Below are 115,343 nucleotides of genomic sequence, written 5' to 3' on the forward strand. Positions count from 1 at the left end.
ACGGGCTCGGCCTGCGCGTCGCTGCGGCAGGCATGGCAGAACACGGCGGGGCCGTCTGGCTGTCCCGCGGACGCTCCGGCGGGCTGCGCGCGACGTTGGAGTTCCCGCGCTCGGCGTCGACCGACCCGAAACCCCTCTGACCCCGCGCGTTCCCAGCGACCTGCTCAGGTGGCCTGGCTCCACCAGTCCAGCGCCCGTTGCCGTGCGTCGGAGTGGTCCACGATCGGTGCCGGGTAGTCCTCACCGATGATCACGCCGAGGTCCTCCTGCTCCTCCTCCGACAGCGTCCACGGTTCGTGGATCCTGTCGTCGGGCAGATCGGCCAGCTCGGGCACCCAGCGCCTGACGTAGGCGCCGTCGGGGTCGAAGCGCTTGCCCTGGGTGGTCGGGTTGAAGATGCGGATGAACTGCTGGGCGTCGGTGCCGGTCCCTGCGGCCCACTGCCAGCCCCCGTTGTTGCTGCAGGTGTCGCCGTCCACGAGGTTGGCCATGAAGTGGGCCTCGCCGCGGCGCCAGTCCACCAGCAGGTCCTTGCACAGGAACGACGCGACGATCATCCGCGCACGGTTGTGCATCCAGCCCATCGCGGCGAGCTGTCGCATGCCGGCGTCGACGATGGGGAATCCGGTCTGTCCCTCCGCCCAGGCCTCGAACGCGTCGTCGTCGTCGTGCCACGGGAGGTCGCGGTACTCCTTCCTGAACGCACCGCTGGCGGTGTCGGGCCACTCGGCCATGACGTGCAGGTAGAAGTCCCGCCACGCCAGCTCCGTGGCGTAGGTGTCCTGGCCCGGGTTCCGGCGGTCCAGCCGCGTCCACGCCTCGCGGGCCGACAGGCAGCCCATGTGGAGGTCGGCACACAGCCTGGACGTACCGGGCACCCCGAGCACGTCGCGCCGGTCGTCGTAGTGATCGACCGGACCGTCGAGCCACGCCTCCAGGCGATCCCTGGCAGGTCCCTCGCCGCCGTCCGGCCAGGCCTCCTCCGGACCGGTGACGTCCAGCTGGTCGACCCTGGTGGGAGCCACGGCGTCGACCTCGCCGACGCCGTCCGGTGCCCTCGGCAGGGTCGAGGGTGGGGCCAGCGGCTCGCCGTGGTCCCTGGCCTTCCAGGTGCGGTGGAAGGGCGTGAACACCTTGTAGACGCTGTCGGACCCCGTGCGCACCGACCCGGGAGGCGCGATCGACACGCCGTCGTGGCGTTCCAGCGTCCGGCCGGCGTCGGCCAGCGCCTGCTCGACCGCATCGTCGCGGGCGACGGCGAACGGGGTGTGGTCGGCGGTCACGTGCACGACGTCGGCGTCGAGGTCCGCTGCGAGCGCCGGCACCACCTCGCGAGGGTCGCCGAGGACGACCAGCAGCCGTCCACCGAGGTCACCCAGCCGGTTGTCGAGGTCGAGCAGCGCCTGCCGCAGGTACCGCTTCCGTGCCGGCGACACCCGGTCGTGGTCCAGCAGGTGTGGATCGAGGACGAACACGCACGCCAAGCGGTCGGCATCGGCGGCGGCCACCAGCGCCGGCAGGTCGTGGGTCCGCAGGTCCCGCCGGAACCACATCAGCTCGGTTGTCACAGGTGTCCTCTCCGCCGGTACGCTCGTCCGGCAGTGACCGACACATCTACCCAGCCCGAGGCGGTGCACACGCCGATGAGCGAACGAACCGACGACCCTTCAGCGGTCGGACTCAAGCCCGGAACACGCTACAAGTGCGAGGGATGCGGCAACCTGACCCGGTTCGACGTGACCGTCACCGAACACGCGACCCGGTTCTGGCATGCCGAGCTCTCGGGCGAGGGTCGCATCGAGTCCGCCGCCGACGCCCGCATCGACATCGAGTCGGTCAGCTGTCGTTGGTGCGGCTCCGCGGACCGGGTCGTGGTCGAGAAGGCCCCGATCGGCGATCCCGCCTGACGGCAACCCTGCGGACGGTGGTCAAGGGTGACGGACCGCCACCTGTCGCGTCAGTAGGGTAGGGCCACGATGCAGGCCCTGGACCTCGTCGGCTGCACCGCCGACATGACCCACCTCGTGTTCGTCGACCCGTCCACCGGCGAACGGTTCAGGGCGCGGCTGACCACCGAGCTGATCACCACGCTCGTGGAGATGCTGGAGTCCAGCGACGACGACCGGCTGCGGCTGCTCAGGGGGGTCACCAACGCCGCGACGCACGACGTGGCCGTGGCGCCCGTCGATGCCGACGCGCCCTCTCCGGCTGCGGCCCTCGTGTCGCTCGGCACGCTGACCGTCGGGCAGGCGCCTCGCGCGAAGCTGGACGGCTCGGCCTCGCGGCTGTCGCCGTCGGAGATCCAGCGCCTGCTGCGTGCCGGCAAGGCACCGGAGTCCGTGGCCGAGCAAGCAGGGGTGTCGCTGGACTGGGTCCTGCGCTGGTTCCAGCCCATCGCCGCCGAACAACGCAAGGTCATCACGTCGGTCCTCGGCGGCCGCCAGGAACGCGAGGGCTTCGGCCTGTCCGACGACCTCATCGGCGACTCGGTCCGCACCAACCTCCTGGCCCGCGACGTCGAGCCGGACGAGGACGACGTCCAGTGGTCGGCGTCCCGCCCCGAGGGGCGGCCCTACTGGACGGTCACGCTCCGATTCACCGAGGGCGAACGCGTCCGCCGCGCCACGTGGCGGTACGACATCGGGACGGGGCGCGTCAGCCCGCGCGACGACCTCGCGGTCGACCTCGGCTGGACCGCACCGATCACCCATCCCTCGCCCGGCCGGATGCACCACAGCGGCAGCGACCCCGCGCCGGCCCCGCAGGACCGCGCGGGCCCACCCCCGCCGCCGGCACCCCGACCCAACCGGTGGGCGCCACCGACCCCGCCGTCCCCGCGACGCCAGCGCTGAGCTGCACGCCCACGTGACATCCGAGGACGCGACCGTGACGCCATCGGGGAAGCGGTCCCCGCTGACGACGCTGTGGTGGGTGCTCGCTGGACTGGCCGTGCTCGCCGCGGTGCTCGGCGAGGTCCTCAGGCCGATCGCCGACGCCGTCGGCCGGGCGGACCTCGAGGCCGCCGGAGTGCCGTCCTCCATCCTGGAGGAGGCCACCGCCTACCGCGCAGGACTGCGGCCGCTCGCGATCGCGAGCCTCCTGCTTCGGGTCGGGGTCGGTCTGGTCGTGCTGCGTCCCGCCGTCCGTCGTCGCGTCGCGGGACGGCTCAGGCCCCGCAACGACCGGCGTGCCGTGGCCGGGCGGCGTCAGCTCCGCCCGCTCGTCGCTGGCCTGCTCGGTGGCACGGTCTGGGTCGTCTCCGACCTGGTCCGGCTGCCGCTGCAGTGGCTGGGGTTGCGCGCGTCCGTCGATGTCGGGCTGAGCACCCAGTCGACGGGGGAGTGGCTTCGTGACTGGGGCGTGGTGCACGGTCCCTACTGGCTCGGCGTCGTGGCCGTCGTGGCGCTTGTCGCCTGGCTGGTCGAGCGTCGCCCGCGGGACTGGGTGCCGGTGGCCGGGCTGTCCCTCGGGCTGGCCGGCGTCGTGCTGGTCCTGGTGAGCCCGCTGCTGTTCGAGCCGTTGCTGCTGTCGTTCCGGCCGCTGGACGAACCCGAGCTGCGCGCCCACATCGACCGGCTGGCCGACCGGGCGCTCGGCACCGCGCCCGACCGTGTGCTGGTCGCCGACGCCTCCCGACGCACGACCGCCTCCAACGCCTACGTCTCAGGCCTCGGCGGCACCCGGCGTATCGTGCTGTACGACACCCTGCTGGCCGACGCGCCGGACGAGCAGGTGCTCGCCATCGTCGCCCACGAGCTGGCCCACGACGCCAACCGCGACCTCGAGCGGACGGCTGCCGTCATCCTGGGCGGCTGTGTCCTGGCCGTGGCTGCGGTCCAGCTGCTGTTCGGTCGCCGGTTGCGCGACGAGGACGGTCGTGTCCGCCCCGAGATGGCCGTCCCGATCGTGGGCCTCGGACTGGTCCTGGCCGTGGCCTGCACCCCGCTGGAACGGTGGTCGTCGCGTCGTGCGGAGTCTGCTGCGGACGCCACGGCGCTGACGCTCACCGGTGACCCGGACACCTTCGTCCGGATGATGGTCGGGCTCGCCGAACGAAACCTCTCCGAGCCCGACCCACCCCCGTGGGCCGTGGCGCTGTGGTTCTCCCATCCGCCGGTGGCCGAACGCATCGCCAGGGGCCTGGAGGCCGGGTGACCCCGGGGATGTCACGCCCGCGACTGCCCTGACCTGTCCGGTCGCCGTACCGCATGTGGCGCCGGAACCCCCATCCTCTACGTGCCCATGTCCTCCTCACCCTCCTCCTCGTCCGCCGATCACCAACGGGCACCACGCAGCCTGTGGGTGACCAACGACTTCCCGCCCCGGTCGGGTGGCATCGAGCAGTTCGTCGCCAACGTGGTGGCGACCCTCGACCCCGACGGCGTGATGGTGCTGGCCTCGCCGTGGGAGGGGGACGCGGCCCACGACGCCACGTTGCCCTATCGCGTGCAGCGCATCAGCCGTCGACCACTCCTGCCCACTCCCGGGGTCGTCAGGGCGGTCAACGCCGCCATCGCCGAGCACGGTGCCGAGGTCGTGGTGTTCGGGTCGGCATGGCCGCTGGCGGAGATGGCCGATCGGCTGGACGCACCCACCGTGGCCATCACCCACGGGCGGGAGGCAGGGATGTGCCGCTTCGGGTTCTCGACGCTCGTGCGTCGACTCGGGCGCCGCAGCACCGTCACGACCCTGCTGAGCGACTTCACGGCCGAGCGGCTGGAGCCCGTGCTCGCCCCGCTGACGAGGCTCCACCGGCTTCCCGGTGGGGTCGACACGACGGTCTTCACCCCGGACGGACCGACCATGCGGGACCGGCACGGCCTGGGCGACGCGCCGACGGTGGTCTGCATCAGCCGCCTGGTGCCTCGCAAGGGTCAGGACACCCTGGTGCGGATCTGGCCGCGGGTGCAGCAGGCCGTGCCGGACGCTCGCTTGCTGCTGGTCGGCACCGGGCCGATCGGTGACGCCCTCGAGGAGGCTGTCACGGCGGGTGGGCTGGGCGAGTCGGTCACGTTCACCGGCGAGGTCCCGTGGGCGGACCTTCCTGCCTACTACCGAACCGGCGACGTGTTCGCGATGCCATGCCGGACACGCCTCGCCGGCATGGACGTCGAGGGGCTGGGACTCGTGTTCCTGGAGGCGCAGGCGTCGGGAGTCCCGGTCGTCGTCGGCGACTCCGGTGGTGCTCCCGAGACGGTCGTGCACGGTCGCACGGGACTCGTCGTCGACGGTGACGCCGACGAGGAGGTCCTGTCGGCGGTGATCGACCTGCTGGCCGACGAGGAACGACGACGCACGATGGGCCGTGCGGCGGTCGACCACGTCCGGGCGCGATGGGACTGGACGGTCATCGGCACCCAGCTGAGGGCCGCGATGGATGATGCTGTCCACAGGCGCGTGTGATCGCTTCGCGGTCGGCACACAACCCGCAGTAGCATCCCGCCGGTGAGCACCCCCACCAAGGACTCGCCGGCGGTCCGCGACCCTCGGCCCGGGACCGGGCTGTCGACGACGCGCCGGGTCCCTGCCCTGGAGCTGCTCGCGATCGGACTGGTCGGCGCGGTGCTGCTGCGGCCCGCGATGGCGGGCCTGTTCGACGATCCGGCCCTGCAGACCTGGTCCACGATCTTCGTGTCGATCACGATCCAGGCGTTGCCGTTCCTCGTCCTCGGCGTGCTCGTGTCCGGGGCGATCGCGGCCTTCGTGCCCGCCTCGACGCTCGTGCGGCTGATGCCGACCAACCCGCTGTTCGGGGTGCCGATGGCCGGTCTCGCGGGTGCGGCGCTGCCGGGCTGCGAGTGCGGATCCGTGCCGATCGCCGGACGGCTGGCACAGCGCGGCGCGTCGCCCGCTGCCGCCTTCGCCTTCATGCTGGCCGCGCCGGCCATCAACCCGGTCGTCCTCGCCGCCACGGCCGTTGCCTTCCCCGGCCGCCCCGACATCGTCGTCGCTCGGTTCGTGGCCTCCTTGATGGCCGCCGTCCTCGTGGGCTGGATCTGGGCGCGGTTCGGCGACGACGACCTGCTGCGCACCGCGTCGGGTGGGGAGGAGGCCAGCACGCCGTGGACGATGTTCACCACGGTTGCTGCCCACGATTTCCTCCATGCAGGCGGCTGGCTGGTCCTCGGCGGCATGACCGCGGCCACGCTGCAGGTCGTCGTCCCCCGCACCGTCCTCGACCTGCTTGCCGGAAACGAGGTCGTCGCGATCCTGGCGCTCGGCACCCTCGCGGTCGTACTGGCCATCTGCAGCGAGGCCGACGCGTTCGTGGCCGTCGGCCTGAGCCAGTTCTCCACCACCGCCCGGCTGGCCTTCCTGGTGGTGGGACCCGCCGTGGACGTCAAGCTCGTCGCGCTGCAGGCGGGAGTGTTCGGCCGACGGTTCACCGCGCGCTTCGCGCCGTTGGCGTTCGTCGTGGCGCTCGGGTCGGCGGTGGTCGTCGGCCTCGCCGCGGGTGCGATCACCGGCAACATCACCTGGACCGAAGGGATCGTGGTTCGATGAGCAGCCGTTTCGGGATCACCCGAGATGCGATGGCCGTCGACGTGACGGGAGCGTGGTCGTGATGGACCAACGGGCGCAGGGTGCGTTGTTGCTGGCCGTGGGCGGCGTGGCCGTCAGGCTCGGGCTGTCGGGTGCGGCGCTGGACTACATCAAGCCGTCCTACGTGCCGCTGCTCGTCGTGTCGGGCGTCGTGATCGGCGTGCTCGGTGTGCTGGTGCTGGCCCGCGCCATCCGGGCGCTGGAGGACCCCGACGGCGACCACCACGAGCACCATGCTGACGACCACGGGCACGGCCACGACCATTCCTCGGCGCCGCGAGTCGCCTGGATGCTCGCCGCCCCGTTGTTCGCGGTCCTGCTGGTGGCCCCGCCGCCGCTCGGCTCCTTCGCTGCCAACCGACAGTCAGGAGTGGTCCAGCAGCGCACGTCCGTCTGGCCCCCGCTGCCCGACGCCGTCAACGGGGTCGTGTCCCTGCCCCTCGGCGAGTACGCCGGTCGGGCGCTCTACGATCCGGACCTGTCGCTCGCCGGTGCCACCGTGCAGCTGACCGGGTTCGTCTCCGAGGTCCTCCCCGACGGGTTCGTGCTGACCCGGTTCGCGCTGTCCTGCTGTGCCGCCGACGGCACCGCCATCAACGTGCACGTCCGCAGCGACCAACCCGCCCCACCGGTCGACCAGTGGGTCGAGGTGACCGGCACGTGGGAGAACCGCGACGACCACGTCATCGGCGAGCTCACGACCGACCCACCCCTGCTCGCCGCGGAGTCCCTGCGTCCTGTCCCACAACCCGACGAGCCCTACGAGACGTGATTCGCGGCCCGGAGTTCGGACGGATCGTCACCCTCTGTGTTCGGTTCGTGGACTGAAGGCCACCTCGGTTCTATACTCTGCGTCATGAGCGAAACACTCGAGGTCGGCGCGGTCGTCCGCAGGTTCCTGCAGGCGCGGCGGCGTGGGCCGTTCGAGCTTTGCGAGCTGACGCGGCTCCTCCACGAGGACGCCACCTACGTCGAGGTCATCGACGGCGAACCCCTGACCGTCAGCGGCGGCAACGGCATCGCCGAGCTGCTGCAGACCGTGTGGGCACGTCGTGGGGACGACGAGACGATGTCGATCGTCCGCTCCGGGGTCACGAGCGACACGACCGCGGTCGGCCACTGGCGGCGCGTCACCGCCGACGGAACCGTCGTCCACGGTCGCGACCGCTACACCGTGGTCGACGGGCTGATCGTGGAGATCGAGGTGGAGGAGTTCGCCACCGCGGCGGTCCCCACCTACGTGCGGATCTGAACCGCTTCCCGAACGGCGCTACTCCAGGCGTCGGAACCGGGCGACGCTGAGCGGCACGAAGACGCACAGCAGCGCGATGCTCCAGGCGAGCGTCATCAGCAGCGGCTCCAGGACAGGACCACCGACGGCCATGCCGCGTGCCGCGTCCGCCGTGGCGCTGACGGGCGAGTTGCGGGCGACGAACGCCAACCATCCGACGGTCACGGAGTCCGGCGGCACGAAGACGCTGGAGATGAACGACAGCGGGAACGCGGTCACGAACGCCGCGGCCTGGGCGGACTCACCGCCCGGGACCATCAGCGCCACCCAGCCGAAGACCCACGACAGGGCGTAGCCGAAGACCGCGACCACGAGGAGCGCCCCCAGCGCGCCGAGGGGGCTGGCGAACCGGAATCCGACCAGCATGCCGAACACCGCCATGAGCACGATCACGGCGAGGGATCGGACCAGGTCGGCGATGGTCCGGCCGATCAGCACGCCCGAGCGCGACATCGGCAGGGACCTGAACCGGTCCACGACCCCGCGCTCGAGGTCCTCGGCCAGGCCGACGGCGGTCTGCGTCATCCGGAAGATCGTCGACTGCACGAAGATGCCGGGCAGGACGAACGCCAGGTAGGTGTCGAACCCCTCCGGGAGCGAGCCGCGAACGGCCCCGTCGAAGACGTAGCCGAACAGCAGCACGAACATGACCGGCTGGATCGTGGAGAACACCAGCAGGCGGGGCAGTCGGGTGAAGTGCTTGAGGTTGCGCTTGCCGATGGTCCAGCCGTCCTGCAGCGCACCGACGAGGCCGCTGCGGGGACGACGGCGTTCCAGCGACGCCGGATCGAGCAGGGTTGAGGTCATCGGATCGCCTCGTCGGTCGTCGCGGCCCCGGAGGTGGAGGCTGCACCGGAGGTGGGCGCTGCATCCGTCGCGGGGGGCGTCCCGGACGTCGAGGCAGGCGCCGGGCGGTCGGTCAGCTGCAGGAACACCTCGTCCAGGGACGCCCGCCGGAGCCCGAGGTCGTTGACCGCGACCCCCGCCGACTCCAGGGCCGCGGCGACACGCTGGACGGTCTCCAGGCCGTGCCCGAGCTCCGTGGGGACCTCGAGGTCGGCGTGCGCCGCCTGCACGCCCCGTGCATCCAGGCCGGCACCCGTGAGGGCCGCGCAGGCCACGGCGACCCGGTGCGGGTCGGCGAGGAGGACCTCCACGGTCACGCCGCCGGCTGCCGCCTTCAGCTCGTCGCCCGTGCCGTCGGCGATGATCCGCCCGTGGTCGATCACCAGGATGCGGTCGGCCAGCTGGTCGGCTTCCTCCAGGTACTGGGTGGTCAGCAGCAGCGTCGTCCCCGCCGACACGAGCTCGGTGATGACGTCCCACATCTGGTTGCGCGTCCGCGGGTCCAGCCCGGTCGTCGGTTCGTCCAGGAACAGCAGGCTCGGCGGCACGATCAGGCTGGACGCCAGGTCCAGGCGACGCCGCATGCCGCCGGAGTAGGTCGAGGCGCGACGGTCCGCTGCCTCGAGGAGGTCGAACCGTGTCAGCAGCTCGTCGGCCCGGAGACGCGCGGACCGGCCGGAGAGGCCGAGCAGGTCGGCGAACATCACCAGGTTCTCGCGTCCGGTCAGCAGGCCGTCGACGGCGGCGTACTGGCCGGTGAGGGAGATCCGACGTCGCACCGCATGGGGTTCGTCGACCACGTCGTGGCCGAACACCCGCACGGTGCCGGAGGTGGGGCGCAGCAACGTGGCGAGGATGCGGACGAGGGTCGTCTTGCCGGCGCCGTTGGGGCCCAGGAGGCCCACGACGCCGCCGGGACGGACGACGAGGTCGACGCCATCCAGCGCGACGGTCTCCCCGAAGGAACGGGTGAGCCCCTCGACCTGGATCGCCGGCTGATCGGATTCGGCGGGTTCGGTCACGCACAGACCGTACCCAGCGGACTCGTCGGCGCAGCCACATCGCGGGTCGCCGGTGGGGCAGGATGGCAGCCCGACAGGCAGGAGCGACGCTCGGTGGAGAACAGGGCAGACGGCACGGCAGCACGGTCGGTGCTGCGGGCGAGCCGGTGGCGGGTGCAGCGGTTGTTGGGTGCGGGGGTGGGCCCGCTGCTGATCGGCGCGACTCTCGTGGCCGGTGCTGACGGCGGCGTCCGGGAGGCGCTGGGGCAGCTCGTGAGCGCGGCCGGGGTGATCCTCGCCTACGGCGCCTCGCGGTACTGGTGGTCACTGCGCGGGTTGTCGGACGGGGCGGGGCTCGGGTGGACGCTCACCCTCACCACCCTGCCGGCGGGTGAGCTTCCGACGGGCACGGCGCGGGTCAGGCCCCTGCGCCCGTGGCTGCCCGGCCCGCTCGACAACGCTCGGCCCAGGGTCGTGGTCGCCGAGCGGTACCCCAACCCGCCGTCGTGGTGGCAGGGGCAACGGTTCGGCTTCGGGCCGCTGGCTCGCTGGGCGCGGGCCGGGGTTCGGGTCGCCGTCCGGTCGTCCCCGGCAGGCGACCGGATCCTCGTCGGTCCGCCGGGGCACGCCGGGGTGGTCCTGCGGCGCATCGCCGACCCACAGCTGCCCGAGGCGCGCCGTCGCGACCTGATGATCGGGCGGGCGAACCGGATCAGCATCGGCGGCGCGGTCGGCGTCGGCGTCGTCCGGCTGCTCGGGGCGATCGGGGTGCCCGACCGGTTGGACGTCCTCGAGGGCGCCGTCTTCCTGGTCGGGACGGTGGCGACCCTTGCGGTGGTCCTGGGCCTTGCCTGGCGGATCGCGCTGATGGTGCGGGCGCTGCAGGAGGACCGGGCGGTGGTGGATCCGGTCGCCACGACCCTGGCACGCTGACCCGGGCGAGGGCTGCCGCTGGTCGGCCCGTGGCCGTCGGGTCCTGCTCGTCGGGGTGACCCCTCGTCGGGGGGTGCGGCGCCGTCTACGGTGGCCGGGTGCGATTCCTCGACGGCCACGTGCCGCCCAACGACCTGACCTACGACGACGTCTTCCTCGTCCCCGGCTCCTCCGACGTGGAGTCCCGGTTCGACGTCGACCTGGCCCCCGGCGACGGCTGCCCGTCGACGATCCCCATCGTGGCCGCCAACATGACGGCGGTGTCCGGCCGACGCATGGCCGAGACGCTGGCCCGGCGTGGAGCGATGGCGGTCATCCCCCAGGACATCCCCGCCGACATCGTGGCCGACGTGGTTGCCGGCGTGAAGGCCGCCCACACCGTCTACGAGACCCCCATCACGCTGGTGGAGACCGACACCGTCGGTGAGGCCCAGAACCTGCTGCACAAGCGGTCGCACGGTGCTGCTGTCGTCCTCGCCGACGACGAACCCGTCGGGGTCGTCACGCAGGCCGACCTGCACACCGTCGACCGGTTCACCCAGGTGGGCGAGGTCATGTCGACGGAGCTGCTGACCCTGCCCGCCGGCCGTACCCCGAGGGCGTACTTCGACACGCTGCATGCCGCCCATCGTCGGCTGGCGCCCGTCGTCGACGCCGATGGACGGCTCGTGGGGCTCGTGACCCGTGAGGGTGCACTCCGGTCCCACCTGTACCGCCCTGCGCTGGACGCTGACGGCCGGCTCGCCATCGCGGCGGCCGTCGGGATCAACGGTGACGTGGCGGCGAAGGCCAAGGAGCTGCTGGAGGCGGGGATCGACACCCTCGTCGTCGACACCGCCCACGGGCACCAGGCCCGTATGCTGCAGGCGCTGCAGGCCGTCCGGGGACTGGACCCACGGGTGCCCGTCGTGGCCGGCAACGTCGTCACGGCCGAGGGCACGCGGGACCTGATCGCCGCCGGAGCCGACGTCGTCAAGGTCGGCGTCGGGCCGGGCGCGATGTGCACCACCCGGATGATGACGGGGGTGGGCCGGCCCCAGCTGTCAGCGGTCCTCGACTGCGCCGCCGCGGCTCGCGAGGCCGGCGGACACGTCTGGGCCGACGGCGGCATCCGCCACCCCAGGGACGTGGCGCTGGCGCTGGCCGCCGGCGCGTCGCAGGTCATGATCGGGTCGTGGTTCGCGGGGACGCACGAATCACCCGGCGACCTGCTCGTCGACGCCGACGACCGGTCCTACAAGCTGTCCTTCGGCATGGCGTCCTCGCGGGCGGTGTCGCGCCGCACCCGCGACGACGACGCCTTCGACCGGGCCCGCAAGGCCATGTTCGAGGAGGGGATCTCCTCGGGGCGGATGTACCTGGACCCCGACAACCCGGGGGTGGAGGACTTGCTCGACCAGATCACCGCCGGGGTCCGCAGCGCCGCCACCTACGCAGGCGCGCGCTCGTTGGCGGCCTTCGCCGACCGCGCCGTCATCGGCCTGCAGTCCCTCGCCGGCTTCACCGAGGGCAAGCCCCTCCAGGCGGGGTGGTGAGGATGGCTGACCTGCCGCTGATCCTGGACCTGGCCGCCGAACACGTGCCGGCCACCCTGCTGCGCCAGCAACGGCTGGCCAGGCTCGTCGGTGGAGAGGTCGGCGAGCTCGACCTCGAGGCCGGTGTCGCACGGTTCGGGTCGGAGATGCAGTTCGCCGCCCAGCTCGTCGGCGCGACCGACGAGGCCGCCGACACCTTCACGTGGGCGTGGGCAGCGAAGGACGGGGCGTTCGACCCCAGCTTGCTGACGGGCGTGACCGCGCTGCGCGACTACGGCCGCGCCAACGACGTGGAGGAGCTGGCCGAGGCTGTCTGGTCCGTCCTCGACGTCGACCCCTTCCTGCTCGCGGCGATCGCCCGCGGCTGGACGCAGGCGTCGGCCATGTACCGCTTCCCCTACCTGGACGGGGCCATGTACGCCCTGCTCGGCGACGTGCCGTTGCCGCCGGTCCAGGCCCAGGAGTTCGTGCAGGCCCTGACCACGGGGGTGGCCCTGGCCCCGATGGACCACCGGGTCGCCACCGTGGCGCTGTGCCGTGACGCCGGCCTGTCGACCACCGGCCTCGACGAGATCGTCGTCGCCACCATCGGCACGACCGCGGTGACCGTGGCCTTCACCCGCGATGGCCGCATCGACGGCGTCGACATCACCGGCGTGCGTTAGGTGCGGGTGCCCGGGTCGAACTCCGGCAGGTCGATGTCGTCGGCCGGGTCGAAGCCGAGCGCCCGTCCGTAGAAGGCCAGCCGGGCCTCGAGGGAGCGGGTGATGTTGGCGGCCTTGCGGAAGCCGTGCTGCTCGCCCTCGAACAGGATGTAGGCGTGGGGGATGCCCCGTCGCCGCAGCGCCGCGACGATCAGCTCGGCCTGCGCCGGGGGGACGACCGCGTCCTCGTCGCCCTGCAGCACGATCATCGGCGTGGCCAGCGATTCGACGTGGGTGATGGGGGAGCGGTCGACGTACACCTGCTCGTCCTGGGGCCACGGGCCGACCATGGAGTCGAGGTAGCGCGACTCGAACTTGTGGGTGTCGGTCGCCAGGGCACGGAGGTCCGCCACCCCGAAGAGGCTGCCGCCGGCGGCGAAGGTGTCGGTCGTGCACAGCGCCAGCAGGGTGGTGTACCCACCGGCGCTGCCGCCCTCGATGATCAGCCGGTCGGGGTCGGCGAGGCCGGCCGCGACCAGGTGGCGGGTGGCCGCGATCGTGTCGGCCACGTCGTGGATCCCCCAGTTGCCGCGCAGCGCATCCCGGTAGGCCCGGCCGTAGCCGATCGACCCGCGGTAGTTCACGTCGACGACGGCGAACCCGCGTGACGTCCAGTACTGGGCGGTGCCGTTGATGGTCGTCCGGGCGGCGCTGGTCGGGCCGCCATGGGTCAGCACGACCAGCGGCGGCCGTTCGTCGTCGGGGCCGACGTGGGTGGCGCTGGTCGGCGGGTAGTACAGGCCGTGGGCCACCGCGTCGTCGGCCGTGGGGAACGTGATGTGCTCGGGGACGGCCCCGATCCGTGCGGCGGCGTCCTCCCGTTCGGCGCTCAGGCGGGTCGCCGTCCCAGTGGTCGGGTCGACCCGGAAGACGCCCGTGGGCATGGCGGGGCCGCCGGCGATCATCGCCAGGTCCTTGCCGACGGTCGCCAACGATCCGACCAGCCCGACACCGTCGATGTGGAGGGCGGTGCCGCTCCCGGTCCCGTCGATCCGTCGGGCATGGGCGTACCCGTCGGACAGCGTCTGGACGTGGATCGCGCCGTCGGCCACGGTGATCTGACCGATCCCGTGCACCCAGCGGGGTGCGCCGCTGTCGACGGCCTCCTCCTGCAGCCGTTCGACCGGCCCGTCGGACCAGGCGAAGACGTTCCACCAGCCGTCCGGGTCGTCGCTGAACAGCAGCCGGTCGCCGTCCCAGCAGGCATCGGCGACCGCGCTGCCGTCCCCGCCGGCCACGTGCACGGCGTCGCCGAGCGCCGGTCCGTCGTCGGCCATCATGTCCGCGACCCACAGCTCGGCGGCATCCCACGGCATGTCGGGGTGATCCCACTGCAGCCACGCCACCCGTGTCCCCGCGGCGTTCACGAACGGGCCGCCGACGAAGTCCGGACCCGTGACCAGGACCGTGGTCCTACCGGAGGAGATGTCGACGTGGACGATCTCGTTGATGGCCTCCTCGGCCCCGTGGACGTTGACGTTGGACCGGGGCCGGTCGGGGCCGTGGGTCTCGCGGATGGCCAAGAACGCCTCACCGCCCGGCAGGACGGCCATCCCGGCCCATCGGATCCCGGCGGGGGTCGCCGGCTCGGGGGTCACGGGGACGGCGTCCCCGTCGGCGATGCGATGGACCCGCTGGTCCTCCCAGCTGCAGGCCAGCACGACGCCGTGGCCTGCACCGAGCGCGCCGCCGCCGTACTCACCGACCCTCGTCCGGGCGTTGAAGCCCGCGGGGGACAGGACCTCCCGACCGTCCGCGCCCGACCGGACGACCGCGACGCGCCCACCGTCGGTGGGGTCGCTCTGCAGCCACAGGACGTCCTCGCCGTCGACGGCGAGGTCGTTGTACCCGACGGATGCCGCGGCCAGGTCGGCGGCGGACAGCGGGGACGGCCAGGTGCCGTACGGGGCGACGGTGCGGTCGGTGTCGGGCACGGTGGGTTCCTCCTCGGTCGGGATGACCGAGACCCTAGTCGCCGTGTGGTGGCGACGTCGCCGACGATGCTCGGTCGAACGGGCCCCGGCCACCTCGCCTGCTGGGTGACTCGCCGCGTACCCTCGGGCACGATGAGCAGCGACACCACCGGCGCCCCACGCAGCCATGCCTACGACCCCGCCACCATCGAACCCAGGTGGCAGGCGTACTGGGCCGAGCACGAGACCTTCAAGGCGGTCGAGGACCCCTCCCGCGAGAAGTTCTACGCCCTCGGCATGTTCCCCTATCCCTCCGGGTCGGGGCTGCACGTCGGCCACCCCGAGAGCTACACCGCCGTCGACCTCGTCGCCCGCTACAAGCGGATGAAGGGCTACAGCGTCCTCAACCCGATGGGCTTCGACAGCTTCGGCCTGCCGGCCGAACGCGCCGCCCAGCGCGACGGCATCCACCCGGCGGTCATCACCGATGAGCGCATCGAGTACTTCCGTACCCAGCTGCGCCGCCTCGGCTTCTCCTACGACTGGTCGCGCGAGGTCGTGTCGTCCCACGCCGACTACTACCGCTGGACCCAGTACATCTTCCTGAAGCTGTACGAGAAGGGGCTCGCCTACCTCGACGAGGTGCCCGTGTGGTGGTGCGAGGCCCAGGGCACCGTGCTGTCCAACGAGGAGGTCGTGGACAACCGCTACGTCGAGACCGGTGATCCCGTCGTCCGGCGCAACATGAAGCAGTGGATGCTGCGGATCACCGAGTACGCCCAGGAGCTCCTCGACGACCTCGACCAGCCGCTCCCCGACGGGCAGCAGCTGGACTGGCCCGAGGGTGTCCTGGAGATGCAGCGCCAGTGGATCGGACGGTCCGAGGGTGCGGAGGTCTCCTTCAGCATCGACGGGGCCGACGAGGACTTCGTCGTCTACACCACACGGCCCGACACGCTGTTCGGGGCCACCTACTGCGTGCTGGCCCCCGAGCACCCGCTGGTCGCGTCGATCACCACCGACGCGCAGCGCGCCGAGGTCGAGGCGTACGTCGAGAAGGCCATCTCCCGCTCCGAGCTGGACCGGCAGATGGGCGACGCCAAGGACAAGACGGGTGTGGACACCGGCGCCCGGGCGATCAACCCCGTCAACGGCGAGGCCGTGCCGATCTGGGTGGCCGACTACGTGCTGTCCAGCTACGGCACCGGCGCGATCATGGCCGTGCCAGCCCACGACGAACGCGACCACGCCTTCGCCCGCAAGTTCGGCCTGCCGATCGTCCCGACGTTCAGCGTCCCCGCGGGGGTGGACGTGCAGGAGGAGGCCTTCGCCGGCAGCGGCACCGTCATCAACTCCGGCCAGTTCGACGGCATGACGACGGAGGAGATGAAGCCGGCGATCATCGATTGGCTCGAGGCGGAGGGGAAGGGCGAACGCAAGGTCAACTTCAAGCTGCGGGACTGGCTGTTCAGCCGTCAGCGCTACTGGGGCGAACCGTTCCCGTTCCTCCACATCCTCGACGACGAGGGGAACCCGACCGGCGAGATCGTGCCGGTGCCCTACGAGGACCTGCCGGTCGAGCTGCCGCACGTCGACGAGTACAAGCCGACCGCCACCGGCGAGCCGCCGCTCGCCCGCGCCACCGACTGGCTGTACACGACCGCGCCCGACGGTCGTCCGGCGATGCGCGAGACCAACACGATGCCGCAGTGGGCGGGGTCGTGCTGGTACTACCTGCGCTACACCGACGCCAGCAACACCGAGCTGCCGTTCAGTCAGGAGAACGTCCGCTACTGGGGTGATGTCGACCTCTACATCGGTGGGGTCGAGCACGCCGTCCTGCACCTGCTGTACGCCCGCTTCTGGCACAAGGTCCTCCACGACATCGGGCTGGTGCCCACGCGGGAACCGTTCACCCGGCTGGCCAACCAGGGGATGATCCTGGCCAACAGCTACCGGCAGAGCAGCGGCAAGTACGTCCACCCCGATGACGTCGAGCAGCGCCCCGGCCGGACGGTCACGATGACCAGCGCCCACACCCAGGAGGAGGTCCGGACCGACTGGTTCGTCACCGGCACCGACACCCCCGTGGAGCAGAAGTCGGGGAAGATGGGCAAGAGCCTGAACAACTCCGTCGACCCGCTGGAGATCATCGAGCGCTTCGGCGCCGACACCCTGCGGCTGTACGAGATGTTCATGGGCCCGCTGGACCAGACGAAGGTCTGGAACACCTCCGGCTGCGAGGGCATCCACCGCTTCCTGTCGCGGACTTGGCGGCTGTTCGTCGACACCTCCGACTCCGAGACGGGCGGGCAGCTGCGTCCCATGCCGGAGGAGACGCCCCGCGAGGTCCGCAAGGCCCTCCACACCGCCATCAAGGAAGCGACGACGGGCATCGAGGAGCTGAAGGTCAACACGCCCATCGCCAAGATGATGGAGCTGGTCAACACCTGCAGCGGCGAGCCGATGGCGAAGGCCGACATGGAGGCCTTCGTGCTGATCCTCTCGCCCTACGCACCGCACCTGGCCGAGGAGCTGTGGTCCCGCATGGGCCACGACGAGTCGCTGGCCAACGAGCCCTGGCCGGAGTGGGACGAGTCGGCGCTGGTGGAGGACACCATCACCATCGCCGTGCAGGTCCAGGGCAAGCTGCGGGGCACGGTCGAGGTGCCCAACGGCGCCGACAACGACACGGTGCTGGCCGCCGCCAGGGCCGAGGTTGCCGCCCAGCTGGACGGCAAGGCGATCCGCAAGGAGATCGTCGTCCCCGGCCGCCTCGTCAACTTCGTGGTGGGGTGACCACCGCCACACGACGAGGGACCCCATGGACACCGCGATAGAGCTCCACGCCGTCGGCATGACCCGCCAACGGCAGGTCGTGCTCCACGACGTCGACTGGCGGGTCGAGGACGGCGAACGGTGGGTGCTGCTCGGCCCCAACGGCGCCGGCAAGTCCAGCATCCTCAAGGTCGCCGCGACCTACGACCACGCCTCCACCGGCACCATCCGGGTGCTGGGCGAGACCCTGGGCCGCACGCTGGTCCAGGACCTGCGCCTGCGGCTGGGGTACACCGCGTCCTCCCTCGAACGGCTGATGGACCAGCGGATGTCCGTCCGCGACGCCGTGGCCAGCGGGTTCGACGCCAAGCTGGTCAGGTTCGGGTCCACCCACGACGAGGAGCGGTGGGCGGCGGTCGACGCAGCGCTGGACCGAGTGGGCCTGGCCGCCATCGCGGACCGGCGGCTGGACCTGCTCAGCGAGGGCGAACGCCGGCGGGTGCAGATCGCACGCGCCACCCTCACGGGGCCCGAGCTGCTGCTCCTCGACGAGCCGACCGCGGGGCTGGACATCGCCGGGCGGGAACAGCTGCTCGGACTGCTCGAGGACATCGCCGCCGACCCCGCCGTGCGGGCGGTTGCGTTGGTCACCCACCACGTCGAGGAGATCCCGCGAGGGTTCACCCACGTCGCCCTCGTCGCCGGGGGGACGATCGTCGACGCGGGTCCGATCGAGCAGACCCTCACCTCCGACGCGCTGTCACGGGTCTTCGACCATCCGCTCGAGGTGCGGCATCGGGACGGCCGGTTCGCCGCCCGCGGCCTGAAGGGCTGACAGGCGACTGCTCGGCCGACCGGCGCAGCCGGGTTCGAGCGGACCGGTCAGCCCGTGTCCTCCGCCGGGACCGGCAGCCGCAGCAGGAAGGCGGCCCCACCCTCCGGCGACGGGGATTCGTCCAGCCACAGGGCACCCCCGACCGCCTCGACCAGCCGTCGACACAACGCCAGGCCCACCCCCGTGCCGGTCCCGCGCGCCTTGTCGAGCCCGCGCTGGAAGATGGTGAAGACCCGGTCGCGGTCGGCCTCGTCGATCCCGACGCCGTTGTCGCCGACCCGCAGCGTCACCTCCTCGGGGTTGCGTTGGAGGACCTCCACCGTAATCCGCACCGACGGGACGCCGGCGTGGCGTGCCGCGTTCTCGGCGAGGTTGTCGAGCAGTCGATGGGCGTCGACGGCGGCCATCGCGACCTTCCCCACGGGTTCGCCGACAAGCCGGGCCTCCGGATGCCGGGCCCGGAGCTCGCTGGCGACCTGCTCGATGACGGGGTCGAGGTCGGTGGTCGCGGTGCGCCCTGCGACCGTCCCGGCGGCGAGGACCTCCAGGAGTCCGTCGATCAGCTCGATGGTGTAGTCGGTCGAGGCCACGAGTCGTCCCAGGATCTCCGTCAGCAGCGGCTCCTCGATCTGCCTGGCGTCGAGGAGCTTGGCGAACCCGCTGATCGTGGACAACGGGTTCTTGATGTCGTGGGTGGCCGATGCCGCGACGGCGCGGAGCGTGGCGTGTTCCTGCTCGGTGGCCTCGAGGGTCCGGTACAACCGCGCGATGGCCCGTTCGGCGATCTGCTCGGCTTCGCGCCGTGCCTGTCGCTCCCGCTCGACCACACGCCGCAGCCGGGCGATCTCGTCGTCCCGGCCGGTCACGACGGATCCTCGCGCAGGCCGGCGCCACGCTGCGCGCAGCAGGAGTGGGTCCCGTTCACCTCGCCATCATGCGCCATCGCACCGTCCGTCGGGGGCTGGCACGACCGATGGTCGGCTGCCCCGGCCTCCCCGAGGTGACAGCATGGCGGGTCCCGACCCGTCCCGACGAAGGCCCCACCTGCCCATGAGCGTTGCACGCGACTTCGACACCATCGACGACCTCGACCTCGACCCGGCGGTCCGGCCGCAGGACGACCTGTTCGGCCACGTGAACGGCAGGTGGGTCGAGCGCACCGAGATCCCCGACGACCGGGCCACCCACGGGTCCTTCGCCATCCTCAACGACATGTCGGAGGAGCAGGTCCGCACGATCATCACCGACGCCGCGGAGGGACGGATCACGGGCGAGGAGGCCACCAAGATCGGTGACCTGTACGCCAGCTTCGTCGACGAGGAGACCGTCGAGGCGCTGGGCGCGGCACCGCTGGAGTCCACGTGGGGTGCGATCGCTGGCCTCGGCGACACCGACGAGCTGGTCGCCCTGATGGGTCGGCTGGCGCGGGAGGGTGTCGGCGGTGTCGTCTCGTTGTCTCCCTGGGTGGATCGGGGCAACCCCGAGCGGTACCTGCTGCACTTCGCCCAGAGCGGCCTCGGCCTGCCCGACGAGTCCTACTACCGCCTCGACGAGCACGCGGAGATCCGCAGCGCCTATGTCGGCCACGTCGAGCGGATGATGGCCCTCGCCGCCGAGCACGGCCTGGACCCCATCGGGGGCCGCGACGCCGCCGGTGCCGCGGAGGACGTGATGGCGCTCGAGACCCGTTTGGCCGCCGCCCACTGGGACCGCACGGCCACCCGCGACGCGGTCCGGACCTACAACCTCGTCGACGCCGACGGGCTGACGTCGTTGCTGCCGACCGCACCCACCTGGCTGACGGCGATGGGCCTGGCGGAGTCGCAGTGGACCGAGGTCGTCGTCGGGCAGCCCGACGTGCTCGAGGCCGTGTCCGTCGCGCTGGAGGAGGTCGACCTCGGCGTGTGGCAGCGGTGGCTGGCGTGGCGGGTCCTCCGTGGAACCGCGTCCTACCTCTCCTCGCCGTTCGTCGACGAACGCTTCGACTTCACCGGGCGCATCCTGACCGGCGCCAAGGAGCTGAAGGAACGCTGGAAGCGGGGGGTGGCCACCGTCCAGGGGGTGATGGGCGAGGCCGTCGGCAAGCTCTACGTGGAGCGCCACTACCCGCCGGAGGCCGAGGCGCAGATGGCCGAGCTGGTCGACAACCTGCTGAAGGCCTACGAGGCGCGGATCTCCACGCTCGAGTGGATGGCGGAGGAGACCCGCAAGGAGGCGCTGGCCAAGCTGGCGACGTTCCGCCCCAAGATCGGGCGGCCGGTGAAGTGGCGCGACTACGGCGACCTGGTCATCGATCCTGCCGACCTGGTCGGCAACCTCCGACGGGCGGCGGCGTTCACGTTCGACTGGGAGGTCGGCAAGGTCGACCGGCCGGTTGACCGTGACGAGTGGTTCATGACGCCGCAGACCGTCAACGCCTACTACAACCCGGCGATGAACGAGATCGTGTTCCCCGCTGCGATCCTGCAGCCGCCGTTCTTCGATCCCACGACCGACCCGGCCTACAACTACGGCGCGATCGGGGCGGTCATCGGGCACGAGATCGGCCACGGGTTCGACGACCAGGGGTCGCGCTACGACGGGTCGGGGACCCTGCGTGACTGGTGGACCGAAGGCGACCGCGAACGGTTCGACGAGCGGGCGCAGGCGCTGAAGGACCAGTACTCGGCGTTCTCCCCCCGCGACCTGGGTGAGGAACACACCGTCAACGGCGAGCTGACGGTGGGGGAGAACATCGGGGACCTCGGCGGGGTCGCCGTGGCCCACCACGCCTACCGGCTGTCGCTCGGCGGGCAGGAGGCGCCGGTCGTGGACGGACTCACCGGCGACCAGCGCTTCTTCGTGGGTTGGGCACGGGTCTGGCGGGTGGCCAGCCGGAAGGAGGAGGCGATCCGCCGCCTGACGGTGGACCCGCACTCCCCGCCGGAGTTCCGGGTCAACGTCGTCCGCAACATCGACGCGTTCCACGAGGCCTTCGCGACCTCCCCGGAGGACGGGCTGTGGCTGGAGGAGGATCAGCGCGTCGCCATCTGGTGACGGTCGACGTCGGCCGACTCCGCGGACTCGACGGTCACCGACTCGCTGGGGGAGTCGGTGGCCACGGCGGCCCCACCGAAGACGCTGAGCAGCAACATGCCGAGGAGGACGGCGATGGTGACGGTGCGAGCGGTCATGGGTGCACTCCCGGATGGTGGAGGGTTCTCGGTGCACCCAACGAAACGACCTCCACCGCGTGACGGTTGAGGTCATTCCGGGGATCACGAACGGGCTAGTCCGTCCACCGTTGCCTCGAGCTCGTCCAGCGCACCCGGGAGGGGGACACGGGCGGTGACCAGCCCGACCGAGAGCCCCGACGAGTGGTCGTGCCAGGCGCCGCATCCGCCGATGCCGCCCATGCCGAAGAACGGGTCGTCGACGCTGGTCCCGAGCGCCCAGTCGTAGTGTCCGCCCATGGCCTGGTCCTCGCCTGAGGTGTGGGCGGTCCAGGACCGCTGCTGGAGCTCGGGGCCGAGTGTCTGCCGGCCCCAGTCGCCGGCCCAGGCCGCGTAGAGGCGGGCCAGCCCGGCGGCCGATGCCCAGCCGGTGACCGCGGGGGCGAGCGGGGCGCGGCCGGGGGTGAGCGCGTTGATCCACGCCACGTCGCGCAGCGGCTCGAGCTGCTGGAGGAGTTGGGTGAGCAGCGGCGGACGTCCGGGCCCCAGGGCGGCGAGGACGCCGTCAGGGTCGGTCAGCGGGACGGCGTCGGCTGGTGGGGTCATGACCAGGTCGAGGCCGAGCGGACCAGCGACGGTCTGGTGCCACAGGTCGTCGATCCGCTCGCCGGTCGCCTGCTGCAGGATGGCGCCGACGAGGTGGCCGTAGGTGTACACGTGCTCGCACGGCACGCCGGGTGGTGACCAAGCCGGTTGGTCTGCCAGGCGGTCGGTGGCCTTGTCGAGGTCGAAGAGGACGCCGATGTCGATGCCATCGTCGGGCCAGCCGGGCACGCCGGCACCGTGCGACAACGCCTGGGCGATCGTCACGCCCTGCTTGCCGTGCGCGCCGAAGGCCGGCCAGATGTCGGCGACCGGGGCGTCGAGGTCGAGCAGCCCGCGGGCGGCAGCGACGACGGCGGTCAGCCCGACCGCGGCCTTGGTCACCGAGTAGAGGAACACCGGGTTGTCGACGGTCATCGGTCGTGGCCCCGGACCGCCGGCCAGCGAGACCACGGTGTTTCCGTCCCGATCGATGACATGCAGTGCCAGCGGGTGGAGGATCGCGGCGTCCTCGAAGGCCCGCTCGACGTCGGCGATGGTGCTCACGACAGCCCCCTGTCGGTCGTGCTGGTCAGCCGTCCAGCTGTGGCATGTAGGTCGGGTCGATGGCGCGCAGGTCGTCGGTTGCCTTCTGGATGAGGGCCTCGGTGGCCTCCTTGACCTTCCTGGCGTTGCCCCGGTGGTCGTCGCCGGTCAGCCACACGGGCTGATCGCTGAGGCGACACACGACGGTGCGTCGGCGCAGCGAGAACGCGGGCAGCTTGCGGCGCTTGGGCCACACACGCTCGGTCCCGACCAGGGCGATCGGCATGACCGGGACGCCGGAGGCGACGGCCAGGCGGGACACCCCTGTCCGGACCGGGCCCATGGCGAGGGGCTGCTCGGGGTCCCAGTGCACGGTGCCCTCCGGCATGATGCAGACGCTGTCGCCCTCCTTCAGGGCGGTGATGGCCGCGTGGAGGGAGCCCATCGGATCGGTCTTGCGGTACACGGGGATCGCGTCGATGACGGAGACGGCCCAGCCGTAGACCGGCATCTTGAAGAACTCCGAGGCGATCATGATCCTGGCGTACCAGCGGAAGTGCTCCAGCCCGATGACGGCCAGCGGGAAGTCGTAGACCGACCGGTGGTTGGCCGACATGATCCACGCCGGGTGGTCGTTGATGCAGGCGCCGCCGCGGAACTCGAAGCGGACGAACGGCAGGCTGAGGAGCCACAGAAGGCGCGAGATGCCTCGCAGGAGCAGCTGGGGACGCATGACACCACCCTACGCATCCGTAGGTTAGGCGGGAGTGATCCCCCTCCGGCCTGTCGGGCAGGGTCGAGTCCACCGCTGTCGTGGTGCCCTTCGCGCCGCCGAGCCGCGTTGTGTGGGGACGTGGGCGTGCGCGGGGGTGCCTCGACCGGTGCTGTTGGTCGCACCTCGTGGCGACACCGTGTGGAGCCGGGACCCGGCCGGGTCGGGCGCACCCGGCGGGTCGCACGTGACCGATCCCGTGGGTCGCACCTCACAGCGACACCCGTGCGGAGCCGGGACCCAGCCGAGTCCGACACACCCGACTGGCCGCACGTGACCGATCCCGTGGGTCGCCCCCTGAAGCGCCAACAGGGTGGTTCGAGCCTGTACTGATCCGGGCGCTGACTGCTGGACGGCGATCTGTGGTCGCGTCGTGATGGACGGGTTCAGTCGCTTGCGATGGGGCCCGCCTCGTCAGGCGGCGAGGGGTGGGTCGCGGCTGATCTCCACGCCGCCCTCGGTGGTCCAGATGCGTTGGCCGGGTGGGCCGTGGAGCTGGTGGTTGCGTCTGGTCTTGTCCCGATGATGTGCCGCGCAGAGCCAGGCGAGGTCTGACAGCTTGGTGGTGCGGGTGATGGCCCATCCGGTGACGTGGTCGATCTCAAGGAGGTGGTCGGCGGTGCAGCCGGGTACCTCGCATCGGTAGCCGCGGGCTTCCAGTGCGGTGCGTTGGCGGGCGGTGACCTGTCGGCCGAGGTGGGCGACGGTGACGTCGGTGGCGTTGGTGATGACGTAGGCGATGTGGGCATCCAGCATCTGTTCGCGGACTGCGGAGAGTGCGACGGGGCCGATGCCGGCGATCTCGCAGACCTCCCCGTCGACGAGCTCGCCACGCACGAGGGCGGAGCCGTCGACGCGGATGATCACCTTGGTCTGCCGTCCGGAGGGTCGATGTCGCTGCGACGCCGGATGGACTCCCGATCCGGCGTCGGGATCGGTGACGTTGAGCCCCGAGCCCTTCTGCTTGTCCGGGTCGTCGCTGGGCGGGGCGTTGTCGGTCCGGTCGGTCCGGCCGGACCCGTCGTGGATCGTGTCCGGGTCCTGGACATGGGCGCCGGGATCCGGCCCGTCGGCCTGGCGGCCGGGCGGCGGGCTGTCCGTGGTGGTGCGGCTCCGGTCCGTGCCGCCTGGAGCGTCTCGGCTCGGCTCGACGCCGCCCGTGATGTTGCTGCTCGCGTCGGGGCCGCCCACACGGTCACCGTCGATCGGGTCCGAGCTGTCGGCCCCGTCACCGTTGGCCGGGTCGGTGCTGCCGGCACCGTCGCCGTCGCTGGGGGTGGTGCGGCGGGCGTGGTCGGCGTTGAAGTCGGTACTGCCGGGGGTGTTGGAGTCGGTGTCGCTGGTGCCAGGGGCGTCGAGGAGCGTTGCCTGGACCGGCGCGTTCGTGGCGGCCGTTTGGCTGTCGCCAGTCCTGCCGCCCTCTGACTGCTCAGACGGCGGCCCGATGGCGGTCGAGCCGGCCGGAGACCCCACGATGCCGGTCGGGTCATGGGTGGGGTGGTCGAGCAGGTTGAGGAGGGCGTCGAAGCGGTAGCAGGCATCGTCCTCCCGACGGCCGGCGGCGTGGGCGGCACGAAACACCGCATCGTGCTCGCCCCGTAGCGCCGCCTCGATCCGGGCACCCAGGTCACCGGGGGCCTGCAGGAACGCCTTCCACTCGCCATCGGTCTCCGTCCACGACCGAAACGCCCGCCGTGCCAGATGCCGACGACGCGTCGTTTCCCGGTCCGGGTCGGCAGCGGTGCGGATGTCACGCGCCTTCTTCCGCAGCTCCGGCAACGACTGCGAGGCCGCATCCACGATCAGCTCACCCGCCCTCTCGGGGGCATCAGCGACGGTCTCGGACACCACCACCGCCTGGTCGGTCGACAGGGTCCCGTCGGTCACCGCCCGGTCCACCTCCGGCTGGTCGACCAGCTGCGCGGAGGTCTTCAGCATCTTCCTGGCCGCCGCAGGGGTGGTGCCGGTGGCGGTGGCGATCAACGTCACCGCATCCCTCACCCCCGCTGTGTGGTGGGCGTCGGCCTCGGCAGTCCGTCGGGCCGCCCTGGTGAGCATCCCATCGACGATCCGGCCGGCACGACCCAGGTCGGCAACCAGCCCGGCGATGTCGGGGTCGGGGATGGCGTCGGGGTCGAACCTGCTGGCGAGGGCATGGAGGTGGGTGACCAGCTCGGTCACCTCACCCGCCTCCACCACCCCTGACCCCATACCCCGAACCCCACCTCTCACCTGTCTCGATCGTGTGTTCGAGTATACCGCCTCGACGGTCTCGGATCGGGTGTTTCCCCAGCTCAACCAGCATTTCGCACGAATCGTCAGTGGTGATCGTCTCCGCTTCGTGGCTGCTGTTGGACACTGTCATCCAAGGCGGTCTGAAGTGGGCAACAACCCGACACGCGCGACGATGTGTCCCGATCCGGACACCTGTCAACAGTCCCGGAAGGAGGAGCTCGCATCCCGCGCTGCTGTCGCTGCAAGGTGCGACCGAAGCGGTTACCCCATCCGAACGCACGAACGCCCCCGACGATGCGGGGGCGTGTCGCGAGCGATGGACGGCAGGCCTAGCCGAAGATCTCGTCGATCCGGCCCATGACCTCGTCGTCGAGCTGGTCCATGACGTTCAGGGCCTTCATGTTCTCCGTGACCTGCTCGGGCCGGCTGGCACCCGTGATCACGGTCGACACGTTGGGGTTCTGGGCGCACCAGGCGATCGACAGCTGTGCCGCCGTGCAGCCCAGGTCGTCGGCCACGGTCTGCAGCTCGCGGACCTTGGCGTTGGTCTTGTCGTTGGTCAGCATCTTCTGGAGCCATTCGTAGCCCGGCAGGGTCGCCCGGCTGCCCTCCGGTACACCGTCCAGGTACTTGCCGGTCAGCAGCCCCGACGCGAGCGGGGACCACGTGGTCAGGCCCAGCCCGATGTCGTCGTACAGGCGGGCGTACTCCTCCTCGACCTTGTCACGCCACACCAGGTTGTACTGCGGCTGCTCCATCACCGGCTTGTGCAGGTGGTGCTTGTCGGCGATGTGCCAGGCCGCCCGGATCTCGTCGGCACTCCACTCCGAGGTCCCCCAGTACAGCGCCCGGCCCGAGCTGACGATGTCGCTCATCGCCCAGACCGTCTCCTCGATGGGGGTCTCGGGGTCGGGGCGGTGGCAGTAGATCAGGTCCAGGTGGTCCAGGCCCATGCGCTCCAGCGACGGGTCGATCGCCTCCATGAGGTACTTGCGGTTCAGCGTGTTCTTGCTGTTCACGCCGTCCTTGATGCCCCAGAAGAACTTGGAGGAGATCACGTAGCTGTGCCGCTCCCAGCCCAGCTTCTTGATCGCCTCACCCATGATCGTCTCGGACTTGCCGTCGGAGTAGATCTCGGCGTTGTCGAAGAAGTTCACGCCGTGGGCGTAGGCCTCCTCCAGGCACTCGGCCGCCTTGGCGACGTCGAGCTGGGGACCGAACGACACCCAAGAGCCGAAGGAGAGCACGCTCACCTTCAGGCCGGAACGTCCGAGTCGGCGGTAGGTCATGTCGGTCACGTCGGTGCCTCGCAGTCAGTCAGGATTCGAACCGTCGGGCAGCCTACTGGCGACCCGACCTCGTGCATCCCTTACATGCCGTGCGAGGGCTGGTCGCACACACCGAGCCATGAGAGGATCGCCCCCATGGAGACCATCGCGGACGGCATCGTGCGGCTGGGCAGCCGGCTGCACAACTTCTACCTGCTCATCGAGGGGGGCAAGGCCACGGCAATCGACGTGGGGTGTTCCGGCGACCTCGGCACCCTCGTGGAGGGGCTCGCAGCCGAGGGGTTGACGCTGGACGACGTGGAGGGGGTCGTGCTGACCCACGCCCACGCCGACCATGCCGGCGCGGCCCGGGCGGCCGCCGACAAGGGGGTGGACATCCACGCCCACCGCGACGAGGTCGACCGCCTGCTCGGCACCTACGAGGGCAAGGAGGCGATCACGCCGCTCGACCTCCCGCTGTGGAAGCCGGTCGTGTGGAGCTTCCTGTCCACCCTCGCCCGCCGCGGCGTCCTCAAGCAGCCCCGCCTCATCGACGTCACCGCGTTCGACGACGGCGACACCCTGGACCTGCCGGGCAAGCCCGTGGTCATCCACACACCCGGCCACACCGAGGGGCACACCGCCTTCCACGTCCCCGACAAGAAGGTGCTGTTCTCCGGCGACTCGATGGTCACGATCGGCCTCATCGGCCCGGCGCCCGGCCCCCAGCTGATGCCCACGCAGTTCCACAACGACGCCGAGCTGGCCGCGGCCTCGCTCGAACGCCTCGAGGGCATCGACGCCGACATGGTCCTGCCAGGCCACGGCGACGCCTACAAGGGCTCACCGGAGTCGATGGTGGAGAAGGTGCGGGCCCGGCTGGGCGCCAGCTGACACCCGGCCACGCGGGCCGGTCGGGGGTACCGTGTACCCCATGGACAGCTTGCAGACGATGCGTTGGATCCTGGTCAGCATGACGGCCACGGCAGGGGTGATCGCGTTCGCCCTCGGCTACGTGATCCCCGGGATCATCCTGCTGTTCGGCGTGTCCCTCCACGTCCTCCACTGGTACACCCACCGGGACGCCGCGCTCGGCGCCGGGCCCGCCGACCCCCAGGGCTAGCCCACCGCGCCGACGGCACGCCCGGAAACGGCACCGCCCGAACGGCACGACCGAGTCAGGCGGTGACCGCCTCCCGCGGCAGGTGCGCCACGTCGGAGAAGTAGTCCAGCGCCCAGATCGCCCCGCCGGCGATCGGCCGGGTGCGCAGCACCGTCACCGACGCGTGGTCACAGGGGAACCGCTCCCACTCCCAGGGCTGCGGCTCGAGGCCCAGCAGGTGGCTGGTGACCACCGAGTTCGTCCCGGCGTGGGCGAACACCAGCAACGACTTCCTGGCCCGTTCCTTCTCGTACCACAGGTTGTCGGGGTCGCCGCGGTGCCGCTCGATGCCCTGATCGGCCAGGAACTGGTCGAGGCCCTCGGTGACACGCTGGTGGAAGTCGATGAAGCGCTCCCCGCCGGGGGCGCCGTCCCACCACTCGTCTCGGGGACGGGCACGCATCTCGGCGATGATCCTGACGACCTCGGTCTCGGGCTGACCCTCCCAGTGGTCGGGCGACCCGATCTCCAGCAGCCACGGCAGCACCTCGGCCTCGGTGCCCAGCGCGGCCTCCACGACAGCGGCTGTCTCACGGGTCCGCCGTGCGGGGGAAGTGATGAGGGCGTCGAAGTCGGGGGACTCGTCGCTGGCCAGCCACTCGGCCAGCCGCTCGGCCTGGGTGCGGCCGAGCGGTGTGAGCCCCGGGCTGTTGGTCGACGTTCCATCGGGGTTGGCCCACGCCGGCTGGGCGTGGCGGACGAGGACGAGATCCATGGCCGGGAACCCTATCGTCCCGTCAGCGAGTCGTCGCCGCGGCCGGGCGGAGCAGGATCACGAGCGACCGTCCCTCCACCTCGAGGGTCCCCGGGGCAGCCGGCGGGTCCGCCAGCCATCCCTCGCCCGCCGTGTCCACGACCACCGTCCAGCCGTCCGCGATGGCCTCCGGCAGCTGGAAGGGCACGGTGTCGGGCGCGGCGTTGAAGATCACCAGCAGGTCGTCGTCGACGATCGGTTCGCCCTGCGGCCCCGGGGTGTCGATGCCTCGACCGTTGAGGAAGACCGCGAGGGACCGTGCATGGCCGACGTCCCAGTCGTCGTCGTCCATCTCCTGGCCGTCGGGCCGGAACCAGCCGATGTCGTCCAGCTTGGTCCCGCGGATGCTCCGCCCCTCGAACCAGCGCCGGCGCCGCAGCACCGGGTGGGCCTTGCGGAAGGCGATCATCTGGCTGGTGAAGGCCAGCAGGTCCTCGTCGGGACCGCCGTCCTGGTCACCGTTGCCCCAGTCGAACCAGGAGATCTCGTTGTCCTGGCAGTAGGCGTTGTTGTTGCCGCCCTGCGACCGGCCCATCTCGTCGCCGCCGAGCAGCATCGGCACCCCCTGGCTGAGGAGGAGGGTCGCCAGCACGTTGCGCTGCTGGCGGGCACGCAGCGCCAGGACCTCCGGGTCGTCGGTGGGACCTTCCTCACCGTGGTTCCACGACCGGTTGTCGTCGGTGCCGTCGTTGCCGTCCTCGCCGTTGGCCTCGTTGTGCTTGTCGTTGTAGCTGACGAGGTCGGCCAGCGTGAACCCGTCGTGGGCGGTCACGAAGTTGATGCTGGCGACGGGGCGGCGGGTGTCGGACTGGTACAGGTCGCTGGACCCGGTGAACCGCTGCGCGAACTCCCCGAGGGTGGCCGGCTCGCCCCGCCAGAAGTCCCGGACGGTGTCACGGTAACGGCCGTTCCACTCCGACCAGACCGGTGGGAAGTTGCCGACCTGGTACCCACCCTCACCGATGTCCCACGGTTCGGCGATCAGCTTGACCTGGGAGATGACGGGGTCCTGCTGGATGATGTCGAAGAAGCCGCTGAGCTTGTCGACGTCGTGCAGCTCGCGGGCCAGGGTCGACGCCAGGTCGAATCGGAACCCGTCGACGTGCATCTCGGTCACCCAGTAGCGCAGCGAGTCCATGATCAGCTGCAGCACGAACGGACTGCGGGCATCCAGGGAGTTCCCCGTCCCGGTGTAGTCCATGTAGTAGCGGGGGTCGTCCTCCATCAGCCGGTAGTAAGCGGCGTTGTCGATGCCCCGCAGGCTGAGGTGGGGGCCCAGGTGGTTGCCCTCCGCGGTGTGGTTGTAGACCACGTCGAGGATCACCTCGATGCCCTCGGCGTGCAGCGCCTTGACCATCTGCTTGAACTCCTGCACCTGCCCGCCGACCCGGGGGGTCGAGGCGTACTCCTCGTGCGGTGCCAGGTAGGCGATGGAGTCGTAGCCCCAGTAGTTGCGGAGGCCCCGCTCCTCGAGGTGGGCGTGGTGCACGAACTGATGGACCGGCAGCAGCTCGACGGCGGTGACGCCGAGGGAGCGCAGGTGGGCGATCGCCGGCTCGGTGGCCAGCCCCGCGTAGGTACCGCGCAGGTTCTCGGGGATGTCGGGATGGGTCGCGGTGAACCCCTTGACGTGGACCTCGTAGATGACCGACTCGTGCATCGGGGTGCGCAGCAGTCGGTCGCCCTCCCAGTCGAACCACGGGTTGACCACGACGCTGCGCGGCACGAACGGTGCGGAGTCGTCGTCGTTGCGGCTGTCGGGGTCGCCGAAGGTGTAGGCGAACACCGCCGGATCCCACTCGTAGCTGCCCGCGACCGCCTTGGCGTAGGGGTCCAGCAGCAGCTTGGCGGGGTTGAAGCGATGCCCGGTGGCGGGGTCGTACTCGCCGTGCACCCGGTAGCCGTAGCGGACACCCGGCCCCACGTCGGGCAGGTAGGCGTGCCAGCAGTAGCCGGTCACCTCCGCCATGCGAACCCGCTGCTCGCGACCGTCGTCGTCGAACAGGCACAGGTCGACGGCATCGGCGTGTTCGCTGAACAACGAGAAGTTGGTTCCGACGCCGTCGAACGTGGCCCCCAGCGGGTAGGGGTTCCCCGGCCACAGGCGCAGGCGCTGCTCGTCCTCGCCGACGGTGGACGGCGCGGTGGCGGGCGGGGTGGTGGGGGTGGTCACAGGCACTCCAGGAGGGCAACGGGAAGGACGGAAAGGGCGTCGGACAGGCGCACGCGGCCGTCCACGACGGGAAGGGAACGGTCGGTCAGGACATCGGTGACGCGGTCGACGTCACCGACATGGACGACGGTGTCGTCCCAGATCGCACCGATGGGCCAGCCACCGTCGGCCAACGCGAGCGGCAGGCGGGTGGCCACCGCGACGACAGTGGGCAGCCGGTCGGGGTCGGGGACGCCCAGGGGACCGTCGGTGGACGCGGTGCGTCGCAGGGCGGCGACGTGGTCCGCGGCCGCACCGTCGACTCGGGGCGTGTCGCAGCGGGTCGACAGGAACACCGCCGACAGGTCACGGCGAGCCCGCAGCGCCCGCTGGGTGACCAGCGTCTTCACGGCCCCGTCGTGCCACGTCTCCCGCAGCTCCTCGGCGTCGAGGGTCTCGGCACGGTGGCGCAGCTTCTCCAGCCGGCCGACGTCCAGCGGACGGCGGTTGTCGGGATCGGTCAGGCTGCCGTCCCACGTCTCGCAGCCGCGGTAGATGTCGGGCACACCCGGCGCAGCCACCTTCAGCAGCACCTGCGCGAGGCTGGTGCATGCTGCGGGCACGGCGATGCGGTCGACGAGGGCATCGATCCGCGCGCTTGCCGGTCCGTCGGCCAGCAACGTGTCGAACCACGCGAAGACCGCGTCCTCGTACTGCTCGTCGGCAGCGCGATGTGTCGTGTGCAGGGCGGCTTCCCGCAGGGCCTTGCGGGTCGAGTCGACCAGCCGATCGCGGTATGCCGTGGGGTGCTCGGCCGGCTCGAGGCCGCGGGTGGCCACCACCGTCTGCAGCAGCAGCCAGCGGGCATGTCCGTCGACCGCGTCGGCCTCGGGGCCGACGGAGACCGCCTCGAAGAGGTGCTCGAAGGCGTCGGGGACCTCGGCCAGCGCGGTCAGGCGGGCCCGCACGTCCTCGCTGCGCTTGGTGTCGTGGGTGGACGTCGTCGTGCCGGCCAGCGGGCTGCGCACCGCTCGGGTGGTCAGGAAGTCGGCCACCGCGTCGCGGGAGTGGACGGCGTCGAGCAGGGCGGCGTCGGCACCCACCTCGCAGAGGCCCGACAGGGCGACGTCGCGGAACAGCAGCCGGTCCTCGAAGCCCTTGGCTGCGGCGGGGCCGGTCAGCTGCTGCCAGCGCAGCAGCGCAGGACGGCCCTCGTCGGTGAGCAGCAGCCCGGCGACGGGCACGGCCTCCGGTGCGCCGGCCTCGTCAGCGGAGCGCGCGGCGGCGCCGATGGCCGACCGGTCCGACACCGACGGTTCGCCGTCCTGGCCGACGTAGGTCCGGTAGCCGTGCAGGTGTGCGGTGAGGTACCGGACGCCGCGGCGCAGCAGCGCCTCGGACCGTCCGCCGGCGACCGGCAGCAGCAGCTGCACGACCCGGTCGACCTCGGCCACGAACAGCTCGTCGAGCGCGGCGAGCTTCGAGCGGGCCAGCCGTGCCCGGGTTCCGAGCGGCATGTCGGTGTGACGGGCGAACGCCCGCCGGAGGGCCTGGTGGCCAGCCGGATCGGTCAGCCACGACTGCAGTGCGGCGTTGACCTCGTACCCGGTCGTGCCGTCGACCGGCCAGCCGCCGGGCAGCAGCTCGCCGGACTCCACGATCTTCTCCACGACCAGCCAGCGGTCCTCGCCGATGCGGTCGCGCAGCGCCTGCAGGTAGCCGGCCGGATCCCGCAGCCCGTCGATGTGGTCCACGCGCAGCCCGTCGACGATCCCGTCCTCGACCCAGCGCAGGATCGTGTCGTGCACGGCGTCGAAGACCTCGGGGTCCTCCACCCGAAGGCCGGCGAGCTCGTTGACGGCGAAGAACCGGCGCCAGTTGAGGATCCCCTCGCCGTGCTGCCACTCGTGGAGGGCGTAGTGCTGCTGGGCGAGCACCTGCGTGATCGGCGCGTCGGTGTCGGTGCCCGGTGCGAGCGGCAGGCGCAGCTCGTGGTGGACCAGCATCCCGTCCTCGACACGCAGGTCCCCGTCGGCGATCGCCCGGTCGACGGACGTCCCCAGGACGGGCAGCACCAGCGGGCCGGCGTCGAAGTCGACGTCGAAGGTCCTCGCGTGCGGCGACTCGGGTCCTCGGGCCAGCAGGTCGGCCCACCACGGGTTGTCGGGCGAGGCCGCCATGTGGTTGGGCACGATGTCGAGGACCAGACCCATGTCGTGGGCGTCGACCGCCGCGCGCAGGGCCGCCAGTCCCTCCTCGCCACCGAGCTCGGGGTTGACGCGGTCGGGATCCAGCACGTGGTAGCCGTGCGTCGCACCCTCGGGCACGGCCTGGATCGGTGAGGCGTAGACCCAGCCCACCCCGAGCGCGTGCAGGTGGGGGACCAGGGCGGCGGCGTCGTGCAGCGTGAAGGCGTGCGTCAGGTGCAGCCGGTAGGTCGAGGTGGGGACTGCGGTTCGGCGGGTCACGGTGCTCCAGTGGGGGACGAGGGGGTGGCTGCGGGGGTGGGCTGGACGGTGGGGACGGCGAGGACGACGACGCTGCGGGCCGGGGCCACGTGGTCGGCGGGCTGGCCCGGGCCGCCGTACCGCACATCTGCGGTGGACAGCAGGACGTGTCCGGGAGGGACGTCGATGGGGTCGTCGGTGAGGTTGCCCCAGACCTCCACATCCCACGCCGGCCCGTCGTGATGGGCCGGTCGGCGGCGCATCCGGACGACCCCGTCGGTGACCACCTCGGCCTCCAGCAGGTCCCTGCGGCCGGTCGACAGGGCCGGGTGGTTGCGGCGCAACGCCAGCAGGTCCTTCCACAGGGTGCGGCGCTGTCGGCCCTCGACGCTGGTGGCCGCCGACCAGTCCAGCGTCGACCCGAGGAAGGTCTCCACGGCCAGGGGGTCGGGCACCTCGCCCTGCCAGGAGGAGAAGTACTCGAACTCCCGACGGCGGCCGTCGCGGATCGCCTGGCGCAGCTCCTCGCCCGGCATGTCGGAGAAGAACGCGAACGGCGTCGTCTCGCCGTACTCCTCCCCCTGGAACAGCATCGGCGTGTGCGGCGACACGCAGAGCAGGGCAGCGGCCACGCGCACCATGTCCGGGTCGACCAGCGTGGTCAGCCGGTCACCAGCGGCCCGGTTGCCCACCTGGTCGTGGTTCTGGATGCACGCGACGAGCCGCCGGGAGGACACGTCGTCGGGAACCGGCGCACCGACGACGCGGTCGCGGAAGGCGCTGTGCACGCCGTCGTGCACGAGGCCGTTGGTCCATGCCCGGACCAGCTTCGCCAGCGGATCGACGTAGTCGACGTAGTACCCGTCGGTCTCGCCGGTGACGGCGACGTGGATGGCATGGTGGAGGTCGTCGGCCCACTGGGCGTCCAGCCCCATGCCCCCGACGGCGCGGTGTCGGACCCACGACGGGTCGTTGCGGTCGGTCTCGGCGATTAGGTCCAGCGGACGGCCCGTGCGCTCCGACAGGTCGGTGACGGCGTCGGCCAGCTCGGCCAGGACGTGGGTGGCGCTGCCGCGGTCGTCCAGCGCGTGGACGGCGTCCAGCCGGAGCCCGTCGACGCGGTGGTCGCGCAGGAACGCCAGCGCGCTGCCGATGACGAAGTCCCGCACCGGCCCCGACTGGGGGCCGTCGAGGTTGATGACCCGCCCCCACGTCGACTCGGCGTCGGACTGCAGGTACGGCCCGAACCGGGGCAGGTAGTTGCCGCTGGGGCCGAGGTGGTTGTGGACCACGTCGAGGATGACGGCCAGCCCGACCCGATGGCAGGCGTCGACGAACGCGGCCAGCCCGTCGGGGCCACCGTAGGCCTGGTGGACCGCCCACCAGGCGACGCCGTCGTAGCCCCAGTTGTGGGCGCCGTCGAAGCCGTTGACGGGCATGACCTCCACGTGGGTCACCCCGAGGTCGACGAGGCCCTCGAGGTGCTCGGTGGCTGCCGCGAAGGTCCCTTCCGTGGTGAACGTGCCGATGTGCAGCTCGTAGATCACCCCGCCGGTCACCGGGGTCGCGCGGAACCGGTCCGCCTCGAAGGACCACGTGCGCGGGTCGACGACCGCCGAGGGGCTGTGCACCCCGTCGGGCAACCAGCGGGCTGCCGGGTCGGGCAGCGGGTCGTCGCCGTCGAGGCGGTAGGCGTACCGGGTGCCGTGGGAGGCAGCGGCGGAGACGTGCCACCAGCCGTCGCCGGCGTCGGCCATGGGCCGTTCCTCACCGGCAACGACGAGCAGCACCTCCTCCGCAGCCGGGGCCCAGAGGCCGAAGGACGTGAGGGTGTCGTCGATGGGACGGGCACCGTGGTGGCGGGGGAGTGGAAGGGCGGACACGCACGCCGTGATACCCCACACCGGGCCGGCGGTCACCTGTTCGGCTCGTGTCATGCGGTCACCCGGACCGACCCGGGCTCACGCGACCTCCGGTGCGGACTCCTCCAGCTCCAGGCCCTTGGTCTCGGGCAGGAACCGGTAGCCGATCATCGAGATCGCGCAGGGCACCGACACCACCCACGAGGCGACCGAGAACGACCCCGACACGTCGGCGACCCACCCGAACAGCAGCAGGCCGACCACCGCACCGACGGTCGTGCAGGCGGTGATCCAGCCCGCCGCCGTGGCGCGGATGGACGTCGGGAAGATCTCGGCGGCGGTGGCACCGACCGCCGGGGCGTAGCTCGATCCGATGAAGAGGCTGAGCACGTAGCCGACCAGCGCACCCCATGCGCCCGCGGAGTAGGTCAGCACGCCGCAGGCGGCCAGCCCGACCTTGGTCCACATCGCCGTGGGGATGCGCCCGTACCGGTCGGCCAGCCGCACGCCGATCGCAAGGCCCGCCGCGCCGAGGATCGCCGCGAACGGGATGACCACGGCGAGGGTGCCCGGCGAGACACCGGCGACCTGCTCGGCGTACAGGAACAGGTAGGTGTTGACCGGTCCGGTCAGGAACGCCACGAAGAACGTGAGGGTGCACAGCAGCACCAGCCGGCCACGCAGCTCGGCGGGGACACGGCCCAGCCGCTTGCTGGTGGCGGCGTCGGCCTCGACCAGCCGCGCCGACCGGTCGGGTTCGGTGACCAGGCGGGAGACGAGCGGCAGGGTCAGCAGCAGCGGCACGGCGATCAGGAAGAGGGTCCGGAAGCCGATCTCGCCGTCGGTGATGCCCCGCAGCACGACGGGGATGCCGGCGCCGGTGCCGTAGCCGACGGTCACGAGGGCGATGGCCTTGGACCGGTCGACGGTGGCGACCTCCTCCGAGGCGATCACGCCGGCGACGGCGTTCGTGGCCGACATCAGCGGCCGGGCGAGGGCCAGGAGGGCGACGAACCCCCAGAACGTCGGCATGCCCGCGGATGCCGCCGTCAGGACGAGCGCGACAGCCGTCGTGGCCAGCAGGACCACACGCCGCCCGTGGCGGTCGGCCTGGCGGGACAGGGGGAGGGCGGCGAGGGACGCCAGGCGGATGACACCCAGCCCCAGGCCGAGCACCGTGCCCGACAGGCCGGCCTGCGCGGTGATGGAGCCCTCCGCGCCCTCGGTGACGGTGCCGAAGGCTGCCGCGATGTCGGGCAGGGCGGCGGTGGCCGAGAACTGCGCGAAGCCGGCGTAGGCGCTGAACACCGCGGCGACCACGACCGACGGGTGCAGCCAGCCGTACACACGCGGAGCACCGGTGTCGGGGGTCGACGGGTGGTCGTCGGCAGGAGGGGCAGCCACGAGGAGGGATCCTGGTGTTCGGGGAGGAAGCGTCGGGCGGGCGTGCGCGGCGGTGGAGGTGTCGTCCCGCCCCACGTCCGGGCGGCCCGAAGCGTAGCGGCGCGATCGGTGCGGCCTGTGGAACAGTAGGCCGCCCATGACCGCAACCCACGACGCAGACCCCCGCACGACGACCTGGCCCGGACGGCCGTACCCGCTCGGTGTGCACTGGGACGGGCGCGGCGTCAACGTCGCGGTCTTCTCGGAGGTGGCGGAGGCGGTCGAGATCTGCCTCTTCGGTGACGGGCCGCAGGCGGACCAGGAGGTCCGCATCGAGCTGCCCGAGCGGACCGGGTTCACCTGGCACGCCTACCTGCCGGGCATCGCGCCGGGGCAACGGTACGGCTTCCGGGTGCACGGCCCGTGGGCACCCCGCGGCGGGGTGCTGTGCAACCCGGCCAAGCTGCTGATCGACCCCTACGCGAGGGCGATCGAGGGGGACATCACGTGGAACCCGGCCTGCTTCGGGTTCGACGCCGACGACCCCATGCGCCCCGAGACGACCGACAGCGCGCCGTTCGTCCCGAAGTCCATCGTCGTCAACCCGTTCTTCGACTGGCGCGACGACCGACCGCCGTCCCGGCCGTGGTCGGAGACGATCATCTACGAAACCCATGTCAAGGGGGCGACTGCCCGGCATCCCGACGTGCCACGCCAGCTGCGCGGCACCTACGCGGGACTGGCCTCCACGGCGATGGTCGAACACCTCGTCGACCTCGGCGTGACCGCGGTGCAGCTGCAGCCCGTCCATCACTTCCTGACCGACCACTTCCTGTGGCGAAAGGGGTTGTCGCAGTACTGGGGCTACAACTCCATCGGCTACCTCGCCCCGCACGCCGGGTACGCCTCGCAGGGACGGCTCGGCCAGCAGGTGTACGAGTTCAAGGCCATGGTCGCCGACCTGCATGCCGCCGGCCTCGAGGTGATCCTCGACGTGGTCTACAACCACACCGGCGAGGCGGACCATCGAGGTCCGACCGTGTCGCTGCGGGGCCTCGACAACCCGTCGTACTACCGGCTGGACCCCGAGGACCCGCGGCGCTACGTCGACTACACGGGAACCGGCAACTCCATGAACGTGCAGCACCCCAACGTGCTGCAGCTCATCATGGACTCGCTGCGGTACTGGGTGACGGAGATGCACGTCGACGGGTTCCGCTTCGACCTGGCGGCGACCCTGGCCCGGGAGCTGCACGACGTCGACCGGCTGAGCGCCTTCTTCGACATCATCCAGCAGGACCCCGTCATCTCGCAGGCCAAGCTGATCGCCGAACCGTGGGACGTGGGGGAGGGCGGCTACCAGGTCGGCAACTTCCCGGTCGGCTGGACCGAGCTCAACGGCAAGTACCGCGACACCGTGCGGGACTGGTGGCACGGCGACGGGGTCGTCGGCCGGCTCGCCAGCCGCCTGTCGGGATCCTCCGACCTGTACGCCCACAACGGGCGGCGGCCGTACGCCTCGATCAACTTCATCACCTCCCACGACGGGTTCACGCTGGCGGACCTCGTCAGCTACGAGCGCAAGCACAACGACGCCAACATGGACGGTGGGACCAGCGGCGAGGACCACAACCGCTCGGCCAACCACGGCGTGGAGGGCCCGACCGACGACCCCGAGATCCTCGGCCTGCGCGCCCGTCAGCAACGCAACTTCCTGGCGACCCTCCTCCTCAGCCAGGGGGTGCCGATGCTGCTCGGTGGCGACGAGATGGGCCGGACCCAGCACGGCAACAACAACGCCTACTGCATCGACTCGGGACTGACCCACTACGACTGGCTGCAGGCGCCCCAGTCCGGCCGCTTGCTGGACTTCACCCGCCGGCTCATCGCGGTGCGTCGCCAGCATCCCGTGTTCCGTCGCCGGTCCTACTTCACCGGTGAGGAGGACCTGCACTGGCTGCGACCCGACGGGTTCGTGATGCACGCCGACGACTGGCACAGCGACGACTGCCATGCGCTGGCCTTCTACCTCAACGGGGAGGAGATCCCCAGCCGTGACGAGCGCGGCCGACGGACCGTCGACGACAGCTTCCTCGTGCTCATCAACGCCCACGGCCACGGCATCGACTTCGTGCTGCCCGGCCACGACTACGGCCACCGCTGGCGGACCGTCATCGACACCGCCCAGCCGGACCTGCTCGAGGTCGATGCCCCCGTGGTCGACGCCGGCGCCACGTTGCCCCGGATCGACCGTTCCCTCCTGCTGCTGCGTCGTATCGTGCCGGCCGGGCCCCACCCCCACCGACCCCTCACCGAATCGAGACGATGATGCGCCGTCCCGTGGCCACCTACCGGCTGCAGCTCACCGAGGACCAGCCCTTCGCCGCCGCCGAAGCCCTGCTGCCCTACCTCGACGACCTCGGGATCAGCCACATCTACTGCTCGCCGGTGCTGAAGGCACGGCCCGGCACCCGGCACTTCTACAACGTCGCGGACCACACGCTCGTCGACCCGGTCCTCGGCGGCGAGGCCGGGCTGCGCCAGCTCGCCGACGCCGCCCACCAGCGCGGGATGGGGCTGATCGGCGACATCGTCCCCCATCACATGGGAGTGGGGCCGTGGTCGCCGCTGTGGGAGCGGCTGCTGACCGAGGGCCGCTCCAGCGTCGCCGCCAAGTACTTCGACGTCGACTGGGAGACGCCGCTGCCGGGCGCCGCCGACAAGGTCATCATGCCGGTGCTCGCCAGCTCCTACGGCGACGTGCTGGAGGCCGGGGAGCTGACGCTCGTCGAGGTCGACGGGCATCCGCGAGTGGCCTACGGCGACCTGACCTTCCCCGTCAACGCCGACTCGGCGAAGGCCCTCGAACGCACGGGCCTGGAGGGCATCGCCGGCATCCCCGGGCAGGCCCGCACGTGGCAGCGCATGCACTCGCTGCTGGAGCAGCAGCACTACCGCCTGGTGTCCGCCACGGCCGGCACCCGGCTGGTCAACTACCGCCGGTTCCTCGACGTCGACGAGCTGGCCGCGCTGCGGGTCGAGGACGACACCGTCTTCGACGCCACGCACGGGCTGATGATCCAGCTGGTCACCGACGGCGTCTTCGACGGGCTGCGGATCGACCACGTCGACGGGCTGGCCGACCCCGCCAGGTACCTCCAGCGCCTGCGCGACGCCGTCGGTCCCGACACCTGGATCGTGGTCGAGACCCTCACCTCCCACGACCAGCAACTCCACGAGGGCTGGCCGGTGGAGGGCACGACCGGGTACGAGACGCTGCGTGCCACGCTGGGGGTGCAGGTCGACCCGGCGGGGCTGCGGCAGATGGCCCAGGTCGCCGGGGCCCACGACGCGCTGCCCGGCCCCGACGACCGCTGGCGCATGAAGGTCGACGTGCTCGATGTCGAGCTCGGCCCGGACCTGCGGCGCTGCGCCAGGGTGTTCTGGACCGCCTGCCAGGACGAACCGACGGTTCGCGACGTCGACTACCGGACGTTGCTGGAGGCCATCAGCCGGCTGGCCACGTCGTTGCCGCGGTACCGGACCTACGTCGACCCGCAGACCGGCGAGTCCACACAGGCCGACCGCGACACGGTCGCGGCCGCGGTCCGCTTGGCCCGACGGGAGGTCGGCCGCGGCAAGGTGCCCGACCGCCTGTGGACCCACCTGGAGGCACTGCTGACCGGACAGGTCCGCTGGACCGCGGCGGCCGGCGAGGCCGTCACGCGGTTCCAGCAGCTGACCGGGCCGGTGTCGGCGCTGGGCCTGGAGGAACGCCTCTTCCACCGCCACCACGCGCTGGTGGCGGCCTGCGAACTCGGCTGTGACCCCGACGACGTGGCCCGCACCCTGCCGGCCTTCCACGCCGAGGTCGAGGCGATGCCGCCGGCAGGCATGCGGACCACGGCCACCCACGACACCAAGCACAGCGAGGACGCGCGCCTGCGCATGGCCGCGCTCACCGGCATCGCCTCGGACTGGGCGATCGCGGCGTCCACCCTCGTGTCGCGGACCTCGCCGCCGAGCCGGTCGCTGGCGCTGCGCCTGCTGCAGGTGGCGATCGGCGTGTGGCCCTCCACCGACGACGGCTCGACACCCCTGGCCGACGTCATGGATCCTGCGCTGCCCGAACGCTTCGCCACCTACGCGGTCTGGGCCGCCCGGCTGGCCGACCGGATCACCAGCGACCGGACCCCGGATCTCGACGCCGAAGCGGCCATCCGGCGCTGGTGCGAGCTGGTGTGGGATCCGGAGGGGCCGATCGTGCCGACCCTCCGGCCCCTGGCGCTGCGGGCAGCCGAGATCGGCATGGCGGCGGGCCTGTCGATGTCGTTGACGCGGTTGATGCTGCCCGGCGTGCCCGACACCTACCAGGGCACCGAACGCTGGGACGACTCCATGAGCGACCCCGACCAGCGACGTCCCGTGGACTTCGACGCCCTCGCGGACGCCGTCGACGGCCTGCGGCCCGCACACGCCGGCGGGTTGTGGGCCGCCCGTCGTGACGGGCGGGTCAAGCAGCACGTCGTGCGGACCGCGCTGCGGCTCCGCCGCGACATCCCCGACCTGCTGGGACCCGACGCGGGATACCGCGCGATCGAGGCGTCCGGGCGCTGGGCCGAGCACACCCTGGCGTTCGCGCGAGGTGACGTGGAGGACCCCGACGTGGTCGTCGTGGCGCCGCGGGCGTTCGGTCGGATCACCGACGGTGGCCGGTTCGAGCCGCTCGGCCGGATCTGGGCCGACACCGACCTCGCACTGCCCGAGCAGACGACATGGACCGACGTGCTGACCGGGCACACTCGTCAGGGTGGACGCCTGGCCGCCGCCGAGCTGCTGGGCGCCCTCCCCGTGGCGTTGCTCCTCCGGCAGCGCTGATCGGTCCACCGGACCCCGACCCACCGAGCGCACCCGTGACCCACAACGCCGACGTCGCCGCCGCGGCCGACCGCACCTCCGACGACCGCGCCCCTTCGACCCTCGGCCTGCGCGTGCTGCAGGGCATGGCGATGGGGACCGCCGACGTGATCCCGGGTGTGTCCGGTGGCACCGTCGCCCTGATCCTCGGGATCTACACCCGCCTGATCGGGGCCATTCGGACCCTCGCCCAGGCGCCGACCGCGCTGGTCCGGGGCGACGTCACGACCGCAGGGGCACGCGTCCGCGGCGTCCCGTGGCCGTTCGTCCTGCCGGTCGGCATCGGCATGCTGCTGGCGCTCGGCCTCGGCTCGGTCGTGCTGCCCCCGCTGCTCGAGGCCTACCCGGTCCAGACCTCGGCGCTGTTCTTCGGGCTGATCGTCGGAAGCCTCTCCGTGCCGTGGTCACAAGCGATCGACGCGAACGGCTCGGCGTCGAGGACCCCCCTCGTCGCCCTCGTCGTCGTCTTCGCCGTCGCGGCGTTCCTGCTGACCGGCCTTCCCGAGATCGTCATCGACCACCCTCCGCTGTGGCGGGTGTTCCTGTCGGCCTCCGTGGCCATCTGCGCGATGATCCTCCCCGGGGTGAGCGGGGCGTTCCTGCTGCTCGCCCTGGGCATCTACGAGCCCACGCTCGAGGCGGCCGGCGACCTCGACCTGCCCTACCTCGCCACGTTCGCCGCCGGTGCGGTGGTCGGCCTCGGCGCCTTCTCACGGCTGCTGTCGCACCTGCTGGAGCACCGCCTGGCCGTGACCATGGCCGCGCTGACGGGCCTGATGGTCGGGGCACTGCGGGTGCTGTGGCCGTGGAACGAGGAGGGCGTCCTGCACGGCCCGGCCAGTGCGGGAGACGCCATCGTCGCGCTCCTGGTCGGCCTCGTCGGCTTCGCCATCGTGCGTGGCCTGCTGCTGCTGGGTCGCCGCACCGGCCACCCGGCCGAGCACACCGGCCCGGTCCAGTAGCGGTCGGACCGTCCCGGGGGCCTACCCCTCCTCGACGGTGACGAGGGTGTCGTAGATGTCGCGGTAGCGGCGGGCGGTGGCCGGCCAGGACAGGGCCTCGGCCCGGGCGAGCCCCGCCCGTGACAACCGCTCGCGAAGCGCCCGGTCGGTCAGCAGCCGTCGCAGGGCGGTCCGCAGCGCCACCGGGTCCTCCGGCGGGACACGCAGGCCGACCCCGTCCGGTACCAGGTCGCGCAGGCCGCCGACGTCGCTGACCACGACCGGGGTGCCCGCCGCCATGGCCTCGAGGGCGGCCAGGCCGAACGGCTCGTACAGCGACGGCACGACGACGATGGCCGCCGAGGCGAGCAACCGGGCCAGCGCCGGCTGGGGGAGGTGCCCCTCGAAGCGGACGCCGTCGTGGGCATCGCGGCGCAGCGCAGGTCCGTACGAGCCCCGTCCGGCGATGCGCACGTCCAGCGGCAGGCCATCGGTCGCCGCCATCAGGACCTGCACGCCCTTCTCGTACTCCAGCCGGCCGGCGAAGACCACCCGGTCGTGACGTCGCCGGACCCGAGATGGTCGCCAGCGAGCCGGGTCGACCCCGTTGGGCACGACGTCAGCCGTCGGCGCGCCCAGCCAGGTGGTCGCGGCCTCCACCATCGGGGTGGAGCACACGACGACACGGTCGGCGAGGTCGACCAGCGCCCGTTCCTGCGCGTCGATCCACGCCGAGAACCCGGGCGGCAGGTGGCCCTGGTGACGGCCACGCTCGGTCGCGTGGACGGTGGCCACGACCGGGACGCCCATCGCGGGCGCCAGGACCCGGGCGGCATGCCCGGCCATCCAGTCGTGGACATGGAGCACGTCCACCGCCACGCCGCTGGACAGGGCACGCTCGGCCATCGCGACGTTGGCGTCGAGCACCTCGGCCAGCCAGCGATCGTCGGGCAACGGCTCCGGAGGGGCGGCGGCGCGCAGCACCCGTACGCCGGTCGCGGCAGGCGGTTCGGCCCCTTCCCACGCCGGGGTCAGGACGGTCACGTCGACGCCCGCGGCGGCCAGCGCGGCGGACAGGCCCTCGACATGTCGGCCCAGGCCGCCGAACAGCCTGGGCGGGTACTCCCAGGCCACCTGCAGCACGCGCATCGGCCGGCACGGTACAGGCCGGGCCCGCACGAGCCGAACTCGACCTGCGCACACGGATTGGCAGAGAGGTCCTCCACTTCCGTAGCTTCGTGCCATGGAGTCCTACCTCGCCGAACACGTCACCCGCGTCGGAGCCGGCAACGGCGAACCGCTGCTGCTGATCCATGGGCTGGGCCACTGCAAGGAGGCCTGGGACCCCGTCATCAGCCTGCTCGGTGCCCGCTTCGACGTCGTCGCCATCGACCTGCCCGGCTTCGGCGGCGCGCCGGCCCTCGACCACACGCCCGACGACCACAGCCTTGCGGCCTTCTGCGAGCAGGTCATGGACGCCCTCGGCTGGGACCGGGCTCACGTGGCCGGCAACTCCCTCGGCGGCCTGATCGCCATCCGCATGGCCAGCCGCGGCCGTGCCATGTCGGCGACCGCGCTGTCACCCGGCGGCATGATCCGCGGCTGGGAGAAGCCGTGGGCCCACGGCCTGCTGCGGGTCGCCAAGGCCGTCCCGTCCCGGCTGCTGCCGCTCGGCGTGTTCTCCGACACGGCGATCGGCCGGAAGGCGTTGCTGGGCGTCATGTTCGGCAAGCCGGGTCGGATGACCCCGTCCTACGCCCGGTCGGCGATGGCCGCGCCCGCACGGTCGACGGCGTTCGAGGAGACCCTGGACGCCGTCGACGAGATCGACCACCTGCCGCCCCCGACGGTGCCCGTGACGATCGCCTGGGGCAGCCGCGACATGCTGCTGTTCCCGTGGCAGGGCCAGCGGTGGAAGGCCCTGCTGCCCGACGCCCGCCTGATCACGCTCAAGGGCCTCGGACACGTCCCCATGCCCGACGACCCGGGCCTGGTCACCGACGTCATCACCCGCACGATCGAGCTGGCGCAGGACGGCGCATCGGCCTGAGTCCGGCTGAAGGCTGCACCCCGCCCGGCCGGAGTGGCGTACGCACTGGCCCGGTCATCTGCCCTACCCTGTGCAGACCACGTACACACCGACTCAGGAGGACACCGTCGTGGCGACGTCGTTCGGATCCGCATTCGCGAAGGTCATGGCAATGGCCACCTTCACCGACGGGGCGTTCGACGAACCGGTACTGGGGCCGGTGGAGCCCCTGCAGCTGTCCCCGGCCGCCCACGTCCTGCACTACGGCTCGGCGTGCTTCGAGGGGCTGAAGGCCCACAAGGGTGCTGACGGGACGGTCCGCATCTTCCGTCTCGAGGCCCACGTCGCCCGCATGCAGCGGTCCTGCCGGGCGCTGTTCCTGCCGGTGCCCGACGCCGACGTCCTGGCCGGCATGATCACCGACGTGGTCCGGGCCAACCTCGAGGAGGTCCCCGACCCGCCCGGCGCGCTGTACCTGCGCCCGGCGATGATCGGCACCGAACCCAACATCGGTGCGGCCGCCCGTGCCTCCAACCAGGGGCTGCTGTACGTCCTGGCCTCCCCGGTCGGCGACTACTTCGACTCCTCCAAGACCCTCGTCCTGGGTGTGGAGACCGACCTGCCCCGCACCACGCCGCAGTTCGGTGAGGTCAAGACCGGCGCCAACTACGCCATGGCGCTCGGCGTGACCCGCCGGTACGCGGCCGAGCACGGCACCGACCAGGTCCTCTTCGCCCCGAACGGCGAGGTCCAGGAGACCGGCGCCGCCAACTTCATGATGATCGAGGACCGCACGATCATCACCCGGGCGCTGGACTCCTCCTTCCTGCACGGCATCACCCGCGACTCGGTGCTGACGCTCGCCAAGGAGCACGGCTTCGACGTCGAGGAGCGCACGATCACCGTGGAGGAGCTCACCAGCCGCATCGGTACCGCCGAAGCTGCGCTGTCGGGCACCGCGGCCGTGCTGGCCCCGGTCGGCGCGCTGGTCGTCGACGGCGAGCGCCTGACCGTCCGTGACGGCCAGCCCGGCCCGATGACGACCGAGCTCCGTGCCGCCCTCACCGCCATCCAGCGAGCCGAGGTCGAGGACACCTTCGGCTGGACCACCCCCGTCACCGCCTGACCACGCGTGTCGGGCAACGGGCCGCCCGTGGTCATCACCCGACAAGCGGCGTGGTCACCGGGCGCCGACGACCGGACGCGTGTCGGGTAACGGGCCGCCCGTGGTGAACACCCGACAGGCGGCCCGGGGTGTCAGCGCCCCAGGACGTGGCGCAGCGCCGGGCCCAGGTCGGGGAAGGCGAACGCGTAGCCGTCGGCCAGCAGGCGTGCCGGCTCGACGCGCTGGGAGTGGAACAGCAGCGCGTCGGCCAGCTCGCCGAGCAGCAGCTTGGGCCCGAACGCCGGGACGGGCAGGAACGCCGGGCGGTTCAGCACGTCGGCCAGGACCTCGGTGAACTCGGCGTTCGTCGTCGGGTTGGGGGCGGTGACGTTGTAGGCGTCGTTGGCGTCCTCGTTGGCGATCGCCCACCGGACGGCCCCCGACACGTCGTCGATGGCGACCCACGGCCACCACTGCTCGCCCGACCCGAACCGGCCACCTGCACCGAGCCTGAACAGCGGCAGCATCTTCTGCAGCGCACCGCCCGAGGGGTCGAGCACGATCCCGAACCGGGGATGCACCACCCGCACGCCGGCGTCGCGGGCGGGGTCGGCGGACTCCTCCCACACCTTCACGACCTCGGCCAGGAAGTCGTCGCCGGGAGGGGTCTTCTCGGTGATGACCTCATCGCCGCGGTTGCCGTACAGGCCGACCGCGCTCGCCGAGACCAGCACACGCGGACCCCCGTCGGCCCGGGCGACCGCCTCGGCGATCGTGGTCGTGCCCTGTCGGCGGCTCTCCATGATCCGCTGCTTCTGCTTGTCGGTCCACCGGCCGGCACCGATCGACTCCCCGGCCAGGTGCACGACGACGTCGATGCCGCGCAGGGCGGACGGGTCGAGCGGGCCCTCGGGGCGCCACTGGATCTCCCCGGCGCTGGCGTGGCGGCGCACCATCGGCACGACCTGGTGTCCGTCGGCGGTGAGGTCAGCGGACAGCCGCGAGCCGATCAGGCCGCTGGCTCCGGTCATGGCGATCTTCATGTGTGGGTCTCCGGGGGGTGGGGAGCGTGGGGCCGACAAGCGGGTCTGTGCCGGTGTCCGAGCACGACGCGTCGGCAAGGTTCGCACAGATCTACCCCGCACCGTGGAGGGGCATTCGTCCCGAGCGCTCGTGGCGCTACCATTCCCTGCCCCGCCCCCGTAGTCCAACCGGCAGAGACACACGACTCAAACTCGTGCCAGTGTGGGTTCGAATCCCACCGGGGGTACCCGTCGCCGACCGGAGCTCGTCACCGCATGCGCAATCCGTTCCCCTCTGCCCGTGACCGGGCGGCTCGGAAGCTGATGCGCATCCGGGGCAAGGTCGCCGACCTGGACCGCCAGCTGGCGGTCCTCGACGAACAGCTGATGTTCCTCAGCCAGGTCGAGTCCGACGCGCAGACCGATGCGGTCGTCGCCGGGCACGACGTGGCAGCTCGGGAACACCGCGCTGCACGGTCCGACCTGGACCGCACACGACGCCAACGAGACGAAGTCAAGGCCGCTCGGGACCGTCTGCTCCTGGAGCAGGACACCCTGCTGGAGCAGATGCTCGACTAGGCTGAGCGCTCGTCCACACCTACAGGGATTATCCACCGCATGACCGACGCTGCCGCCCCCATCCGGGTACTGATCGCCGAGGACGAGGCGCTGATCCGCCTCGACCTCAAGGAAATGCTGCTGGAAGAGGGCTTCGACGTGGTGTCGGAGGTCTCCGACGGGGCAACCGCCGTCCGCATGGCCCGCGAGCTGCGCCCGGACCTGTGCATCCTCGACCTGAAGATGCCCGTCATGGACGGCATCCAAGCCGCTGAGCAGATCACCGGCGAACGCCTCTCCGCCGTGCTGATCCTGACCGCGTTCAGCCAGCGGGACCTGATCGAGAAGGCCCGCCGGGCCGGCGCCATGGCCTACCTCGTCAAGCCCTTCCAGAAGCACGACCTGCTGCCCGCCATCGAGATCGCCGCCGGACGCTTCAAGGACCTGCAGGGGCTCGAGGCCGAGGTCGGCACGCTGACCGACCGGCTGGAGGCGCGCAAGGTCGTGGACCGCGCGAAGGGCCTGCTCATGGAGCACGAGGGCCTCACCGAACCCCAGGCGTTCCGCTGGATCCAGAAGGCCGCCATGGAGGAACGCCTGACCATGAAGCTCGTCGCCGAGCAGGTCATCGAGAAGTTCGAGGGCGAGGGGTAGCCACCGCCTGGGGTACCCAGCGCCTCGGCTGGCCGTCCAGCCGGGTCCCTCTCGCGTCTCGTGCACCTTCGCGGCAGCGTTGGCTGAACTGCACGAATCGGCGCGACGCTCGTGCAGCGTCGACGACCACGTCGCCGAACTGCACAACTCGCGGGGAGCGGGCTCGCAGGCTTCGCCCCCCTTCGACCCCCCTGGTGCTCTTCCGGGCCTCACCCCTCGCTGGCGCTCGGGGATTCGTGTCCTCAGAGCACCATGCTTGCTGATCCGGCTGACGCCGGTGGTGCTTCCGTGCGGGCCTCGCGAGGCCTCGCTTCGCTCGGCGGCTCGGATCCTCCTACAGCACCATTCTCTCCCAGGGGGGCTCCGCAGGCTTCGCCCCCCTTCGACCCCCCTGGTGCTCCTCCGGGCCTCACCCCTCGCTGACGCTCGGGGATTCGTGTCCTCAGAGCACCATGGACAGGAACTGCTTCGTTCGTTCGTGCTGGGGGTTCTCCAGCAGCTCCTCCGGGGTGTTCTCCTCCACGACGACGCCGCCGTCCATGAAGACCACGCGGTCGGCGACCTCGCGGGCGAAGCCCATCTCGTGGGTGACGACCATCATCGTCATGCCCTCGCTGGCCAGGTCCTTCATGACCTGCAGTACCTCGCCGACCAGCTCGGGGTCCAGGGCGGACGTGGGCTCGTCGAAGAGCATCATCTCGGGGTCCATCGACAGCGCACGGGCGATGGCCACGCGCTGCTGCTGGCCGCCGGACAGCTGGCCGGGGTAGGCGTGCACCTTCTCCGACAGGCCGACCCGTTCGAGGTTGCGCTTGGCGACCTCCTCGGCCTCGCCCTGCTTGCGCTTCAGCGCACGTCGCTGGGCGATGGTCAGGTTGTGCAGTACGTCGAGGTGGGGGAACAGGTTGAACTGCTGGAACACCATCCCGATGGCCGTCCGGACCCGGTCGAGGTCGACGTGGGGATCGGTGATGTCGGTGCCGTTGATGACGATCCGGCCGTCGGTCGGCTCCTCGAGGCGGTTGACGCACCGCAGCAGCGTGGACTTGCCGGACCCCGACGGGCCGATCACGCAGACGACCTCGCCGCGGGACACGTGGAAGTCGATGCCCTTCAGCACCTCGAGGTCGCCGAAGTACTTGTGCAGCTTCTGCACGTCGATCGCGGCGGCGCTGCGGCCGGTCTCGGTGGGGGAGGAGGGTGCGCTCATCACAGGGCCGCCTTGTTCCGCTTCTCGAGCTGCGCCACCAGGAAGGTCAGCGGCAGCGTGATCGCCACGTACACCACGGCCACCACGATGAGGGGCGTGCCGTTGAACGTGGTGTTCTGCAGGTCGCGGCCGAACTTCAGCAGCTCCTTGGACCCCGGCGTCGTCCCGAGGACGAACAGCAGCGACGTGTCCTTGATCAGCAGCACCAGCTCGTTGGTCAACGGCGGGATGATGATGCGGAACGCCTGGGGGATGACGATCGACGTCAGCGTCCAGAACCCGCTCATGCCCAACGATCGGGCGGCCTCGACCTGCCCCTTGGGCACGGCCTCGATGCCGGCACGGATCGTCTCGGCCATGTAGGCCGCGGCCACCATGCCGAGCCCCAGCGTGGCCTTGCCCAAGGTCCCGCCGGGGATGTCGACGTCGAAGGCGATCGGGACGGCGAAGCCGATCAGCAGGATGGTGACCAGCGCGGGGAGCGCCCGGAAGAACTCGATGTAGGTCCGTGCGATCCAGCGGTACGGGGCGACGACCGACAGGCGCATCAGGGCCAGCAGCAAGCCGAAGACCAGGCCGAACACGAACGACGTCGCGGTGTACAGCAGCGTGTTCTTCGCGGCCTGGGTGACCACCTCGGGGAACATGTCCGCGGCGATCTCGGTGTTGAGGAACGACTTCTGGATCGCCTCGATGTCGGCACCGAGGGCGAAGCCGAGGGCCGCCAGCACCAGCACGCCGTACAGGACGTACTGCCGAAGCTGCTGTTTGCGGGCGGGCGACATCCCCTTGCCCGCGCTGCTGGAGAGGTCGCTGCCGGTGTCTTCGGTCACGCTCATCCGCCGGTCCTTCCGTCCTGAACGTCATACGCGGGAGAGCCCGATGGGCTCCCCCGCGTCAGAGGCTACGGCCTGGGGTCCCCCCGATGGAGGAGCCCCGGACCGATCCCGGGTGCTACGCCTCGGAGAAGTAGGAGTCGTAGATCGTGTCGTAGGTGCCGTCCTCGCGCATCTCGGCGAGGGCCGCGTTGACGGCCTCGATCAGGTCGGCGCTGGCGTCCTGCTCGAAGGCCATGCCGTACTCCTCGTCGGTCTCGTAGGTCTCGACGACGGACAGGGAGTCCTCCTGCTGCGCACGGTCGATGTTGACCGGCAGGTCCTGCAGGATGCCGACGATGTCACCAGCGGCCAGGGCGGTGAACAGGTCCGCGCCGGCGTCGAAGGCGACCAGCTCGGCGGTGTCGGGGGCGTTCTCGGTGGCGTAGGCCTCGCCGGTGGTGCCGGACTGCACGCCCAGGCGGCCCTCGACCTCGGCCAGGCTGGTGATGCCCGAGTCAGCGGGGACCATCAGGGACTGGGCCGCGTTGTAGTACGGGTCGGAGAAGTCGATGTTCTCCTCGCGCTCCTCGGTGATGGTCATGGCGGAGATCGCCATGTCGCAGGTCCCGGAGGCCATCGCGGTCCCGGAGGTCAGGGCGTCGAAGCCGGTGTTGACGACGGCCAGCTCCAGGCCGAGGCGGGTGGCGATCTCGTCGACGACGTCGATGTCGAAGCCGCCGAAGCCGGTGTCGGAGTCGGGGTCCTCGACCTCGAAGGGCGCGTAGGGGGCCTCGGTGCAGACGGTCAGGTTGCCGTCGGAGACCAGCGTCAGGTCCGCCGGGGCGTCGCCCTCAGCAGCCTCTTCGTCATCGCCTGCCTCCTCGTCGGCGGTGCTGGTGGCCGACCCCGAGGCGTCGTCGGACTCGGTGGTGTCGTCGGAGCTGCACGCCGCGAGGGCGAGGGCAAGGATCATGGCTGCCGCGAGAACGCGGAGGGCTCGTGCGAGTGACATTGGGGGGTTTCTCCTGAATGATGATGGGCTCGGTGAGCCCTTGACGGTTCTCGGCAACGTACCGCGATCAGGCAACGATCGCGATAGTTGGGTGTTTCGACGATGTTGCGTCGGAGTCCTCCTCGAGGTGCCGAACCGGTCGGGGTCGGCCTATCCTTGGCCATGTGGACAGGGGCCCGCTGGGTCCGGCATCACGATCAGTCGGAGGCAGCGTGCGACACGGACAGCCCGGCCCCCCGGTGGGTGGCCGTGGATGGGGTCTCGTCGTGCTGCTCGTCGTGGGCCTGCTCGCCGCCGCCTGCGGTGGGGGTGACTCCAGCGACGAGGAGCGTGCGGCGCAGGCCGAGATCGCCACCCTTGCCTCCGAGGCCCTCGACGCCCTGGACGAAGCGGTCGCCGTCTCGGGGGAGCAGCTGCAGGAGGCCGCCGAGCAGGTCAGCGAAGCGGTGCAGGAAGGGCAGCTCGGCCTGGCCACACCGGGCGTGCTCGTCGTCGGGACCAACGCCGACTTCCTGCCGTTCGTCGGCCGCGGCGAGGACGACGGGATCAGGGGCTTCGACGTCGACCTCATGGCCGAGGTCGCCTCGCGCATGGGCCTGGAACCGGTCTGGGTCGACATGCCCTTCCCGAACCTGACGGGCGCCGTGACCACCGGCGAGGTGGACGTCGTGATCGCCGCCATCACGATCACCAACCAGCGCGAGGAGGTCATCGACTTCTCCCACCCCTACTTCGTGGGATCACAGGGCCTCGCCGCACCGCCGGGCAGTGACCTGACGGGGGTGGAGGACCTCTCCTCCGACGTGACCGTCGCGGTCCTGGCCGACACCACGGGCGAGGCCTACGCCACCGCGTCCTTCCTCGACGCGGAGATCGCCAGCTACGCCGACCGCGCGACGGCGCTGGGGGCGCTGTCGGCCGGTGCCGTCGACGCGATCTTCATGGACACCGACGCCCTCGTGGAGCAGGCGCGCGAGGGCTCCGTCGTGCTGGTGGAGGAGGTGCCGACGTCGGAGCGGTACGGCATCGGCCTCGCCGAGGACAACGCGCCGCTGCGGACGGCGGTCAACGAAGCCCTCGACGGCGTCGTCGCCGACGGCACCTACGAGCGCATCTTCACCGAGTGGTTCCCCGGTCGGGACGTCGAGCAGGTCATCGACCTCCTCCGCTGACCGTTCCGAACGTCGACGACGAGTCAACGAACGGTGAACTGCTTGGGGCAGAAGCCGTCATTCGTGGCGGACGCTGGATTACGATGCGTCAACGCCCGGGCGGCAGACGCCGTCGAGAAGTCGTTGGAGGAGATCGGCGGCGGGCGTCGAATCACAATCACATCAGGTGTGCCCACGTTGCGATCGCGCGGCGCTCAGGGCTGCACCAGCGGGCCATCGCCTCCGAGGCCGTGGACATCCACCCCTCCGGCCCGCGTCACCGTCCGCCCGACCGTTGTCGCCGCGACAGCCCATGGCCGGACACCAACGCAACCACTGACGAGGAGCAAGACGTGCGGATGACCTGGCTCTTGCCGAGCCGCGACCGAGGACCTCGGCTCGCGCTCGGCGGCCTGCTCGTGCTGCTCGCCGTACTCCTGGCACCGCTGGCGGTCACCCCCGCCTCGGCCCAGGACACCGGCGAAGCGGTGCTCGGACGGGTGTTCTCTGGTGCCGGACCCGACCAGGTCCGACACGCCGGCGTGACGATCACCGTCGCCGACGAAGCCGGGGCGGAGGTGGCCAGCGGACAGACCGACGAGAACGGTGAGGTCAGGCTCGAGCTGCCCGGTCCCGGCGCCTACGTCGTCTCGCTGGACGTCACGACCCTGCCGGAGGGGCTCGTCCCCCGCGGTGACGTGTCGGAACGCAACCAGAACGTGCAGCCGGGCCGTACGGGCAACGCGCTGTTCCCCCTCGACGAGACCGACGCCGACGGCGGGGTCATCGCCGGCGGGCCGAGCGACTCGACGTTCTCCGACAAGCTCAGCGCCGTGCCGCAGCTGTTCGTCGACGGGCTGAAGCTCGGCTCGATCATCGCCATCACGGCGATCGGCCTGTCGCTGATCTTCGGCACCACCGGGCTGGTCAACTTCGCCCACGGCGAGCTGGTCACCCTCGGCGCGGTCGTGGCGTTCCTCTTCAACGCCTCACCTGCCGGCCCCGGCTGGCACCTGATCCTCGCGGCGATCATCGCCGTGGCGGTCGGCGCCGGTGCCGGTGGTGCGATGGAGAGCGGCATCTGGGCCCCCCTGCGCAAGCGCGGTGTCGGCCTGATCTCGATGCTGGTGATCTCCATCGGCATCTCCTTCATCATCCGCAACGTCATCCAGATCGTGTACGGCGGCGGCACCCGCCCCTACACCAACTACAACATCCAGTCGGCCATCGACCTGGGCCCCATCTCCATCGTCCCCCGGGACCTGTGGATCATCATCCTGTCGACCGCGGTCCTCGTCGGCATCGGCCTGATGCTGCAGCGGACCAAGATCGGCAAGGCCCTCCGTGCCGTCGCCGACAACAAGGACCTCGCGGAGTCCTCCGGCATCGACGTGGACCGGGTCATCCGGTTCGTGTGGCTGCTCGGTGGCGGGCTCTCGGCCTTCGGTGGGGTGCTGCTGGGCACCACCGAGCAGGTCAACTTCAACATGGGCTTCAACCTGCTCCTGCTGATGTTCGCCGGGATGATCCTGGGCGGCATCGGCACGGCCTACGGCGCGATGGTCGGTTCACTCGTCGTCGGCGTCATCAGCCAGGTGTCCACCGCGTTCTTCTCGGTGCAGCTCAAGTTCGTGTGGGCCCTGGTCATCCTCATCATCGTCCTGCTGATCAAGCCCCAGGGCTTGCTCGGCAAGGCCGAACGGTTCGGGTAGAGCGGGAGCACCGGAAACCATGGATCTCGGAAACGTACTCATCGATGGCTTCAGGGCCGCGTTCGGCGTCGAAGCCGTCGTGTTCGCCCTCGCCGCCATCGGCCTCAACATCCACTTCGGCTACACCGGCCTGCTGAACTTCGGGCAGGTGGGCTTCATGCTCGTCGGCGCCTACGGCGTGGCGATCATGGGCCGGCCGTGTCCCGACGTGGCGGCCACCCAGACCGCAGCCGACCAGATCGGCCCCTGCGGGCAACCGCTCGTCGTCGGCGTGCTCGTCGGCATCCTGCTGGCCGTCATCCTCGCCCTCCTGCTGGGCGCACCGACGCTGCGGCTGCGCAGCGACTACCTGGCCATCACCACCATCGCGGCGGCGGAGATCCTGCGGTTCGTCTTCCGCTCCGACGTCGCCCGCCCCATCACCAACTCGGTGTTCGGCCTGCAGCAGTTCGCCGGTGACTTCTTCGTCATCAACCCGTTCCCCGACGGGCCGAGTGATCGGTACTTCGGGGCGCTCAACTACTCCGGCCAGCAGCTGTGGGTCATGGTCGTCGGCTGGGCCCTGGTGGCCCTGCTGACCTTCTGGACCTGGTCGCTGATGCGGTCGCCCTGGGGGCGTGTGCTGAAGTCCATCCGCGAGGACGAGGACGCCGCACGTGCCCTGGGCAAGAACGTCTTCTCCTACAAGATGCAGGCGCTGATCCTCGGCGGCATCTTCGGTGCGCTGGGCGGGATCTTCCTCGCCATGGGCACCCAGGCGGTCAACCCCGACACCTACATCCCCGTCCGGACGTTCTTCGCCTACGTCATCATCATCCTGGGTGGTGCCGGCACCATCTGGGGTCCCATCGTGGGGACGTTCATCTTCCTGTTCCTGACCGCTGGCCTCGACACCCTGATGCGTGAGCTCATCGAGGGCGGGATCATCAGCGAGTCGATCATCGCGACCCAGGAGATCGGCCCGATCCGCTTCATCCTCGTCGGCCTCATGCTGGCGCTGCTGATGGCGTTCCGGCCGCAGGGGATCTTCGGCAACAAAGAGGAGATGCTGCTCGATGCCCGCTGACAAGACCGCGGCCACCCGCCCGACCATCGTGGATCGTCGGATCCTGGACGACGTCGCGCCCGAGCCCGGCGTCGCCAAGCCCGACCCCGTCCTGATCGTCGACGGCGTCCGCCGCAGCTTCGGTGGCCTGACCGCCGTCGACGTGCAGCACCTGGAGATCCAGCGCGGCCTGATCACCGCGCTGATCGGTCCCAACGGTGCGGGCAAGACGACGTTCTTCAACCTGATGACCGGGTTCGACTCGCCGACGGAGGGCACGTGGTCCTTCGACGGCCACGACCTCGGCGGGGTCCCCGCGCACAAGGTCGCCCAGTACGGCATGGTCCGCACCTTCCAGCTGACCAAGTCGCTGAACCGCATGAGCGTCATCGAGAACATGCGGCTGGCCGGCACCGGCCAGACCGGCGAACGGTTCCTGCCCGCCGTCATCCCCGGGATGTGGAAGAAGCAGGAGGCCGAGATCACCGAGCGGGCCGACGAGCTGCTCGCCCGGTTCAAGCTGGACGCCAAGCGCGAGGACCTCGCCGGCACCCTCTCCGGTGGGCAGCGCAAGCTGCTGGAGATGGCCCGTGCGCTCATGGTCGAGCCCGAGCTGGTCTGCCTCGACGAGCCCATGGCCGGTGTGAACCCGGCCCTGGTGCAGTCCCTGCTCGGCCACGTCAAGAGCCTGCGCGACGAGCTCGGCATGACGGTGGTCTTCGTCGAGCACGACATGGACGTCGTCATGGACATCTCCGACTGGGTCGTGGTCATGGCCGAGGGACGTGTCATCGCCGAAGGGCCCCCGTCGTCCATCGGCACCAACGAAACGGTCATCCGGGCCTACCTGGGTGGCTCCGAAGGAGAGGGCGAGGTCGCCCTGTCCGACATCGAGGCGGAGCAGGAGGAGCAGCGATGAGCCACGACGAAGAGATCGCCGCGGCGCGGCAGAAGGTCGTCGACGAGGCCGCATCGCATCACGGCGCCGAGGCCCTCAGCGAGGCCGGCCGGCCGCCATCGGCCGCCGAGTCGGTCCTGTACGCCGAGAACCTGATCGCCGGCTACCTGCCCGGTGTCAACATCCTCAACGGCGCCAACATCCACGTCCGCGAGGGCGAGCTGGTCGGCATCATCGGCCCCAACGGCGCCGGCAAGTCGACCCTCATCAAGGCCATGTTCGGCCTGGTGGAGGTGCGTGACGGCCACGTCATCCTCCGGGAGAACGACATCACCGGCATGACCGCCCACGAGCTGGTCGACAAGGGTGTCGGGTACGTCCCGCAGACCAACAACGTCTTCCCGTCGTTGACCATCGAGGAGAACCTCGAGATGGGCGTCTACCTGCGCCCGTCGATGTTCAACGAGCGGTTCGACTTCGTGGCCGGCCTGTTCCCCAAGCTGGCGGACCGTCGCAAGCAGCGGGCGGGCTCGCTGTCGGGCGGCGAGCGACAGATGGTCGCCATGGGCCGTGCCCTGATGATGGACCCCAGCGTCCTGTTCCTGGACGAGCCGTCGGCCGGCCTGTCCCCGGCGAACCAGGGCGTAGTCTTCCACCGCGTCAAGCAGATCAACGACGCGGGCGTGACGATCGTCATGGTCGAGCAGAACGCCCAGCAGTGCCTGAAGATCTGCGACCGCGGGTACGTGCTGGACCAGGGGCGTGACGCCTACACCGGCACCGGCCTGGAGCTGCTGAAGGACCCCAAGGTCATCGAGCTGTACCTCGGCACCCTGGTCAAGACCGACTGAGGCTCCGACTTGCTGGAGGAGGGCCCGTCGGCCGTGCGACGGGCCCTCATCCGTTTTGTCGTACGACGGATAGTTAGGCTAACCTAACCTCCATGTACGTCTGCCAGTGCAAGGTCGTCACCGACCGCCAGATCGAGGCCGCCGTCGCGGAGGGATGCACCTCCGTCCGGCAGGTCGCCGCCCTGACCGGGGCCGGTACCGCGTGCGGCGGCTGCGTCCCCACGCTGCGGAACATGGTGTGCGGCAGCTGCCCGTCGCTGGTGACCGAGCTGGCCTGCGACGACGCCCCCGCGGGCGAGCCGGTGCACGCCCAGCTGCTGTCCCGTGACACCGTCGGGGCGAGGGCTGTCGACGCCGTCCGCGTCTGACATACTCCGGCCGCCACCCGCCTCCAGAAGGACCTCACCAATGCAACCGGTCAGCCCTCGCATCGTCGAGCTCTTCAACGACGCGCTCACCTTCGAGCTCACCGTCACGAACACCTACTTCCTGCACGCCAAGATGCTGGAGAGCTGGGGCTTCCCGAAGCTCGGCAAGCGGTTCTACGACTACTCCATCGACGAGATGAAGGACGCCGACGAGCTGATCGAGCGGATCCTGATGTTCGACGGGCACCCCAACGTGCAGCGCCTCAACGCCATCACCGTCGGCGAGAACGCCCAGGAGATGCTGTCGCTGGCGCTGGAGAGCGAGAAGCTGGCCGTCGCGACGTTCAACGCCGCCGCCAAGGAGTGCCACGACCTCGGTGACCACGGCTCCGCCGCGGTGTTCGAGGAGATGGTCCGCGACGAGGAGACCCACGCCGACTGGTTCGAGTCGCAGCTCGACGCGATCGAGCGGATCGGCATCGAGAACTACCTGGCCGGACAGCTCCACGGCGAGTAGGTCACTCCTCGCTGCCGTCCCGGCGGGCGCGGGCGAGCATCACCGCGCCCACGCCGAGGACGGCGAAGAAAGCCGCCACGACGACGAGTGCACGGGTCGTCGTCGACGCGGCCTCGGGATCCCCTGGAACCGCTGACGGCGTCGCCGTGGGCTCGCTCGCCTCGGGTGCGGGCCCTGGGTCAGTGGCCTCGGCGGGCGAGGGGGTGGGGTCTGCCGGTCCCGTCGCGGAGTCCGCCGACTCGGTCGGGACTGCCTCGGTCGGGGCTGACTCGGTGGGGACCACCGCACCCGGCGGTGTGGCGACGTCGGCAGGTGGGGCGAAGACGAAGGTGAAGCTGCCCGTCTGATCGTCCCCGTCGGCGGCGGTGATCGCCCAGTCGACGCGATGCGGGCCCGGGGTCACCGCCAGGTTGAGGGGCACGGTGACGGTGGCGCCCTCGAGGGTGGGCGGTGCGGCGACGAGGTCGTCGCCGTTGGGATCGATCACCCGGACGGCCGGCTCGCTGTCGGGCAGCAGCGCTGCGGTGAAGTCCAGCACGACCTCCGACGGCGGGTCGAGGACCTCGCTGTCGGCGGCGGGCACGGTCGTGTCCAGCTCGGTGTGGGCGCTGGCGGGGAGCGCCTGGAGGACCACGAGCAGGGCGGCGAGGAGGAACGTCGAACGCATGGGACGCAGCGTAGGTCGGCGGGGGTGGTGGTCGCCGTTTGTCCCTCCGATGACCGACGGGTACGGTGACGCCGCTCACCTGCGGTGGTGCTCGGGAAGTCCGGTGTGATACCGGCGCGGTCCTCGCCACTGTGACCGGGGGAGCGAACGCCTCATTTGGCAGTCCCACTGGCCGCGTGCTGGGAAGGGCGAGGTGTTCGCGCACGGCCCATGCGGCCGACGACCCGGAAGCCAGGAGACCGGCCACCCGCACCGAGCACCCACGATTCCGCGAGGTACGGAAAGGAGGGGACGACGTTGGTCTCCCCGTTCACTGTCAGGCTGCGAGGCGCAGCCATGTTCGTTCTGCTCGTTGTTGTCCTGGCTGCGTGCGCCGCCGACCCGTCGGGTCGCGACACCAGCAACGAGCCGCCCTCCAGCGAGGGCGAGGACACCGAAGCCACCGACGGCGCAACCGACGGCGATGACGCCGAGGAGGCGGCCATGACCGATGGCGAGGCTGCCGACGACGGGGCCACCGACGACGGGGCCAGCGACGACGGCGCCACCGAGGACGGGGCCGACGGTGACATCACACCGCCGGAGGCCAACCTCACCGACGGCTGCGCCACCGAGGACCTGCAGGACCTCGACTGGTTCCCCGACAAGGTCGCCTTCGACGTCGCCAAGGGCATCCGCGCCACCTACGACGGCAACGTCAAGCTGGTCACGATCGACCGCCCCAACGACAGCGCCGACGCCGTGCCGCTGACCGTCGCGCTCGTGCAGTGCGGCACGACCCTCCCCGAGGACGTCCGGGCCGACATCGTCGTCGACGTCCCCGTGCAACGCGCCGTGACGTACTCCACCACCTTCCTCCAGGGCTTCGACCTCATCGGACGCACCGACGTCCTGGTCGGCCACGGCGGCCTGCAGTACGCCTCCACCCAGTCCGTCGTCGAGGCCGCCGAGGCCGGCGACATCGTCGAGGTCGGCAATCAGACCTCCCCTGACCTCGAGACCCTTGCCGCCGCCGAACCCGACGTGATCATGGTCAGCGCCGGCTTCTCCGGGGCCGACCCGACCGAGCCGTTCGCCGCGCTCGACGTGCCGGTCGTCCCCAACGCCTCCTACCTGGAGGTCGACCCCCTCGGTCGCGCCGAGTGGATGAAGCTCGAGGCGATGCTCCTCAACGAGGAGGCGGCCGTCGTGGACGTCTTCGACGGTGTCGCCGCTGACTGGGACGAGCTCGTCGCGCTTGCCGCCGACGTCGCCGAGGACGACCGTCCCACGGTGCTGACCAACGACCCGTTCGCGGGCACGTGGTTCGCCTCCGGCGGCGAGTCCTACACCGCGTCGCTGATCGCCGCCGCCGGTGGGGCCTACGTGTTCGCCGACGAGCCCGGCTCGACCCTCCCGCTGGACCTCGAGACCGTGCTCGAACGTGGCCAGGATGCCGACGTGTGGTTGTCCGCCGGCTCGGTCGCGGTCACCCCCGAGCAGTTCGTCGCCGACGACGAGCGGCTCGGCCTGTTCGCGGCGTTCCCCGACAACGTGTGGGCCAACGACGCCGACCTCGGTCCGACCGGCGGCAACCGGTTCTACGAGGAGGGTGCCGTCCGCCCCGACCTGGTCCTGGCCGACGTGGTCGCGATCCTGCACCCCGACCTGCTGCCCGACCACGAGCCCCGGTTCTACGGGCTGCTCGGGTCCCAGGCAGGTGACGGCGCCGAGGCCGGCGCAGCGGGATGACCCCCGACCCCGTCACCGATGCCATCTCGGCGACCGCCCCCGCGCTCGACCCGGCCACACGCCGGGTCGAGCCCGACGGGACCCTGGTGACGCGATCGGGGCCTGCGTCGTCCATGCACGACGCAGCCCCCGATCGTGCCGAACGGTCGCCGGCCGCCGGCGCCGGCGCGGCCCACACCCCCCACCGGGGGGAGGACGGGGGCACGAGCCGTCGCCCCGTCGTCCCGATCCTCATCGGCTTGGTCGTCCTGACCGCCGCCCTGTTCGCCGGTGCGCTGGCGCTCGGGTCGGTCTCCATTCCCGTCACCGAGGTCTGGACCGTCCTGACCGGCGGCGACCCGTCAACGTCGTCGTGGTCGGTCATCATCACCGACATCCGCCTGCCCCGCGCCGTGACCGCGCTGGTCGCCGGCGCCGGGCTGTCCGTCGCCGGCCTGCAGCTGCAGACCCTGTTCCGCAACCCGCTGGCCGACCCGTTCGTGCTCGGCATCGCGTCGGGCGCAAGCCTCGGCGTCGCCCTGGTCAGCCTCGCCGGCAGCGGATCGATGTTCCTCGGCACCCTCGCGCTGGGTGGCAGCGTGTCCACCGCCGTCGCCGCCGCCGTCGGGGCTGGGCTGGTGCTGGGCGCCGTCCTGACCTTCGCTCGGCGCATCCGCTCCATCACGAGCGTCCTCATCATCGGGCTCATGGCGGGCTACCTCGCCGGCTCGATCGTCAGCCTCCTGCTGTTCTTCTCCGACTCCGACGACTTCCGCGCCTACCTGGCATGGAGCCTGGGGTCCTTCCGCGGGGTCACCTGGTCCGAGCTGGCCGTGCTCGTCCCCGCCGCCGTCATCGGGCTGCTGCTGGCCGCCTCCACCGTCAAGGGGCTCAACGCCCTGCTCCTCGGCGAGCGCTACGCCGAGTCCGTCGGCGTCAACGTCCGGGCCGTCCGGGCGGTCATCATCGTGTCCTCCTCCCTCCTCGCGGGGGTCATCACCGCGTTCGCCGGACCCATCGCCTTCGTCGGCCTCGCCGTGCCACACCTCGGCCGGGCGCTGCTGCGCACCTCCGACCATCGGGTGCTGATGCCGTCCGTCGTGCTGATCGGTGCCTGCGTGGCCCTCGGCACCGAGATCATCGCCGGCGTCCCCGGCCAGGACCTCGCGCTGCCGCTCAACGCCGTCACCCCCGTGCTCGGCGCCCCCGTCGTCATCGTCGTCCTGATGCGCCTGCGTCGCTCGGCGGAGGTGGTGCTGTCGTGACCGCCACGTCCGTGCCACCCGCCACCACGTCGTCGTCCCCCGTGCTCGCCACGGCCGGCCTGCGGGCCGGCTACCACGACGGGCGTCGGACCGTCCCGATCGTCGGACCCGCCGACCTGGCGGTCCACCGTGGCCGCTTCGTCGCCGTGCTCGGCCCCAACGGTGCCGGCAAGACGACGTTGCTGCGCACCCTCGGTGGGGTCATCCCACCGCTCGAGGGCGTGGTCACGGCCACCACCGGGTCCGGCACGCGCGAGCTGACGAGGATGAAGCGGGCCGACCGCGCCACCCACATCGCCGTCGTCCTGACCGACCACCCCGACGTCGGGCTGCTCCGCGCCCGCGACATCGTGGCCATCGGCCGGCATCCCCACACCGGCTGGTCCGGGCGCATGACCGATCGCGACCACCGCATCGTCGACGATGCGCTCGAGGCCGTGGGTGCCACCCATCTGGCCGACCGCGAGCTGGCCCGGCTGTCCGACGGCCAGCGGCAGCGGGTGTGGATCGCCCGGGCGCTCGCCCAGGAACCCGCCGTGCTGCTGCTGGACGAACCGACCGCCTTCCTCGACCTTCCCGGGCGGGTCGAGGCCATCGACCTGCTGCGTCGCCTGGCCGCCACCCGCGACCTTGCCGTGGTCGCCTCCATCCACGATCTCGACCTTGCCCTTCGCGTCGCCGACACGGCATGGCTGCTGGACGGCTCGGGCAGCGTGGAGGTCGGAGCGCCCGAGGACCTGGCCCTCGACGGCGCGATCGACCGGGCCTTCGGCCGCGACGACATCCGCTTCGACCTGGCGACCGCGTCCTTCCAGCTGCCCGTCGACTGCTGCGCCGAGGTCGCCGTGACCGGTGTGGACGGCGAGGCCCCCGACCCCACCCGCGGGTTGTGGACCGGACGGGCGCTCGCCCGAGCTGGCGCCGTCGTCGTCGACCGGTCCTCGTGGTTGACGGTGGAGGTGCTGCCCGACCGGTGGCGCCTGCACGGCCCGGAGACCGTCGAGTGCACCACCCTCCACCAGCTGGCCGACGCCGTCCGTGCAGCCGGCCTGGTGGTCCCCACCGGCGACCGGCCGTGACCGCACCGGCGCCGGCGATCCTGATCGCCGGGACGGGCAGCGACGCCGGCAAGACCACCCTCGTCGCGGCCCTCTGCCGGCTGCTGGTCGACCGGGGCATCGACGTCGCCCCGTTCAAGGCGCAGAACATGGCGCTCAACAGCGCGGTGGCCAGCGACGGCGGCGAGATCGGCCGGGCCCAGGCGCTGCAGGCGGCCGCGGCACGCATCCCCGCCACCACCGCCATGAACCCGATCCTGCTGAAGCCCAGCGGTGAGCGGACCAGCCACGTCGTCGTCGACGGTCGGCCGCTGCAGGAGGCCGACGCCGTCAGCTACGGCCCGCTGACCACCCGCCTGCGGCCCCACGTCCGCCGGGCGCTCGCAGACCTCCGTGCCCGCCACGACCTGGTCGTCTGCGAGGGGGCGGGCGGCGTGGCCGAACCCAACCTCCGTGACCGCGACCTGGTCAACATGGGGCTCGCGGCCGACGCCGACCTGCCCGTCGTGGTCGTCGGCGACATCGAGCGGGGCGGCGTCTTCGCCAGCCTGTACGGGTCGTGGGCGCTGCAGCCCGACGACGACCGCGCACGGATCCGCGGCTTCGTCATCAACCGGTTCCGGGGTGACGCGAGCCTGCTGGAACCGGCGATCGCGGACCTGACCGCACGCACCGGCGTGCCGGTCCTCGGGGTGGTCCCGTGGGTCGACGGGCTCGCGCTGGACGCCGAGGACTCCCTGGGCCTGCGCGACCTCGACGGCGGGCCATCGGTGGGGAAGGAGGGGCTGCGGATCGCCGTGCTCCGGCTGCAGCGCATCTCCAACTTCACCGACATCGACGCCCTCGGCCACGAACCCGGGGTGTCGGTGACGTTCACCGAGTCGGCGACGGCCGTCGCCGACGCCGACCTCGTCGTCGTGCCCGGGACCCGTGCCACCGTCGCCGACCTCGACCGGCTCCGCGCGCTCGGCCTGGACCGGGCACTGGGTGCACGGGCTGCCGCGGGCAACCCCATCCTCGGCATCTGCGGTGGCTACCAGATGCTGGGACGGACGATCACCGACCACGTCGAGGGCAGGCGTGGCACCGTCGCCGGACTCGGCCTGCTCCCCGTCGACACCACCTTCGGCGAGGACAAGATCGTGCGTCGGGTCGAGGGGGACGCGCCGGCCCTGGGGACGGCCGCGACCGGGTACGAGATCCGCCACGGCCGTACCCGGGTCGACGACGGGACGACGGTCCTGGTCCGCGACGCCGACGGGCAGCCTGGCGGCGCCGTGTCGGGCGCCGTCATGGGCACGTCGTGGCACGGCCTGGCCGACCACGACGACACCAGGCGAGCGCTCCTTCGCTGGGTCGCGGACCTGCGGGGCCGTCGCTTCGTCCCGGGCGACGCCCCTGTGGGCGCACGCCGCGAGGCCGACCTGGACCGCCTCGCGTCGGTCGTCGCCGATCACGTCGACATCAACGCCCTGCTGGCGCGTGCCGGTGTCCGTCCCGGCCCACGGGCCGGCGGGTGACACCCATGCCGTCGGCTACCGTGTCGGCGACTCCCACACCCCGCAGGAGACCCCGATGACCCACCAGCTGGACCTGCCCATCCGGCCTCGTCGCAACCGAGCCACGCCGGCCCTGCGCGACCTGGTCCGCGAGACCACGCTCACCCCGGCCGACATGCTGCTGCCGATGTTCCTGCACGTCGACGAGCACGACGTGCCGATCGAGTCGATGCCCGGCGTGACCCGCTGGAGCCTCGACGGGCTGGTCGAGGAGGTCGGCCGGGTCGCCGCACTCGGCATCCGGGGGGTCGTGCTGTTCCCCAAGATCGAGGATGTGCTGAAGTCCCCGAGGGGCGAGGAGTGCCACAACCCCGACGGGCTGTACCCGCGGGCGATCCGGGCGATCAAGGACGCCCACCCGGACATGCTGGTCATCACCGACGTGGCGCTCGACCCCTACTCCAGCGAGGGCCACGACGGGATCGTCGCCCCCGACGGTCGGATCCTCAACGACGAGACCGTCGAGGTCCTCGCCATGCAGGCCGTGTGCCAGGCCGACGCCGGCGCCGACGTCATCGCGCCCAGCGACATGATGGACGGCCGGGTCGAGGCGATCCGCGACGCGCTCGACGCCGACGGCCACACCGACGTCGGGATCATGTCCTACACCGCCAAGTACGCCTCCGCCTTCTACGGCCCCTTCCGGGGCGCGCTCGACTCCGCTCCCAAGTCCGGCGACAAGAAGACCTACCAGATGGATCCCGGCAACGTCCGCGAGGCGCTGCGCGAGTACGAGCAGGACGTGCTCGAGGGTGCCGACATGGTCATGGTCAAGCCCGCCGGTCCGTACCTCGACGTCATCCGACGGCTCGCCGACGTCTCCACGGTGCCCGTCGCCGCCTACCAGGTGAGCGGTGAGTACCTCATGATCGCCGCCGCGTCACGGGCGGGTTGGCTGGACGAGCGAGCCATCGCCATCGAGACCCTCACCGGCATCAAGCGAGCCGGCGCCGACATCGTCCTGACCTACTATGCCGACCGGGTCGCCGAGTGGCTGCAGACCACCGGCTGACCGTCGACGGGGACCGCCTGGTCCTCGTCCTCGACCAGGCCCGTCCCTGCGTGGCCTCCACCATCGTGGGGGGCGGCATCGGCACCGTCCGGACCTGGCTGAACCTCGAGGTGCCGCTGGCCTACGACCGGCTGGACCCCGTCGCCCACCTGAAGGAACGCGCCGACGACCTCGACGGTCCGCTGGTGGCCACCATGACGGCCGCGGCGGTCGACCGCTGGGTCGAGGGGCGGCAGGGCCTGGCGTGGGTCGTCGCCACGGTCGGGGTGTCCGTGCCGCTGGCGGCAGCCGGCAGCTGGGAACCCCACCACGGGCCCGGGACGATCAACATCGCCGCCGTGCTCGATGCCCGCCTCGACGACGCCGGGCTGGTCAACGCGGTGCAGACGTTGACGGAGGCCAAGGCGCAGGCCATCGCCGACGCCGGGCTGCCGGCCACCAACCGCGACGGCGTCGCCACCGGCACCGCCACCGACTCGATCCTGGTCGCGGCCGCGCCGGTCCGGTCGCGGCCCGAGGGCATCGACCCCTCCTTGTGGGACGGTCCGTCGTCGTTTGCCGGCCCCGCCACACGGGTCGGCCACGACCTGGCCATGGCCACCCACACCGCCATCACCGCCGGCCTCGCCCGCTGGCGCGCCGACCACCCCTCCACCGACCGCTAGACCCGGGAGCCCACGTGTCCTCAGCCATCGCCAGCCTCATCCCCTCCGGAACCGACATCGCCGCCGCCCTCGGGCTCGGCGACCGGCTGGTCGGGGTGTCCCACGAGTGCGACCACGCCATCGCCGAGGGCAAGCCGGTGCTGACCAGCTCGATCCTCGACCTGACGATGACGCCCGGCGAGATCGACGCGGCCGTCAGCGCCTCCGTGGCCGACGGGCACAGCCTGTACCGGACCGACCGCCCGCTGCTGCACCAGCTGGACCCCGGCCTGGTGCTCAGCCAGGACGTCTGCGACGTCTGCGCGGTCAACGGCGAGGTCGCCCGCGGCGACGTGCCGGAGGGTGCCGAGCTGATCATGCTGACGGCCGTCCGCCTCGCCCACCTGTGGGAGGACCTCGCCCGTGTCGGCCGGGCCGCCGGGGTCGAGGCGACCGCCGACCGCGTCGTCGCGGAGGCCAAGCAGGACCTCGCCGCGGTCGCCGAGTCCGTCGCCGGGGTGGAGCGGCCGCGCATCGTGGCGCTGGAGTGGGGCGACCCGTACTTCATCGCCGGCCACTGGGTGCCCGAGCTGATCGACCTCGCCGGCGGCGTCGACGCCCTGGCCGACCCGGGTGAGGCGTCGCGGCGGGTCACCCCCGAGGAGGTCGCGGAGGCCGATCCCGACATCGTGCTGTTCGTCCCCTGCGGCTACTCCCTCGAGCGGTCGGTGGACGAGGCGAGGGGTCTGCCGCTCGCCGACCTCCGGGCCGTTCGCGAGGGCCGGTTCTGGGCGATGGACGCCACCCGCCTCTTCAGCCGGTGCACCCCGCAGGCCGTCGTCAGCGGCGCTCGCGCCCTGGCGTCGGTGATGCACCCCGACCGCGCCGGCGCCCCCGCCCCCGCCGACGCCGTTCGGATCACCCTGTCCTGACGACGTCGCGTGTCGAATACCGGGCCGCCCGTCGCGATGACCCGACAGGGCTCGAGGGGTCAGGTCGACCAGAGCCAGCCTGCGCGGTCGGGTGGGGCGTAGCGGTAGATCGGCCGGCCGAGGACCAGGCGGCGCGGGACGGGACCGAAGTGCCGTGAGTCGGTGCTGGCCGACGGGTTGTCGCCGCGGACCGTGACGGTGCGACGGTCGACTGCTTCGGCCCGCTTGACGAGCAGCCGGTCGGCCTCCTCGGGATGGGTCACGACGACCAGCCGGCCGGGCCGAACCGGACCGGGGGACACCAGCAGCCGGTCACCGGGCAGCAGGGTGGGCAGCATGCTCGGCCCCTGCACGGTGACGCGGGGGAGGGTGAGCAGCCGGGCGGCGCCGACGGCCGCGACGAGCGCGGCGGCGACTGCAGGCCATGTGACAGGGCGGGGGGTTCGGACCGGGTCGGTTGGGAGGGCCATGGGTAGCTAGAGTGTGGCCCGCTTTCGTGTCCACCCCCTCAAGGAGAACCACATGCTCCAGCGAATCCTGACCCTGACCGACCGCTTCAACGCCCCGACGACCGCCCACGCGCACTGCGACCTGATGTGCGGCGTCTACGACCCGGCCCAGGCCCGCATCGAGGCGGAGTCGGTCCTGAAGTGCGCGGAGAAGTACCAGGACTCCGACGACCCGGTCTTCAAGCAGCGGGCGATCACCATCAAGGAGGAGCGGGCCGAGCTGGTCAAGCACCACCTGTCGGTGCTGTGGACCGACTACTTCAAGCCGCCGCACGTGGAGCAGTTCCCACAGCTGCACGACCTGTTCTGGCGCGCGATCAAGGCCGCTGGTGACGCCAAGAAGAGCGTCGACCCGGCCGACGGCCAGAAGCTGCTGGACCTGATCGACGAGATCGCCGGCATCTTCGCGGAGACCAAGAAGGGCTAGCCAGGCCGCTCCGGCCTCGAGCCCCGACATCGCCCCGGCCCCGACGGTCGGGGCGTTGTCATGTTCGGGGTCGTGCAGGACGCGGCGTCGCAGGCAGGGCGTCAGCTGGTAGACCACCACCATGCCGATCGACATCGATGCCCTGCTGGCCGCCGACCCCATCGAGTGGGACGCCTCGTGGACGACCAAGGACGTGATCCTGTACCACCTCGGGATCGGCGCCGGCGTGCCGGCCACCGACCCGGGCGAGCTGCGGCTCACCTACGAACCCGACCTCGTGGTCATGCCGTCCTTCGGGACGGTGCCCGGCTTCCTGCCCATCCCGTCCTACGCCGACCTCCCCGGCTTCGACATCGACCTGCGCATGCTGGTCCACGGCGAGCACGACCTGGTCCTCCACCGGCCGCTGCCGACGGAGGCCACCGCCACCTCCAGCGCCCGCGCGGTGGGGGTGTACGACAAGCGGTCCGGCGCGTCGGTGGTCTTCGAGAACACCACCACGGTCGACGGCGAGCCCATCGCCACCAACACCATGACGGCCTTCATCCGTGGCGAGGGCGGCTTCGGCGGTGACCCCGGCCCGTCCGGTGACCGGATCCGCCCACCGCGGCGGGACCCCGACTCGACGGTGCGGACGCCGACCCTGGCGCAGCAGGCGCTGCTGTACCGGCTGAGCGGGGACGCCAACCCCCTGCACGCCGATCCGGCGTTCGCGGCCGTCGGCGGGTTCGACCGCCCGATCCTCCACGGCATGTGCACCTTCGGCATCGCCTGCAAGGCCGCCGTGCAGACCCTCCTCGACGGCGACACCACCGCCGTCACTCGCTACCAGGCCCGGTTCTCCGGCGTCGTGCTCCCGGGCGACACCCTCGAGCACGCCCTGTGGCGCGAGGACGACAGCATCGTCATCGAGAGCCGCGTGGACGACCGGGCCGTCCTCAAGCAGGCCAGGCTGATGCTCGGCTGAGACGCGACGCCCGACAACCCCCGCGACCGACACCCCGCGAACGACACCCCGCGAACGACAACAGGGCCCGGCGCGTGATGCGCCGGGCCCTGCGATGTCCTGGTGGTGATCGGGTGATCACCGACCGGGTGCTACTGGCTGGAGACGATCGTGTCGATCTGCTCCAGGGTGCCCTCGGCGGTGAACTCCGACAGGGCGTAGGTGCCCTGCGAGGGCTCGCCGGCCTCGGTGAAGTCCATCGGACCGGACGGGCCGTCGTAGTCGATGTCCTCGCCAGCGTCCAGCAGCTCCTTGCACTCCGCGAAGGAGGTGCACTTGGTGCCGCCGCCGGTGACGGCGATCATGTTGTCGGCGATCGCCTGGGAGGAGTTGGACCCACCAGCGTGCGCAGCCAGGGCGGCAGCGATGGCGCAGTCGTAACCCTCAGCAGCGAACAGGGTGTCGGTGACGTCGGGGGCGAACTCCGACAGCGCGGTGTTGAATCCCTCGTCCGACGCAGGGGTCGGGGAGGTGGTGCGCATGCCGGCCAGGACGGCCGGGTTGTTCGGGTCGACCAGGCCGGGGGTGTCGTTGGAGGCGATGCCGTCGGCACCGAAGACAACGATGTCGGCCGGGCCCACGCCACGCTCGATCATGGTCGACAGGATGCGGGCACCCTCGTCGAAGGCGATCAGGGCGACGGCGTCCGCGCCGGAGTTGACGACCTGCTCGACCTCGGCGTCGAAGCTCTGGGCCATCGGGTCGTAGGTGGTCTCGACGGCGACGGTCGCGCCGGCGTTCTCGAGGGCAGCCACGGTGGCGTCCAGCAGGCCCTGGCCGTAGTCATCGGCACGCGCCAGGACGGCGACGTTGGTGCCGCCAGCGGCCACGATCTGCTCGGCCAGGACCGGACCCTGCAGGGCGTCGGTCGGGGCGGCACGGAAGTACAGGCCACCGTCGTCGTAGTTGGTGAAGGTGGGGGAGGTGTTGGACGGCGAGCACTGGACGACGCCGGCACCGGTGATCTTGTCGATGATCGTCAGGGAGATACCGGACGACGCCGCACCCATGATCACGTGGACGTCCTCGGCGAGCAGGCGGTCAGCGGTCTGGTTGGCGATGGTGCCATCACCGTCACCCTCGTCACCGCCGTCCTGCAGGACCTCGGCACCGTTGACGCCGCCGGCCTCGTTGATCTGCTGCACGGCGAGCTGGAAGCCGTTGATGATCGGCGGGCCCAGGAAGGCGAGCTGACCGGTCTCGGGGAGGATGTAGGCCATCTTGAGGTTCTCCGCGCCGTCACCGGCGGGCTCCTCGGCGGCTTCCTCGGTGGTGGCTTCCTCGGCGGGCTCCTCTTCCTCGGTCGCCTCGTCGGTTGCCTCTTCCTCGGTGGGCTCGTCGACGGTCTCCTCGGTCGCGGCGTCGCCGGCGTCCTCGTCGGTCTCGTCGCCGCTGTCGGATGCGCACGCGGTCGCGACGATCGCCAGCAGGGCGATCATGGCGACGAGGCGCAGCCACTTAAGGTTGGTGGTCATGCCACTGACTCCTCTTGGATGGGGGTTGTGCGTAGCGTGCTCGCAGGGCCTGACAGGACCTGCAGGGTCGGCACGCGCGGCAGATTACTTGCGATTGCTGTAGGAGGTGATTCCCTCGGGGGGAATTCCCTCCGGGCCACCGTGTTGTGCGAGTGTCCCGCAACACACCGCCACGGGGACATCTCCTACCACGGTCGTAACGCTACTACGACCGTCGGAGGAATGTGTGCATGACGGTGCGCGGGCCGGGCCCACGGGGGCAGGGTCCGGCCGTCGTGCGAGGCCTTCGACATGAAACCACCGATCTCCTGCTCGACGTAGGATCGACGCCTCCATGACTGCCTCTCGCCCGACCCTCGCCCTCCTGGATGGCTACAGCCTGGCCTACCGCGCCTTCTTCGCGCTGCCCGAGGACCTGCGCACCACGACCGGCCAGGTGACCAACGCCGCCTACGGCTTCACGTCCATGGTCATCAAGCTGCTCGACGAGCACCCGCCCGAGGCGCTCGCGGCGGTCTTCGACAAGGGACGCCCGGCCGAACGGACCGAGATCCTCCCGGAGTACAAGGCCAACCGGAAGGAGTCGCCGGACGAGTTCAGGTCGCAGCTGCCGCTGATCGACGAGGTTCTGGAGGCCATGGGCATCCCGCGGGTCGACCTGGAGGGGCAGGAGGCCGACGACCTGATCGCCAGCTACGCGGAGACCGCCAAGGCCGACGGGTGGGACGTGCTGGTCGTGACCGGCGACCGTGACCTGTTCCAGCTGGTCGACGAGGGCGACGGCGAGCACGGGGCCGTCCGGGTGCTCTACACCCGACGGGGCATCAGCGACACGATCGTGATGGACACCGCCGCGGTCGAGGACAAGTACGGCGTGCCACCGACCAGCTACCCGATGCTCGCCGCGCTGCGCGGTGACCCCAGCGACAACATCCCCGGCGTGCCCGGGGTCGGCGACAAGACCGCCGCGAAGCTGCTGGCCGCCCACGGGACGCTGGAGGGCATCTACGACAACATCGACAGCATCCGCGGCAAGAAGGTGCCCGCGATGCTGCTGGAGCACCGCGACGCCGTCATGGCCAGCCGCATCGTCACGACGGTGAACCGCCAGCTGCCCCTGCCCCGGCCGGTGGAGGACTTCCGCCGCGGCGAGATCGACGCCCCCGCGGTCCAGCGCCTCTTCGCCACCCTGGAGTTCCGGTCGTTGTGGGACCGGCTCAACGAGACGGTCCTCGGTGCCCAGGCAGAGGACGCCGCCGGCGGGTTCGACACCGAACCGGTCCGCGGCGACGGCGGCGACATCGCCGCGTGGCTGGACAAGGTCCCCGGTGGCCAGCCCGTCGCGATCGTGCCCACGACCGAGGGTGCGCTGCCCGACGTCGACGCGGTCGCCATCGCGCTCGCCGCCTCCGGTGCCGACCCGATCACCGCCCGCACGACGGTGTGGGACGACGCCGACCGGGCGGCGCTCCAGCGCCTGCTGACGGGCGAGGACGGCCACCCCCTGTGGGTCCACGACGGCAAGAAGCTGCACCACTTCGCCCGCGGTGCGGGGTTGCCCGAACCCGTCCAGCCCACCATCGACACCGAGGTCTGGGCCTACGTCCTGCAGCCATCGGCCCGCACCTACGCGCTGGACAAGCTGGCGCTGGAGTACCTCTCCAAGCACCTGGCCACCGAGGAGGAGGTCCAGCAGGCGGGTGAGGAGTCGGGGCAGCTCGGCATGTTCGAGACCGAGCAGGACACCGCCTGGCGTGCCCGGGCGTTTGAGGCGCAGGCCCTGTTCGAGCTGGCCGAGGTGCTCGACGCCGAGGTGACGCAGCGCGGGCAGGCCGACCTGATCCGTCGCATCGAGCTGCCGCTGATCGCCGGCCTCGCCGACCTCGAGCGGGCCGGCATCACCGTCGACGGCCGAGTCCTGGCCGAGCTGGGCGCCGACCTCGAGGACAAGGTCGCCGACGCCCGCTCCCGCGCGCTGACGGCGGTCGAGGCCGATGAACGCGACCTCGAGGACTTCCTCGACCTCGGCTTCCTCGACTCGCCCAAGAAGCTGCAGAGCCTGCTGTTCGAACACCTCGGGCTGAAGAAGACCAAGAAGATCAAGACCGGCTGGTCCACCGACGCGGCCGAGCTCCGCAAGATCATCGAGGAACACCCCGTCATCCAGGCCATCCTCGACTACCGCGAGTACAGCAAGCTCAAGGGCACCTACATCGACCCGCTGCTGGCGATGGTCGGTGCGGAGGGCACCCGGCGGGTGCACGCGGAGTTCAACCAGACCGTCGCCGTGACCGGCCGGCTGTCCAGCCAGAACCCCAACCTGCAGAACATCCCGATCCGCACCGAGCTCGGCCGGCAGATCCGCCGAGCGTTCGTGCCGGGGGAGGGCTACGACACCCTGGTCGTGGCCGACTACTCCCAGATCGAGCTGCGGGTCATGGCCCACCTGTCCGGGGACGAGGGGTTGCTGGACGCCTTCGGCTCGGGCGAGGACATCCACGCCGCGACGGCCGCCAAGGTCTTCGGGGTCGACGTCGCCGACGTCGACAACACGCAGCGGTCGAAGATCAAGGGCATGACCTACGGGCTGGCCTACGGCCTGAGCGCCTTCGGCCTGGCCCAGCAGCTGGCCATCGGCCGCGACGAGGCACAGGAGCTGATGGACGCCTACTTCGAGCGGTTCCCCGGGGTGCGGTCCTACCTGTACGGGGGGGTGGAGGAAGCCCGACGCAGCGGCTACACCGAGACCCTGACGGGCCGACGGCGGTACCTGCCCGACCTGATGAGCGAGAACCGGCAGCGTCGCGCGATGGCCGAGCGCATGGCCCTCAACGCGCCGATCCAGGGCACCGCCGCCGACATCATGAAGATCGCCATGAACGACGTCCGCGCGGCCATGGCCGCCGCCGACTGGGCCGGTGACCCAGCCCCCCAGCTGCTGCTGCAGGTCCACGACGAGCTGGTGTGCGAGGCGACCACCGCCGACCACGACCAGCTCCGCGACCTGCTGGTCGACACCATGTCCGGGGTCATCGAGCTGGCGGTGCCGCTGGAGGTCGACTGGGCGTCCGGGCCGTCGTGGGCCGAGGCGGAGAAGCACTGACATGGCCGGGACCCGCTGACATGGACGAGCAGCAGCTGCGCCCCGACACCCTCGCGGTCCGTGCGGGGCTGGACCGCGGCCACCACGACGAGACCGCCGAGGCCCTCTACCTGACGTCGGGGTACGTGTACGGCTCTGCCGAGGAGGCCGCGGCGGCCTTCGCCGGTGAGCTGGCCCGCCATCGCTACTCACGGGTGTCCAACCCGACGGTGACGATGCTGCAGGAGCGGGTGCGCGCCATGGAGGGGGCCGAGGCGGCATGGGCGACCGCCAGCGGCATGGCGGCGGTGTTCAACGCCCTGCTGGCCTGCACCCGCGCGGGCGATCGGGTCGTGGCCTCCCGCAGCCTCTTCGGGTCCTGCTTCGTCATCCTCGACGAGCTGCTGCCGCGCTACGGGATCGCCTGCGACTTCGTCGACGGCGAGGACCTCGACCAGTGGGAGCAGGCGCTGGCACGCCCCGCACAGGCGGTGTTCTTCGAGAGTCCGGCCAACCCCATGCAGCAGCTGGTCGACGTCGCGGCGGTCAGCGATCTGGCCCACGCGGCCGGGGCGACCGTCGTCGTCGACAACATCTTCGCCTCACCCGTCTTCCAGCGGCCGCTCGACCACGGCGCCGATGTCGTCGTCTACTCCACCACCAAGCACATGGACGGCCACGGCCGCACGCTCGGCGGGATGGTCCTCGGGACGGCCAGCTTCATCGGTGAGCAGCTGCAGCCGTTCATGCGGCACACCGGCCCGACGATGAGCCCCTTCAACGCCTGGGTGGTCCTCAAGAGCCTCGAGACGATGTCGCTGCGCGTCGAGCGCATGGCCGCGTCGGCCCTCGACCTGGCCGGCTGGCTGGAGGGCCACGAGTCCGTCACGTGGGTGCGCCACCCGTGGCTGCCGTCCCACCCGCAGCACGACCTGGCCCGCCGCCAGATGACCGGCGGCGGCACGGTCGTCACCTTCGAGGTCGACGGTGGCACCGACCGGGCGTTCGCGGTCCTCAACGCCCTGCGGGTCATCGACATCTCCAACAACTTCGCCGACGCCAAGTCCCTCACCACCCATCCGGCGACGACCACGCACCGGCGCATCGGTCCCGAGGCACGGCAGGCGATCGGCATCAGCGACGGGACCATCCGGCTGTCGGTGGGGCTGGAGGACGTCGAGGACCTGCGCGAGGACCTCGACCGGGCCCTCTCCGGCTGACCGGAAATACTCCGAACCGGGTGTTTCGCGCCCCGGGGCAGGGGTTACGTTCCGTCCTGTGAGCACCACCCAGGCACTGCGCACGCTGCTCGACGGACCCCACGCGGCCGTCCGGGACGAGGTCCGGACGTTGCTGAAGGACCCCGACATGGGACCCGCCATCGGGTTGGGGGTGGAGGAGCACCGGGCGCGCGTCGCCCAGCAGATGCAGCGCCTCGCCAGCCACGGCATCGGCCCGTCGCTGGGGTTCCCGAGCCGCGTGGGCGGCCACGACGACCCCGGGGGTGGTATCGCGGCCTTCGAGACGCTGGCCTTCGGTGACCTGTCCCTGCTGGTCAAGGTGGGGGTCCAGTGGGGCCTGTTCGGCGGGGCCGTGATGCAGCTCGGCAACCCCGAGCAGATCGAGCGCTACGGCCCCGACATCGTCACCCTTGCCCTGCCCGGCTGCTTCGCCATGACCGAGACGGGGCACGGCTCCGACGTCGAGCAGCTGCGGACCACCGCGACCTACGCGCCGGCCACCGACGAGTTCATCGTCCACACCCCCGACGAGGACGCCCGCAAGGACTACATCGGCAACGCCGCCCGTGACGGGCGCATGGCCGTGGTGTTCGCCCAGCTGATCGTCGACGACACCAACCACGGGGTGCACGCCCTGCTGGTCCCGCTGCGCGACGACGAGCACAACCTGCTGCCGGGCGTCCACATCGAGGACGACGGCCACAAGGCCGGGCTCAACGGGGTGGACAACGGCCGCATCACCTTCGATGCCGTGCGTGTCCCGCGCACCAACCTGCTGGACCGCTTCGGCACGGTGGATCCCGACGGCACCTACCGAAGCACCATCGAGAGCCGCACCCGCCGGTTCTTCACCATGCTGGGTGCGCTGGTGCAGGGCCGTACGTCGGTCTCGGGTGCGGCGATCAACGCCAGCAAGGTCGCCCTCACCATCGCCGTCCGTTACGGCGAGACCAGGCGACAGTTCTCCGCGCCCGACGAGGTCCACGAGAACCGCCTGCTGGACTACCAGGCCCACCAGCGGCTGCTGCTGCCGCTGCTGGCCCGCACCTACGCGCTGCACTTCGCGCAGGAGGAGCTGCTGCGTCGCTACGTCGCCTCCCAGGACGGCGACGACCCGGAGGCACGCCGCGAGGTCGAGTCGATCGCCGCCGGCATGAAGGCGCAGGCGACGTGGCACTGCAACGAGGTCATGCAGGCCTGCCGCGAGGCCTGCGGCGGCGCCGGCTACCTGTCGGAGAACCGGCTGCCGTCGCTGCGCGCCGACACCGACGTCTTCGCGACGTTCGAGGGTGCCAACACCGTGCTCATGCAGCTGGTCGCCAAGGGCCTGCTCACCGGGTACAGCGAGGAGTTCTCGGAGCTGGACCTGATGGGCACCGTGCGGTTCGTCGCCGACCGGGTGCTGGACAACGTGGTGGAGCGGCTGCGGGCCGTGCCCCTGCTGCAGTCCCTCCGTGGCGCCGCCCCGGTCCGGCAGACCGAGGACCTGCGCGACCGCGGCTGGCACTGCGAGCTGTTCGCCGACCGGGAGGAACACGCCCTCGAGACGGTGGCCGCCCGCATCAAGGCCGGCATGGACGACGACGGCGATGCCTTCGCGGCCTTCAACCGGGCCCAGACCCACGTCCTGTACGCCGCCCGCGTGCACATGGAGAACGTCGTGCTCGGCCACCTGACCGCGGCGGTCGGCAGGTGCGAGGACGACGACGTGCGCGAGCTGCTCGGGCTGGTCGCCGACCTCTACGCCCTGCACACCATCGAGGCCGACCGGGGCTGGTTCCTCGAGCACGGCCGCCTGACCCCCGAGACCACCAAGGGGATCACCCAGATGGTCGACGTGCTGTGCAACGAGCTGCGGCCACGGGCGCTGGAGCTGGTCGAGGCGTTCGGTGTCCCGGAGGAGGTGCTGATGGCGCCCATCGCCACCGGCGCCGAAGCGGCGCGTCAGCAGATGCGGTCGGTCGCCGGATCGGCCTGACGGCCGGTCCCCGGAATCGTCGGGACGTGACACCGCTGGCATCATTGGGGACATGCCCGCCGAGCCCCGTTCCCCGTCGCTGCTGAACGCCCTGCGCGTTCGCTGTCCCCTCTGCGGGCACGACGGGATCACCGAGGGGTACGGCAACGTCGTCGACGAGTGCCCCAGCTGCCACTACTCCTACACCCACGGCGAGGACGGCTACTGGGTCGGCGCCCTGATCATGAACATGGCCGTGTGCCTGATCAGCTTCTTCGTGGCGTTCCTCGGGACGATCCTGCTGACCTGGCCCGACGTGCCGTGGGGTGCGCTGACGTTCATCGCCATCGGCGTGATGGTCGCGGTGCCGATCTGGTTCTACCCCCGCTCCAAGACCGTGTGGGTGTGGGCGGACCTGCGGATCCACCCCTACACCGAGGACGAGCGACCGGCCGTCTGACCCGGTCGGGCTCGCCGTCGTTGCCCTTGGTTGACAGCGGCCGGGTGGTACAGCAGACTGGCTGCTCGCCCCTATTCGGGGCTTTCTGTGCTGCACGCGACAGAGCCGCGCCCCAGCACCCGTGGCCCCCCGGACGAGGGGCACTCCCATCGAAGCCAGCGTCGACCGACGTCGACACCCTGCAGAATCCCCTGTGAACGGACCGCCAACATGACCGACCAGTACACCCTCACGTCCGCTGTGGACGAAGAACGCGAACGAGGTGCCGCCATCCTCCTCGAGGAGTTCGGCTCCGAAGAAGCGTTCCTCGCTGCCCTCGAGGCCACCGTCAAGGACTTCGACGACGGCGACATCGTGGAGGGGGTTGTCGTCAAGGTCGACCCCGAAGAGGTCCTGCTGGACATCGGGTTCAAGTCCGAGGGTGTCATCCCCTCGCGCGAGCTGAGCATCAAGCACGACGTCGACCCCAACGAGGTCGTCGCCGTCGGTGATGTCATCGAGGCACTGGTCCTGCAGAAGGAGGACAAGGACGGTCGTCTGGTCCTGTCCAAGAAGCGCGCCCAGTACGAGCGCGCCTGGGGCAAGATCGAGGAGATCCACGAGCGGGACTCCACGGTCACCGGCACCGTCATCGAGGTCGTCAAGGGCGGCCTCATCCTCGACATCGGCCTGCGCGGCTTCCTGCCCGCCTCGCTGGTGGAGATGCGTCGTGTCCGCGACCTGCACCCCTACGTGGGCCAGGAGCTCGAGTGCAAGGTCATCGAGCTCGACAAGAACCGCAACAACGTCGTCCTGTCCCGTCGCAAGTTCCTGGAGGAGACGCAGAGCGAGTTCCGCCGCGAGTTCCTCGAGACCCTGCAGAAGGGCGAGATCCGCAAGGGCACGGTCAGCTCCTGCGTCAACTTCGGTGCCTTCGTGGACCTGGGCGGCGTCGACGGCCTGGTCCACGTGTCCGAGCTGTCCTGGAAGCACGTCGACCACCCCGGTGAGGTCGTCGAGCTCGGCCAGGAGGTCGAGGTCGAGGTCCTGGACGTCGACCTGGAGCGCGAGCGCGTCTCCCTGTCGCTCAAGGCGACCCAGGAAGACCCGTGGCAGCAGTTCGCCCGCCAGCACTACGTCGGCGAGTTCGTCGAGGGCAACGTCACGAAGCTCGTGCCGTTCGGTGCGTTCGTCAAGGTCGAGGACGGCATCGAGGGCCTGATCCACATCTCCGAGCTGGCCGACGCCCACGTCGAGCAGCCCGAGCAGGTCGTGAAGGTCAACGACCGGATCACCGTCAAGATCATCGACATCGACGACGTCCGTCGTCGTATCTCCCTCTCCCTGAAGCAGGCCGTCAAGGCCGGCTACGGCGAGGCCCCGGAGATCGACGAGGCCCCGGCCTACGCCGCGGAGGACTCCTCCTCGGGCCGTGCGCCCGAGGCTGGCGACGGTGGCTCGGCCATGGGTGCTGCCCTGGCCCAGGCCCTGCAGCGTTCCCAGGGGACGCAGGCCAGCTCCGAGGAGGCCAGCTCCGAGGAGGGTGGCCTGTCCGCCCAGGACGTCATCGCCCGGGTCCAGGCCCAGGCTGCTGCTGTCAAGGACGACGAGCCCGCCGAGGACACCGCTGCCGAGGAGGCTCCTGCTGAGGAGGCCGCCGTCGAGGAGGCTCCTGCTGAGGACGCTGCCGTCGAGGAGGCTCCGGCCGACGCGCCTGCGCCTGCCGAGGACGACACCACCACCGAGCAGGCCGTGTCCGAGGACACCGCCGACGCTCCCGCAGAGGACGCTCCGGCCGACGAGGCCACCGAGTAACCCTCCGCACCGGACACGTGCGTCGACCCCGCCACCACGGCGGGGTCGACGCCGTTTTGCGTCCGGGACGGCGGCCCCCCACGATCCCACGATGCAGCTCGTTGGCCTCACCGGTGGCATCGCATCCGGCAAGTCGACCGTGTCCCGGCGGTTCGCGGAGGTGCACGGGTTCCCCGTCATCGACGCCGACCTCGTGGCACGGGCCGTCGTCGAACCCGGTCAGCCGGCCCTGGCGGAGATCGCCTCGCGCTTCGGTGAGGACATCCTGCTGGCCGACGGCACGCTCGACCGTCCGGCGCTGGGCGCGATCGTCTTCGCCGACGAGGTCGCCCGCCGGGACCTCAACGGCATCACCCACCCGCGGATCGCCGAGGAGATGGGTCGTCGCATCGCCGCCCATGCCGACCACGACGGCCCGGTCGTGGTCGACTCGCCGCTGCTGGTGGAGATGGGACACGCCGAGGCCTACCCGACGATCGTGGTCGTCGCCGCCGGCCCGGAGGTCCAGCACGACCGGCTCGTCGCCGACCGAGGCATGGACCCCGACGAGGCGTGGGGCCGGATCAACAGCCAGGCACCCCTCGCCGACAAGCTGGCCGTCGCCACCCACGTCATCTGGAACGAGGGCACGCTGGCCGAGCTGGAGGCGCGCGTGGACGACGTCGCCGTCACCCTGCGGGCCAACCGCGCCGTCAGCGGGGGTTGATCACCACCGCCACCGACATGGGAGCGGTGGCCAGCAGGTGGGTCACGGTGTGGCCGAGGAACGCCCCGCCCTCGTGACGCGGCTCGCCGCCGACCACCAGCAACGACGCGTCCGCCTCGACCGCGGCGGCGACGAGGTCCTCCGCCACGGTGCGGGACCGGCGCAGCTTGACGTCCACGCCCACGCCGGAGCGTTCGGCGTGCTGCCGGGGCTCGGCGAGCATCCCGTCGATGTCGGCGAAGGCCTGCGCCTGCCAGCGCGACGCCAGCGGGCGATCGTGCCGGTCGACGCGAGGTTGGTCGATGATGTGGATCATCGACAGCTCAGCCGCCCCGCCGGCTGCCATGCGGATCGCGAGGTCGATCGCCAGGCCACCCGATGTCGTGCCGCTCGCCCCGACGGCGATGCGGTCCAGCGCGATGTCCTCCGGCGGCCGGTCGAGCGCGCTGCGGACCAGCAGGACGGGCACGGTGGCGGAGGTCACGATCTGCTGCAGCACTGGGCTTGCGGTCGGGCCGCCGGCGGACGTGGCGGTGGCGCCGAGGGCGATCAGCTCGTAGCCCATGACGGACTCGGCCAGCACCGCCTTGGCGGGATCCTCGGCGATGTGGTCCCGCCAGCGCATGCGCCGGTCGACGTGGGTCTGGATGTTCCTGGCCGCCTCGCGACCGGCGGCCGCGTCCTCGGCGTCGGTGTGCACGGTGAGGGCCGTGATGCTGGCTGTCGGCGGCAGCACGCGGGAGAGCACTCGGCCCGCCAGGACCGACGAGCCACCACCCCGGGTGGGCAACAACGCCGTGCGGACGTGTGCCAGGACGCCGTTGTCGGTCTCGTCGTCCCCGTCGGGGTCCAGCTCGAGCAGCCAGGTCAGCAGGGGCGGGGCCATCAAGGACGTGGCCACGGCCATCACGACCACCGCGGAGTACGCCTCGCTGGACAGCACACCCAGGGACAGGCCGAGCGAGGCAACCACGATCTCCAGGGCCCCGCGGGCGTTCAGGCCCACGCCGATGGCCAGGCCGTCGCGGTTGCCGAAGCCGCCCAGACGGGCACCCACCCAGCCGCCGAGCACCTTCGCGCCGACGGCCACGGCGAGGATGGCCAGCGTCCACCACAGCAGGGGAGGGGCCACGATGGCGAACAGGTCGACCTTCAGGCCGGCGGTGGCGAAGAAGACGGGGGCGAGCACGTGGTCGGCCAGGGTGCTGAGGGGCTGCTCGACCCGGCGGCCGCCCAGCGGCGACCGTGCCAGGACCATGCCGGCCACGAACGCGCCGAGGACGGCCTCGACCCCCAGCGCCTGCGTGATCGACCCGGCGATGATGACGATGATCACCGACACGCCGAGCATGGTGCCGTTGCTGGCGTCGTGGCGTCGGACGAACCGCAGCAGGCGGTCGACGCCGCGCTGGCCGATCGTCAGCCCACCGACGACGGTCAGCAACGCGCCGCCGAGCGCCACGGCGAGGCCCACAGCAGGGGACGTCCCACCCCCGACACCACCGGTGGCCACCGCGGCGACGACACCGAGCAGGGCCCAGCCGACCACGTCGTTGAGCATGCCGGCGGCGAGCATGATCTGCCCGACGCCAGCCTTGGCCAGCCGCAGCTCGCGCAGGACCTTGGCCACGACCGGAAGCGCCGAGATGCCGAGCGCCACACCCATGAACAGCGGCAGGGCGGCCCGATCCTCACCACCCGAGAACGAGTCGGGCAGGACCTGTCCGAGCCCGTACCCGAAGGTCACCGGGATGATCAGGCTGGCCCCACCGACCGTGAGCGCGGCCCGGCCCAGCCGACGCAGGGTGCCGAGGTCGACCTCGAACCCCGTGGCGGCCAGCAGCAGGACCACACCGAGCCAGGCCACCGCGGCGATCATGATCGCCACCGTTCCCTCGTCGGGGAACAGCTGCTCGGTCACCTGCGGGAAGACCCGCCCGAGCAGGGTCGGGCCCAGCAGGATGCCGGCAGCCAGCTCACCGACGACGGAGGGTTGGCCCATCCGCTTGGCCAGGTGCCCCAGCACCTTCGCCGACGCCAGCAGCAGCGCCAGCGCGATCCAGAAGCGGAGGAGGTCGGACTCGAGGACTGCGCCAGCGGCGAGGACGGGGGTCATGCACCAACCTTCGGGCGGGTCGAGGGAGGAGTGGTGGTCGTGGGTGACCCCGGGTCGGAGGGCGCGCGGGTCAGGTCGACCAGGCGGGCCCGATGACGGCGACGGACCGGCTGCGGACCGAGGTTGCGCAGGCGTACACCGGTGACGCCCAGCGGGGGGCCGCCGCTGGGCGGCTCGACCAGCAGGACCTCGTGGTCACGCGGTACCCGCCGCAGCGCCTGCAGCCGCGTCGACCCGGGCAGCAGGGCGAGCGGCTGGGCCACATCGGCCCAGGTGCCGTGGAAGTCGGGACGGGCAAGTGCCGCGACGGCGACGTCCATCGACACCACGCCCCAGCCGTCGTCGGTCCGGACGATCGCCGGGACGATCGGGGACAGCAGGGCGAGGTCGTGCCGGGGATGGGTCGACTGGCGACTGAGGCGCGGCAGGGGTTCGGCGACCTCGCCGAGCGTGACGTCCGGCAGCTGGCTGACCTCGTACTCGCGGTCCCGACGGGCCAGCAGCACCACCAGTCCGCAGGTGCCCAGGCACAGCACGCTCAGGCCCCAGCGCGCATGGGCCAGCGTGCCGTACAGGCCGGCGGCCAGCCCCGCGACCGACGCCGCCAGGCCCAGGTCGAGCAGCCCCGGCCGGGGCAATCCCACCCAACCCCGACCGTCGCGGCGGCTGGAGGTCTCGGAGGCGGGAGTTGCGGCCATGGCACCACACTGCGGGGCCCGGCCTCACCGTGCGTACTCGGGTTCGGGTAGATCCCCCCAGCGGACACGCGGTTGCCCCGAACGGATCAGGGCGGGTCGACGACCTCGTACTGCAGGGCCAGGCTGACGGCCTCGAGGCGGCTGCCGGCCCCGAGCTTGCCCATCAGGTTGCGCACGTGGGTCTGCACCGTCTCCGGGGAGATCCCCAGCCGTTCGGCGGCCTCGGCCGTGCTGGCGCCGTACACGAGGTGCTCGAGCACCTCGACCTCCCGGCTGGTCAGGGCGTCGCGGACGAGCTCGGCGCGGCGACGGCGGTTCAGGTCGGCGTCCAGGGCGCGCAGGCGACGCTGCGTCTCGGCCGCGGGCAGGACCACCCCACCGCTGGCCACGACCCGGACCGCCGCGATGATCTCCGGGATCTCGGCGGTCTTCTGCAGCACCGAACGAGCCCCGGCCTGGATCGCCCGACCCAGCTCGCGGTCGTCCCGCAGGCCGGTCAGGACCACCGACGGCACCGGTGGGTCGGCTTCGAGCAGCGCGGCGACGACGTCGGCGCCGTGGCCGACGGGCAGCTCGAGGTCGACCACGGCCACGTCGGCCCCGGCGGCCGCGGCCACCGCTGCGTCGGGATCACCGTCCTCGCGATGGCCGATGACCTCGATGTCGTCCTCGAGGCCCATGACGGCGGTCATGGCCTGTCGCAGGCTGGCGTGGTCCTCGATCAGCAGGACACGGATGGTCATCGGTTCTCCTCCACGGACTCCCGGAGCGGCAGCACCACACGAACCCTGGCCCCCGTGTCGGTGGGACGTTCGAAGGCCACTGTCCCACCGTGGGCGTTGACGATCTGTCGGACCACCCACAGCCCCAGGCCCGTGCCCTCGGCGTCGTCCTGGCCCCGACGGTACTTCTCGAACAGCTCCTCGGCGTGGACCCCCACCCCCGGGCCCTGGTCGGCGACACGGATCACGTAGGTCCCGTCGCGGGCGCGGCCCTCCAGGACGATCGGTGTGCCGACGGGCGCGTGGCGGACGGCGTTGGTGATCAGGTTGCGGAGCACCTGGGAGATGCGCACCGGGTCCAGCGGCAACGTCCGGTCCTCCGACGCCACGTGCACGGCGTGCTCGCCCGCCAGCGCCCTGCCGAACGACGCCGCCTCGTCCAGCAGCGGCGCGATCGCCACGGGGCGGAGGTCGACCGACAGGGCGGTGTCCTCCATCTGCTTCAGGTCGTCCATGCGGTCGATCAGCGTTCGCAGCCGCCGGGCCTCGGTGACGATCCCGTCGACGGCCCCCTGGCGGTCCTGGGGGTCCCCGCCCCGCTGGAGCAGGTGGCCGTAGGCGGAGATCGTGATCACCGGTGTGGACAGCTCGTGGGTGACCACCGACCGGAACGATGCCTCTCGTTCGACGTAGTCCTGCAGCCGGCTGGACACCTCCCGGAGCTCGCGGAGGTCCGCCTGCGAGACGTCGAGCGCCCGCACCCGGTCCGCTCGCAGGCGGGCCAGCTGCCGCACGACCCCGGCCAGCAGCACCAGCGCGGTGACGGCACGGAGCAGGTCGGCGGAGGTGATGACGGGACCGAGCCCGCTGGGGAAGATCGCCTCGTGCAGCTGGGTGAACACGCCCACGATCAGCGCCCACGAGAGCCATCGCTCCAGCGGCTGCTCGTCGCGGCGGTACAGCCGCTCCGCGAGGAACGCACCCAGGCCGAACAGCGCCATCGGCACGATCTCGAACGCACGCTGCACCGGGGTCGGCTGGGGAAAGCCGTCTGGCCCGATGACGGTGGGCAGGGCAGGGGAGGGGCCGGTGACGATGACGACCTCGATGGCCACCAGCGCGAGGAGGGACACCGTGACCAACCGTGCGGTGGACCATCGGGGCCATTCCGCACCGGCCAGCACGAACAGCACACCGACGACGTAGCGGGCGGCGATCCAGGGCAGGAGGGTCTCGTCGCCGGTCAGGTCGGTGGTGCCCAGGTTGGGCAGCACGCCGAACCACAGGTCGGTCACCCCGAGCAGGACCAGCGCGGCGACGAACGGCCGGCGGGCAGCCTGGTCGACCCCGGTCCCGCCGGAGGCCAGCAGGCCGGCGGCAGCCATCGAGGCGAGGAACCGTGTCGTCTCCAGCGCAACCCGCGTTCCCGGTGCACGGAACGCCGGTGTGGGCGTGATCGGCAGGAAGACCGCGACGGTCACCGCGACCAGCGCCAGGACGAGCGCCAGATGGGAACGCCCCGACGACCTTGAGGAGACCGGCATCGTGCAAGGCTAGGCTGACGGCGTGACGACCGTCGACACCCGCGGCAGGGGACTGCAGGACCTCCGGGTCTCAGTGACCGACCGGTGCAACTTCCGCTGCACCTACTGCATGCCGCGCGAGCTGTTCGGGCCCGACCATGCCTTCCTCGAACGCCGCGAGCTGCTGTCGTTCGAGGAGATCGTTCGCATCGTCCGGGGGGCGGCCGGCCACGGGGTCAGGAAGATCCGCCTCACCGGTGGCGAACCGTTGCTGCGCAGGGGCCTTCCCGACCTCGTCGCGATGATCCGCGACGTCGACGGCATCGACGACATCGCCATGACCACCAACGGGGTGCTGCTGCCCGACCTGCTGCCCGACCTGGTCGAGGCGGGGCTGGACCGGGTGACGGTCAGCCTCGACGCGATGGACCCCGAGACGTTCCTGCGGATGGCCGACACCAAGGTCGACGTGGCGGTCGTCCTCGCCGCCATCGATGCGGCCGTCGACGCGGGGCTGCGGACCAAGGTCAACGCGGTCGTGCAGCGCGGCGTCAACGAGGCCCAGATCGTGCCGCTGGCGGAGATGGGCCGTGACAAGGGCGTGACCGTCCGCTTCATCGAGTTCATGGACGTGGGCAGCACGAACCGCTGGACACCCACCGACGTGGTGTCGGCCCAGGAGATCCTCGACACGATCGGGGCCGTCCACCCGCTGGAGGGCGCCGACGAGCACCGCGGGACGGCAGTCGCTGCCACCCACCGCTACGCCGACGGCGGCGGCACCGTCGGGGTGATCGCCAGCGTGACCCAGCCGTTCTGCGCAACCTGCGTGCGCGCCCGCCTGTCGGCCATCGGCGAGCTGTTCACCTGCCTGTTCGCCAGCCGGGGGCACGACCTGCGGGCGTTCCTCCGTGACGAGGGGGCCACCGACCCCGAGCTGTTCGACGAGCTCGGCCGCATCTGGGGCCGCCGCACCGACCGCTACAGCGAGGTCCGCCACCAGGCGCAGCACCAGCCCGCCGACCGCGTGGAGATGTCCTACATCGGCGGATGACCCCGCAGGTCAGGCGGGCAGCTCGATCTGGACGACGTGCCGGTTGACCGCGTCGAGGGTGGCGCGGACCACGGCCTCACGGGCATCACCGCGGACCAGCGCGGCGCCGAGCAGCAGCTGGTCGTCGGCCTTCACCTGGACCGTCACCTGGTCGTCGTCGCCGTCGATCGTGCCGATCCGGTCGATCCGGCTGATCTCGTAGACCGCACCGTCGCGCACGAAGTCGTTGAGCGCGTCGACCGCGGCCTCGGCGGTCAACCTGAGCATGTCGACCCGGCGACCGGTCGTCTCGCGGGTGCCCGTGTGGGTTCGGCCCACGACGGCGAGGGTCACCTGCACCCGCACGTCGTGCCCTTCCCGTTCGATCAGGAGGTCGGTGAAGATGGGGCGTCCCTCGCGGACCGGCTTCCCCTGCTCGGGGTGGACCTGCATGGTCTCCAGGTCGATCCGACCGACCTCGACCATCGTCCGCACGACGGCTTCGGTGACCGCACGACGGTCCGCGCCGGCCGCGAACTCCACGCGGAGGCTGGCCGGGCCGAGCGGGTCGGGCCAGCGCACGACGGCAACCGCCACGCCGGGGATCTGGCGGACGGCGGTCTGGAGGTCGGCCAGGTCGGTCACTCCGAACCCCCGGCCGACGCCGTCGCCCGACGGCCCGACCGCAGGTCGTCCTCGGCCAGCGCCCGGCCGGCGGCCGCAGCCCGCGCTGCCGACGACACGGCCATGTCGGCCGACGACTCCTCGCCCGACGGCGTCGGGATGGGCTCGACGTCCTCGTGGGGTGTCGGGTCGAAGCTGATCGCCACCGGCGCGGGCGGGGGCGCGCTCGCAACACGAATGCGCTCAATGATCCGGGCCCGCTGCATAGGTGAGATGTCCCCGTGGGTGGGTCGACTGTGACAGGCGTGCGGACACCCCCCGACAGGCGTCCATCACTCCTCGAACCGATACTATGACCGAAAGTCGTGATTACCGCCAGTGGTCAAACCGTCGAGCTGCCTCAGCGGTAGTAACGGGTGACGAGCTCGGCGACGCACACGGGCTTGGTCCCGCCGTCACGCTCGACCGTCAGCTCCGACACCGACTGCACACCGCCCTGCACCTCGGTCAGCTCGACCAGGGTCATCGTGCCGCGCACCGCGGTGCCGACCGGGACGGGCGCCGGGAAGCGCACCTTGTTGAGGCCGTAGTTGACCGCCATCGACACCCCTTCGACGGTCAGCAGCTCCCACGACAGGACGGGTGCCAGCGACAGGGTGAAGAAGCCGTGGGCGATCGTGCTGCCGAACGGGCCCCTCGCCGCCCGCTCGGGGTCGGTGTGGATCCACTGGTGGTCGCCGGTGACCTCCGCGAATCCGTCGACCATCCGCTGGTCCATGTCGTGCCATCCGGTCGGGCCGATGGGGGTGCCCACGAGGGACTCGAGGTCGTCGAGGTGCACGGTCTGCTGGCTCATCGCTGGTTCTCCGTCGGTCGAGCGGTCGGGCGCCGGATCCAATCACAGGCGCCCCGGGTGGGCCCCATCGGTGCCCACCGGACCGATTGCGAGAAACCCCTACCGGAGCAACGGCAGGCGTTCTAGGCTGCCGATGCGACCCGCTGGATTGCCTCGGTGAAGGAGCACACCGGGGATGGAGCCGCTCCGCTGGTCGCACGAAGACGGTGCCGGTCTTCGGCGCCCGATCACTTCTCGGAGGGCACACCATGACAACCACGTCCGCGCGCGCAGATCGCGTGCCGATCCGGGTCTCGGTCGACGGGACCACCTACGACGACGAGGTGGAACCTCGGCTGCTGTTCGTCCACTACCTGCGCGACGTGCTGGGCCTGACCGGCACCAACGTCGGGTGCGACACGTCCAACTGCGGGGCGTGCACCGTGCTGGTGGACGGTCGCTCGGCCAAGTCGTGCACGATGCTGGCCGCGCAGGCCGACGGGGCGGAGGTCACCACGATCCAGGGCTTGGGCAACGGTGAGCTGACGCCCGTCCAGAAGGCGTTCCACGAGAAGCACGGGCTGCAGTGCGGCTACTGCACGCCGGGGATGATCTGCGCCGCGACGTCGTTGCTGAGCCAGAACCCGGACCCGACGGAGCACGAGATCCGCGAGGGGTTGGAGGGCAACCTCTGTCGCTGCACCGGCTACCAGAACATCGTGGCCGCGGTGCAGCAGGCCGCTGGTGAGATGCAGGGGGCGACGCAGTGACCGCCATCGAGGATCGCCCGGAGGCCACCGGCAAGGTCGGTGACTGGACCCTCCGCAAGGAGGACGCGCGCCTGATCACCGGGCAGACGCGCTGGACCGACAACATCACGCTGCCCGGCATGCTGCACGCGGCGGTGCTCCGCTCGCCGATGGCCCACGCCCGGATCAACCGCATCGACACCAGCCAGGCGCTCGAGCAGCCCGGCGTCGTCGCGGCCTTCACCGGCGCCGACCTCGCCGACGACTACGGCGCGTTGCCGTGCGCCTGGCCCGTCACCGCCGACATGGTCAACCCCGCCCACATGGCGCTGGCCGTGGAGGAGGTCAAGTACGTCGGTGACGCCGTCGCCGTCGTCGTCGCCCGCACCAGCTACCAGGCGGCCGATGCCCTGGAGTTCGTCGACATCGAGTACGAGCCGCTGGACCCCGTGGTCGACATGCTCGCCGCGGTCGAGGACGGCGCCACGAAGGTCCACGCCGACACCGACTCCAACGTGTCGTTCCTCTGGCCGTTCGAGGCCGGTGACGTCGACGCGGCGTTCGACGGCGCCCACACCGTCGTCAGCCGGCGGTTCATCAACCAGCGCCTCGTCCCCGCCGCGATCGAACCCCGCTCGGTCGTCGTCGACCCGGCCTCTGCATCGGGTGAGGTGACGGTCTACTCCGCCACCCAGGTACCGCACATCCTGCGGCTGATGCTGGCGCTCACCCTGTCCATCCCCGAGCAGAAGGTGCGGGTCATCGCACCGGACGTGGGCGGGGGCTTCGGCTCCAAGCTGAACGTCTACGCCGAGGAGGTCGCCATGACGGCGATCGCCCGGAAGCTCGGCAAGCCGGTCAAGTGGACGGCGTCGCGCAGCGAGGACATCCAGGCCACCATCCACGGGCGCGACCAGATCCAGGACATCTCCATCGCCGCGGACGCCGACGGGCGGATCCGCGGGCTTAAGGTCGACCTGCTGGCCGACATGGGTGCCTACCTCCAGCTCGTCACGCCGGGCGTGCCGATCCTCGGGGCGTTCATGTTCCCGTCGATCTACAAGATGGACGCCTACCACTTCGCCTGCCGCGGCGTGTTCACCACGAAGACCCCGACCGACGCCTACCGCGGTGCCGGCCGGCCCGAGGCCACGTTCGCCATCGAGCGGATCATCGACGAGCTCGCCGCCGAGCTCGGGATGGAGCCGATGGAGCTGCGCAAGCGCAACTGGATCGCCCACGAGGAGTTCCCGTTCGACACGATCGCCGGGTTGACCTACGACTCGGGCAACTACGAGGCCGCCACGGCGAAGGCCATGGAGCTGTTCGGCTACGACGAGCTGCGTGAGGAGCAGCGGCAGCGCCGCGAGTCCGGCGACCCGGTCCAGCTGGGCATCGGCATCTCCACGTTCACCGAGATGTGCGGCCTGGCGCCCTCGCGGGTCCTCGGGTCGTTGTCCTACGGCGCCGGTGGCTGGGAGGCCGCGACCGTGCGGATGCTGCCCACCGGCAAGGTCGAGGTCGTGACCGGGACGAGCCCCCACGGCCAGGGCCACGTGACCGCGTGGTCCCAGATCGCCGCCGACACCCTCGGCGTCCCCTTCGACGACGTCGACGTGCTGCACGGCGACACCAAGATCGCCCCGATGGGCCTGGACACCTACGGCTCGCGGTCGCTGGTCGTCGGTGGCATCGCGCTGAAGCGGGCATGCGACAAGGTGGTGCAGAAGGCCAAGGTCTTCGCCGCCCACATGCTGGAGGCCAGCGAGGACGACCTGGAGTTCGCCGACGGGGCCTACTCCGTGAAGGGTGACCCGGAGAAGTCCACGACCATCCAGGACATCGCCCTCGCGGTGTTCGCCGGCCACGACTACCCCGAGGGCGTGGAGCTCGACCTGACCGCCAACATGGTCTTCGACCCGGAGAACTTCTCCTTCCCGCACGGCACCCACCTCGCGGCCATGGAGGTCGACACCGAAACCGGACGGGTCACGATCCGCAAGTACGTCTGCGTCGACGACATCGGCAACGTCGTCAACCCCATGATCGTGGAGGGACAGGTCCACGGTGGCCTCGCCCAGGGCATCGCCCAGGCCATGTGGGAGGGGGTGGAGTTCGACGACGCCGGCAACCTGCTGACCGGGACGTTCATCGACTACACGTTGCCCAGCGCGGCGGACATGCCGCCGTTCATCACCGACCGGACCACCACGCCGGCCACCAGCAACGACCTGGGGGTCAAGGGTGTCGGCGAGGCCGGCACGATCGCCTCGACCCCAGCCATCGTCAACGGCGCCATCGACGCGGTGCGCCATCTCGGCGTCAACGAGCTGCCGATGCCGCTCGTGCCACGCACCGTCTGGAACGCACTGCAGGCCGCAAAGGGAGAGGGCTGAACCGATGATCCCCGCAACCTTCGACTACGTCCGGGTGACCTCCGTCGCCGACGCCGTCCAGGCGCTGACCTCCGCGGAGGACGCCAAGCTGCTGGCCGGCGGACACTCCCTGCTGCCGCTCATGAAGCTCCGGCTGGCCTACCCCGAGACCCTCATCGACATCGGTCGGGTCGAGGAGATGAAGGGCGTCCGCGAGGACGGCAACCGCCTCGTCATCGGGGCGGCCACCACCCACTACGACGTCCTGAGCAACCCGCTGGTCCAGCAGCACTGCGGCGTCATCGCCGACGTGACGGCCAAGGTCGGCGACCCGCAGGTCCGCCACCGCGGCACCCACGGCGGGTCGCTCGCACACGGTGATGCGGCCAGCGACATGCCGGCCATGGCCCTGGCCCTCAACGCCCGGTTCGTCGCGGAGGGCCCGGGCGGCCGTCGCGACATCGAGGCCAGCGACTTCTTCAGCGACTACCTCGAGACGGCGCTCGCGCCCGACGAGGTGCTGCTGGAGGTGTCGTGGCCCAAGCTGCCCGACGGCGCCCGCTGGAACTACCAGAAGTTCACCCGCGTCACCCAGGGCTGGGCCATCGTCGGCGCCCTGGCCGTCGTCGCGGGTAACGGCGCCATCGACCACGCCCACATCGGCCTCACCAACATGGGCTCCACCCCGGTCCGGGCGTCGGGGGTCGAGGCCGCGCTCGCCGGCGTCGACACCGGCGACACGGCCGCCATCGACGCGGCCTGCGAGCAGGCTGCCGAGGGCACCTCGCCCCCGTCGGACCTCAACGGCGACGCCGCCTACCGGCAGCACCTCGCCCGCGTCCTGACCCGACGGGCCGTCAGGGCCGCGCTGTCCTGATCCGCATCGACCGGCAGGGGTGGGGTTGCCCGACGGCGCCCCACCCTGCTGGCCGACCCGCTGATCAACCCGTCGCCGACCCACATGGTGTGATCCTCCTTGACCCAGCCAGCCGGCCCGATGCCCCAGGGCGTGGCCTCTCCCCACGATCTGCAGCGCGCGCTCGCCGACGCCGACTACCTCGCCGACACGGGCCTCGCGACCGTCGCCTGGCTGGGCCTGCGGCTGTCGCGCCCCCTCTTCCTCGAGGGCGAACCGGGCGTGGGCAAGACCGCCCTTGCGCAGGCGCTCGCCGTGCTCCTCGACGCGCCGCTGATCCGCCTGCAGTGCTACGAGGGCATCGACGCCTCGCAGGCCCTGTACGACTGGGACTTCCCCCGTCAGCTGCTGCACCTGCGGGCGGCGGAGACCGCCGGCACGGCCGGTGACGTCGAGGCGCTCGAACACGAGCTGTACGACGAACGGTTCCTGCTGGCCCGACCGCTCCTGCAGGCCATCCGGACCAGCCCAGCGGTGCTGCTGATCGACGAGATCGATCGGGCCGACGACGAGTTCGAGGCGTTCCTCCTCGAGCTGCTCAGCGAGTACGCCGTCACCATCCCCGAGCTCGGACGGATCGTCGCCGAGGTCCCGCCGGTCGTCGTCATCACCTCCAACCGCACCCGTGAGGTGCACGACGCCCTCAAGCGCCGGTGCACCTACCACTGGCTCGACCACCCCACGTTCGAACGCGAGGTGGCCATCGTCCGCCGGCGGTGTCCCGACGCCGGCCTGGAGCTGACCGCCCAGGTCGTGGGTGTCGTGCAGGGGCTGCGGGCCGAGGACCTGTTCAAGCCGCCCGGTGTCGCCGAGACCCTGGACTGGACACGGGCGCTCGTCGCCCTGGGTGCCGACACCCTCGACGTCGAGCTGGCCACCCACACCCTGGGGTCGGTCCTGAAGTACCGCGAGGACCTCGAGCAGGCCAGCAAGCTGGACCTCGGACGGCTGGTCGCCAACGCCGTGCAGGGGGTGTGACCGGCATGCACCCCAGCCCGATCGACACCGCCGACGCGCTGGACACGGCGGTGGCCTTCGCCCGGACGGTCCGGTCCACCGGCGTGCCCGTCACCACGGGACGCATCCGCGCCTTCGTGGAGGCCCTCGAGGTCCTGGACCCCGGCCGGCGCGACGACGTGTACTGGGCCGGCCGGTCGACCCTCTGCGGCAACCGGGACGACCTCGGCCGCTACGACCGGGCGTTCGAGGCGTTCTTCGCGGGCGAGGCACCGCACACACGGTTGCGGCCGGGCACCCCCAGCAGCCAACGACCACAGCTGCGGTCGTTGACCGCCCCGCTGCACGGCGCCGACGACGACGAGGGGGACGACGACGAGCTGCACCTGACCGCGAGCGCCAGCCGCCAGGAAGTCCTCCGCCAGCGGGACCTCGCCTCGTTGACCCCGGCCGACCGAGACCTGGTCAACCGACTGCTGGCCGCCATGTCGCTGCCGGGCGAACCCCGCCGGACCCGACGTCACCATCCGTGGCACCGCGGCGGCATCGACGAACACGCCACCGTGCGCGAGGCCCTCCGTGGCATGGGCGACCCCAGGGTGCTGCACCGGCGCCGACACCGTCGCCGCCCCCGGACCGTCGTGCTGCTGGTCGACGTGTCGGGGTCGATGGGGACCTACGCCGACGCCCTGCTGCGCTTCGCCCACGTGGCGGTCGGGCGGGGTGGCGGTGCCGGCCGAGCGGAGGCCTTCACCGTCGGCACCCGGCTGACCCGCATCACCCGCGAGCTGTCCCATCGTGACCCCGACACCGCCATGGCCGCGGTGGCCGGCGCCATCCCCGACTGGTCGGGCGGGACCCGACTGGGCGACGGGCTGAAGGAATGGCTGGACCGCTGGGGCCAGCGCGGGCTGGCACGTGGCGCGATCGTCGTGATCCTCTCCGACGGCTGGGAACGGGGCGACACCACGGTGCTGGCCACCCAGATGCAGCGCCTGCAGCGGCTGGCCCACCGGGTGGTGTGGTCCAACCCTCGCAAGGCCGCCCCGGGGTACGAACCCCTCGTCGGCGGCATGGCCGCCGCCCTTCCCCACGTCGACGAGTTCCTGACGGGCCACTCCGTGGCCGCCCTCGAACGCCTGGCCCGTGTCGTGATGGGAGGCGACGCCCGTGCGTGACATCCTGACCACCCTCGCCAGCTGGCACGACGCCGGCATCCCTGCCGCGATCGCCACCGTCGTGGAGACCCAGATCAGCGCACCCCGTGATCCGGGGGCGGCCATGGCGGTCAACGCCGAGGGGGTCGTCGTCGGCAGCGTCTCCGGCGGCTGCGTGGAGGGTGCGGTCGTCGAGCAGTGCCAGGAGGTGCTGGCCGGCGGACCCGCTCGGCAGGTGACCTACGGCGTCTCCGACGACGACGCCGTCGCCGTCGGGTTGACGTGCGGCGGCGAGATCTCCCTGTTCGTCGAGCCCTTCGCCGTCCCCGGGTTCGCCGAGGTCCGGCGGATGATCGAGGACGGGCGAGGCGTTGCCATCGGCACCGTCGTGGACGGCCCCGGCAACGTCGGCTCGAAGCTGGTCGTGACCGACGACGACCTGGTCGGCGACCTCGGTAGTGAGGGCCTGGCCGTCGCGGTCTCGAGCGATGCCCGCGGGATGCTGGCCCAGGGACGGACGGGACGACGCTCCTACGGCGCGGACGGCGAACGACGCGTCGACGACGTCACCGTGTTCGTGCAGTCCTTCCAGCCACCCCCGCGCATGTACGTGTTCGGGGCCATCGACTTCGCCGCCGCGGTGGCACGGATCGGCAAGTTCCTCGGGTACCACGTGACCGTGTGCGACGCCCGTCGGGTCTTCGCCACCCGCGCGAGGTTCCCCGAGGCCGACGAGGTCGTCGTCCAGTGGCCCCATCGGTTCCTGCCGACCGCCCCGGTCGACGCCCGCACGGTGCTGTGCGTGCTGACCCACGACCCGAAGTTCGACGTGCCGCTGCTGGAGGTGGCCCTGCGGACCGACGCGGGGTACATCGGGGCGATGGGCTCCAGGCGAACCCATGCCGACCGGCTGGACCGCCTCCGCGAGCTGGGCCTGTCCGAGCAGGAGCTCGGCCGGCTGCGGTCGCCCGTCGGCCTGGACCTCGGCGCCAGGACGCCGGAGGAAACGGCCGTGTCCATCGCCGCGGAGATCGTGCAGCTGCGCTGGGGCGGCAGCGGGCAACCGCTGTCCGACACCGAGGGACGCATCCACCCTGACCGCGACGACGTGCTCACGTGAGCGCCCCCGGCATCCGTGACGTCGCCGGGATCGTGCTCGCGGCCGGCGCCGGACGACGCATGGGTGGGCCCAAGGCGCTCGTCGAGCTGGACGGCACCCCGCTGGTGGTGCTGGCAGTGCGATCCCTGGTCGAGGGAGGTTGCGCGCCGGTCGCCGTGGTCACCGGATCGGCCAGCGACAGCGTCGCCGGGGTGCTCGTGGCCGATCCGGTGGGCCGGCGGGCGACGATCGTCCCCAACGACCGGTGGGAGGAGGGGCAGTCGACCTCCGTGGCCGCCGGCTTGACCTGGGCCGGGGGACGTGGCGTCGGTGGCGCCCTCCTCCACCTGGTCGACCTTCCCGGCGTGGGCCCGGCGGCCGTCGCCCGATTGCTGATCGCCCGCGAGGACGCCCACCCGGGCGTGCAGGCGTGGGTCGCCACCTACGACGGGCAGCCACGCAACCCGGTGCTGCTCGCCGCGGACGCCTTCGACGACGTGATCGCCGTGCTGTCCGGCGACCGGGGCGCACGTGGCTGGCTGGACGACAATCCCGAGGTGGTCCAGCACGTGGCCTGCGACGATGTCGCCGTGCCCGACGACCTTGACACCCCCGACGACCTGGACACGTGGACCCGGTCCACACACGAGGAGATCAGACACTGATGGAGCTCACGCACACCTTCGACGTTCCCGTCCCGCCCGCCCGCGCCTTCGAGGTGCTGCGCGACATCGAGCGGATCGGCCCCTGCATGCCGGGGGCCACCGTCGACGAGGTCGACGGCGAACACTTCAGCGGCCGGGTGAAGGTCAAGCTCGGGCCGATCCAGGTCACCTACCGCGGCGAGGCCGACTACGTCGACGTCGACCCCGACGCGCTGACCGCCACCATCAACGCCAGGGGTCGTGAGGCGCGCGGCTCGGGAACGGCCAACGCCGTGGTGAAGGCCTCGGTCGTCGACGGTCCCGACGGTGGGGCGACGGTGAAGGTCGTCACGGAGCTCGCCATCACCGGCAAGCCGGCCCAGTTCGGTCGCAGCGTGATGAACGACGTGGGGGAGAAGCTCATCGGCCAGTTCGCGGACTGCCTTGCGGGTGAGCTCGCAGAGGACGATGACCCCGCCACGGCGGCGGAGGGCGACGCCAGTACCGAGCCGTCCTCCGCGGGCACCGGCGAGGGCACCGCTGAGGGTGACGACGCGGGGGAGGACGCCGGGGCCGACGACGCCGGCACGGCGACGGTCGCGGCGACCACCGACAACGGCACGGGTCCGGCCACGTCCGCGGGCGCGGCTGCGACGACAGCGTCGCGGCCTGCTGCCTCGAAGCCGCGGACGACCGACGATGCGATCGACCTGCTCGACGTCGCCGGCGCCCCGGTGGCCAAGAAGCTGGCCCCGGCAGCCCTCGGCGCCGTCCTGCTGTACGTCCTCTACCGGATCCTGAGCTCCCGCAAGGACTGAGCTCCTCGCGACGGGGTGGTGCTCAGCGGCGGGTCAGCATCCGGTCGACCGCCGCGTGTGCGGCGTGCTCGTCGGGCCCGGGAGCGGCGTAGCGGCGACCCTCCTCGTGGGCCCGGACGAGGTCCAAGCCGTCCCGGTCGAGGTGCGGCAGCGATCGGTGCGCACGCTGCACGGCCTCCCGCGGGGTGTCGGAAGGGCGGGGTGCCACCCCTTCGGCCTCCAGCGCCGCCAGCAGGCGGACCCACGGCGAGCGACGACGCAGGCGACGTGCAGCCACCGCGGCGCGGGCCAGCCGGGCCGCCCACCCCAGCGCCACCACGGCGGCCGCCGCGGCGGTCCACGGCCACGGGTCGTCGGTGACGGCGTCGCGGAGCCGAGCCAGCAGCCGGACCAGCAGGACCTCCGAGGGCTGTCCCTCGGGGTCCAGCACCTGCGAGGTCGCGCCGGTGGGGTCGAAGGGGACCCATCCGACCCCGGGGACCTGCACCTCGACCCAGGCGTGGGCGTCGGCAGCGCGCACGACGTACTGGCCGCTCAGCAGCTCCCGGGCACCGGGCTGGAACCCCGTGACGAACCGTGCGGGGACCCCCAGCGAGCGCAGCAGCACCACCATCGACGTGGCGATCGGTTCGCACCATCCGACCCGACTCTCGAACAGCAGGTGGTCGACCGGATCGGCCGATCGGGGCACGACCGGGCCGTCCAGGCTGTAGGCCACACGGTCACCGATCCAGGCCTGGACCGTCTCGGCGACGGCGTACGGGGTCGGCGCCGCTGCCTGTGCGGCCAGCTGCCGGGCGAGGTCGTGCACGCGCTGCGGCACGCTGTCGGGGAGTGCCGTCCACCGCGGGTCGACCCCAGCAGCGCCGTCCGGCCGGGCCACGGCGGTGCGCAGCGTCGCCGCGGGGGTGACGTCGATGGCGGACACCACCGAGTAGACCGTGCCGGCGGACATGTCGACCGACGTGGTCAACGTCCCGTCGTCCCACGGCGTGACGCTGCGCGCGGCCAGCCACACCTCGCGGGGGTCCGACGCGGCGAAGACAAGGTTGGGGGTGGCGTGCAGCAGCTCGATCGTCTGCGTGACACGCTGCGTCGCGGACGTCGATCCGCGTTGGTCGGGAAGCACCACGGGCAGGCCCTGCGCCGGCTCGGGGTCGGTCGGGGACCGGCCCCACACCCCGTCGTCGTAGACGTCGAACACGACCCCGCGGAGCGGACGGGGCCGGTCGGTCCGCACCCGCATGATCGGGGTGTCGTCGAGGTCGCCGACGGACCGGGGGTCGACCCGGTCGGCGAAGCCGAAGTAGTCGGCGGGCCCGTCACCCCGTGGCCCGGCCCCGTCGGCGAACGGCGGCTGGATTCGGCCGTTGTCGGTCGTGGCCGCCGGGCCCGCCGACCCGAAGGAGAACGGCAGGCCACCGAGCGACCCGTCGGACCGCAACGGCAGCAGCCCGAACAGCAGGAGCGCCACCGCGGCGACGGCCACGGCGCTCCGCCCGACCGTGTGGGTGGGCGAGGGCGCCGGGACGATCGGATCCTCGATGTCGACGGCCGGCGCGACCACGCCCTCCTCGGCCCACTCCTGCGCACGGGACCGCCCGTGCCGGTGCAGCGCCACCGTCGCCGCGCACAGGTGGATCACGAACGGGACGAACATCCAGGCGCCCGGGCCGGTGGCGAGGGCAAGCCCGAGCAGCGCCAGCGACGACACCAGGCTGAACATCAGGTCGCGGCGCTGGGGCAGGTCGAAGGCGTGCAGGACCTGGATCTCCAGGAACAGCACCGAGAGGGGAAGCCGGGCGTCGTCGACCGTGGTGATGCCGGAGAGCCCGTCGAAGAAGCGGATCAGGACCGCGACCGCCAGCACGCTGATGACGACCTTCGCCGCCCAGTTCGACTCGGTGCGCCGGCGATGCGACCACAGGAAGGCCAGCGGGAGGAGCGCGACGATGGCTGCGGCCTCCCCGACCGGAGCGGCTCCGGCGAGCAGCACCGCCACGGCGCCGGTGACCACGGCGACGAGGACCGCCACGCGGAGGACCACGTCGTGCTCCGGCCGGCGGGTCGTGTTGACCTCGGCGATCGCCTCGATCAGGCGCCGGCCAGCCATGCCCGCACCTCCTCCAGCGATCGCAGGACCGCGCGGTCCGAGGGGGTGTCGACCACGATCGCGGTCGGGACCTCCGGATCGGGGCGCACGATGGCGTCGGGCCCGTCCGCCGCGACGTCGCCGCCCTCGAGGGCCGGGGAGGGCGGGACACGACCGTCGCCGCTGCCGAGCGGATGCTGTCGGGCGAGCAGCTCGGGCATCGCCGGGGTCCATTCGCAGCGCTGCCCCCCGAGCGTCACCGTCGCGCCGCCGTCCTGCTCGGCCGCGGCGGCCAGGCCAGCGATGACCGTGGCGGCCAGGACCATCCCGGGGGGCGACCAGCCGGCGTCATCGGCCAGGTCGATCCGCACGTCTGGCCCGATGGTCCCGCCGGTGTCACGGACCAGCAGCTGGCCCCGACGTGCCGTCGCCCGCCAGTGGACCAGCCGGCTGCCGTCCCCCGCGGCGTGCTCCCGGAGTCCCCGTACCTCGTCCCGGCCCACTCGCCTGCGGTCCCGCGGGCCCTGTCCACCGACGATGCGGGCCAGCCGTCCCGCCCCGGCGTGCAGGGTGGGCACGACCGTGCAGCGCACCTCATGGCTGGAGCGTTGCTCGGCCGCGGCCAGCGTCAGGCCGCCGACCGTGCGGACGACGACATCGACGGCGTCGAGCGGCCCCACCGATCGACGGACGGCCGCCGACACGCTGCTCGTCCCGGTCTCCCGCAGGACCGACCGCAGGCCGAGGGCGGGGACCGCCAGCAACGTCGACCCCATGTGCGGTGGGCGGGTGACTCGCACCGTCACGTGCGGGGGCGCCTCGACCGTCCCCGTCCCGGCTCCGTCGACGACGCAGGCCGTGGCCCGGGACAGTCCTCGGGTCGTGACGAGGTCGACCGTCACCGCGGCACCCAGCGTGGCGGCCAGAAGGACCAGCCACCCCGACCCGATGTTGGCGCCTGCGACGTACAGCAGCGTCGCCAGGCCGAGCACGAACCAGCCGAGCCCGGTCGGGCGGGTCGTCGGCAGGCGGGGAGGTCCCACGGGTCAGGCGGTGACGGGCGTCTCGTGCAGGACTGCCTGCACGACCTCGTCCGGCTGCCCGCCGCGGCCGTCGACGACGAGCCGATGGACCAGCACGGCCGATGCAACCCGCTTGAGGTCGTCGGGCAGCACCACCGGTCGCTGGTCGATCAGCGCCATGGCCTGACCCAGGCGGACCATCTGCAGGGCGGCACGGGGTGATGCGCCCAGCCGGACCCCGGCCCGGTCACGGGTGGCCCGCACCAGCCGGACGGCGTACCCGAGCAGGTCGGCGGTGGCCGTCACGTTGCGGGCTGCAGCCTGCAGGCCGGCGAGCTGGTGCAGGTCCAGCAGCGGCGGCAGGCTCGTCAGCGGGTCGGCGCGCAGCTGGCTGGCGACGATCGCCACCTCGTCCGCAGCCTCCGGGTAGCCCATGGAGGTGGCGGCGGTGAACCGGTCGAGCTGGGATTCCGGGAGCGGGTGGACCCCGTGCTGCTCCACCGGGTTCTGCGTCGCGAGGATCATCGACGGCTGGGGGAGGGCGTGGCTGACCCCGTCGACGGAGACCTGGCCCTCCTCCATCGCCTCCAGCAGGGCCGCCTGGGTCCGTGGTGGCATCCGGTTGGCCTCGTCGACCACGACGATGTTGGCGAACAACGGTCCGGCCACGAACTCGAACCGCTCCTCGCGGGGCCGCCAGACCGCAGCGCCGGTCAGGTCGGTCGGCAGCAGGTCGGGGGCGCCCTGGATGCGGGTGTGCTGCCCGTCGATGGTTCGCGCGAGGGTCCGCGCCAGGACGGTCTTGCCGACACCCGGTACGTCCTCCAGCAGGAGGTGGCCACCGGCCAGCAGCGTCGCCACCGACAGGGTCACCACGGACCGCTTGCCCACGACGACCCGCTCGACGTGGTCGACGAGTCGGGCGGCCAGCGTCGGGTCGACCGGCGTCGACGTCTCGACCCGTGCGGTCTGGCCGGGCAGCAGGGGAGTGGACACTGGCAGAGCCTTCCGTGGACCGTGGCATGCCGCGGCACGCCACGATGCGTGCGTGTCACTGGCATCGGCAGGCGAGGGGGTCCCCTTGAGCGCTGGGGTGTGGTCTGCCGGGTCCTATCCGGTGTGCGTGGCCCCGTCGGCGTCGTCGAGGCCGGGGGTGTAGCGACCGGCCAGCGCAGCCGCTGCCGCCGCACCGAGGACCATGGACACACCTTCCTGGACGCCGGGCGCCGAGGTGCTGAAGACCGCCATGACCGCGAAGCGCAGGAAGATCGCCATCACCGGGGTGCCGACGGCGGTCAGGCGCGCGACCGCAGCGACGCGGTGCCCGCGGACGAGCCGGAGTCCCGCGGCAGCCCCACCGGCCGCGGCAGCGGGAAGCAGCATGCCGACGACCAGCAGCGCGACCCACCACGCGTCCGGCCGCACGGGGCTGGCCGCCAGCACGCCGACGAGGATGGCAGTGCCCACCGCACCCCCGGCTGCCGCACCCGACAGGCGGCGGGTCACTTCCCCTGGAACACGCCGTCGCGACGCTCGACGAAGGACCGCAGGCCCTCGGCAGCGTCCTCGCTGGTCATGATCGGGACCAGTGATTCGTGCATGTCGGCGATCGCGGCGTCGGTGGACACGTCGCGGGACAGACGTGACTGCCGCAGGGTGGCCTGGACGCCCATCGGTGCCTGCGCGGCGATGGTCTCGGCGATGGCGGTGGCCGCGGCGAGCTGCTCGCCCGCGGGAACGACCTCCTGCACGAGCCCGATCCGGTGGGCCTCCTCGGCGCCGAACTCCTCGCCCGTCAGCAGGAAGCGCATGGCGTTGCCCCACCCGAGGTTGCGGACGGCGCGGATGGTCGCGCCGCCGAACGGCACGATGCCGCGGCCGACCTCCAGCTGGCGGAAGCGGACGTCGTCGGCGGCGACGATGATGTCGGCGGCCAGCGCGAGCTCGATGGAGAGGGTGAACGCAACGCCCTGGACGGCCATCACGACCGGCTTGGGGCACGGCTCGCCCCAGATGCCGAACGGGTCGGTCATGCCCGCGGGCACGAACGGTTCGCCGGCCGCGATCGCCGGACCCACGTCAGCGAGGTCCAGGCCCGCGGAGAAGTGGTCGCCGCTGGCCGAGACGACGCCGACGCGCAGGTCGTCGTCGGTTGCCAGCCGGTCGTAGGCCTCGGCGAGGGCGTGCAACATCCCACGGTCGAAGGCGTTGCGCTTCTCGGGGCGGTCCACGCCGATGTGGAGGACGTGGCCGTCGACTCGGGTGGTGATGTGCGCTGCGGGCATGGTGGTGGCTCCTCTGACGGGGGTCGGCGCAGCGTACGGGGGTCGATGCGGCGGGGACGAACCCGGTCGCGGTCGCACGCCGGTCAGCGAGCACGACCGAGGCGTGGCACGACGGGCTCCCACCCGGGAGAACGAAACGGGCCCGGCACTGGGGAGTACCGGGCCCAGCAGCGATGACATGAGGGGGTGGGCATCACCGCTGCAAGCTTCGTGGAGTCAACCGTGGTCGACGTTGTCGGCCGTCCTGGCTGGCCGTGTGTGCAGGGCCGAGCCGACCCGTTCGTGTGGTCCCGCCTGGACCTGTGCAACCAAGGTGCCCATGGAACCCGTTACTGAACCATGTTCGGTGAATCTTCTTCACTTGGGCAAGATTCTTGACGGAAAGTGCCGTAACGGTCACTCATCGCGTCGTCGGCTGGGAGTCTAGGGTGCCGTCCCGCGGCTGCAGGACCCTTCTTCGGGGACCGGCGGTCCGGGTGAGCCACGTTCGGTACGTGAGGCCGTGATCGCAACGGCTGTACCGTTGCCGAGAAACTTCTGGCCCCGGGGTGGGTCCATCGAGAAAGGATGTCGAGTTTCCACGGAGGTGTTCGGGAGTGACGGCGCGGTGCATCGCTCGGGCCCGGCGTTCGCCGTGTTCGACGACGCCGAGCTGCTCACCCGCGCCCGCGGTGGGGACGTGGGGGCCTTCGAGGAGGTCATCCGTCGCAACTACGGCATGTTGTTCAGCGTCGCCCGTGGCATCTGTGGTCGCGACGCCGACGCCGAGGACGCCGTCCAGGAGACCTTCGTCAGGGCCTGGCGGGCGCTCGCGACGTTCAGGGGAGACAGCCAGGTCTCGACGTGGCTGTACCGCATCGCGACGAACACGAGCCTCAGCCTCGTCACCCGTCGCAAGGAGGGGGTGTCCTCCGACGTCCCCGACCGGCCCGATCCCGCCTCGTCCCCCGAGGGAACGGTGGAGGGCATGGAGCGGGTCGCCGTGGTCCAGCGGGCCCTCGCCGACCTCAGCGAGGACGCTCGCGCCGCCTTCGTGCTCCGCGACGTCCAGGGGCTGCCCTACGAGGAGATCGCCGAGACCCTCGACATCTCCCTGTCCGCGGTCAAGAGCCGTATCTTCCGTGCCCGACAGGCCGTCGCCGACGCCCTCTCCGCCCACGACCGAGGGGAGGGCCGCGCATGAGCACCGTCGACGCGTTCGATGACCCGGACGGGTTGGATCGTGTGACCATGGCCCTGGTCGGCGAGGCCGCCGGCCTGCTCCGGTCCATCGCCGTGCCCCGCGAGGAAGCCGTTGAGGCCACGGTGCAGCGTGTCCGGGCCGAGGCGATCGTCAGCGTCCTCGCCGGGTCGATCTTCGGGTCCTTCGGCCGCGTGGCCCGGGCGACCCCGGACCTGCTGGGGCTGCGCGACGACCTCCCCGGCAGCGATGATGGCCCGACGACTGCCCCCACCGAGGACCCTCGATGACCTTCGACACCCTGCTCGCCGCCGACGGCCCCCTCGTTCGCACCCTCGTGCCCATCATCGTGTGCGTGGTCGCGGCCTTCGTCCTGGCCTGGCTGCTGCGTGTCCTCGGCGGCCGCCTGCTGGATGACAGGGCCGAGGTCAACTCCCTCGCCAAGGCAACCCTCGTCGGGGTCAGCGCGGTCGGGTTCCTCCTCGGCCTCGGTCGCCTGGTGGATCCCGTGGCGACCGACACGGGCCTGCAGGCTGCCCTGTCGGGGATGATCGGCGCCCTTCCCGGGCTGACGATCAGCTTCATCCTCGTCATCGTCGCCCTGCTCGTGGCCGCCGTCCTGCGGGCGACGGTCACCCGAGTGATCGCCACGGTGCGACCGGCCATGGCCCGGGTGGCCGGCGCGGTCGTCTACTGGACCATCGTGGTGCTCGTCTCCCTGATCGCCGCCGAGCAGGCCGGCATGGATGTCGGCGTGCTGCGGCAGCTGCTGCTCATCACCTTCTCGGGGCTGGTCGTCGCGGCTGCACTGGGTCTCGGGCTCGGCCTGCGGCCGCTGCTCGGCTCCGTCATCGCCGGCCGCCACGTGGACAACATGCTCGAGGTCGGGTCGATCGTGACCTTCGGGGACGTCACCGGTGAGGTCGTCGGCGTCGGCCACGTGTCGGTCAGCCTCCGCACGACCGACGGGACCATCGTCGACATCCCCCACGAACGCTTCCTCGACCAGCCCACCGCGTCGGCGGGATGACCTCCGGCTCGCAGGAGGCCACGTTGGTCTCCCGTGTGGCCCTCCTGACAGCCTCCTGACGGGAGACCGGGTGACGGTGGTTGACGGGTACGCGACCATGGGGCCATGTCCAGCCCCACCACGCCGGTCCGTCGCGACGGTCGGTTCGAGATCGTCAGCGACTACCAGCCCGCTGGTGACCAGCCGCGCGCGATCGCGGGTGTGACCGAGGCCCTCGCCCGGGGCGAGACCGACGTCTGCCTGCTCGGTGTGACCGGATCGGGCAAGACCTTCTCGATGGCCAACATCATCAACGAGGTCCAGCGGCCGACCCTCGTCATGGCGCCGAACAAGACCCTGGCCGCCCAGCTCGCCGGTGAGTTCAAGGAGTTCTTCCCCAACAACGCCGTCGAGTACTTCGTCAGCTACTACGACTACTACCAGCCCGAGGCCTACGTCCCCTCGTCGGACACCTACATCGAGAAGGACTCCTCGATCAACGACGAGATCGAGCGCCTCCGCCACGAGGCGACGATGTCGTTGATGACGCGGCGCGACGTGCTCATCGTCGCATCGGTGTCCTGCATCTACGGCCTGGGGTCCCCCGAGCAGTACGAGAAGTACCACCTCATGCTCAGCGAGGGCATGGACATCGACCTCGACAAGGTGATCCGGCGGCTGGTCGAGCTGCAGTACGAACGCAACGAGCTGAACTTCGTCCGCGGCAAGTTCCGTGTCCGCGGCGACACCCTCGAGATCTTCCCGGCCGACGGCGAGACCGCCTGGCGCATCGAGTTCTTCGGCGACACCATCGACCGGATCACCCGGCTCGAGCCGATCACCGGCGAGCTGATCGGCGAGTTCGAGCAGGTCATGATCTTCCCCAACTCCCACTACATCACCGGGGGAACGGGCCTCGAACGCGCCATCCAGACGATCCAGGCCGAGCTCGACGAACGGCTCGAGGAGCTGACGGCGGCCGACAAGCTGCTCGAGGCCCAGCGGCTGCGGATGCGCACCAACTACGACCTCGAGATGCTGAAGGAGATCGGCATGTGCTCGGGGATCGAGAACTACTCCCGGCACCTCGACGGTCGCAGCCCGGGCGAGACGCCCTACACGCTGATCGACTACTTCCCCGACGACTTCCTGCTGATCGTCGACGAGTCCCACGTGACCGTCCCGCAGGTCGGCGGCATGTACGAGGGCGACCGGTCGCGCAAGACGACCCTCGTCGAGCACGGGTTCCGGCTGCCGTCCGCGATGGACAACCGGCCGCTCCGCTTCGAGGAGTTCCGCGAGAAGGTCGGTCAGACGGTGCACGTGTCGGCGACCCCCGGGCCGTTCGAGCGGCGCATGTCCTCCACCATCGTCGAGCAGGTCATCCGTCCGACGGGCCTCATCGACCCAGAGGTCCTGCTGCGGCCGACGAAGGGACAGATCGACGACCTCATCGAGGAGATCCGCGGCCACGCCGAACGGGACGAACGTGTGCTGGTCACCACCCTGACCAAGAAGATGTCGGAGGACCTGACGGACTACCTGCTCGAGGCGGGGCTGAAGGTCCGCTACCTGCACTCCGAGATCAACACCGTCGAGCGCATCGAGATCCTCCGCGACCTGCGGATGGGACACTTCGACGCGCTCATCGGCATCAACCTCCTCCGGGAGGGCCTGGACCTGCCCGAGGTGGCGCTGGTGGCCATCCTCGACGCCGACAAGGAGGGGTTCCTCCGCTCCGAGACGTCGTTGATCCAGACCATCGGACGTGCCGCACGAAACGTGAACGGCAAGGTCGTGATGTACGCCGACAACATCACCGACTCCATGCGGACCGCGATCAGCGAGACCAACCGCCGTCGGGCGATCCAGGAGCAGTTCAACCGCGAGCACGGCATCGACCCGCAGACGATCCGCAAGCGCGTCGGTGACATCATCCAGATGGCCCGCGCCGCCGAGGCCGGCATGCCCTACCAGTCCGCCGACCCGTCCGACCGCAGCCGTGAGGCGCTGCCCGGCATGCCCGACGTCAGCGACCTGCCGTCGGACGAGCTGGCGACCCTCATCCAGACGCTCAGCGACGAGATGCACCAGGCGGCGGGCGAGCTGCGGTTCGAGTACGCCGCACGGCTGCGTGACGAGATCGGCGAGCTGAAGCGCGAGCTGCGGGGCATGAGCGCCGCAACCTGACCTTCGGGTCCTGAACACACCGCGTGGCGGACAGGAGTACCGTCCTCGCCCCCGATGTCGCGGGACATCGGCTGACGAGAACGCGGGCAACGATGAAGATGCACGGGACAGTGGCCCTCCTGCTGGTGATGGTGCTGCTGGCAGCAGCGTGCTCGGGCACCGATGACGGATCCGTGGACGACACGGTGGCCGAGGAGGCCCCGGCGGTCGTCGAGGACGGTGGCGTCGCCGACGAGGACGACCCGGGGACGGACGAGGCTGCCGAGGACGACGATCGGTCCGGTGACGGTGGGGGAGCGGACGGCACCCTCGTGGGTGATGTCGGGTTCGGGCTCGACGTCGACCCGCTCGAGCCCGAGTCGTGGACCTACATGCTGTACTCCATCGCCGACACCAACCTCGAGGAGCCGATGCTGGAGGACGTCGCCGAGATGGCCACCGTCGGTTCGCCCATCGGCGTCAACACCGTCGCGCTGGTCGACCGCGAGGCCGGCCACACCGACCAGCCGCTGCTGAACCTCGACGACTGGGAGACGGCCAAGCTGCTGTACGTCCAGGCCGACGAGTTCGCCGAGATCGCCGACCTGGGTGAGCTCGACATGGCCGATCCGACGACGTTGGCCTCCTTCATCGCGTTCGCCGTCGAGACCTTCCCGGCCGACAACTACGCCCTGACCATCTCCGACCACGGTGGCGGCTGGACCGGCATCGGCCCCGACGACAGCAGCGGGGAGGTCCTGGACCTCAGCGAGATCGCCGCGGGCCTTGACGCCGGCCTGGACGCCGCTGGGCTGGAGCGCATCCAGCTGCTGGGCTTCGACGCCTGCCTGATGGCCACCTACGAGGTCGCCAGCGCGCTCGCCCCCTACGCCGACTACATGCTGGCGTCGGAGGAGCTCGAACCGGGACACGGCTGGGACTACGGCGCGCTCGGCGCGATCGCGGCCGACCCGACGATCGACGCCGCAGGGCTCGGCGCGGCGTTCGTCGACGGGTTCGTCGGCCAGGCCGACGCCCAGGGCACCGGTGCCGAGATCACCCTCTCGCTGCTGGACCTCGCCGGCATGTCGGCGCTGGAGGAGGCCATGGCCACCTTCGCCGGCACGCTGGCCGAACAGGTCGAGGGCCTCGGGGTGCTGATCGGACGACAGCGGGCCAGCACCGTGGAGTACGGCCGCTCGCCCGATCCCTCCCAGAGCACCCACCTCACCGACCTCGGCCAGTTCGTCGCCGAGATCGGCGTGCAGAGCCTGCAGGTGTCCGACGAGGCCGACGCGGTGCTGCGGGCGATCAACGACACCGTCGTCGCCCAGACCGTCGGTCCGGCCCGGCTCGGGTCGACCGGCATGTCCATCTACTTCCCACCCAGCGACGACCTGGCCGATGGCGCGTACCTGCAGGTGCCCGGCAGCGAGGCCTGGGCCCAGTTCCTGACCGCCTACTACTCCGCGGGACAGTCCATCCCCGCCGACAGGCAGCCGGTGGCCCTCGACCAGGAGGTCGTCTCGCAGCCCGCACCGGACACCGACGGCGAGGGGCTGGGTGCCGACGGTGCCGAGCCGAGCGTGGTCGGGGCCGACGCCACCGTGACCGACGTCGAGGGTGGCGTGGAGGTCACCGTCCAGCTGGACCCGGCATCGTTGGAGAGCGTCGTCGACGCCCGCCTGTCCTTCGGCTACATCGACCCCGAGGACGGCGCGATCGTCCAGCTCGGCGACACCGCCGCGGAGATCCTCGAGGACGGGACCGTCGTCGGGTTCACCGACCTGACGGTCCTGACCCTGACCGACGCCGACGGTGACTCCGTCGACGCCTACCTGGAGCTGGACTTCGACGAGGAGGGCACGCTGGCCTTCGCGAGCGTGCCGCTGGACTACCAGGCGCCCGGATCCGACGTCGTCGCGCCGGTCGACCTGTCCATCGTGCTGGATGCCGAGACCGGTGACGTCCTGCAGGAGGTCTACTACCTGCTCGACGAGGAGACCGGGTCCTACGGGGAGCTGCAGGCCGACCCCACGGCCCTCATCGCCCCGGTCGTGCTCGTGTACCTGCCCGACGGCACCGTGGAGTGGGCGGCCTACGGCGACGGCGCCCTCTTCGCCGACCTGCCCACCCTGCAGTACGGCCTGGAGCTGCTGGACCCCGGAACCGAGATCTACGTCGACCTGACCGTCACCGACTACGGCGGCAACCAGCTGATCGCCTCGGCGACGTTCCTGCAGGAGTGACGTCGCGCCTCCCACACCCCCGGAGTCCGGCGGGGGATCATCCCGGCATGCGCCCCGCCTTCGCCGTACGGTGTTGCAGCGGTCCCCCCTTGTAAATCAATGGGGTTGTAGTTAACTATTGAGGCGCTTGACATGGAGTGTGGGATGCGTCTGTCTGCCGTCAAAACTGCATTGGTGTCCGGGGCGTTGGCGCTCGGGCTGCTTCCGGCAGCCCTCGCCACGCCCTCGACGGCCGAGCCCGCGGACTCGTCCGTGGACACCTCGCCCTCCGGGACGGTGTTCTCCGGGACGGTCGAGCAGACCTGGTCGCCCGGCGAGCTCGACGTCGACTGGGCGGCCTTCGCCGCCGAGCACCGCGAGGAGTTCGAACGCAGCGAGTTCGCGTCCGCCGGGGCCGACAGCACCGCAGCCCGCGACGCCGCTCGGGACGCCGTGCAGGCGGAGTACCTCGGCGAGACCAGCAGCGACTCGACGTTCAGCTCGCTGGAGCAGCAACGGTCCGGCGCGATCGCGCAGCAGTACTACGACGAGTGCGACGACGGCACCAACCTGCCGAACAACGGGGTCCAGGCCAACCGCCAGCTGCTGTTCCGCGGTGGCTCCGACGGGGTCTTCGGTCCCAGCTACAACGTGCCGAACCCGGGCGGCAGCGGCAACGAGCCCCCGCCCCGGATCGACCTCCGCAGCATGTTCATCCTGCAGACGACCGACGACGGCGGGCGCTTCGACCAGACCGCGTTCCTCGTCTACGCCTGCCAGGAGTGGGGCAACACCGACCTCGGTGCAGGCGGCATCACCTTCGGCCTCTACGTGACCGCCGAGGAAGGCGAGACCCAGTACCCCACCGTCCTCGGTGACCCCGAGGAGGGCCCCGACTTCGTCGTCTCCATCTTCCCCGAGAACAACGTCCCCGGTCGGCCGCTGCAGATCATGGCCGTCCGCACCCCCTCGCGGAACGCCTCGACGTGGACGGTCACCTGGCTCGACGAGGCCCAGCGCCTCGACGGCTACGAGATCGACGGCGTGGTGCCCACCAGCGCCATCGGTGACTTCACCGCCGACTCCGGGTTCGCCTGGACCGTCGAGGTCGTCGACACCCAGACGCCGGAGGGCGGTCGCGACTGGTTCCCCGAGCGCAACTACCTGATCCGCGTCGGCGAGGGCGACAGCGCCGTCGAGGGCACCCACGTCCCGCAGTTCCCCGTCCCCGAGACGTGCGGCCTGCAGTCGGAGTCCGCGGTTCGCTACAACCTCGAGCCGCAGGCCATCCCCAACGACGACGGGTACCCGGTGCAGTGGTACCACCCGCAGATCGCCACCCCGGCGGCGTGGGACACCATCCGTGACTCCTCCACCGGTGGTCGCACCCGTCCGGTGACGGTGGCCGTCATCGACTCGGGCATCGACTCCACCCGGTTCGACTTCCTCGCCGGCGGCGCCCGTGTGGTCGCTGGCCTCGACGCCGTCTACGGCCTCGAGCTCGAGGGCGGCAACAACGGCGGCGCCATCGGCCCGTTCGTCGGCCCGCAGGCAACCGGCTACGAGTCCTTCGGTGCGGCGGCCCCACCGCGCAACTCCGACCGCGGCCCCCACGGCACGGCCGTGGCCAGCCTGATCGGCGCGACCGGCAACAACACCATCGGCATCGCCGGCGTCGACTGGGGCGTCCGCCTGATGCCGATCCGCGTCAACGACGTCAACGAGTGCATCGACAACGTCGTGGTGGCCGAGGGCATCAAGTGGGCCGTCGACCACGGCGCCGACATCATCCACATCTCCCTCGGCTCGCCCGAGACCGCCGACGGCAGCGGCAGCGACCTGCAGCCCGAGTGCAACGACGGCGTCGACAACGACGGCGACGGGACCACTGACGGCGACGACCCCGGCTGCGTGAACGAGCAGGACGGGTCGGAGGGGCCGGGCGACAACGCGCCCGACAGCACGCCCGAGCAGGTCGCCGCCTGTGCGGACCACCGCGACAACGACGGTGACGGCGTGGTCGACCTGGCCGACGCCGACTGCGAGGACGCCAACGACAACTTCGAGTCCCCGCAGACCCCGCTGGTCCAGCCGGCCGAGCCGATGGAATGCGCCGACGGCATCGACAACGACGGCGACGGATTCGTCGATGCCACCGACAACGCCGACCTCGGCACCGTGGCCGACCCGGGCTGCGAGGGCGAGGACGACGGATCCGAGGGCCCGAGCCTGGAGTTCGTCGGCACGATCGACGAGCTGGCCCCGGCCTGTGCGGACGGCCGCGACAACAACGACGACGACGTCCTGGCCGACGCCGAGGACGCCCAGTGCCTCAACGCCACCGACAACAACGAGGGCCGTGACGAACGCGTCGTCAACGTCGACCCCCTTCGCGAGGTCATCGACTACGCACTGGAGCAGGGCGTGCCCGTCGTGGCCGCAGCCGGCAACCGTGGCGCCGACGACGACCCCGTCTTCTACCCGGCCGCCTACCCCGGTGTCCTGACCGTCGGGGCCAGCGACCGGTCCGGTGAACGGTCGTTCTACTCCTCGACCGGCCGGTGGCTCGACATCATCGCCCCGGGCGGCAACAACCAGGGCACCCTGTCGCAGGACATCGCGGCGCTCTGGGAGCTCGACCGCATCCGTCCGGTGGCTGGGACGAGCTTCGCCGCGCCCCTGGTGACCGGTGCCGCGTCCCTCTACCTGGGCCTCAACCCGCACATCACCCGAGGGTTCACCCCGTCCGCCCAGCCGCCCGCGCCGGGCGCCAACCTGCCCGACATCGGCTACCAGCGCACCGTCGACGACGTGAAGATCGCGCTGCAGAACGGCGTCCGTGACCTGTTCCCGCAGGGCCACGACATCTTCAACGGCTGGGGACGCCTGAACGTCGATCGGGTGCTGGACATCCCGGCGCTCGGTGGCCCGCTGGTCGACCCGGCCCGGCTGCAGCTGCCCCGCACCAACGCCGACTCGGTGATCGAGGTGGCCGAGGGCGTCGCCCTGTCGCGGCCGCTCGTCTTCCCCGACTTCGTGGTGCTGACCCGCAACGACGTTGCCGTCGACGCCCTGGCGGGTGCCTCGCTGCTGCGCGGCGGCCCGCTGCTGGTCTCGACCCACGATGCGGTGAGCGACTCGACCATGGCCGCCATGGCCGAGGTCCTGCCCAACGGCGGCCGTGTCTACGTCCTCGGTGGCGACGCGGCGCTCAGCGCCGACATCGACACGCAGCTGGCCAGCCACGGCTACGAGGTCGTGCGCCTCGCCGGTGACTCCCGTGTGGACACGGCGTTGGCCATTGCCGAGGAGGTCCGGCGGATCTACCCGGGCTCCACCACCGTGGCGCTGGCCCGCAGCGACGGCGGCAACGACCCGACCGCCCAGTGGGCCGATGCCCTCAGCGGTGGCGCCTGGACCGCCAGCACCGGGACACCCCTGCTGGTGACCCCGAGCGACCAGCTGCACCCCGGTGTCGCCGACGCGCTCCAGCGCTGGGGCATCGAGGAGACGATCCTGTTCGGCGGCGAGGCCGCGCTGGGGCAGGCCGTCGAGGGTGCCGTCCCGGGTGCCCGCCGGATCGGTGGTGCCGACCGTGCCGAGACGGCCGCGATGATCGCCGAGGACCTGTGGGGCGAGACCGACGGCTTCATGGTCGCCAACGGCTACTACGCCAGGGGCTGGCCGGCAGGCCTGGCAGCCGCGGGCTGGAGCGCCGACGTGAACGCCCCGCTGCTGTACACGGGTGCCGACTCCGTGCCCCAGGCCACGGTCGACGTGCTGGCGGCGACCTGCCCGGACACCGACTCGATGCAGATCGTGGGTGGCGCATCGCTCGTCACCGGGTCGGCGGAGACCCAACTGCTGGAGGCTGCGACATGTGGCTGAGGAAGCATCTGTCCATGGCCCTCGGGCTGGCGCTGCTGACCGCAGCCTGCATCAGCTCCGAACCGCCACCGGCTGACGTCGACCCGGTCGTCGTCGCCCCCGTCACGACAGCGCCGGCGGAGCCGCTGGAACCCGTCGACGAGGCCACGATCGCCCTCGTCGAGGACTACTGGGAGGCCCGCGACGCGGCCTGGGCCGCGGGCGTGGAAGCCGGCCTCGCCTTCTCCGTGGCGAACAACCACCCGTTGCTGGACTACACCGCCGATGACTGCCGCGAGGCCTGGTTCAGCGGGGAACCGCCCGTCGGCTTCGCCGAGCGCAACGCACTGGCCCCGGGCACGATCGTCTCCGACCCCGACTTCATGATGACCGTCGGTCCGCTCGCCGGACGTGACCTCGGCGAGGGGCTGCTGGAGATGGTCGTGGCCTTCGCCTACGAGGGGCAGGGCCTGTTCGTGGCCGACCGAGTGGCCGACGTGCACCTGCAGGTGCTCGACGGCCAGGTCCGCCATTTCCTCGTCTGCGAACCGATCGAGATCACGGTCGTCGAGAGCGCCTCCGGTGGGGCGACCGGCGACGGGACGACCGGCGGGGGCACGACGGGTGACGGCACGACGACGGGCGGGGGCACGGTCGTGACCGTGGACCCCGTGACCGGTGAACCCGTCACCGTGCTGCCTCCCATCACCGCCACCCCCATCCCGGTCACGCCGGGCGACGGCGACGGTGACGGGGACGGCGACGGTGGTGGTGACGGGGACGACGACACACCGTCTCGCCCCAACCCGCCCGGGACACGTCCGCCGGGATCGGGCATCGACTTCTGCGAGCAGGGTGACCCCGGTGCACAGCCCGTGGCCGGCGACTACTTCCTCTGCCCCGACGACGACGTGGACCTGACCGAGACGGAGGAGCCCACCCCGGCCGCCTCCGACGACGTCACCCGCGGCTGACGACGCGTCGGCCGACCGCCATCAGGACGTCCTGATGGCGGTGCCGTAGCAGATGACCTCCGACGCACCCAGCGTGATCGTGCTGGTCTCGAACCGGACGTTGACGACCATGCTCGCCCCAGCCGCGATCGCCTCCTCGACCATCCGGAGCCGCGCCTCACGACGTCCGCGGTCCAGGACGGGGGACAGGGCACGGACCTCACCGCCGACGAGGCTGCGCAGGGATGCGGCCAGCCGCTTGTAGTAGTCGGTGGCGATCACGACGCTGCCGGTGACGAACATCGCCCCGGACTGGACGGTCGTGCCGACGGGCGGCCGGCTCAGGTCGGTGACCGGCACGTGTGCGGTTCGCTGCTCGCGTTCGGTGAGGTCGGCGAGGTGGGCCCGTTCCCGTTGCTGGCCGACGAGGCCGCCGATGACGAGCAGGGCGATGGGGACCCCCAGCTGGAGGAGGGGGATGAAGAACGCCTCCACGGCTACATGCCCGGCGCGGTGTGGGCGCCGCTCGGCTGGATCGTGACGGCGGTGCCGTAGGCGTACAGCTCCGCAGCGCCACCGGCGACCTGGCTGGTGGTGAACCGCACGTTGACGATGGCGTTGGCCTGCAGCTGTTGCGCCTGCACGATCATGCGCTGGACGGCCTCGTTGCGGGCCTCGACCATCAGCTCGGTGTAGGCCGTCAGCTCACCGCCGACGATGTTCTTCAAGCCGGCGCCGATGTCACGGCCGATGTTCTTGGCGCGGATGGTGTTGCCCTGGACGAGGCCGCGCAGCCCCACGATGTCGTATCCGGGCACGGTTTCGGTGTTGACGAGGATCACGGCCCGCATCCTTGCAGGTCGGCCCGCCGCAGACCGCACCCGGACGGTCAGCTGCGGTCGGCCGCGAGCTCCTCCACGAGGCCACGGGCCGCGTCGCGGACGATGTGCACGACCTCGGTGAAGCCCTCGTCGGGGCCGGCGTACGGGTCGGGGACGCCCAGGCCCGGACGGTCGGTCCAGTCACGGAACAGCCGGAGCTTCGCGCGGTCGGCGTCGTCCCGGGCCAGGACTCGCAGGTCCGCGAGGTTGGCGGTGTCCATCGCCACGATCAGGTCGAAGCGGTCGAAGTCCTCGACCGCGACCTGCCGCGCGGTTCCCCGGACGGTCAACCCCTCGCGGGCCGCAGCGGCGACCATGGGCGGGTTCGGTGGCTGGCCCACGTGGTAGGCAGCCGTCCCGGCCGAGTCGACCTCGACGGGTACGCCGGCTGCGGTGGCGGCTTCCTCCAGCGCCGCTTCAGCGGTGGGGGAGCGGCAGATGTTGCCGAGGCAGACCATGAGGACACGGGTCGGTCGTGGAGACATTGGGGGTGTGTAGCACCCGTGTCGGGTTCGGCGCCAGCGGACCGACCGTCGGGACAAATAGTACAAAACGGAATCAACTGCGTCCTGTCCGCGTTGGACCACCAATGACCCATGCAGCCCCCCTCCTCAAGCCCCTCTCCCTCGGCGCCATCAACGCGGCCAACCGTGTCGTCATGGCCCCCCTGACCCGCAACCGGGCCGGCGAGGGACGCGTCCCCACCGACCTCCACGTGGAGTACTACCGCCAGCGCGCCGGGTTCGGCGCCATCGTGACCGAGGCCACGGTCGTCAGCCCGCAGGGTGTCGGCTACATCGACACGCCCGGCCTGTACACCGACGAGCAGGTCAGCGCATGGCGTCGCGTGACCGATGCCGTGCACGACGCCGGCGGCACCATCATCGTGCAGCTGTGGCACGTCGGCCGGGTCTCCCACACCGACTTCCACGACGGGCGCGCCCCGGTGGCGCCGACGGGCGCCAACGCCGAGGCCATGACGTTCACCACCGACGGGTTCGTGCCCACCTCCGACCCCCGGGCGCTGCGGACCGACGAGATCGCGGGGATCGTCGACGACTTCGCGGCCGCCGCCCGACGGGCCGACGAGGCGGGCTTCGACGGCGTCGAGATCCACGGGGCCAACGGCTACCTCATCGAGCAGTTCCTCGCCTCCGGCGTGAACGACCGCACCGACCGCTACGGCGGCGGGTCGATCACCGACCGGGCGCGGTTCGCGCTGCAGGTCGTCGACGCGGTCAGCGAGGTCGTGGGCACGTCACGGACCGGCATCCGCCTGAGCCTCGGCAACGGGACCAGCAACGCCGTCGAGCCCGACCCCGCGCCGACCCTGTCCTACCTCGGTGGGCAGCTGGCCGAGCGGGGCATCGCCTTCGTGCACGTCGTGGAGGGGCTGCCCGACCACGTCCAGGTGGCGGCGCTCCGTGACGGTGGCTGGGACGGCCCGGTCGTCCTCAACGGTGGCTACGACCTCGAGCGAGGGGTGGCCACGGTCGAGGCCGGGACCGCCGACGCCATCGCCTACGGCCGCCTGGCGATCGCCAACCCCGACCTCCCCACCCGCTTCGAGCGCGGGGCCGAGCTCAACGCGCCCGACAGCGACACCTTCTACGGCGGTGGCGCCGAGGGCTACACCGACTACCCGTTCCTGGACGCCGCCGAGTAGGCGAGGTCCCCCCGAACGGCACGAACCCCCCGGCATCACCGGGGGGTTCGTCGTGTGGTCGTTCCCGGCGTCGCGTCAGACCGACTGCAGCCGCGTGTCGTCGATGGCGAACAGGTCCTCGGCACCGAACGTGACCGCGTCCACCAGGCCGGGGACGGTGGAGAGGATGTTGCCGGCGAAGAAGCGAGCGGTCGACAGCTTGTCGGCCAGGAACTGGTCGTCGTCGCCACCGTCGATGGCGGCCTTGGCGGCCACCGCCCCCTTGGCCAGCAGGCTGCCGGCCATCATCGTGGCGAACATCCGCAGGAACGGGGTCGCGCCTCCGAAGCTGGCGTTGAAGTCCGTCCGATTGGTCATCAGCCACGTCATCGCCGTCTCCACGGCGTCGACGGCACCCTCGAGGTGCTGGCGGAACGACCCGAACGCCGGATCGTCCAGCGTGGCGGCCTGCTCACGGATCTCGGCGAGCACACCCTTCACGAACGCGCCGCCGTCCATGCCGAGCTTGCGGCCCAGCAGGTCCATGGCCTGGATGCCGTTGGTGCCCTCGTAGATCGGCGCGATGCGGGCGTCGCGGAAGTGCTGGGCGACGCCCGTCTCCTCGACGTACCCCATGCCGCCGTAGACCTGGATGGCGATGGAGGTCAGCTCGACGCCCAGGTCGGTGCCCCACGCCTTGGTCAGCGGGGTCAGCAGGTCCGCCATCATCCGCTCGCGGT

101 protein-coding genes, 1 tRNA gene and 1 riboswitch (2 of these 103 only partly in view) are annotated in these 115,343 nt (G+C 71.4%); of the genes, 63 read left to right on the forward strand and 39 right to left on the reverse strand.

From position 1 onward, the window contains the following. Positions 1 to 140, forward strand: partial view of an ATP-binding response regulator gene (locus CUC05_RS06160; RefSeq protein WP_170127931.1) — the 3' portion only. The gene continues 949 nt to the left of window position 1, outside the view; only the last 140 of its 1,089 coding nucleotides appear in the window; its start codon lies beyond the left edge, outside the window; the stop codon is at positions 138 to 140. A 24-nt stretch (positions 141 to 164) separates the two neighbouring features. Here CUC05_RS06160 and CUC05_RS06165 read toward each other — a convergent pair whose 3' ends face one another. Further along, the gene (locus tag CUC05_RS06165; RefSeq protein ID WP_108665207.1) at positions 165 to 1,568 is read right to left on the reverse strand and encodes a cryptochrome/photolyase family protein; all 1,404 of its coding nucleotides are present in this window, start codon (positions 1,566 to 1,568) and stop codon (positions 165 to 167) included. A 33-nt stretch (positions 1,569 to 1,601) separates the two neighbouring features. Between CUC05_RS06165 and CUC05_RS06170 the strand changes: the two genes are divergently transcribed. From CUC05_RS06170 to CUC05_RS06200, 7 genes are all read left to right on the forward strand, one after another. Continuing rightward, entirely contained in the window at positions 1,602 to 1,907 is a 306-nt protein-coding gene (locus CUC05_RS06170; protein ID WP_205712151.1) for a hypothetical protein, read from the forward strand. A gap of 69 nt (positions 1,908 to 1,976) precedes the next feature. Further along, the gene (gene sepH / locus CUC05_RS06175) at positions 1,977 to 2,852 is read left to right on the forward strand and encodes a septation protein SepH (RefSeq protein WP_108665209.1); all 876 of its coding nucleotides are present in this window, start codon (positions 1,977 to 1,979) and stop codon (positions 2,850 to 2,852) included. 34 nt (positions 2,853 to 2,886) lie between these two features. Then, positions 2,887 to 4,155, forward strand: a complete 1,269-nt coding sequence (locus CUC05_RS06180) for a M48 family metalloprotease (RefSeq protein ID WP_157965278.1) — start codon at positions 2,887 to 2,889, stop codon at positions 4,153 to 4,155. 87 nt (positions 4,156 to 4,242) lie between these two features. Continuing rightward, complete coding sequence (locus CUC05_RS06185) at positions 4,243 to 5,403, forward strand: glycosyltransferase family 4 protein (protein ID WP_108665211.1); 1,161 nt, start codon at positions 4,243 to 4,245, stop codon at positions 5,401 to 5,403. Between the two features lie 42 nt (positions 5,404 to 5,445). Further along, complete coding sequence (locus CUC05_RS06190) at positions 5,446 to 6,504, forward strand: permease (protein ID WP_205712152.1); 1,059 nt, start codon at positions 5,446 to 5,448, stop codon at positions 6,502 to 6,504. 61 nt (positions 6,505 to 6,565) lie between these two features. Continuing rightward, complete coding sequence (locus CUC05_RS06195; RefSeq protein WP_157965279.1) at positions 6,566 to 7,315, forward strand: TIGR03943 family putative permease subunit; 750 nt, start codon at positions 6,566 to 6,568, stop codon at positions 7,313 to 7,315. A gap of 84 nt (positions 7,316 to 7,399) precedes the next feature. Next, positions 7,400 to 7,795 carry a nuclear transport factor 2 family protein gene (locus CUC05_RS06200; RefSeq protein ID WP_108665213.1) on the forward strand — a complete coding sequence of 132 codons (396 nt, stop codon included), beginning with the start codon at positions 7,400 to 7,402 and terminating at the stop codon, positions 7,793 to 7,795. Between the two features lie 18 nt (positions 7,796 to 7,813). On the opposite strand, the gene CUC05_RS06205 is transcribed toward CUC05_RS06200, so the two are convergent. Beyond that, positions 7,814 to 8,641, reverse strand: a complete 828-nt coding sequence (locus CUC05_RS06205; RefSeq protein ID WP_108665214.1) for an ABC transporter permease — start codon at positions 8,639 to 8,641, stop codon at positions 7,814 to 7,816. Next, on the reverse strand, positions 8,638 to 9,702 hold the full coding sequence (locus CUC05_RS06210) for an ATP-binding cassette domain-containing protein (protein WP_108665215.1): 1,065 nt from the start codon (positions 9,700 to 9,702) through the stop codon (positions 8,638 to 8,640). Before CUC05_RS06210 ends, CUC05_RS06205 begins: the two co-directional genes overlap by 4 nt. Positions 9,703 to 9,795: 93 nt before the next feature. Between CUC05_RS06210 and CUC05_RS06215 the strand changes: the two genes are divergently transcribed. The 3 genes from CUC05_RS06215 to CUC05_RS06225 all read left to right on the forward strand — a co-directional run bounded on the left by CUC05_RS06215 (position 9,796) and on the right by CUC05_RS06225 (position 12,814). Beyond that, positions 9,796 to 10,614, forward strand: a complete 819-nt coding sequence (locus tag CUC05_RS06215; protein ID WP_157965280.1) for a hypothetical protein — start codon at positions 9,796 to 9,798, stop codon at positions 10,612 to 10,614. A gap of 98 nt (positions 10,615 to 10,712) precedes the next feature. Beyond that, the gene (locus CUC05_RS06220; RefSeq protein ID WP_108665217.1) at positions 10,713 to 12,149 is read left to right on the forward strand and encodes a GuaB1 family IMP dehydrogenase-related protein; all 1,437 of its coding nucleotides are present in this window, start codon (positions 10,713 to 10,715) and stop codon (positions 12,147 to 12,149) included. Between the two features lie 2 nt (positions 12,150 to 12,151). Then, the gene (locus CUC05_RS06225; RefSeq protein ID WP_108665218.1) at positions 12,152 to 12,814 is read left to right on the forward strand and encodes a DUF6882 domain-containing protein; all 663 of its coding nucleotides are present in this window, start codon (positions 12,152 to 12,154) and stop codon (positions 12,812 to 12,814) included. On the opposite strand, the gene CUC05_RS06230 is transcribed toward CUC05_RS06225, so the two are convergent. Beyond that, positions 12,811 to 14,787, reverse strand: a complete 1,977-nt coding sequence (locus tag CUC05_RS06230) for an alpha/beta hydrolase family protein (RefSeq protein ID WP_205712153.1) — start codon at positions 14,785 to 14,787, stop codon at positions 12,811 to 12,813. The two genes, CUC05_RS06225 and CUC05_RS06230, sit on opposite strands and share 4 nt — an antisense overlap. Positions 14,788 to 14,919: 132 nt before the next feature. On the opposite strand from CUC05_RS06230, the gene leuS reads away from it, so the two are divergent. Together leuS and CUC05_RS06240 are read left to right on the forward strand one after the other, a co-directional pair. Beyond that, positions 14,920 to 17,565 (forward strand): leucine--tRNA ligase, encoded by a 2,646-nt coding sequence (gene leuS / locus CUC05_RS06235; protein WP_108665407.1) that lies wholly within the window; start codon positions 14,920 to 14,922, stop codon positions 17,563 to 17,565. Between the two features lie 25 nt (positions 17,566 to 17,590). Further along, positions 17,591 to 18,379: an ABC transporter ATP-binding protein gene (locus tag CUC05_RS06240; protein ID WP_108665219.1), complete on the forward strand. Its 789-nt coding sequence runs from the start codon at positions 17,591 to 17,593 to the stop codon at positions 18,377 to 18,379. 47 nt (positions 18,380 to 18,426) lie between these two features. Here the strand turns inward: CUC05_RS06240 and CUC05_RS06245 are convergent, their stop codons facing one another. Continuing rightward, complete coding sequence (locus tag CUC05_RS06245; RefSeq protein WP_108665220.1) at positions 18,427 to 19,245, reverse strand: sensor histidine kinase; 819 nt, start codon at positions 19,243 to 19,245, stop codon at positions 18,427 to 18,429. Positions 19,246 to 19,429: 184 nt separating this feature from the next. On the opposite strand from CUC05_RS06245, the gene CUC05_RS06250 reads away from it, so the two are divergent. Further along, the gene (locus CUC05_RS06250) at positions 19,430 to 21,415 is read left to right on the forward strand and encodes a M13 family metallopeptidase (protein WP_108665221.1); all 1,986 of its coding nucleotides are present in this window, start codon (positions 19,430 to 19,432) and stop codon (positions 21,413 to 21,415) included. Here CUC05_RS06250 and CUC05_RS24535 read toward each other — a convergent pair. From CUC05_RS24535 to CUC05_RS06270, 5 genes are all read right to left on the reverse strand, one after another. Further along, positions 21,394 to 21,552, reverse strand: coding sequence for a hypothetical protein (locus CUC05_RS24535; protein ID WP_157965281.1), 159 nt, complete (start codon positions 21,550 to 21,552; stop codon positions 21,394 to 21,396). The genes CUC05_RS06250 and CUC05_RS24535 overlap by 22 nt on opposite strands. Before the next feature lie 84 nt (positions 21,553 to 21,636). Continuing rightward, positions 21,637 to 22,680, reverse strand: a complete 1,044-nt coding sequence (locus tag CUC05_RS06255) for a serine hydrolase domain-containing protein (RefSeq protein WP_108665222.1) — start codon at positions 22,678 to 22,680, stop codon at positions 21,637 to 21,639. A gap of 25 nt (positions 22,681 to 22,705) precedes the next feature. Next, a complete protein-coding gene (locus CUC05_RS06260) occupies positions 22,706 to 23,392 on the reverse strand; it encodes a lysophospholipid acyltransferase family protein (RefSeq protein ID WP_108665223.1) in 687 nt (228 codons plus the stop codon). Between the two features lie 453 nt (positions 23,393 to 23,845). After that, the gene (locus CUC05_RS06265; RefSeq protein ID WP_108665224.1) at positions 23,846 to 25,642 is read right to left on the reverse strand and encodes an HNH endonuclease signature motif containing protein; all 1,797 of its coding nucleotides are present in this window, start codon (positions 25,640 to 25,642) and stop codon (positions 23,846 to 23,848) included. A gap of 353 nt (positions 25,643 to 25,995) precedes the next feature. Further along, complete coding sequence (locus tag CUC05_RS06270) at positions 25,996 to 26,955, reverse strand: potassium channel beta subunit family protein (protein ID WP_108665408.1); 960 nt, start codon at positions 26,953 to 26,955, stop codon at positions 25,996 to 25,998. Between the two features lie 135 nt (positions 26,956 to 27,090). Here CUC05_RS06270 and CUC05_RS06275 point away from each other — a divergent pair, with 135 nt between their 5' ends. Both CUC05_RS06275 and CUC05_RS06280 read left to right on the forward strand, forming a co-directional pair. Next, positions 27,091 to 27,828 carry an MBL fold metallo-hydrolase gene (locus CUC05_RS06275; RefSeq protein ID WP_157965282.1) on the forward strand — a complete coding sequence of 246 codons (738 nt, stop codon included), beginning with the start codon at positions 27,091 to 27,093 and terminating at the stop codon, positions 27,826 to 27,828. A gap of 40 nt (positions 27,829 to 27,868) precedes the next feature. After that, positions 27,869 to 28,057, forward strand: coding sequence for a hypothetical protein (locus tag CUC05_RS06280; protein WP_108665226.1), 189 nt, complete (start codon positions 27,869 to 27,871; stop codon positions 28,055 to 28,057). A gap of 55 nt (positions 28,058 to 28,112) precedes the next feature. Here the strand turns inward: CUC05_RS06280 and CUC05_RS06285 are convergent, their stop codons facing one another. The 5 genes from CUC05_RS06285 to CUC05_RS06305 all read right to left on the reverse strand — a co-directional run bounded on the left by CUC05_RS06285 (position 28,113) and on the right by CUC05_RS06305 (position 36,715). Then, positions 28,113 to 28,811, reverse strand: a complete 699-nt coding sequence (locus CUC05_RS06285) for a histidine phosphatase family protein (protein ID WP_108665227.1) — start codon at positions 28,809 to 28,811, stop codon at positions 28,113 to 28,115. Between the two features lie 22 nt (positions 28,812 to 28,833). After that, positions 28,834 to 30,960, reverse strand: a complete 2,127-nt coding sequence (gene glgX, locus CUC05_RS06290) for a glycogen debranching protein GlgX (protein ID WP_108665409.1) — start codon at positions 30,958 to 30,960, stop codon at positions 28,834 to 28,836. Positions 30,961 to 31,019: 59 nt separating this feature from the next. Next, on the reverse strand, positions 31,020 to 33,470 hold the full coding sequence (gene treY / locus CUC05_RS06295; protein WP_108665228.1) for a malto-oligosyltrehalose synthase: 2,451 nt from the start codon (positions 33,468 to 33,470) through the stop codon (positions 31,020 to 31,022). Then, a complete protein-coding gene (treZ, locus tag CUC05_RS06300) occupies positions 33,467 to 35,332 on the reverse strand; it encodes a malto-oligosyltrehalose trehalohydrolase (protein ID WP_157965283.1) in 1,866 nt (621 codons plus the stop codon). Before treZ ends, treY (CUC05_RS06295) begins: the two co-directional genes overlap by 4 nt. 78 nt (positions 35,333 to 35,410) lie before the next feature. Beyond that, positions 35,411 to 36,715, reverse strand: coding sequence for an MFS transporter (locus CUC05_RS06305; RefSeq protein ID WP_157965284.1), 1,305 nt, complete (start codon positions 36,713 to 36,715; stop codon positions 35,411 to 35,413). Positions 36,716 to 36,851: 136 nt separating this feature from the next. Here CUC05_RS06305 and glgX (CUC05_RS06310) point away from each other — a divergent pair, with 136 nt between their 5' ends. The 3 genes from glgX (CUC05_RS06310) to CUC05_RS06320 are packed head-to-tail and all read left to right on the forward strand — an operon-like array spanning position 36,852 to position 42,573. Beyond that, positions 36,852 to 39,023: a glycogen debranching protein GlgX gene (glgX, locus tag CUC05_RS06310; RefSeq protein WP_108665231.1), complete on the forward strand. Its 2,172-nt coding sequence runs from the start codon at positions 36,852 to 36,854 to the stop codon at positions 39,021 to 39,023. After that, complete coding sequence (gene treY / locus CUC05_RS06315) at positions 39,020 to 41,572, forward strand: malto-oligosyltrehalose synthase (RefSeq protein WP_108665232.1); 2,553 nt, start codon at positions 39,020 to 39,022, stop codon at positions 41,570 to 41,572. Before glgX (CUC05_RS06310) ends, treY (CUC05_RS06315) begins: the two co-directional genes overlap by 4 nt. A 35-nt stretch (positions 41,573 to 41,607) precedes the next feature. Then, positions 41,608 to 42,573, forward strand: coding sequence for a DUF368 domain-containing protein (locus CUC05_RS06320; protein ID WP_157965286.1), 966 nt, complete (start codon positions 41,608 to 41,610; stop codon positions 42,571 to 42,573). Positions 42,574 to 42,594: 21 nt separating this feature from the next. Here the strand turns inward: CUC05_RS06320 and CUC05_RS06325 are convergent, their stop codons facing one another. Further along, positions 42,595 to 43,701: a glycosyltransferase family 4 protein gene (locus tag CUC05_RS06325; protein ID WP_170127932.1), complete on the reverse strand. Its 1,107-nt coding sequence runs from the start codon at positions 43,699 to 43,701 to the stop codon at positions 42,595 to 42,597. Positions 43,702 to 43,795: 94 nt separating this feature from the next. Between CUC05_RS06325 and CUC05_RS06330 the strand changes: the two genes are divergently transcribed. Then, complete coding sequence (locus CUC05_RS06330; protein ID WP_108665234.1) at positions 43,796 to 44,602, forward strand: alpha/beta fold hydrolase; 807 nt, start codon at positions 43,796 to 43,798, stop codon at positions 44,600 to 44,602. A gap of 70 nt (positions 44,603 to 44,672) precedes the next feature. Next, positions 44,673 to 45,707 carry a branched-chain amino acid aminotransferase gene (locus CUC05_RS06335; protein WP_108665235.1) on the forward strand — a complete coding sequence of 345 codons (1,035 nt, stop codon included), beginning with the start codon at positions 44,673 to 44,675 and terminating at the stop codon, positions 45,705 to 45,707. A 131-nt stretch (positions 45,708 to 45,838) separates the two neighbouring features. Here the strand turns inward: CUC05_RS06335 and CUC05_RS06340 are convergent, their stop codons facing one another. After that, positions 45,839 to 46,729: a TIGR01777 family oxidoreductase gene (locus CUC05_RS06340; protein WP_108665236.1), complete on the reverse strand. Its 891-nt coding sequence runs from the start codon at positions 46,727 to 46,729 to the stop codon at positions 45,839 to 45,841. 153 nt (positions 46,730 to 46,882) lie between these two features. Here CUC05_RS06340 and CUC05_RS06345 point away from each other — a divergent pair. The 3 genes from CUC05_RS06345 to CUC05_RS06355 all read left to right on the forward strand — a co-directional run bounded on the left by CUC05_RS06345 (position 46,883) and on the right by CUC05_RS06355 (position 47,920). Next, positions 46,883 to 46,956: transfer RNA gene (locus CUC05_RS06345), tRNA-Leu, on the forward strand. Between the two features lie 28 nt (positions 46,957 to 46,984). Next, a complete protein-coding gene (locus CUC05_RS06350; RefSeq protein ID WP_108665237.1) occupies positions 46,985 to 47,287 on the forward strand; it encodes a hypothetical protein in 303 nt (100 codons plus the stop codon). Positions 47,288 to 47,326: 39 nt separating this feature from the next. After that, positions 47,327 to 47,920: an ANTAR domain-containing response regulator gene (locus CUC05_RS06355; protein ID WP_108665238.1), complete on the forward strand. Its 594-nt coding sequence runs from the start codon at positions 47,327 to 47,329 to the stop codon at positions 47,918 to 47,920. Positions 47,921 to 48,362: 442 nt separating this feature from the next. On the opposite strand, the gene CUC05_RS06360 is transcribed toward CUC05_RS06355, so the two are convergent. From CUC05_RS06360 to CUC05_RS06370, 3 genes are all read right to left on the reverse strand, one after another. Continuing rightward, complete coding sequence (locus CUC05_RS06360) at positions 48,363 to 49,130, reverse strand: amino acid ABC transporter ATP-binding protein (protein WP_108665239.1); 768 nt, start codon at positions 49,128 to 49,130, stop codon at positions 48,363 to 48,365. After that, a complete protein-coding gene (locus CUC05_RS06365) occupies positions 49,130 to 49,969 on the reverse strand; it encodes an amino acid ABC transporter permease (protein ID WP_205712157.1) in 840 nt (279 codons plus the stop codon). Before CUC05_RS06365 ends, CUC05_RS06360 begins: the two co-directional genes overlap by 1 nt. A 115-nt stretch (positions 49,970 to 50,084) precedes the next feature. Further along, positions 50,085 to 50,960, reverse strand: coding sequence for a transporter substrate-binding domain-containing protein (locus CUC05_RS06370; protein ID WP_205712158.1), 876 nt, complete (start codon positions 50,958 to 50,960; stop codon positions 50,085 to 50,087). A gap of 266 nt (positions 50,961 to 51,226) precedes the next feature. On the opposite strand from CUC05_RS06370, the gene CUC05_RS06375 reads away from it, so the two are divergent. The 7 genes from CUC05_RS06375 to bfr all read left to right on the forward strand — a co-directional run bounded on the left by CUC05_RS06375 (position 51,227) and on the right by bfr (position 57,502). Beyond that, a complete protein-coding gene (locus CUC05_RS06375) occupies positions 51,227 to 52,132 on the forward strand; it encodes an ABC transporter substrate-binding protein (protein ID WP_114476300.1) in 906 nt (301 codons plus the stop codon). A 338-nt stretch (positions 52,133 to 52,470) separates the two neighbouring features. Beyond that, on the forward strand, positions 52,471 to 53,823 hold the full coding sequence (locus CUC05_RS06380; RefSeq protein WP_108665242.1) for an ABC transporter permease subunit: 1,353 nt from the start codon (positions 52,471 to 52,473) through the stop codon (positions 53,821 to 53,823). A 19-nt stretch (positions 53,824 to 53,842) separates the two neighbouring features. Beyond that, a complete protein-coding gene (locus tag CUC05_RS06385; protein ID WP_108665243.1) occupies positions 53,843 to 54,889 on the forward strand; it encodes a branched-chain amino acid ABC transporter permease in 1,047 nt (348 codons plus the stop codon). Beyond that, positions 54,879 to 55,787: an ABC transporter ATP-binding protein gene (locus tag CUC05_RS06390; protein WP_108665244.1), complete on the forward strand. Its 909-nt coding sequence runs from the start codon at positions 54,879 to 54,881 to the stop codon at positions 55,785 to 55,787. The genes CUC05_RS06385 and CUC05_RS06390 overlap by 11 nt, the downstream gene beginning before the upstream one ends. Then, positions 55,784 to 56,617: an ABC transporter ATP-binding protein gene (locus tag CUC05_RS06395; RefSeq protein WP_108665245.1), complete on the forward strand. Its 834-nt coding sequence runs from the start codon at positions 55,784 to 55,786 to the stop codon at positions 56,615 to 56,617. The genes CUC05_RS06390 and CUC05_RS06395 overlap by 4 nt, the downstream gene beginning before the upstream one ends. A gap of 92 nt (positions 56,618 to 56,709) precedes the next feature. Further along, a complete protein-coding gene (locus tag CUC05_RS06400) occupies positions 56,710 to 56,985 on the forward strand; it encodes a (2Fe-2S)-binding protein (protein WP_108665246.1) in 276 nt (91 codons plus the stop codon). A gap of 40 nt (positions 56,986 to 57,025) precedes the next feature. After that, a complete protein-coding gene (gene bfr / locus CUC05_RS06405; RefSeq protein ID WP_108665247.1) occupies positions 57,026 to 57,502 on the forward strand; it encodes a bacterioferritin in 477 nt (158 codons plus the stop codon). 1 nt (position 57,503) lies between these two features. Here bfr and CUC05_RS06410 read toward each other — a convergent pair whose 3' ends face one another. After that, positions 57,504 to 58,169 carry a copper resistance CopC family protein gene (locus CUC05_RS06410; protein ID WP_108665248.1) on the reverse strand — a complete coding sequence of 222 codons (666 nt, stop codon included), beginning with the start codon at positions 58,167 to 58,169 and terminating at the stop codon, positions 57,504 to 57,506. A gap of 46 nt (positions 58,170 to 58,215) precedes the next feature. Next, positions 58,216 to 58,431: riboswitch (cobalamin riboswitch) on the forward strand. Positions 58,432 to 58,505: 74 nt separating this feature from the next. Between CUC05_RS06410 and CUC05_RS06415 the strand changes: the two genes are divergently transcribed. The 7 genes from CUC05_RS06415 to CUC05_RS06445 are packed head-to-tail and all read left to right on the forward strand — an operon-like array spanning position 58,506 to position 66,349. Beyond that, entirely contained in the window at positions 58,506 to 59,900 is a 1,395-nt protein-coding gene (locus CUC05_RS06415) for an ABC transporter substrate-binding protein (RefSeq protein ID WP_108665249.1), read from the forward strand. Next, positions 59,897 to 61,144, forward strand: a complete 1,248-nt coding sequence (locus tag CUC05_RS06420) for an iron ABC transporter permease (RefSeq protein WP_205712159.1) — start codon at positions 59,897 to 59,899, stop codon at positions 61,142 to 61,144. Before CUC05_RS06415 ends, CUC05_RS06420 begins: the two co-directional genes overlap by 4 nt. Beyond that, positions 61,141 to 62,223, forward strand: coding sequence for an ABC transporter ATP-binding protein (locus CUC05_RS25275; protein ID WP_108665250.1), 1,083 nt, complete (start codon positions 61,141 to 61,143; stop codon positions 62,221 to 62,223). Before CUC05_RS06420 ends, CUC05_RS25275 begins: the two co-directional genes overlap by 4 nt. Continuing rightward, entirely contained in the window at positions 62,220 to 63,722 is a 1,503-nt protein-coding gene (locus tag CUC05_RS06430) for a cobyric acid synthase (RefSeq protein WP_205712160.1), read from the forward strand. Before CUC05_RS25275 ends, CUC05_RS06430 begins: the two co-directional genes overlap by 4 nt. Positions 63,723 to 63,777: 55 nt before the next feature. Next, entirely contained in the window at positions 63,778 to 64,773 is a 996-nt protein-coding gene (gene hemB / locus CUC05_RS06435; protein ID WP_170127933.1) for a porphobilinogen synthase, read from the forward strand. Continuing rightward, positions 64,752 to 65,438 carry an adenosylcobinamide amidohydrolase gene (locus CUC05_RS06440; RefSeq protein WP_108665251.1) on the forward strand — a complete coding sequence of 229 codons (687 nt, stop codon included), beginning with the start codon at positions 64,752 to 64,754 and terminating at the stop codon, positions 65,436 to 65,438. The genes hemB and CUC05_RS06440 overlap by 22 nt, the downstream gene beginning before the upstream one ends. A gap of 14 nt (positions 65,439 to 65,452) precedes the next feature. Further along, positions 65,453 to 66,349: an ABC transporter substrate-binding protein gene (locus CUC05_RS06445; protein WP_108665252.1), complete on the forward strand. Its 897-nt coding sequence runs from the start codon at positions 65,453 to 65,455 to the stop codon at positions 66,347 to 66,349. Between the two features lie 59 nt (positions 66,350 to 66,408). Here the strand turns inward: CUC05_RS06445 and sodX are convergent, their stop codons facing one another. After that, positions 66,409 to 66,819: a nickel-type superoxide dismutase maturation protease gene (gene sodX, locus CUC05_RS06450; RefSeq protein ID WP_108665253.1), complete on the reverse strand. Its 411-nt coding sequence runs from the start codon at positions 66,817 to 66,819 to the stop codon at positions 66,409 to 66,411. Between the two features lie 52 nt (positions 66,820 to 66,871). Here sodX and sodN point away from each other — a divergent pair, with 52 nt between their 5' ends. Both sodN and CUC05_RS06460 read left to right on the forward strand, forming a co-directional pair. Further along, a complete protein-coding gene (gene sodN, locus CUC05_RS06455) occupies positions 66,872 to 67,285 on the forward strand; it encodes a superoxide dismutase, Ni (protein WP_108665254.1) in 414 nt (137 codons plus the stop codon). Between the two features lie 121 nt (positions 67,286 to 67,406). Continuing rightward, a complete protein-coding gene (locus CUC05_RS06460; protein ID WP_108665255.1) occupies positions 67,407 to 68,252 on the forward strand; it encodes a MaoC/PaaZ C-terminal domain-containing protein in 846 nt (281 codons plus the stop codon). 131 nt (positions 68,253 to 68,383) lie between these two features. Here CUC05_RS06460 and CUC05_RS06465 read toward each other — a convergent pair whose 3' ends face one another. Then, complete coding sequence (locus CUC05_RS06465; protein ID WP_108665256.1) at positions 68,384 to 69,766, reverse strand: ABC transporter substrate-binding protein; 1,383 nt, start codon at positions 69,764 to 69,766, stop codon at positions 68,384 to 68,386. Positions 69,767 to 70,100: 334 nt separating this feature from the next. On the opposite strand from CUC05_RS06465, the gene polA reads away from it, so the two are divergent. From polA to coaE, 6 genes are all read left to right on the forward strand, one after another. Beyond that, a complete protein-coding gene (gene polA, locus CUC05_RS06470) occupies positions 70,101 to 72,869 on the forward strand; it encodes a DNA polymerase I (protein ID WP_108665257.1) in 2,769 nt (922 codons plus the stop codon). 20 nt (positions 72,870 to 72,889) lie between these two features. Further along, positions 72,890 to 74,068: an O-succinylhomoserine sulfhydrylase gene (locus CUC05_RS06475; protein ID WP_108665258.1), complete on the forward strand. Its 1,179-nt coding sequence runs from the start codon at positions 72,890 to 72,892 to the stop codon at positions 74,066 to 74,068. A 58-nt stretch (positions 74,069 to 74,126) separates the two neighbouring features. Next, positions 74,127 to 76,067, forward strand: coding sequence for an acyl-CoA dehydrogenase family protein (locus tag CUC05_RS06480; protein ID WP_108665259.1), 1,941 nt, complete (start codon positions 74,127 to 74,129; stop codon positions 76,065 to 76,067). A gap of 52 nt (positions 76,068 to 76,119) precedes the next feature. After that, entirely contained in the window at positions 76,120 to 76,506 is a 387-nt protein-coding gene (locus CUC05_RS06485; protein ID WP_108665260.1) for a DUF983 domain-containing protein, read from the forward strand. A gap of 210 nt (positions 76,507 to 76,716) precedes the next feature. Then, complete coding sequence (rpsA, locus tag CUC05_RS06490; protein WP_108665261.1) at positions 76,717 to 78,300, forward strand: 30S ribosomal protein S1; 1,584 nt, start codon at positions 76,717 to 76,719, stop codon at positions 78,298 to 78,300. Positions 78,301 to 78,391: 91 nt separating this feature from the next. Beyond that, complete coding sequence (gene coaE / locus CUC05_RS06495) at positions 78,392 to 79,006, forward strand: dephospho-CoA kinase (protein WP_108665262.1); 615 nt, start codon at positions 78,392 to 78,394, stop codon at positions 79,004 to 79,006. Here coaE and CUC05_RS06500 read toward each other — a convergent pair. The 4 genes from CUC05_RS06500 to CUC05_RS06515 all read right to left on the reverse strand — a co-directional run bounded on the left by CUC05_RS06500 (position 78,993) and on the right by CUC05_RS06515 (position 84,086). Continuing rightward, positions 78,993 to 81,122 (reverse strand): cation:proton antiporter domain-containing protein, encoded by a 2,130-nt coding sequence (locus CUC05_RS06500; protein ID WP_108665263.1) that lies wholly within the window; start codon positions 81,120 to 81,122, stop codon positions 78,993 to 78,995. The two genes, coaE and CUC05_RS06500, sit on opposite strands and share 14 nt — an antisense overlap. Further along, positions 81,119 to 81,820 carry a hypothetical protein gene (locus CUC05_RS06505; RefSeq protein ID WP_157965287.1) on the reverse strand — a complete coding sequence of 234 codons (702 nt, stop codon included), beginning with the start codon at positions 81,818 to 81,820 and terminating at the stop codon, positions 81,119 to 81,121. The genes CUC05_RS06500 and CUC05_RS06505 overlap by 4 nt, the downstream gene beginning before the upstream one ends. A gap of 86 nt (positions 81,821 to 81,906) precedes the next feature. Continuing rightward, on the reverse strand, positions 81,907 to 82,563 hold the full coding sequence (locus CUC05_RS06510) for a LuxR C-terminal-related transcriptional regulator (RefSeq protein WP_108665265.1): 657 nt from the start codon (positions 82,561 to 82,563) through the stop codon (positions 81,907 to 81,909). After that, positions 82,560 to 84,086 (reverse strand): sensor histidine kinase, encoded by a 1,527-nt coding sequence (locus CUC05_RS06515; protein WP_108665266.1) that lies wholly within the window; start codon positions 84,084 to 84,086, stop codon positions 82,560 to 82,562. The genes CUC05_RS06510 and CUC05_RS06515 overlap by 4 nt, the downstream gene beginning before the upstream one ends. Positions 84,087 to 84,108: 22 nt before the next feature. Here CUC05_RS06515 and moaA point away from each other — a divergent pair, with 22 nt between their 5' ends. Further along, entirely contained in the window at positions 84,109 to 85,119 is a 1,011-nt protein-coding gene (gene moaA / locus CUC05_RS06520) for a GTP 3',8-cyclase MoaA (protein WP_108665267.1), read from the forward strand. Between the two features lie 9 nt (positions 85,120 to 85,128). Here moaA and CUC05_RS06525 read toward each other — a convergent pair whose 3' ends face one another. The 3 genes from CUC05_RS06525 to CUC05_RS06535 all read right to left on the reverse strand — a co-directional run bounded on the left by CUC05_RS06525 (position 85,129) and on the right by CUC05_RS06535 (position 86,578). Next, on the reverse strand, positions 85,129 to 85,743 hold the full coding sequence (locus CUC05_RS06525; protein ID WP_108665268.1) for a hypothetical protein: 615 nt from the start codon (positions 85,741 to 85,743) through the stop codon (positions 85,129 to 85,131). Beyond that, positions 85,740 to 85,928 carry a hypothetical protein gene (locus tag CUC05_RS06530; protein WP_108665269.1) on the reverse strand — a complete coding sequence of 63 codons (189 nt, stop codon included), beginning with the start codon at positions 85,926 to 85,928 and terminating at the stop codon, positions 85,740 to 85,742. Before CUC05_RS06530 ends, CUC05_RS06525 begins: the two co-directional genes overlap by 4 nt. 194 nt (positions 85,929 to 86,122) lie before the next feature. Then, positions 86,123 to 86,578: a MaoC family dehydratase gene (locus CUC05_RS06535; protein WP_108665270.1), complete on the reverse strand. Its 456-nt coding sequence runs from the start codon at positions 86,576 to 86,578 to the stop codon at positions 86,123 to 86,125. A gap of 248 nt (positions 86,579 to 86,826) precedes the next feature. Here CUC05_RS06535 and CUC05_RS06540 point away from each other — a divergent pair, with 248 nt between their 5' ends. The 8 genes from CUC05_RS06540 (at position 86,827) to CUC05_RS06575 (ending at position 95,272) form a co-directional block, all read left to right on the forward strand. Then, complete coding sequence (locus tag CUC05_RS06540; RefSeq protein ID WP_108665271.1) at positions 86,827 to 87,327, forward strand: (2Fe-2S)-binding protein; 501 nt, start codon at positions 86,827 to 86,829, stop codon at positions 87,325 to 87,327. Further along, complete coding sequence (locus tag CUC05_RS06545; protein ID WP_205712161.1) at positions 87,324 to 89,702, forward strand: xanthine dehydrogenase family protein molybdopterin-binding subunit; 2,379 nt, start codon at positions 87,324 to 87,326, stop codon at positions 89,700 to 89,702. The genes CUC05_RS06540 and CUC05_RS06545 overlap by 4 nt, the downstream gene beginning before the upstream one ends. A gap of 4 nt (positions 89,703 to 89,706) precedes the next feature. Then, positions 89,707 to 90,558 (forward strand): FAD binding domain-containing protein, encoded by an 852-nt coding sequence (locus CUC05_RS06550; RefSeq protein ID WP_108665272.1) that lies wholly within the window; start codon positions 89,707 to 89,709, stop codon positions 90,556 to 90,558. Between the two features lie 120 nt (positions 90,559 to 90,678). Next, positions 90,679 to 91,575 (forward strand): AAA family ATPase, encoded by an 897-nt coding sequence (locus tag CUC05_RS06555; protein ID WP_108665273.1) that lies wholly within the window; start codon positions 90,679 to 90,681, stop codon positions 91,573 to 91,575. Between the two features lie 5 nt (positions 91,576 to 91,580). Next, positions 91,581 to 92,732, forward strand: a complete 1,152-nt coding sequence (locus CUC05_RS06560; RefSeq protein ID WP_108665416.1) for a vWA domain-containing protein — start codon at positions 91,581 to 91,583, stop codon at positions 92,730 to 92,732. Continuing rightward, positions 92,725 to 93,831 (forward strand): XdhC family protein, encoded by a 1,107-nt coding sequence (locus CUC05_RS06565; protein ID WP_108665274.1) that lies wholly within the window; start codon positions 92,725 to 92,727, stop codon positions 93,829 to 93,831. Before CUC05_RS06560 ends, CUC05_RS06565 begins: the two co-directional genes overlap by 8 nt. Then, a complete protein-coding gene (locus CUC05_RS06570; protein WP_205712163.1) occupies positions 93,828 to 94,475 on the forward strand; it encodes a nucleotidyltransferase family protein in 648 nt (215 codons plus the stop codon). The genes CUC05_RS06565 and CUC05_RS06570 overlap by 4 nt, the downstream gene beginning before the upstream one ends. After that, a complete protein-coding gene (locus CUC05_RS06575; RefSeq protein WP_108665275.1) occupies positions 94,475 to 95,272 on the forward strand; it encodes an SRPBCC family protein in 798 nt (265 codons plus the stop codon). Before CUC05_RS06570 ends, CUC05_RS06575 begins: the two co-directional genes overlap by 1 nt. Before the next feature lie 22 nt (positions 95,273 to 95,294). Here CUC05_RS06575 and CUC05_RS06580 read toward each other — a convergent pair whose 3' ends face one another. The 5 genes from CUC05_RS06580 to CUC05_RS06600 form a co-directional block, all read right to left on the reverse strand. Then, positions 95,295 to 97,385: a transglutaminase TgpA family protein gene (locus CUC05_RS06580; RefSeq protein WP_170127934.1), complete on the reverse strand. Its 2,091-nt coding sequence runs from the start codon at positions 97,383 to 97,385 to the stop codon at positions 95,295 to 95,297. Continuing rightward, positions 97,367 to 98,407 carry a DUF58 domain-containing protein gene (locus CUC05_RS06585; RefSeq protein WP_108665277.1) on the reverse strand — a complete coding sequence of 347 codons (1,041 nt, stop codon included), beginning with the start codon at positions 98,405 to 98,407 and terminating at the stop codon, positions 97,367 to 97,369. Before CUC05_RS06585 ends, CUC05_RS06580 begins: the two co-directional genes overlap by 19 nt. A gap of 3 nt (positions 98,408 to 98,410) precedes the next feature. Continuing rightward, entirely contained in the window at positions 98,411 to 99,382 is a 972-nt protein-coding gene (locus tag CUC05_RS06590; RefSeq protein WP_205712164.1) for an AAA family ATPase, read from the reverse strand. A 114-nt stretch (positions 99,383 to 99,496) separates the two neighbouring features. Then, positions 99,497 to 99,853: a hypothetical protein gene (locus CUC05_RS06595; protein ID WP_157965288.1), complete on the reverse strand. Its 357-nt coding sequence runs from the start codon at positions 99,851 to 99,853 to the stop codon at positions 99,497 to 99,499. Between the two features lie 35 nt (positions 99,854 to 99,888). Beyond that, positions 99,889 to 100,671, reverse strand: a complete 783-nt coding sequence (locus tag CUC05_RS06600; RefSeq protein ID WP_108665279.1) for a crotonase/enoyl-CoA hydratase family protein — start codon at positions 100,669 to 100,671, stop codon at positions 99,889 to 99,891. A 607-nt stretch (positions 100,672 to 101,278) separates the two neighbouring features. Between CUC05_RS06600 and CUC05_RS06605 the strand changes: the two genes are divergently transcribed. The 7 genes from CUC05_RS06605 to CUC05_RS06635 all read left to right on the forward strand — a co-directional run bounded on the left by CUC05_RS06605 (position 101,279) and on the right by CUC05_RS06635 (position 112,098). Continuing rightward, on the forward strand, positions 101,279 to 101,854 hold the full coding sequence (locus tag CUC05_RS06605; RefSeq protein ID WP_157965289.1) for an RNA polymerase sigma factor: 576 nt from the start codon (positions 101,279 to 101,281) through the stop codon (positions 101,852 to 101,854). Continuing rightward, positions 101,851 to 102,141 (forward strand): hypothetical protein, encoded by a 291-nt coding sequence (locus CUC05_RS06610; RefSeq protein WP_108665281.1) that lies wholly within the window; start codon positions 101,851 to 101,853, stop codon positions 102,139 to 102,141. Before CUC05_RS06605 ends, CUC05_RS06610 begins: the two co-directional genes overlap by 4 nt. Continuing rightward, a complete protein-coding gene (locus tag CUC05_RS06615; protein ID WP_108665282.1) occupies positions 102,138 to 102,881 on the forward strand; it encodes a mechanosensitive ion channel domain-containing protein in 744 nt (247 codons plus the stop codon). The genes CUC05_RS06610 and CUC05_RS06615 overlap by 4 nt, the downstream gene beginning before the upstream one ends. A gap of 105 nt (positions 102,882 to 102,986) precedes the next feature. Next, the gene (gene uvrB / locus CUC05_RS06620; protein WP_108665283.1) at positions 102,987 to 105,050 is read left to right on the forward strand and encodes an excinuclease ABC subunit UvrB; all 2,064 of its coding nucleotides are present in this window, start codon (positions 102,987 to 102,989) and stop codon (positions 105,048 to 105,050) included. A 98-nt stretch (positions 105,051 to 105,148) separates the two neighbouring features. Further along, positions 105,149 to 107,278, forward strand: coding sequence for a clostripain-related cysteine peptidase (locus tag CUC05_RS06625; RefSeq protein WP_157965290.1), 2,130 nt, complete (start codon positions 105,149 to 105,151; stop codon positions 107,276 to 107,278). Positions 107,279 to 107,422: 144 nt separating this feature from the next. Beyond that, positions 107,423 to 111,145, forward strand: a complete 3,723-nt coding sequence (locus CUC05_RS06630) for a S8 family serine peptidase (protein ID WP_157965291.1) — start codon at positions 107,423 to 107,425, stop codon at positions 111,143 to 111,145. Next, positions 111,136 to 112,098 (forward strand): hypothetical protein, encoded by a 963-nt coding sequence (locus CUC05_RS06635; RefSeq protein ID WP_157965292.1) that lies wholly within the window; start codon positions 111,136 to 111,138, stop codon positions 112,096 to 112,098. Before CUC05_RS06630 ends, CUC05_RS06635 begins: the two co-directional genes overlap by 10 nt. A gap of 21 nt (positions 112,099 to 112,119) precedes the next feature. Here CUC05_RS06635 and CUC05_RS25280 read toward each other — a convergent pair whose 3' ends face one another. The 3 genes from CUC05_RS25280 to CUC05_RS06650 are packed head-to-tail and all read right to left on the reverse strand — an operon-like array spanning position 112,120 to position 113,443. After that, on the reverse strand, positions 112,120 to 112,572 hold the full coding sequence (locus CUC05_RS25280; protein ID WP_205712165.1) for a YbjQ family protein: 453 nt from the start codon (positions 112,570 to 112,572) through the stop codon (positions 112,120 to 112,122). Positions 112,573 to 112,574: 2 nt separating this feature from the next. Then, a complete protein-coding gene (locus CUC05_RS06645) occupies positions 112,575 to 112,919 on the reverse strand; it encodes a YbjQ family protein (protein WP_170127935.1) in 345 nt (114 codons plus the stop codon). Between the two features lie 47 nt (positions 112,920 to 112,966). Beyond that, positions 112,967 to 113,443, reverse strand: a complete 477-nt coding sequence (locus CUC05_RS06650; RefSeq protein ID WP_108665288.1) for a low molecular weight protein-tyrosine-phosphatase — start codon at positions 113,441 to 113,443, stop codon at positions 112,967 to 112,969. 104 nt (positions 113,444 to 113,547) lie between these two features. On the opposite strand from CUC05_RS06650, the gene CUC05_RS06655 reads away from it, so the two are divergent. After that, entirely contained in the window at positions 113,548 to 114,624 is a 1,077-nt protein-coding gene (locus tag CUC05_RS06655; RefSeq protein WP_108665289.1) for an alkene reductase, read from the forward strand. Between the two features lie 75 nt (positions 114,625 to 114,699). Here CUC05_RS06655 and CUC05_RS06660 read toward each other — a convergent pair whose 3' ends face one another. Continuing rightward, positions 114,700 to 115,343, reverse strand: the 3' portion of a protein-coding gene (locus CUC05_RS06660) for an acyl-CoA dehydrogenase (RefSeq protein ID WP_205712166.1). The gene runs 1,198 nt beyond the window's last position; the window shows 644 of its 1,842 coding nt (coding positions 1,199-1,842); its start codon lies off the right edge, out of view; it ends in the stop codon at positions 114,700 to 114,702.

Source organism: Euzebya rosea (genome assembly GCF_003073135.1).
Taxonomy (GTDB): domain Bacteria; phylum Actinomycetota; class Nitriliruptoria; order Euzebyales; family Euzebyaceae; genus Euzebya; species Euzebya rosea.

Excerpts from the sequence above, each read along its gene's own strand:
- CUC05_RS06185 (WP_108665211.1), top strand. The coding sequence starts at position 4,243 with ATGTCCTCCTCACCCTCCTCCTCGTCCGCCGATCACCAACGGGCACCA.
- CUC05_RS06500 (WP_108665263.1), bottom strand. The coding sequence starts at position 81,122 with ATGACCCCCGTCCTCGCCGCTGGCGCAGTCCTCGAGTCCGACCTCCTC.
- CUC05_RS06550 (WP_108665272.1), top strand. The coding sequence starts at position 89,707 with ATGATCCCCGCAACCTTCGACTACGTCCGGGTGACCTCCGTCGCCGAC.
- CUC05_RS06330 (WP_108665234.1), top strand. The coding sequence starts at position 43,796 with ATGGAGTCCTACCTCGCCGAACACGTCACCCGCGTCGGAGCCGGCAAC.
- leuS (WP_108665407.1), top strand. The coding sequence starts at position 14,920 with ATGAGCAGCGACACCACCGGCGCCCCACGCAGCCATGCCTACGACCCC.
- coaE (WP_108665262.1), top strand. The coding sequence starts at position 78,392 with ATGCAGCTCGTTGGCCTCACCGGTGGCATCGCATCCGGCAAGTCGACC.
- CUC05_RS06360 (WP_108665239.1), bottom strand. The coding sequence starts at position 49,130 with ATGAGCGCACCCTCCTCCCCCACCGAGACCGGCCGCAGCGCCGCCGCG.
- CUC05_RS06635 (WP_157965292.1), top strand. The coding sequence starts at position 111,136 with ATGTGGCTGAGGAAGCATCTGTCCATGGCCCTCGGGCTGGCGCTGCTG.
- uvrB (WP_108665283.1), top strand. The coding sequence starts at position 102,987 with ATGTCCAGCCCCACCACGCCGGTCCGTCGCGACGGTCGGTTCGAGATC.
- CUC05_RS06280 (WP_108665226.1), top strand. The coding sequence starts at position 27,869 with ATGGACAGCTTGCAGACGATGCGTTGGATCCTGGTCAGCATGACGGCC.
- sodN (WP_108665254.1), top strand. The coding sequence starts at position 66,872 with ATGCTCCAGCGAATCCTGACCCTGACCGACCGCTTCAACGCCCCGACG.
- CUC05_RS06485 (WP_108665260.1), top strand. The coding sequence starts at position 76,120 with ATGCCCGCCGAGCCCCGTTCCCCGTCGCTGCTGAACGCCCTGCGCGTT.
- sepH (WP_108665209.1), top strand. The coding sequence starts at position 1,977 with ATGCAGGCCCTGGACCTCGTCGGCTGCACCGCCGACATGACCCACCTC.
- CUC05_RS06340 (WP_108665236.1), bottom strand. The coding sequence starts at position 46,729 with ATGAAGATCGCCATGACCGGAGCCAGCGGCCTGATCGGCTCGCGGCTG.
- CUC05_RS06260 (WP_108665223.1), bottom strand. The coding sequence starts at position 23,392 with ATGCGTCCCCAGCTGCTCCTGCGAGGCATCTCGCGCCTTCTGTGGCTC.
- CUC05_RS06505 (WP_157965287.1), bottom strand. The coding sequence starts at position 81,820 with ATGGCCGCAACTCCCGCCTCCGAGACCTCCAGCCGCCGCGACGGTCGG.
- CUC05_RS06630 (WP_157965291.1), top strand. The coding sequence starts at position 107,423 with ATGCGTCTGTCTGCCGTCAAAACTGCATTGGTGTCCGGGGCGTTGGCG.
- sodX (WP_108665253.1), bottom strand. The coding sequence starts at position 66,819 with ATGGCCCTCCCAACCGACCCGGTCCGAACCCCCCGCCCTGTCACATGG.
- CUC05_RS06475 (WP_108665258.1), top strand. The coding sequence starts at position 72,890 with ATGGACGAGCAGCAGCTGCGCCCCGACACCCTCGCGGTCCGTGCGGGG.
- rpsA (WP_108665261.1), top strand. The coding sequence starts at position 76,717 with ATGACCGACCAGTACACCCTCACGTCCGCTGTGGACGAAGAACGCGAA.
- CUC05_RS06515 (WP_108665266.1), bottom strand. The coding sequence starts at position 84,086 with ATGCCGGTCTCCTCAAGGTCGTCGGGGCGTTCCCATCTGGCGCTCGTC.
- CUC05_RS06510 (WP_108665265.1), bottom strand. The coding sequence starts at position 82,563 with ATGACCATCCGTGTCCTGCTGATCGAGGACCACGCCAGCCTGCGACAG.
- polA (WP_108665257.1), top strand. The coding sequence starts at position 70,101 with ATGACTGCCTCTCGCCCGACCCTCGCCCTCCTGGATGGCTACAGCCTG.
- hemB (WP_170127933.1), top strand. The coding sequence starts at position 63,778 with ATGACCCACCAGCTGGACCTGCCCATCCGGCCTCGTCGCAACCGAGCC.
- CUC05_RS06395 (WP_108665245.1), top strand. The coding sequence starts at position 55,784 with ATGAGCCACGACGAAGAGATCGCCGCGGCGCGGCAGAAGGTCGTCGAC.
- CUC05_RS06325 (WP_170127932.1), bottom strand. The coding sequence starts at position 43,701 with ATGCGCGTGCTGCAGGTGGCCTGGGAGTACCCGCCCAGGCTGTTCGGC.
- CUC05_RS06615 (WP_108665282.1), top strand. The coding sequence starts at position 102,138 with ATGACCTTCGACACCCTGCTCGCCGCCGACGGCCCCCTCGTTCGCACC.
- CUC05_RS06540 (WP_108665271.1), top strand. The coding sequence starts at position 86,827 with ATGACAACCACGTCCGCGCGCGCAGATCGCGTGCCGATCCGGGTCTCG.
- CUC05_RS06275 (WP_157965282.1), top strand. The coding sequence starts at position 27,091 with ATGGAGACCATCGCGGACGGCATCGTGCGGCTGGGCAGCCGGCTGCAC.
- CUC05_RS06535 (WP_108665270.1), bottom strand. The coding sequence starts at position 86,578 with ATGAGCCAGCAGACCGTGCACCTCGACGACCTCGAGTCCCTCGTGGGC.
- CUC05_RS06200 (WP_108665213.1), top strand. The coding sequence starts at position 7,400 with ATGAGCGAAACACTCGAGGTCGGCGCGGTCGTCCGCAGGTTCCTGCAG.
- CUC05_RS06205 (WP_108665214.1), bottom strand. The coding sequence starts at position 8,641 with ATGACCTCAACCCTGCTCGATCCGGCGTCGCTGGAACGCCGTCGTCCC.
- CUC05_RS06465 (WP_108665256.1), bottom strand. The coding sequence starts at position 69,766 with ATGACCACCAACCTTAAGTGGCTGCGCCTCGTCGCCATGATCGCCCTG.
- CUC05_RS06610 (WP_108665281.1), top strand. The coding sequence starts at position 101,851 with ATGAGCACCGTCGACGCGTTCGATGACCCGGACGGGTTGGATCGTGTG.
- CUC05_RS06580 (WP_170127934.1), bottom strand. The coding sequence starts at position 97,385 with ATGGCTGGCCGGCGCCTGATCGAGGCGATCGCCGAGGTCAACACGACC.
- CUC05_RS06625 (WP_157965290.1), top strand. The coding sequence starts at position 105,149 with ATGCACGGGACAGTGGCCCTCCTGCTGGTGATGGTGCTGCTGGCAGCA.
- CUC05_RS06460 (WP_108665255.1), top strand. The coding sequence starts at position 67,407 with ATGCCGATCGACATCGATGCCCTGCTGGCCGCCGACCCCATCGAGTGG.
- CUC05_RS06385 (WP_108665243.1), top strand. The coding sequence starts at position 53,843 with ATGGATCTCGGAAACGTACTCATCGATGGCTTCAGGGCCGCGTTCGGC.
- CUC05_RS06655 (WP_108665289.1), top strand. The coding sequence starts at position 113,548 with ATGACCCATGCAGCCCCCCTCCTCAAGCCCCTCTCCCTCGGCGCCATC.
- CUC05_RS06380 (WP_108665242.1), top strand. The coding sequence starts at position 52,471 with ATGACCTGGCTCTTGCCGAGCCGCGACCGAGGACCTCGGCTCGCGCTC.
- CUC05_RS06250 (WP_108665221.1), top strand. The coding sequence starts at position 19,430 with ATGAGCGTTGCACGCGACTTCGACACCATCGACGACCTCGACCTCGAC.
- CUC05_RS06195 (WP_157965279.1), top strand. The coding sequence starts at position 6,566 with ATGGACCAACGGGCGCAGGGTGCGTTGTTGCTGGCCGTGGGCGGCGTG.
- treY (WP_108665232.1), top strand. The coding sequence starts at position 39,020 with ATGATGCGCCGTCCCGTGGCCACCTACCGGCTGCAGCTCACCGAGGAC.
- CUC05_RS06560 (WP_108665416.1), top strand. The coding sequence starts at position 91,581 with ATGCACCCCAGCCCGATCGACACCGCCGACGCGCTGGACACGGCGGTG.
- CUC05_RS06270 (WP_108665408.1), bottom strand. The coding sequence starts at position 26,955 with ATGACCTACCGCCGACTCGGACGTTCCGGCCTGAAGGTGAGCGTGCTC.
- CUC05_RS06575 (WP_108665275.1), top strand. The coding sequence starts at position 94,475 with ATGGAGCTCACGCACACCTTCGACGTTCCCGTCCCGCCCGCCCGCGCC.
- CUC05_RS06600 (WP_108665279.1), bottom strand. The coding sequence starts at position 100,671 with ATGCCCGCAGCGCACATCACCACCCGAGTCGACGGCCACGTCCTCCAC.
- CUC05_RS06415 (WP_108665249.1), top strand. The coding sequence starts at position 58,506 with ATGTTCGTTCTGCTCGTTGTTGTCCTGGCTGCGTGCGCCGCCGACCCG.
- CUC05_RS06225 (WP_108665218.1), top strand. The coding sequence starts at position 12,152 with ATGGCTGACCTGCCGCTGATCCTGGACCTGGCCGCCGAACACGTGCCG.
- glgX (WP_108665231.1), top strand. The coding sequence starts at position 36,852 with ATGACCGCAACCCACGACGCAGACCCCCGCACGACGACCTGGCCCGGA.
- CUC05_RS06390 (WP_108665244.1), top strand. The coding sequence starts at position 54,879 with ATGCCCGCTGACAAGACCGCGGCCACCCGCCCGACCATCGTGGATCGT.
- CUC05_RS06285 (WP_108665227.1), bottom strand. The coding sequence starts at position 28,811 with ATGGATCTCGTCCTCGTCCGCCACGCCCAGCCGGCGTGGGCCAACCCC.
- CUC05_RS06265 (WP_108665224.1), bottom strand. The coding sequence starts at position 25,642 with ATGGGGTCAGGGGTGGTGGAGGCGGGTGAGGTGACCGAGCTGGTCACC.
- CUC05_RS24535 (WP_157965281.1), bottom strand. The coding sequence starts at position 21,552 with ATGACCGCTCGCACCGTCACCATCGCCGTCCTCCTCGGCATGTTGCTG.
- bfr (WP_108665247.1), top strand. The coding sequence starts at position 57,026 with ATGCAACCGGTCAGCCCTCGCATCGTCGAGCTCTTCAACGACGCGCTC.
- CUC05_RS06410 (WP_108665248.1), bottom strand. The coding sequence starts at position 58,169 with ATGCGTTCGACGTTCCTCCTCGCCGCCCTGCTCGTGGTCCTCCAGGCG.
- CUC05_RS06240 (WP_108665219.1), top strand. The coding sequence starts at position 17,591 with ATGGACACCGCGATAGAGCTCCACGCCGTCGGCATGACCCGCCAACGG.
- CUC05_RS06420 (WP_205712159.1), top strand. The coding sequence starts at position 59,897 with ATGACCCCCGACCCCGTCACCGATGCCATCTCGGCGACCGCCCCCGCG.
- CUC05_RS06370 (WP_205712158.1), bottom strand. The coding sequence starts at position 50,960 with ATGTCACTCGCACGAGCCCTCCGCGTTCTCGCGGCAGCCATGATCCTT.
- CUC05_RS06555 (WP_108665273.1), top strand. The coding sequence starts at position 90,679 with ATGCCCCAGGGCGTGGCCTCTCCCCACGATCTGCAGCGCGCGCTCGCC.
- CUC05_RS06350 (WP_108665237.1), top strand. The coding sequence starts at position 46,985 with ATGCGCAATCCGTTCCCCTCTGCCCGTGACCGGGCGGCTCGGAAGCTG.
- CUC05_RS06650 (WP_108665288.1), bottom strand. The coding sequence starts at position 113,443 with ATGTCTCCACGACCGACCCGTGTCCTCATGGTCTGCCTCGGCAACATC.
- CUC05_RS06355 (WP_108665238.1), top strand. The coding sequence starts at position 47,327 with ATGACCGACGCTGCCGCCCCCATCCGGGTACTGATCGCCGAGGACGAG.
- CUC05_RS06400 (WP_108665246.1), top strand. The coding sequence starts at position 56,710 with ATGTACGTCTGCCAGTGCAAGGTCGTCACCGACCGCCAGATCGAGGCC.
- CUC05_RS06365 (WP_205712157.1), bottom strand. The coding sequence starts at position 49,969 with ATGAGCGTGACCGAAGACACCGGCAGCGACCTCTCCAGCAGCGCGGGC.